At 74.1% G+C, this 113415-nt stretch carries 103 protein-coding genes (2 of these 103 only partly in view); 60 read left to right on the top strand and 43 right to left on the bottom strand.

Annotated elements, in window-relative coordinates:
- From ACFYML_RS12965 to ACFYML_RS12955, 3 genes are all read left to right on the top strand, one after another.
- Positions 1 to 1320: the final stretch of a vitamin B12-dependent ribonucleotide reductase gene (locus ACFYML_RS12965; RefSeq protein ID WP_387420817.1), read on the top strand. Its footprint begins 1554 nt before the window's first position; the window shows 1320 of its 2874 coding nt (coding positions 1555–2874); the start codon falls outside the window, past its left edge; it ends in the stop codon at positions 1318 to 1320.
- A gap of 176 nt (positions 1321 to 1496) precedes the next feature.
- The gene (locus ACFYML_RS12960) at positions 1497 to 2225 is read left to right on the top strand and encodes a nucleotidyltransferase domain-containing protein (protein WP_387420740.1); all 729 of its coding nucleotides are present in this window, start codon (positions 1497 to 1499) and stop codon (positions 2223 to 2225) included.
- Positions 2222 to 3157, top strand: a complete 936-nt coding sequence (locus ACFYML_RS12955; protein ID WP_387420739.1) for a DUF2332 domain-containing protein — start codon at positions 2222 to 2224, stop codon at positions 3155 to 3157. The genes ACFYML_RS12960 and ACFYML_RS12955 overlap by 4 nt, the downstream gene beginning before the upstream one ends.
- Here the strand turns inward: ACFYML_RS12955 and ACFYML_RS12950 are convergent.
- Complete coding sequence (locus ACFYML_RS12950) at positions 3141 to 3596, bottom strand: DUF6010 family protein (protein WP_387420738.1); 456 nt, start codon at positions 3594 to 3596, stop codon at positions 3141 to 3143. The genes ACFYML_RS12955 and ACFYML_RS12950 overlap by 17 nt on opposite strands.
- Positions 3597 to 3679: 83 nt before the next feature.
- On the opposite strand from ACFYML_RS12950, the gene ACFYML_RS12945 reads away from it, so the two are divergent.
- Complete coding sequence (locus ACFYML_RS12945) at positions 3680 to 4672, top strand: GlxA family transcriptional regulator (RefSeq protein ID WP_387420737.1); 993 nt, start codon at positions 3680 to 3682, stop codon at positions 4670 to 4672.
- On the opposite strand, the gene ACFYML_RS12940 is transcribed toward ACFYML_RS12945, so the two are convergent.
- The gene (locus ACFYML_RS12940) at positions 4585 to 5817 is read right to left on the bottom strand and encodes an RNA polymerase sigma factor (RefSeq protein WP_387420816.1); all 1233 of its coding nucleotides are present in this window, start codon (positions 5815 to 5817) and stop codon (positions 4585 to 4587) included. The two genes, ACFYML_RS12945 and ACFYML_RS12940, sit on opposite strands and share 88 nt — an antisense overlap.
- 65 nt (positions 5818 to 5882) lie before the next feature.
- Positions 5883 to 6224, bottom strand: coding sequence for a YciI family protein (locus tag ACFYML_RS12935; protein ID WP_387420736.1), 342 nt, complete (start codon positions 6222 to 6224; stop codon positions 5883 to 5885).
- 360 nt (positions 6225 to 6584) lie between these two features.
- On the opposite strand from ACFYML_RS12935, the gene ACFYML_RS12930 reads away from it, so the two are divergent.
- From ACFYML_RS12930 to ACFYML_RS12905, 6 genes are all read left to right on the top strand, one after another.
- Positions 6585 to 7196, top strand: a complete 612-nt coding sequence (locus ACFYML_RS12930; RefSeq protein WP_387420735.1) for a hypothetical protein — start codon at positions 6585 to 6587, stop codon at positions 7194 to 7196.
- Positions 7197 to 7292: 96 nt separating this feature from the next.
- Positions 7293 to 8750: an alpha/beta fold hydrolase gene (locus ACFYML_RS12925; protein ID WP_387420734.1), complete on the top strand. Its 1458-nt coding sequence runs from the start codon at positions 7293 to 7295 to the stop codon at positions 8748 to 8750.
- 11 nt (positions 8751 to 8761) lie between these two features.
- Positions 8762 to 9451 (top strand): class I SAM-dependent DNA methyltransferase, encoded by a 690-nt coding sequence (locus ACFYML_RS12920; protein ID WP_387420733.1) that lies wholly within the window; start codon positions 8762 to 8764, stop codon positions 9449 to 9451.
- Positions 9448 to 10425 carry an asparaginase gene (locus ACFYML_RS12915; protein WP_387420732.1) on the top strand — a complete coding sequence of 326 codons (978 nt, stop codon included), beginning with the start codon at positions 9448 to 9450 and terminating at the stop codon, positions 10423 to 10425. The genes ACFYML_RS12920 and ACFYML_RS12915 overlap by 4 nt, the downstream gene beginning before the upstream one ends.
- 55 nt (positions 10426 to 10480) lie before the next feature.
- The gene (locus tag ACFYML_RS12910; RefSeq protein WP_073835349.1) at positions 10481 to 10723 is read left to right on the top strand and encodes a DUF5522 domain-containing protein; all 243 of its coding nucleotides are present in this window, start codon (positions 10481 to 10483) and stop codon (positions 10721 to 10723) included.
- Positions 10724 to 10805: 82 nt separating this feature from the next.
- Entirely contained in the window at positions 10806 to 11354 is a 549-nt protein-coding gene (locus ACFYML_RS12905) for a hypothetical protein (RefSeq protein ID WP_387420731.1), read from the top strand.
- A gap of 33 nt (positions 11355 to 11387) precedes the next feature.
- Here ACFYML_RS12905 and ACFYML_RS12900 read toward each other — a convergent pair whose 3' ends face one another.
- Entirely contained in the window at positions 11388 to 12074 is a 687-nt protein-coding gene (locus tag ACFYML_RS12900) for a metal-dependent transcriptional regulator (RefSeq protein ID WP_387420730.1), read from the bottom strand.
- Positions 12075 to 12172: 98 nt separating this feature from the next.
- Between ACFYML_RS12900 and ACFYML_RS12895 the strand changes: the two genes are divergently transcribed.
- Genes ACFYML_RS12895 through ACFYML_RS12885 form a run of 3 tightly spaced genes read left to right on the top strand, consistent with a single transcriptional unit; the run spans position 12173 to position 16839 of the window.
- Positions 12173 to 13030 carry a sulfurtransferase gene (locus ACFYML_RS12895; RefSeq protein ID WP_387420729.1) on the top strand — a complete coding sequence of 286 codons (858 nt, stop codon included), beginning with the start codon at positions 12173 to 12175 and terminating at the stop codon, positions 13028 to 13030.
- A 47-nt stretch (positions 13031 to 13077) separates the two neighbouring features.
- Positions 13078 to 14259: an acetoin utilization protein AcuC gene (locus ACFYML_RS12890; RefSeq protein ID WP_387420728.1), complete on the top strand. Its 1182-nt coding sequence runs from the start codon at positions 13078 to 13080 to the stop codon at positions 14257 to 14259.
- A gap of 24 nt (positions 14260 to 14283) precedes the next feature.
- Positions 14284 to 16839 (top strand): GNAT family N-acetyltransferase, encoded by a 2556-nt coding sequence (locus ACFYML_RS12885; RefSeq protein WP_387420727.1) that lies wholly within the window; start codon positions 14284 to 14286, stop codon positions 16837 to 16839.
- Positions 16840 to 16930: 91 nt separating this feature from the next.
- Here ACFYML_RS12885 and sigB read toward each other — a convergent pair whose 3' ends face one another.
- Complete coding sequence (gene sigB / locus ACFYML_RS12880; RefSeq protein ID WP_387420726.1) at positions 16931 to 17947, bottom strand: RNA polymerase sigma factor SigB; 1017 nt, start codon at positions 17945 to 17947, stop codon at positions 16931 to 16933.
- Positions 17948 to 18168: 221 nt separating this feature from the next.
- Between sigB and ACFYML_RS12875 the strand changes: the two genes are divergently transcribed.
- Positions 18169 to 18957, top strand: coding sequence for a sporulation protein (locus ACFYML_RS12875; RefSeq protein WP_387420725.1), 789 nt, complete (start codon positions 18169 to 18171; stop codon positions 18955 to 18957).
- 89 nt (positions 18958 to 19046) lie between these two features.
- Here the strand turns inward: ACFYML_RS12875 and dtd are convergent, their stop codons facing one another.
- Positions 19047 to 19469: a D-aminoacyl-tRNA deacylase gene (gene dtd, locus ACFYML_RS12870; RefSeq protein WP_357433378.1), complete on the bottom strand. Its 423-nt coding sequence runs from the start codon at positions 19467 to 19469 to the stop codon at positions 19047 to 19049.
- A complete protein-coding gene (locus ACFYML_RS12865) occupies positions 19469 to 20953 on the bottom strand; it encodes a methyltransferase (protein ID WP_387420724.1) in 1485 nt (494 codons plus the stop codon). The genes dtd and ACFYML_RS12865 overlap by 1 nt, the downstream gene beginning before the upstream one ends.
- 178 nt (positions 20954 to 21131) lie before the next feature.
- Between ACFYML_RS12865 and ACFYML_RS12860 the strand changes: the two genes are divergently transcribed.
- Positions 21132 to 22352, top strand: a complete 1221-nt coding sequence (locus ACFYML_RS12860; RefSeq protein WP_387420723.1) for a S8 family peptidase — start codon at positions 21132 to 21134, stop codon at positions 22350 to 22352.
- Positions 22353 to 22462: 110 nt separating this feature from the next.
- Positions 22463 to 23038, top strand: coding sequence for an HhH-GPD-type base excision DNA repair protein (locus tag ACFYML_RS12855; RefSeq protein WP_357433372.1), 576 nt, complete (start codon positions 22463 to 22465; stop codon positions 23036 to 23038).
- Positions 23039 to 23129: 91 nt separating this feature from the next.
- Here the strand turns inward: ACFYML_RS12855 and ACFYML_RS12850 are convergent, their stop codons facing one another.
- Both ACFYML_RS12850 and ACFYML_RS12845 read right to left on the bottom strand, forming a co-directional pair.
- Complete coding sequence (locus tag ACFYML_RS12850; RefSeq protein WP_387420722.1) at positions 23130 to 23441, bottom strand: hypothetical protein; 312 nt, start codon at positions 23439 to 23441, stop codon at positions 23130 to 23132.
- Complete coding sequence (locus ACFYML_RS12845; protein ID WP_357433368.1) at positions 23431 to 23742, bottom strand: hypothetical protein; 312 nt, start codon at positions 23740 to 23742, stop codon at positions 23431 to 23433. The genes ACFYML_RS12850 and ACFYML_RS12845 overlap by 11 nt, the downstream gene beginning before the upstream one ends.
- Positions 23743 to 23847: 105 nt before the next feature.
- Here ACFYML_RS12845 and ACFYML_RS12840 point away from each other — a divergent pair, with 105 nt between their 5' ends.
- A complete protein-coding gene (locus ACFYML_RS12840) occupies positions 23848 to 24198 on the top strand; it encodes a DUF3099 domain-containing protein (protein WP_357433366.1) in 351 nt (116 codons plus the stop codon).
- Between the two features lie 34 nt (positions 24199 to 24232).
- Here the strand turns inward: ACFYML_RS12840 and ACFYML_RS12835 are convergent, their stop codons facing one another.
- Both ACFYML_RS12835 and ACFYML_RS12830 read right to left on the bottom strand, forming a co-directional pair.
- Complete coding sequence (locus tag ACFYML_RS12835; protein WP_387420721.1) at positions 24233 to 25132, bottom strand: carbohydrate kinase family protein; 900 nt, start codon at positions 25130 to 25132, stop codon at positions 24233 to 24235.
- 13 nt (positions 25133 to 25145) lie between these two features.
- Positions 25146 to 26084, bottom strand: coding sequence for a pseudouridine-5'-phosphate glycosidase (locus ACFYML_RS12830; RefSeq protein WP_387420720.1), 939 nt, complete (start codon positions 26082 to 26084; stop codon positions 25146 to 25148).
- A gap of 87 nt (positions 26085 to 26171) precedes the next feature.
- On the opposite strand from ACFYML_RS12830, the gene ACFYML_RS12825 reads away from it, so the two are divergent.
- From ACFYML_RS12825 to ACFYML_RS12815, 3 genes are all read left to right on the top strand, one after another.
- Positions 26172 to 26390 carry a DUF3039 domain-containing protein gene (locus ACFYML_RS12825; protein ID WP_357433360.1) on the top strand — a complete coding sequence of 73 codons (219 nt, stop codon included), beginning with the start codon at positions 26172 to 26174 and terminating at the stop codon, positions 26388 to 26390.
- A gap of 40 nt (positions 26391 to 26430) precedes the next feature.
- Positions 26431 to 27081, top strand: a complete 651-nt coding sequence (locus tag ACFYML_RS12820; protein WP_387420719.1) for a trimeric intracellular cation channel family protein — start codon at positions 26431 to 26433, stop codon at positions 27079 to 27081.
- Between the two features lie 180 nt (positions 27082 to 27261).
- On the top strand, positions 27262 to 28986 hold the full coding sequence (locus ACFYML_RS12815) for a DEAD/DEAH box helicase (protein ID WP_387420718.1): 1725 nt from the start codon (positions 27262 to 27264) through the stop codon (positions 28984 to 28986).
- Positions 28987 to 29283: 297 nt separating this feature from the next.
- Here the strand turns inward: ACFYML_RS12815 and ACFYML_RS12810 are convergent, their stop codons facing one another.
- Complete coding sequence (locus tag ACFYML_RS12810; RefSeq protein WP_073835435.1) at positions 29284 to 29517, bottom strand: hypothetical protein; 234 nt, start codon at positions 29515 to 29517, stop codon at positions 29284 to 29286.
- A 247-nt stretch (positions 29518 to 29764) separates the two neighbouring features.
- Positions 29765 to 31372 carry an RNA polymerase sigma factor gene (locus ACFYML_RS12805; protein ID WP_387420717.1) on the bottom strand — a complete coding sequence of 536 codons (1608 nt, stop codon included), beginning with the start codon at positions 31370 to 31372 and terminating at the stop codon, positions 29765 to 29767.
- 285 nt (positions 31373 to 31657) lie between these two features.
- On the opposite strand from ACFYML_RS12805, the gene ACFYML_RS12800 reads away from it, so the two are divergent.
- Positions 31658 to 32479, top strand: a complete 822-nt coding sequence (locus ACFYML_RS12800; RefSeq protein ID WP_387420716.1) for an inositol monophosphatase family protein — start codon at positions 31658 to 31660, stop codon at positions 32477 to 32479.
- Here the strand turns inward: ACFYML_RS12800 and ACFYML_RS12795 are convergent, their stop codons facing one another.
- Positions 32480 to 32998, bottom strand: coding sequence for a LytR C-terminal domain-containing protein (locus tag ACFYML_RS12795; RefSeq protein WP_387420815.1), 519 nt, complete (start codon positions 32996 to 32998; stop codon positions 32480 to 32482).
- Between the two features lie 435 nt (positions 32999 to 33433).
- Between ACFYML_RS12795 and ACFYML_RS12790 the strand changes: the two genes are divergently transcribed.
- Together ACFYML_RS12790 and ACFYML_RS12785 are read left to right on the top strand one after the other, a co-directional pair.
- Complete coding sequence (locus ACFYML_RS12790; protein ID WP_073835372.1) at positions 33434 to 33730, top strand: DUF4193 domain-containing protein; 297 nt, start codon at positions 33434 to 33436, stop codon at positions 33728 to 33730.
- 133 nt (positions 33731 to 33863) lie between these two features.
- Positions 33864 to 34754, top strand: coding sequence for a hypothetical protein (locus tag ACFYML_RS12785; RefSeq protein ID WP_387420715.1), 891 nt, complete (start codon positions 33864 to 33866; stop codon positions 34752 to 34754).
- Positions 34755 to 34865: 111 nt separating this feature from the next.
- Here the strand turns inward: ACFYML_RS12785 and ACFYML_RS12780 are convergent, their stop codons facing one another.
- Positions 34866 to 35360: a DUF3093 domain-containing protein gene (locus ACFYML_RS12780; protein WP_387420814.1), complete on the bottom strand. Its 495-nt coding sequence runs from the start codon at positions 35358 to 35360 to the stop codon at positions 34866 to 34868.
- Between the two features lie 92 nt (positions 35361 to 35452).
- Between ACFYML_RS12780 and dut the strand changes: the two genes are divergently transcribed.
- From dut to ACFYML_RS12760, 4 genes are all read left to right on the top strand, one after another.
- Positions 35453 to 35950 (top strand): dUTP diphosphatase, encoded by a 498-nt coding sequence (gene dut, locus ACFYML_RS12775; protein WP_387420714.1) that lies wholly within the window; start codon positions 35453 to 35455, stop codon positions 35948 to 35950.
- A 25-nt stretch (positions 35951 to 35975) separates the two neighbouring features.
- Positions 35976 to 36659, top strand: a complete 684-nt coding sequence (locus ACFYML_RS12770) for a DUF3710 domain-containing protein (protein ID WP_387420713.1) — start codon at positions 35976 to 35978, stop codon at positions 36657 to 36659.
- A gap of 191 nt (positions 36660 to 36850) precedes the next feature.
- On the top strand, positions 36851 to 37231 hold the full coding sequence (locus ACFYML_RS12765; protein WP_357433347.1) for an OB-fold nucleic acid binding domain-containing protein: 381 nt from the start codon (positions 36851 to 36853) through the stop codon (positions 37229 to 37231).
- Complete coding sequence (locus ACFYML_RS12760; protein ID WP_387420712.1) at positions 37228 to 37911, top strand: DUF3159 domain-containing protein; 684 nt, start codon at positions 37228 to 37230, stop codon at positions 37909 to 37911. The genes ACFYML_RS12765 and ACFYML_RS12760 overlap by 4 nt, the downstream gene beginning before the upstream one ends.
- A gap of 49 nt (positions 37912 to 37960) precedes the next feature.
- On the opposite strand, the gene ACFYML_RS12755 is transcribed toward ACFYML_RS12760, so the two are convergent.
- Both ACFYML_RS12755 and ACFYML_RS12750 read right to left on the bottom strand, forming a co-directional pair.
- Entirely contained in the window at positions 37961 to 38650 is a 690-nt protein-coding gene (locus tag ACFYML_RS12755) for a TrkA family potassium uptake protein (RefSeq protein ID WP_073835377.1), read from the bottom strand.
- Between the two features lie 3 nt (positions 38651 to 38653).
- Positions 38654 to 39319: a potassium channel family protein gene (locus ACFYML_RS12750; protein ID WP_387420711.1), complete on the bottom strand. Its 666-nt coding sequence runs from the start codon at positions 39317 to 39319 to the stop codon at positions 38654 to 38656.
- A gap of 158 nt (positions 39320 to 39477) precedes the next feature.
- Between ACFYML_RS12750 and ACFYML_RS12745 the strand changes: the two genes are divergently transcribed.
- From ACFYML_RS12745 to uppS, 4 genes are all read left to right on the top strand, one after another.
- Positions 39478 to 41532, top strand: coding sequence for an APC family permease (locus ACFYML_RS12745; RefSeq protein WP_387420710.1), 2055 nt, complete (start codon positions 39478 to 39480; stop codon positions 41530 to 41532).
- On the top strand, positions 41529 to 42770 hold the full coding sequence (locus ACFYML_RS12740; RefSeq protein WP_387420709.1) for a class I SAM-dependent RNA methyltransferase: 1242 nt from the start codon (positions 41529 to 41531) through the stop codon (positions 42768 to 42770). Before ACFYML_RS12745 ends, ACFYML_RS12740 begins: the two co-directional genes overlap by 4 nt.
- 116 nt (positions 42771 to 42886) lie before the next feature.
- Positions 42887 to 44833 carry a 1-deoxy-D-xylulose-5-phosphate synthase gene (gene dxs / locus ACFYML_RS12735; RefSeq protein WP_387420708.1) on the top strand — a complete coding sequence of 649 codons (1947 nt, stop codon included), beginning with the start codon at positions 42887 to 42889 and terminating at the stop codon, positions 44831 to 44833.
- Between the two features lie 167 nt (positions 44834 to 45000).
- Positions 45001 to 45783, top strand: coding sequence for a polyprenyl diphosphate synthase (gene uppS / locus ACFYML_RS12730; protein WP_387420707.1), 783 nt, complete (start codon positions 45001 to 45003; stop codon positions 45781 to 45783).
- 67 nt (positions 45784 to 45850) lie between these two features.
- Here the strand turns inward: uppS and ACFYML_RS12725 are convergent, their stop codons facing one another.
- Positions 45851 to 47044 (bottom strand): hypothetical protein, encoded by a 1194-nt coding sequence (locus ACFYML_RS12725; protein WP_387420706.1) that lies wholly within the window; start codon positions 47042 to 47044, stop codon positions 45851 to 45853.
- 162 nt (positions 47045 to 47206) lie between these two features.
- On the opposite strand from ACFYML_RS12725, the gene ACFYML_RS12720 reads away from it, so the two are divergent.
- Both ACFYML_RS12720 and ACFYML_RS12715 read left to right on the top strand, forming a co-directional pair.
- A complete protein-coding gene (locus ACFYML_RS12720) occupies positions 47207 to 49090 on the top strand; it encodes a hypothetical protein (RefSeq protein ID WP_387420705.1) in 1884 nt (627 codons plus the stop codon).
- The gene (locus tag ACFYML_RS12715; RefSeq protein WP_387420704.1) at positions 49048 to 50835 is read left to right on the top strand and encodes a hypothetical protein; all 1788 of its coding nucleotides are present in this window, start codon (positions 49048 to 49050) and stop codon (positions 50833 to 50835) included. The genes ACFYML_RS12720 and ACFYML_RS12715 overlap by 43 nt, the downstream gene beginning before the upstream one ends.
- 22 nt (positions 50836 to 50857) lie before the next feature.
- On the opposite strand, the gene ACFYML_RS12710 is transcribed toward ACFYML_RS12715, so the two are convergent.
- A complete protein-coding gene (locus tag ACFYML_RS12710) occupies positions 50858 to 52696 on the bottom strand; it encodes a hypothetical protein (RefSeq protein ID WP_387420813.1) in 1839 nt (612 codons plus the stop codon).
- Positions 52697 to 52815: 119 nt separating this feature from the next.
- On the opposite strand from ACFYML_RS12710, the gene ACFYML_RS12705 reads away from it, so the two are divergent.
- Entirely contained in the window at positions 52816 to 54123 is a 1308-nt protein-coding gene (locus ACFYML_RS12705; RefSeq protein ID WP_387420703.1) for a PQQ-binding-like beta-propeller repeat protein, read from the top strand.
- A gap of 75 nt (positions 54124 to 54198) precedes the next feature.
- On the opposite strand, the gene ACFYML_RS12700 is transcribed toward ACFYML_RS12705, so the two are convergent.
- Positions 54199 to 55392 carry a peptidase C39 family protein gene (locus ACFYML_RS12700; RefSeq protein ID WP_387420702.1) on the bottom strand — a complete coding sequence of 398 codons (1194 nt, stop codon included), beginning with the start codon at positions 55390 to 55392 and terminating at the stop codon, positions 54199 to 54201.
- A gap of 128 nt (positions 55393 to 55520) precedes the next feature.
- On the opposite strand from ACFYML_RS12700, the gene ACFYML_RS12695 reads away from it, so the two are divergent.
- The 3 genes from ACFYML_RS12695 (at position 55521) to ACFYML_RS12685 (ending at position 57948) form a co-directional block, all read left to right on the top strand.
- Entirely contained in the window at positions 55521 to 56189 is a 669-nt protein-coding gene (locus ACFYML_RS12695; RefSeq protein WP_387420701.1) for a response regulator transcription factor, read from the top strand.
- Complete coding sequence (locus tag ACFYML_RS12690; protein WP_198940316.1) at positions 56186 to 57337, top strand: cell wall metabolism sensor histidine kinase WalK; 1152 nt, start codon at positions 56186 to 56188, stop codon at positions 57335 to 57337. The genes ACFYML_RS12695 and ACFYML_RS12690 overlap by 4 nt, the downstream gene beginning before the upstream one ends.
- Positions 57338 to 57561: 224 nt before the next feature.
- Positions 57562 to 57948, top strand: coding sequence for a VOC family protein (locus ACFYML_RS12685; RefSeq protein ID WP_387420700.1), 387 nt, complete (start codon positions 57562 to 57564; stop codon positions 57946 to 57948).
- 60 nt (positions 57949 to 58008) lie between these two features.
- Here ACFYML_RS12685 and ACFYML_RS12680 read toward each other — a convergent pair whose 3' ends face one another.
- The 4 genes from ACFYML_RS12680 to ACFYML_RS12665 form a co-directional block, all read right to left on the bottom strand.
- On the bottom strand, positions 58009 to 58839 hold the full coding sequence (locus ACFYML_RS12680; protein ID WP_387420699.1) for a hypothetical protein: 831 nt from the start codon (positions 58837 to 58839) through the stop codon (positions 58009 to 58011).
- Positions 58840 to 59146: 307 nt separating this feature from the next.
- Positions 59147 to 61216 carry a 3-hydroxyacyl-CoA dehydrogenase NAD-binding domain-containing protein gene (locus ACFYML_RS12675; protein WP_387420698.1) on the bottom strand — a complete coding sequence of 690 codons (2070 nt, stop codon included), beginning with the start codon at positions 61214 to 61216 and terminating at the stop codon, positions 59147 to 59149.
- Positions 61213 to 62436 carry a thiolase family protein gene (locus tag ACFYML_RS12670; protein ID WP_073835390.1) on the bottom strand — a complete coding sequence of 408 codons (1224 nt, stop codon included), beginning with the start codon at positions 62434 to 62436 and terminating at the stop codon, positions 61213 to 61215. The genes ACFYML_RS12675 and ACFYML_RS12670 overlap by 4 nt, the downstream gene beginning before the upstream one ends.
- Before the next feature lie 239 nt (positions 62437 to 62675).
- Positions 62676 to 63932, bottom strand: a complete 1257-nt coding sequence (locus ACFYML_RS12665; RefSeq protein WP_387420812.1) for a ribonuclease D — start codon at positions 63930 to 63932, stop codon at positions 62676 to 62678.
- A 670-nt stretch (positions 63933 to 64602) separates the two neighbouring features.
- On the opposite strand from ACFYML_RS12665, the gene ACFYML_RS12660 reads away from it, so the two are divergent.
- Both ACFYML_RS12660 and ACFYML_RS12655 read left to right on the top strand, forming a co-directional pair.
- A complete protein-coding gene (locus tag ACFYML_RS12660; protein WP_387420811.1) occupies positions 64603 to 65745 on the top strand; it encodes a trypsin-like peptidase domain-containing protein in 1143 nt (380 codons plus the stop codon).
- Positions 65746 to 65865: 120 nt separating this feature from the next.
- A complete protein-coding gene (locus tag ACFYML_RS12655; RefSeq protein WP_387420697.1) occupies positions 65866 to 66630 on the top strand; it encodes a hypothetical protein in 765 nt (254 codons plus the stop codon).
- Between the two features lie 61 nt (positions 66631 to 66691).
- Here ACFYML_RS12655 and ACFYML_RS12650 read toward each other — a convergent pair whose 3' ends face one another.
- On the bottom strand, positions 66692 to 67264 hold the full coding sequence (locus tag ACFYML_RS12650) for a DUF3000 domain-containing protein (RefSeq protein ID WP_387420696.1): 573 nt from the start codon (positions 67262 to 67264) through the stop codon (positions 66692 to 66694).
- 192 nt (positions 67265 to 67456) lie between these two features.
- On the opposite strand from ACFYML_RS12650, the gene hemE reads away from it, so the two are divergent.
- The 3 genes from hemE to hemQ are packed head-to-tail and all read left to right on the top strand — an operon-like array spanning position 67457 to position 70717.
- Positions 67457 to 68548, top strand: a complete 1092-nt coding sequence (hemE, locus tag ACFYML_RS12645) for a uroporphyrinogen decarboxylase (protein WP_387420694.1) — start codon at positions 67457 to 67459, stop codon at positions 68546 to 68548.
- 10 nt (positions 68549 to 68558) lie between these two features.
- Positions 68559 to 70019 (top strand): protoporphyrinogen oxidase, encoded by a 1461-nt coding sequence (gene hemG, locus ACFYML_RS12640; protein WP_387420693.1) that lies wholly within the window; start codon positions 68559 to 68561, stop codon positions 70017 to 70019.
- Positions 70016 to 70717, top strand: a complete 702-nt coding sequence (gene hemQ / locus ACFYML_RS12635; protein WP_387276596.1) for a hydrogen peroxide-dependent heme synthase — start codon at positions 70016 to 70018, stop codon at positions 70715 to 70717. Before hemG ends, hemQ begins: the two co-directional genes overlap by 4 nt.
- Positions 70718 to 70818: 101 nt before the next feature.
- Here hemQ and ACFYML_RS12630 read toward each other — a convergent pair whose 3' ends face one another.
- Both ACFYML_RS12630 and ACFYML_RS12625 read right to left on the bottom strand, forming a co-directional pair.
- The gene (locus ACFYML_RS12630) at positions 70819 to 71268 is read right to left on the bottom strand and encodes a GNAT family N-acetyltransferase (RefSeq protein WP_387420692.1); all 450 of its coding nucleotides are present in this window, start codon (positions 71266 to 71268) and stop codon (positions 70819 to 70821) included.
- A 151-nt stretch (positions 71269 to 71419) separates the two neighbouring features.
- The gene (locus tag ACFYML_RS12625) at positions 71420 to 71680 is read right to left on the bottom strand and encodes a Prokaryotic metallothionein (RefSeq protein ID WP_073835399.1); all 261 of its coding nucleotides are present in this window, start codon (positions 71678 to 71680) and stop codon (positions 71420 to 71422) included.
- A gap of 157 nt (positions 71681 to 71837) precedes the next feature.
- Between ACFYML_RS12625 and ACFYML_RS12620 the strand changes: the two genes are divergently transcribed.
- Positions 71838 to 72113, top strand: a complete 276-nt coding sequence (locus ACFYML_RS12620) for an isoamylase early set domain-containing protein (RefSeq protein ID WP_387420810.1) — start codon at positions 71838 to 71840, stop codon at positions 72111 to 72113.
- Positions 72114 to 72148: 35 nt separating this feature from the next.
- Here the strand turns inward: ACFYML_RS12620 and msrB are convergent, their stop codons facing one another.
- Positions 72149 to 72559: a peptide-methionine (R)-S-oxide reductase MsrB gene (gene msrB, locus ACFYML_RS12615; protein WP_387420691.1), complete on the bottom strand. Its 411-nt coding sequence runs from the start codon at positions 72557 to 72559 to the stop codon at positions 72149 to 72151.
- Between the two features lie 47 nt (positions 72560 to 72606).
- Between msrB and ligD the strand changes: the two genes are divergently transcribed.
- The 5 genes from ligD (at position 72607) to ACFYML_RS12590 (ending at position 81646) form a co-directional block, all read left to right on the top strand.
- Positions 72607 to 73635 (top strand): non-homologous end-joining DNA ligase, encoded by a 1029-nt coding sequence (ligD, locus tag ACFYML_RS12610; RefSeq protein ID WP_387420690.1) that lies wholly within the window; start codon positions 72607 to 72609, stop codon positions 73633 to 73635.
- A 315-nt stretch (positions 73636 to 73950) separates the two neighbouring features.
- Complete coding sequence (locus tag ACFYML_RS12605; protein WP_387420689.1) at positions 73951 to 77130, top strand: FtsX-like permease family protein; 3180 nt, start codon at positions 73951 to 73953, stop codon at positions 77128 to 77130.
- Entirely contained in the window at positions 77127 to 79859 is a 2733-nt protein-coding gene (locus tag ACFYML_RS12600) for a hypothetical protein (RefSeq protein ID WP_387420688.1), read from the top strand. Before ACFYML_RS12605 ends, ACFYML_RS12600 begins: the two co-directional genes overlap by 4 nt.
- Position 79860: 1 nt before the next feature.
- Complete coding sequence (locus ACFYML_RS12595) at positions 79861 to 80853, top strand: ABC transporter ATP-binding protein (RefSeq protein WP_387420687.1); 993 nt, start codon at positions 79861 to 79863, stop codon at positions 80851 to 80853.
- A gap of 76 nt (positions 80854 to 80929) precedes the next feature.
- Entirely contained in the window at positions 80930 to 81646 is a 717-nt protein-coding gene (locus tag ACFYML_RS12590; protein WP_387420686.1) for an ABC transporter ATP-binding protein, read from the top strand.
- A gap of 32 nt (positions 81647 to 81678) precedes the next feature.
- Here ACFYML_RS12590 and ACFYML_RS12585 read toward each other — a convergent pair whose 3' ends face one another.
- The 4 genes from ACFYML_RS12585 to ACFYML_RS12570 all read right to left on the bottom strand — a co-directional run bounded on the left by ACFYML_RS12585 (position 81679) and on the right by ACFYML_RS12570 (position 85563).
- Positions 81679 to 82227 carry a hypothetical protein gene (locus ACFYML_RS12585; RefSeq protein ID WP_387420685.1) on the bottom strand — a complete coding sequence of 183 codons (549 nt, stop codon included), beginning with the start codon at positions 82225 to 82227 and terminating at the stop codon, positions 81679 to 81681.
- Between the two features lie 105 nt (positions 82228 to 82332).
- Positions 82333 to 82785, bottom strand: a complete 453-nt coding sequence (locus tag ACFYML_RS12580) for a GNAT family N-acetyltransferase (protein ID WP_387420684.1) — start codon at positions 82783 to 82785, stop codon at positions 82333 to 82335.
- A gap of 41 nt (positions 82786 to 82826) precedes the next feature.
- The gene (locus ACFYML_RS12575) at positions 82827 to 84437 is read right to left on the bottom strand and encodes an alpha/beta hydrolase (protein WP_387420683.1); all 1611 of its coding nucleotides are present in this window, start codon (positions 84435 to 84437) and stop codon (positions 82827 to 82829) included.
- 13 nt (positions 84438 to 84450) lie between these two features.
- On the bottom strand, positions 84451 to 85563 hold the full coding sequence (locus ACFYML_RS12570; protein WP_387420682.1) for an ATP-dependent DNA ligase: 1113 nt from the start codon (positions 85561 to 85563) through the stop codon (positions 84451 to 84453).
- 136 nt (positions 85564 to 85699) lie between these two features.
- Between ACFYML_RS12570 and ACFYML_RS12565 the strand changes: the two genes are divergently transcribed.
- Positions 85700 to 85912 carry a hypothetical protein gene (locus ACFYML_RS12565; protein WP_073835409.1) on the top strand — a complete coding sequence of 71 codons (213 nt, stop codon included), beginning with the start codon at positions 85700 to 85702 and terminating at the stop codon, positions 85910 to 85912.
- Positions 85913 to 85975: 63 nt separating this feature from the next.
- Complete coding sequence (locus tag ACFYML_RS12560) at positions 85976 to 86476, top strand: DUF1990 family protein (RefSeq protein WP_387420681.1); 501 nt, start codon at positions 85976 to 85978, stop codon at positions 86474 to 86476.
- A gap of 24 nt (positions 86477 to 86500) precedes the next feature.
- Here the strand turns inward: ACFYML_RS12560 and ACFYML_RS12555 are convergent, their stop codons facing one another.
- The 6 genes from ACFYML_RS12555 to ACFYML_RS12530 all read right to left on the bottom strand — a co-directional run bounded on the left by ACFYML_RS12555 (position 86501) and on the right by ACFYML_RS12530 (position 94754).
- Positions 86501 to 87412, bottom strand: coding sequence for a DNA-3-methyladenine glycosylase family protein (locus ACFYML_RS12555; RefSeq protein WP_387420680.1), 912 nt, complete (start codon positions 87410 to 87412; stop codon positions 86501 to 86503).
- 82 nt (positions 87413 to 87494) lie between these two features.
- A complete protein-coding gene (locus ACFYML_RS12550; protein WP_387420679.1) occupies positions 87495 to 88352 on the bottom strand; it encodes a spermidine synthase in 858 nt (285 codons plus the stop codon).
- Positions 88352 to 89311: a hypothetical protein gene (locus tag ACFYML_RS12545; protein WP_387420678.1), complete on the bottom strand. Its 960-nt coding sequence runs from the start codon at positions 89309 to 89311 to the stop codon at positions 88352 to 88354. Before ACFYML_RS12545 ends, ACFYML_RS12550 begins: the two co-directional genes overlap by 1 nt.
- Complete coding sequence (locus tag ACFYML_RS12540; protein ID WP_387420677.1) at positions 89308 to 91782, bottom strand: AAA family ATPase; 2475 nt, start codon at positions 91780 to 91782, stop codon at positions 89308 to 89310. The genes ACFYML_RS12545 and ACFYML_RS12540 overlap by 4 nt, the downstream gene beginning before the upstream one ends.
- On the bottom strand, positions 91782 to 92930 hold the full coding sequence (locus ACFYML_RS12535) for an exonuclease SbcCD subunit D (RefSeq protein WP_387420676.1): 1149 nt from the start codon (positions 92928 to 92930) through the stop codon (positions 91782 to 91784). Before ACFYML_RS12535 ends, ACFYML_RS12540 begins: the two co-directional genes overlap by 1 nt.
- Before the next feature lie 75 nt (positions 92931 to 93005).
- Positions 93006 to 94754, bottom strand: a complete 1749-nt coding sequence (locus tag ACFYML_RS12530; protein WP_387420675.1) for an ATP-binding protein — start codon at positions 94752 to 94754, stop codon at positions 93006 to 93008.
- Between the two features lie 284 nt (positions 94755 to 95038).
- Here ACFYML_RS12530 and ACFYML_RS12525 point away from each other — a divergent pair, with 284 nt between their 5' ends.
- Both ACFYML_RS12525 and ACFYML_RS12520 read left to right on the top strand, forming a co-directional pair.
- Positions 95039 to 96616 carry a hypothetical protein gene (locus ACFYML_RS12525; RefSeq protein WP_387420809.1) on the top strand — a complete coding sequence of 526 codons (1578 nt, stop codon included), beginning with the start codon at positions 95039 to 95041 and terminating at the stop codon, positions 96614 to 96616.
- Between the two features lie 375 nt (positions 96617 to 96991).
- On the top strand, positions 96992 to 98524 hold the full coding sequence (locus ACFYML_RS12520) for a M4 family metallopeptidase (protein ID WP_387420674.1): 1533 nt from the start codon (positions 96992 to 96994) through the stop codon (positions 98522 to 98524).
- Positions 98525 to 98714: 190 nt separating this feature from the next.
- Here the strand turns inward: ACFYML_RS12520 and ACFYML_RS12515 are convergent, their stop codons facing one another.
- Positions 98715 to 99500 carry a pyrimidine reductase family protein gene (locus ACFYML_RS12515; RefSeq protein ID WP_387420673.1) on the bottom strand — a complete coding sequence of 262 codons (786 nt, stop codon included), beginning with the start codon at positions 99498 to 99500 and terminating at the stop codon, positions 98715 to 98717.
- A gap of 150 nt (positions 99501 to 99650) precedes the next feature.
- Here ACFYML_RS12515 and ACFYML_RS12510 point away from each other — a divergent pair, with 150 nt between their 5' ends.
- The 6 genes from ACFYML_RS12510 (at position 99651) to ACFYML_RS12485 (ending at position 106353) form a co-directional block, all read left to right on the top strand.
- Positions 99651 to 100196, top strand: a complete 546-nt coding sequence (locus ACFYML_RS12510) for a plasmid pRiA4b ORF-3 family protein (protein WP_387420672.1) — start codon at positions 99651 to 99653, stop codon at positions 100194 to 100196.
- 288 nt (positions 100197 to 100484) lie between these two features.
- Complete coding sequence (locus tag ACFYML_RS12505) at positions 100485 to 101792, top strand: extracellular solute-binding protein (RefSeq protein WP_387420671.1); 1308 nt, start codon at positions 100485 to 100487, stop codon at positions 101790 to 101792.
- 124 nt (positions 101793 to 101916) lie between these two features.
- Positions 101917 to 102897 carry a carbohydrate ABC transporter permease gene (locus ACFYML_RS12500; protein ID WP_387420670.1) on the top strand — a complete coding sequence of 327 codons (981 nt, stop codon included), beginning with the start codon at positions 101917 to 101919 and terminating at the stop codon, positions 102895 to 102897.
- A 26-nt stretch (positions 102898 to 102923) separates the two neighbouring features.
- Positions 102924 to 103796: a carbohydrate ABC transporter permease gene (locus ACFYML_RS12495; RefSeq protein ID WP_387420807.1), complete on the top strand. Its 873-nt coding sequence runs from the start codon at positions 102924 to 102926 to the stop codon at positions 103794 to 103796.
- Positions 103793 to 105226: a GH1 family beta-glucosidase gene (locus tag ACFYML_RS12490; RefSeq protein ID WP_387420669.1), complete on the top strand. Its 1434-nt coding sequence runs from the start codon at positions 103793 to 103795 to the stop codon at positions 105224 to 105226. The genes ACFYML_RS12495 and ACFYML_RS12490 overlap by 4 nt, the downstream gene beginning before the upstream one ends.
- An 83-nt stretch (positions 105227 to 105309) precedes the next feature.
- Entirely contained in the window at positions 105310 to 106353 is a 1044-nt protein-coding gene (locus tag ACFYML_RS12485; protein ID WP_357433250.1) for a LacI family DNA-binding transcriptional regulator, read from the top strand.
- Between the two features lie 119 nt (positions 106354 to 106472).
- Here ACFYML_RS12485 and ACFYML_RS12480 read toward each other — a convergent pair whose 3' ends face one another.
- Positions 106473 to 107684, bottom strand: coding sequence for an acyl-CoA dehydrogenase family protein (locus ACFYML_RS12480; RefSeq protein WP_387420667.1), 1212 nt, complete (start codon positions 107682 to 107684; stop codon positions 106473 to 106475).
- Entirely contained in the window at positions 107684 to 108754 is a 1071-nt protein-coding gene (locus tag ACFYML_RS12475) for a phosphotransferase family protein (protein WP_387420666.1), read from the bottom strand. The genes ACFYML_RS12480 and ACFYML_RS12475 overlap by 1 nt, the downstream gene beginning before the upstream one ends.
- A gap of 150 nt (positions 108755 to 108904) precedes the next feature.
- Here ACFYML_RS12475 and ACFYML_RS12470 point away from each other — a divergent pair, with 150 nt between their 5' ends.
- Together ACFYML_RS12470 and ACFYML_RS12465 are read left to right on the top strand one after the other, a co-directional pair.
- Positions 108905 to 109606, top strand: coding sequence for an amino acid-binding protein (locus ACFYML_RS12470; protein ID WP_387420665.1), 702 nt, complete (start codon positions 108905 to 108907; stop codon positions 109604 to 109606).
- 81 nt (positions 109607 to 109687) lie between these two features.
- Positions 109688 to 110767 (top strand): GNAT family N-acetyltransferase, encoded by a 1080-nt coding sequence (locus tag ACFYML_RS12465; RefSeq protein WP_387420664.1) that lies wholly within the window; start codon positions 109688 to 109690, stop codon positions 110765 to 110767.
- Between the two features lie 160 nt (positions 110768 to 110927).
- Here ACFYML_RS12465 and ACFYML_RS12460 read toward each other — a convergent pair whose 3' ends face one another.
- Both ACFYML_RS12460 and ACFYML_RS12455 read right to left on the bottom strand, forming a co-directional pair.
- Positions 110928 to 112493, bottom strand: a complete 1566-nt coding sequence (locus ACFYML_RS12460; RefSeq protein WP_387420663.1) for an aldehyde dehydrogenase family protein — start codon at positions 112491 to 112493, stop codon at positions 110928 to 110930.
- Between the two features lie 350 nt (positions 112494 to 112843).
- A protein-coding gene (locus ACFYML_RS12455) for an LPXTG cell wall anchor domain-containing protein (RefSeq protein ID WP_387420662.1) crosses the window boundary here: on the bottom strand, positions 112844 to 113415 show its 3' portion. 241 nt of this gene lie beyond the right edge of the window; 572 of the gene's 813 nt are visible here — the last part of the coding sequence; the start codon falls outside the window, past its right edge; the stop codon is at positions 112844 to 112846.

Genomic DNA, 113415 nt, shown 5'->3' with positions numbered 1-113415 from the left:
CGGGAGGCCACGAAGCAGTGGACCCTGGGCAACAAGGTCGGTGACAAGAACGGCTGGCGGAACTCGCAGGCCAGCGTGCTCGCCCCGACCGGCACCATCGGCCTGATGATGGACTGCGACACCACCGGTGTCGAGCCGGACCTGGCCCTGGTCAAGTTCAAGAAGCTGGTCGGCGGCGGCTCGATGCAGATCGTCAACCAGACCGTGCCGCGCGCCCTGCGCAGCCTCGGCTACCCCGAGGAGCAGGTCGAGGCGATCGTCGAGCACATCGCCGACCACGGCCACGTGGTCGACGCCCCCGGCCTCAAGCCGGAGCACTACCCGGTCTTCGACTGCGCCATGGGCGAGCGGTCCATCGCGCCGATGGGCCACGTGCGGATGATGGCGGCCGTCCAGCCGTTCATCTCCGGCGCCATCTCCAAGACGGTCAACATGCCGGAGCAGGCGACCGTCGAGGACGTCGAGAAGATCTACTTCGAGGGCTGGAAGCTCGGCCTCAAGGCGCTGGCGATCTACCGGGACAACTGCAAGGTGGGCCAGCCGCTGTCGGCCGCCAAGCCGAACAAGGCCGCCGCGTCGACCGAGGCCCCGGCCCAGGTCGAGAAGGTGGTGGAGAAGGTCGTCGAGTACCGGCCGGTGCGCAAGCGGCTGCCGAAGAAGCGCCCGTCGGAGACCATCTCCTTCTCGGTCGGCGGCGCCGAGGGCTACCTCACCGCCTCGTCGTACCCCGACGACGGCCTCGGCGAGGTCTTCCTCAAGATGTCGAAGCAGGGCTCGACCCTGGCCGGCGTGATGGACGCTTTCTCGGTGGCCATCTCCATCGGTCTCCAGTACGGCGTCCCGCTGGAGACGTACGTCAGCAAGTTCACCAACATGCGCTTCGAGCCGGCCGGCATGACCGACGACCCGGACGTGCGGATGGCGGCCTCGGTGATGGACTACATCTTCCGTCGCCTGGCCCTGGACTTCCTGCCGTACGAGCGCCGCGCGGAGTTGGGCATCTTCACCGCCAAGGAGCGGGCCGCCCAGCTCCAGGCCGAGGCGGAGGCGGAGGCGAACGGTGCGGACCTCACCGCGATGGCCGCCTCCGCCCCGGTCGAGGCGCCGGAGCCGAAGGCGGTCGTCCAGCCGAAGCAGGAGGTCGCGGAGGTCGCCGCCATCAAGCCGGCGCCGTCGGTGGGCTCCAGCACCGAGCTGCTGGAGGCCGTGATCGGCAAGGCCGCCGACGCGCCGCTCTGCTTCACCTGCGGTACGAAGATGCGGCCGGCCGGCAGCTGCTACGTCTGCGAGGGCTGCGGCTCCACCAGCGGCTGCAGCTGACGTCTCACCCGTCTCGCGAGCGCGGCAGGGCTTCCTGCCGCGCTCGCGGCGTTTCCGCAGTGGGCGTCGGGCGCCACGGCCGACGGACCCCACGCGTGCCGGGCAGCCTGACCGATGGTGGTTCGCACGCTACGGACCTGATGTCGCAAACGATTCAACCTCCATAGACTGCCGTCATGGTGACGTCGCCGCCCGTCGTCGAGGAGTTCGGCCGGGAACTCGCGGCGCTCGGCTGGGTCAGCGGGTTGCTGGTCGCCGGCTCGCTGGCGACCGGCGACTACCTACCCCGGGTCAGCGACCTCGACCTGGTCGCCCTGGTTGACGGCCCGGTCGACGCGGCCCGGCAGGCCACGCTCGCCGATCTGCACCGCCGCCTCGACGCGGGCACCGGCTCAGGGCTGAACCTCGGCTGCGTCTACGTCGACACCGCGTTGGCGCTCGACGTCGGGGTGCGGCATCCGACCTGGACCCACGGGCAGCTCGTCCAGCGGATCCTCTCCGGGATCACCCGGGCGGAGCTGGTGCGGCACGGGTACCCGATCTTCGGCCCCGCGCCCCGCGACGTCTTCCCGCGGATGAGCGCCGACGACGTGCGCGCGGCGGCCCGTGCCGAGCTCACCGGCTACTGGGCGTGGGCCGCCCGGCGTCCGTGGCTGTGGTGGGATCCCGTCATCGCCGACCTCGGTCTCACCTCGATGGCCCGGGGACGGCACGCGCTCGGCACCGGCGACCTGCTCACCAAGACCGACGCCATCCGGCGGGCCGCCGCTCCGGGCTGGCTGATCGAGCAACTCGCCGCCCGACGCCGAGGGGAGAGCGTGCCCTCGCCCCGGCTCCGCACCGCCCTGATCGCCTGGCGGGACGCCCGGCGGACGGTCGCCCGGGCACGAAGGGAGGAGCAATGACCACCGCCGCCACCTACGCGAGGTTCGGCGCCCGCGAGGCGCACGGCGTGTCACCCGCGTACGAGCGGCTGGCCCTGGCGGTGTCTCGCGACGACGAGTTGCTCGCCCTGCTGGAGGCGCTCCCACCCGCCAAGCGGCAGCCGAACCTGCTGTTCGCCGTGGTCCGCCTCCTCGGCGGGCCGGTCGAGGATCCGGCCGCGTTCCACGCCTACACCTTGGCGAACTGGCCGGCGATCGAGGCGGAGCTGTGTACCCGGTCGACCCAGACGAACGAGGCCGGCCGGTGCGCCGTGCTGCTGCCGGTGCTCGCCGCGCTGCCGCAGCCGCTCGCGTTGCTGGAGGTCGGCGCGTCCGCCGGCCTGTGCCTCTACCCGGACCGCTACGCCTACCGCTATGGCGAGCACCTGCTCGGCGGGGGCGAGCCGGTCCTCGACTGCGTGGCCACGGGAATAGTGCTGCCGGATCGCCTGCCCGAGGTGGTGTGGCGGGCCGGCCTGGATCTGCACCCGCTCGACGTGACCGACCCGGCGGACGTGGCGTGGCTGGACGCCCTTATCTGGCCCGAGCACCCCCACCGCCGTACCCGGTTGCGGACTGCGGCGGCGGTCGCCGCGGCCGACCCGCCGCTGCTCGTCCGGGGCGACCTGGTGGACGACCTGCCGGCCCTGGCCGCGCAGGCACCGGCCGGCGCCACCCTGGTGGTGTTCCACACCTCGGTGCTGTACCTGGTGCCGGAGTCCCGCCGGGCCGCGTTCGCCGAGGTGGTACGCGCGCTGCCCGGCCACTGGATCGCGAACGAGGCGCCGGACGTACTGCGCTACGACGCGCTGCCGGCGCCGCCGACCGAGGTGCATCACAACGTGCTCGCGTTGGACGGCAGGCCGCTCGCCTGGACCCGCGGGCACGGCCAGGCGATCACCTGGTTCGGGTAGCGCCTCCGACGCCCGGGCCGGCGGCCGTCGCGTCGCCCGGCGACGAAGACGGCAGCCGCCGTCGCGCCCGGTCCGCCACCGACCAGCCGCCGGTGAGGGCCCAGACGGCGATGACCGGGTCGCAGATGGCGCAGCCGTGCGAGGAGCCGGGCAGGAACGGGATGATCGGTGCCCCCTTCAGGTGGTGGACGACGTCCCAGGCGGTGTGCAGCAGCCATCCGATGCCGATCCAGGTCCACGACTGCAGGCCCCGCCAGGCCACGTACGTCATCAGCGCGACGAAGGGGAACTCCCAGACCCCGAGGCCGCCGCCGCTGAGGTACGCCGCCCCGGCGCCACCCACCATGATCGCGTTGAGGGTGCGCCGGTGCGGTTCGCGGATGAACGCGTTGAGGCACACGTACAGGAGGCCGATGAGCACTGGCGCGAGGACGGTCATGGTGGCCGATTCTGGGGCTCGGCCGGGGCGCCCGGCAGGGGCCGGCGTGCCAACCGTCGACGGATTCCCGCCAGGATGGACGCATGCATCAGGTGGTGGTCCTCGCCTACGACGGCGTTGTCCCGTTCGACCTGTCCGTGCCGGTCGAGGTGTTCGGCCGAACGCGCCTCGGTGACGGCAGTCCGCCCTACGAGGTGCGGGTCTGCGCCGGCACGGACGAGGTGCGGGCCGGAGCGGTCAGCCTCCGGGCGCCGCACGATCTGTCCGCGCTGGCCGAGGCCGACACGGTCGTCGTACCGGGGGCGGCCGACCTCGACGCGGCGCTGCCCGCGGCGGTCCTCGACGCGCTCGCCGCCACCCCGGCCCGGCTGGTGTCGATCTGCACCGGCGCCTTCGTGCTGGCCGCCGCCGGGCGGCTGGACGGCCGGCGGGCCACCACGCACTGGGCCGCCGCGGCCGAGTTGGCCCGCCGCCACCCCACCGTCACCGTCGACCCCGACGTCCTGTTCGTCACGGACGGGCCGGTGCTGACGTCGGCCGGCGCGGCGGCCGGGCTCGACCTGTGCCTGCACGTCGTACGCAGCGACCACGGCGCGGCGGTGGCCGCGGACACCGCGCGCAGCTGCGTCATGCCGCTGGAGCGCGCCGGTGGTCAGGCCCAGTTCATCGCGTACGAGCCGCCCGCGCCGGCCGGGCTCAGCCTGCAACCGCTGCTGGTGTGGCTGACCGACAACCTGCACAGCCCGCTCACCCTGGCCGACATCGCCGCGCACGCCGCGATGAGTACGCGCAGCCTCAGCCGGCACTTCCGCGACCAGACCGGCACCACGCCCGTGCAGTGGCTCAACCGGCAGCGGATCCGCCGCGCCCAGCAGCTGCTGGAACGCACCGACCAGCCGGTGGAACGGGTCGGCACGCTCGTCGGCTTCGCCTCCCCGACCGCCTTCCGCGAGTCCTTCCGGCAGCTCGTCGGCGTCCCACCCCGCGCCTACCGCGCCGCCTTCCCGCCCGCGCCGCGCGCCGGCCTCTCCTCGCCCTCGTCGGGAGTGAGGGAGTCGAGGCGGGTGGTGAGGTAGGCGCGTTCGGTGTCGTTGTCGACCAGGGCCAGGGCCGTCCGGTACGCCTCCGCCGCCTCCTCGTGGCGGTCGAGGCGGCGGAGCAGGTCGGCACGGATCGCCGGCAGGTAGTGGTAGCCGGCCAGCCGGGCGTCCCGCGCCAGCTCGTCGACCTCGACCAGGGCGGCCGCCGGGCCGTCGGCCATCGACACCGCCACGGCCCGGTTGAGCGCCACGACCGGCGACGGCCAGCGCTTCAACAGCTCGTCGTAGAGGCGTACCACCTGGGGCCAGTCGGTCGCGGCGTAGCTGGGCGCGACGGCGTGCAGCGAGGCGATGGCCGCCTGGAGCGCGTACCGGCCGACGCGGCCGGTCCGGAACGCGCCGAGGACCAGGTGGTTGCCCTCCTCGATGGCGGCCCGGTCCCAGGCGGACCGGTCCTGCTCCGCCAGCACCAGCAGCCGCCCCTCGGCGTCGGTACGGGTGGCCCGCCGGGCGTCGGTGAGCAGCAGCAGCGCGAGCAGCCCGCGTACCTCCGGCTCGTCGGGCATGAGGGCCAGCAGCATGCGGGTCAGGTGCAGCGCCCGGTCCACCAGGTCGGCCCGGACCAGCTCGGTGCCGGAGGGGGCGGTGTGCCCGGTCGTGTAGAGCAGGTGGATGACGGTCAGCGCCGCATCCAGCCGCTCGGGCAGCTCGGCGGCCTCCGGCACCCGGTAGGGGATCCGGGCGGCGGCGATCTTCTTCTTGGCCCGGGTGACCCGGGCGGCCATGGTCGACTCGGAGACGAGGAACGCCCGGGCGATGTCGCCGGTGCTCACCCCGCAGACCAGGCGCAGGGTCAGCGCGACCTGGGCCTCCCGGGCCAGCGCCGGGTGGCAGCAGGTGAAGACCAGCCGTAGCCGGTCGTCGGGCACCGCGTCCTCGCCGGGCTCGTCCGCCACCTCGGCCTCCGCCGGCTCCACCAGCAGCGGCAGCTTGGACCGGAACACCTGCTGCCGCCGTAGCACGTCGATGGCCCTGCGCTTCGCGGTCGCGGTCAGCCAGGCGCCCGGCTTGTGGGGTACGCCGTCCCGCGCCCAGGCGTCCAGCGCGGCCAGGTACGCGTCCTGCACGCACTCCTCGGCGACGTCGAGGTCACCGGCGACGCGCGCCGTCGCGGCGAGCACGAAGGCCCACTCGCGACGGTGCGCGTCCGCCACGGCACGTTCGGCCGCGGTCGTGTCGGCGTCGGTCACTCGGCCGGCGGGACGAACAGCGGCCGGACCTCGACGCCGCCGTCGATGGTTGCCGGGTTCAGCTTGGCGATCTTCAGGGCGACGTCCAGGTCGGGCGCCTCCAGGATGAAGAACCCGGCGACGACCTCCTTGGCCTCGATGAACGGGCCGTCGGTGACGAGGTCGCCGCGGACCGCCGTGGCGGTGGTGCTGGGCTGCAGCGCGAACCCCGTGACGATCCTGCCGCCCAGCTCCTCGACCTGAGCCGGGTACCGATCGAGCAGTGCCAGGTAGTCGGGCGTGATCTCCATCGGGTCGGCCGGCGCGGGCGAGTAGATCAGGACGGCGTACTGGGTCATCGGATTCTCCTCAGGTGGTCGTTTCCCTCTTCTGCCTCACCGACGGACGGGGCCCGCCCGATTCGACAACACCCCGGGGAAATTTTCTTGCCCGGGCTGTGCGGCGGGTTCGGGGGCCGCCGGGGCAGCGGATGGTCACGTACGATCCCGTCCGGCGCGTCCGACGACAAGGCGAAGGCGGCTATGGCGATCAATGATGGGCTCGGTCAGCGCCGGGTCACCGTTGTGGCGGTAGCGGTCACCGTAATCCTCGCACTCACCAGCGGTTGTTCTCGCCACCGAGGTGCGGCCGACCAGGCGGCACCCCGAACCTCGACAGCCGCGGCGGCACCGCCGGACGGGCCTGCCACGCTGCCCTGGGTGTCGGCGATGGTGGCTCGAAATGGCACCGACATCACCGTGTACAGCGGCCCGGGCGACGTTCAATGCAAGGAGCTCTGGCAACCGCGGGCCACGCTCACTGAGCAGAAGGACGCCCAGGTGATCATCTCGGTGAACGCTCGCGTCATTGATGCAGTCGACTGCGCCGCCAGCGGTGGCGCCGTTCCCGTCGTCGCCTCGCTGCCGAAGCCGCTCGGTGGCCGGGTGCTCCGCGACGCCGCCACCGGACTGACCCCGCCGATCTACTTCGAGCGTGATCTGCCGGACCTGCGCTCGGACAAGCGGTGGCGTCCGTTCTCGTCACACTGGATGTCGACCGACGAGGGCTGGCATCAGGGCTACAACGGCCCCGGAGGCTCAGTGCTGCTCGTGAGCGCGCAGCGCACCGCGGGAGTCGACCTCCCCGACCGTGTCGGGACCCTCTCGATCGGTTCGCGTCACGGCACCGTCACCGGCGATCCAAGAAGGTCATGGAGGATGTGGTGGGAGGTCGGGGAGGTGACCTACTCCCTGCGGCTGGAGCCAGCCGAGGGTGGCACGTTCACGCTGAAGCAGTTCAAGCAGGAAATCGCCAGGTTGCGTTGGAGCTAATTCCGGGGCGGATCGGACACCACCCGTGATCGGGGGACCACGCGGAGCGCCGGCAGTGACTAGTGTGGACAGCCGGGCGACGACGGGAGGTCCGGTATGCCGCTCCGCCGCCAGACGGTCCGCGCGGTGCTCGCGCTCCTGCCGCCGGCGGCGTGGGGACTGTTCGCCGGGTGGTGGACCCCGCGCGGCCCCGGCACCGTCGGCACCGCACTGGTCTCGATCGGCGTCAGCCTCGCCGTCGGGCTGCTGGCCGGCTGGCTGAGCCGCTCCCGCTGGGCGATGCTCGCCGCTCCCGTGCTCTTCGCGGTCGGCGTCGAGCTGGTCCGGATCGGCCTGCGCGGGCCGACCGTCGACCGGCCGCACCTGAGCGGCTTCGGTGTGGTGGCCCTGCTGACCGGGCGTGGGGTGCACGGACTGCTCACCCTGCTGCCGCTGCTGGTGGGCGCGGCGTACGGGGCCGGGATCGCCCGCCGGGTCGCCGGTGTCGCGCCGCGCGGGCCGGTCGTGCGGTGGCTCGGCCGGGGCGCCGTCGGCCTGCTCGCCGCCGTCCTCGCCCTGGTCACCGTCGGTGCGGCGGTGCCGGCGCGGACCGCACCGATCCCGGGCGGGATCGCCCGGTTCGACTCGGTCACCTCCGCCGGCCGCCACCTTGGCCTGCTGATCCGCGGTACGGACCCGGCCGCGCCGGTGCTGCTCGTGGTGCCCGGACCGCCCGGCGGCTCGGAGATCGCCTCGGTACGCCGGCACCTGGCCGCCCTGGAGCAGCGCTTCGTGGTCGTCACCTGGGACCGGGCCGCCGGCCCCCGGTCCTGGTCCGCGTTCCGGTCCCCGGCCGCGTGGACCCTGGAGGACGAGGTGACCGACCTGCTGGCGGTGACCCGGCACCTGCGCGAGCGGTTCGGCCGGGACCGGATCCACCTGCTCGCGCACTCGGGCGGCACCATCCCCGGCCTGCTCGCCGCGCAGCGCCACCCCGAGCTGTTCGCCGCGTACGTGGGGGTCGGGCAGGTGGTGTGCCTGCGCGAGGCCGACCGCAGCCAGTACGCCGACACCCTGGCCTGGGCCCGCCGTACCGGCCGGACCGGGCTGGCCGACCGGATGGCCGCCCAGGGCCCACCGCCGTACCCGGACATCTGGGCCTACGAGCCGTTGCTGACCAACGAGGCCGGCGCCTTCGCGTTCGACCGCACCGGTGCCGGCGAGGACGAGACCGGCATGGTGGGCAACGTCGGGGTGCCGGAGCAGAGCCCGCTGGAGACCGCCCACGTCTTCGGTTTCCTCGACGGCTGGGACGTGCTCTATCCCCGGTTGCAGGAGCTGGACTTCCGCCGCGACGTGCGGCAGCTCCAGGTGCCGGCGTACTTCGTGGACGGTGCGCACGAGGTGCCGGGCCGGCTGCGCCTGTTCGACGAGTGGTACGCGCAGTTGCAGGCCCCTCGCAAGGATCACCTGGTCATCCCGGGCGCCGGGCACCGGTCGCTGTTCGAGCGGCCGGAGCCGTTCGTCGCGTACCTGACCCGGTTCGGGGCCGGGACGGATCCGGCCGGCGACTAGGGTTTCCGGTCGTGACCGAACCGACCTGGCTGACCGAGACCCGCGCCGCGTACGACACGGTCGCGGTGGACTACGCCCGGCTGCTCCCCGAGGTGGTGGAGGGCCCGCTCGACCGGGGCATGCTGACCGCGTTCGCCGAGCAGGTCGGGCCCGGCCGACCGGTGCTGGAGGTGGGCTGCGGGACCGGCCGGGTCACCGCCCACCTGCGCGACCTCGGGCTGGACGTGGCCGGCGTCGACCTCTCGCCCGGCATGGTCGAGGTGGCCCGCCGGACGTACCCGCAGCTGCGCTTCGACATCGGCTCGATGACCGACCTGGCGCTGCCAAACGCCGGGCTGGCCGGGCTCGTCGCCTGGTACTCGATCATCCACCTGCCGCCCGAACTGCTGCCCGTCGTGTTCGCCGAGTTCCACCGGGTGCTCGCGCCGGGCGGGCACCTGCTGCTCGCGGTCAAGGCTGGCGACCAGCGGATCCGCCTCGAGCAGGCGTACGGCCACCACGTCTCGTACGACGTGCACTGGCTGCCGCCGGACCGGCTCGCCGACCAGCTGGCCGAGGCCGGGCTGACCGTGCGGGCCACGCTGGTCCGGGCGGCGGAGGGGCACCTCCGCGAGCGGGGGCCACAGGCGTTCCTCCTGGCCACCCGGCCGGCGCCGCTCGTCGGACCCGACCCGGTCGATGACGGCAGGGCGGACCGATGACCGTCGCGCTGTTCACCCTCGGCGGCACGATCGCCATGGCCGGGACCAGCGGCCAGGGAGTGGTCAACCGGCTCACCGGGGCCGAACTCACCGCCGCCGTGCCGGGGCTCGCCGACGTCCCGCTCGACATCCACGACGTGCAGGCGGTGCCGAGTGCCGCGCTGACGTACCGGCAGGTCCTGGACCTGGTGGACGCGGCCGGCGCGGCGGTGGCGGCCGGGGCGACCGGCGCGGTGGTCACCCAGGGCACCGACAGCCTGGAGGAGACCGCCTTCCTGGCCGACCTGGTCTGGCCGCACCCGGCGCCGCTGGTGCTCACCGGCGCGATGCGCAACCCCACCCTGGCCGGCCCGGACGGCCCGGCGAACCTGCTCGCCGCCGCCCGGGTCGCTGCCGCGCCGGCCGCGCGCGACCTCGGCGTGCTGGTCGCGTTCAACGACGAGATCCACGCCGCGCGGCACGTCCGCAAGACCCACAGCACCAGTACGGCCACCTTCGCTTCGCCCAACGCCGGCCCACTCGGCCACGTCATCGAGGGAGAGGTACGGCTGCTCACCCGGGCGCCCCGGCGCGCCCCGCTGCCGCCGGCGGACGTCGACCGGCTCGCCGCCACCCGGGTGGCGCTGCACACCGTCACCCTCGACGACGACGTGGCGCTGCTCGAGGCGGTGGCCCGTAATCTCGACGGGCTGGTGGTCGCCGGCTTCGGGGTGGGGCACGTGCCGCCGGACTTCGCCCCGGCGCTCGGCGCGCTGGCGGAACGGATGCCGGTGGTGCTCACCTCGCGGACCGGGGCCGGTTCGGTGCTGCGGCACACGTACGGGGCGGTCGGCTCGGAGACCGACCTGCTCCGGCGGGGGCTGATCTGCGGCGGGCTGCTCGACCCGTACAAGGCAAAGGTGCTGCTCCGGCTCCTGCTGGCCGGCGGCGCCGACCGCGCCGAGGTCCGCGCCGCGTTCCACCGGTACGGGTGATCCCGCGCCGAACCGCCTGGGACGCGCGCAGAGCGGCTCTCCGTAGACTCGCCCGGTGAGCGGAGAGCGACGACCCTTGGCGGCGCGGCCGTTGACCGAGCCGCACCCGTCCCGGCTGTCGCCCGAGCACCCGCACCGGGAACGGATCCTGGCCGCCCACGCGGCGGCGCTGGCCGCCGGGGAGGCCGGCTACCTCGATCCGGAGAGCGGGCTCTTCGTGCTCAGCGCCGGGTTCCTCGCCCGGCGGGGCACCTGCTGTGGCCGTGGCTGCCGGCACTGTCCGTACGTGGACGATTGAGGACTTCCCTCCCAGGCGGGCACGCCGTACGGTGTCCGACGGACATCCGGCGGCATCCCGCCGGCGAGGGTGGGGGGATGACGTGGGTGCCCGGACCTGGCTGGCCGCTTCGGCCGTACTGCTGACCGCCGGCTGTGCCGCGGAGGCCACCCCGGTGGCGCTGCCGCCCGCGGCACCGGCGCCGGTGGAGGTGGCGGCGGCGTCCTCGGGCGGCGCGTGCCGGCTGCTCGACTTCGGGGTGATCGCCAAGCACACGGGGGTGCGGTTCGACGTGGCCGCCGCCGTGGAGCGGGGGGACACGCACGTCTGCGTGGTACGCGCCGAGCGGAAACTCCTGCCGGAGTTGACCCTCACGGTCACCGACACGTCGATCGACACGTCGGGGTTCACCCAGGACGTGCTGCCCCGGGGTGCTACGAAGGTCAGCAAGCTGGGGAAGATCGCCTACCGGCAGAAGCTGCCGAAGAGCGGCAAGACCGGCCCCGGGGCGGAGGTGGGCTGGCTCGCCATCGAGGGGCGGCTGGCCACCCTGCGTTGGACCTGCCCGGCGGGGACGGACCCGGCGGAGGCCGAGCAGTTGACCGGCAAGCTGGTCAACCTGGCCAGGGCGGTGGACACCCGCCGGCTCTGACCGGCGGGGTCGGTGAAGATCCTGATCGGCGGGTCAGCGGGCCGCGACGAACACCCGGGAGGCCACCTCGCGGGGGAGCCGGACCCGGTCACCGGAGCGGTCGATCGAGACGCCGTCGCGCTCCTGGGCCACGGTCACCGTGGCGCCCGGGTCGACGCCGGCCGCGTGCAGCTGCCGGAGCACGTCCGCGTCGGTCTGCACGCTCTCGCAGATCCGCCGCACCACCACCGGGCCGGCGAGGCCGGGGAAGGCGAGGTTGCGCTCGGTCTCGGTGGGCTCGGCCTCCGGCTCGCCCGGCTCGCCCAGCTCCGCCAGCCCTGGGATCGGGTTTCCGTACGGCGAACGGGTGGGGCGGTTGAGCAGGTCGTAGACCCGCTTCTCCACCGCGTCGCTCATCACGTGCTCCCATCGGCAGGCCTCGTCGTGGGCCTCCTCGTAGGGCATCCCGATCACGTTCACCAGCAGCAGTTCGGCCAGCCGGTGCTTGCGCATGACCGACACCGCGGTGCCGCGGCCCAGCGGGGTGAGCGCCAGGTGCCGGTCGCCCTCGACGGTGAGCAGGCCGTCGCGCTCCATCCGGGCGACGGTCTGGCTGACGGTGGGGCCGCTCTGCTTCAGCCGCTCCGCGATCCGGGCGCGCAGCGGCGGCACCCCCTCCTCTTCCAGCTCGAGGATGGTGCGCAGGTACATCTCGGTCGTGTCGACCAGGTCATGCTTCACGTCAGCGGCCTCCCGGTGATCGATGTTACCCCGGAGCTGCGACGATCGGCCGACGCCGAACCGTGGGGTCGATGCCCGGATGGTGTTGACTGGACCGCATGTCCGGAACCGATGACCTGCTGATCGAGCCCGACCGGCTCGCCGCCGAGCTCGACCGCGCCGACCCGCCCACCCTGCTCGACGTCCGGTGGCGGCTCGTCGGGCCGCCCGGCCGGGACGACTACGCCGCCGGCCACCTGCCGGGCGGCGTCTTCATCGACCTGGACACCGAGCTGTGCGGCCGACCGGGTGCCGCCGGCCGGCACCCGCTGCCCGACCCCGCCGCGCTCCAGGCTGCGCTGCGGGCCGCCGGGGTCCGCGCCGGTCACCCCGTCGTGGTGTACGACGGCGGCGACGGCATGTCCGCCGCCCGGGCCTGGTGGACGCTGCGTTGGGCCGGCCACCGGGCGGTGCGGGTGCTGCACGGCGGCTTCCCCGCCTGGGTCGCCGCCGGGCTGCCCGTCTCCACCGAGGCGCCCGCGCCGGCTCCGGGCGACGTCACCGTCGCGCCGGGCGCGCTGCCCGTGCTCGACGCTGGGGAGGCGGCCCGGCTGGCCGCCGCGGACGCCGGGGTGCTGCTGGACGTGCGGGCCGCCCCGCGCTACCGGGGCGAGACCGAGCCGATCGACCCGGTCGCCGGGCACGTGCCGGGCGCGGTGAACCTGCCCGCCCCGGAGTACGTCACCGACGGCCGGTTCCCCGCCGCCGAGGCGCTGCGCGAGCGGTTCGCCGCCGCCGGGGTTGCCGGGGGTGCACCGGTCGGGGCGTACTGCGGCTCCGGGGTGACCGCCGCGCAGGCGGTGCTGGCGCTGCACCTCGCCGGTCGGCCGGACGCCGCCCTGTACGTCGGCTCGTGGAGCAACTGGGTGGCCGACCCGGACCGTCCGGTGGCCACCGGTGGGCCGTCCGGCCGCTAGCGGTCCGTGCGGTGGGCGGGGTCGGGCGCCCGTGCGACGATGAGCCCATGGCCGACGACACGGTGGTGGTGTGGGACGAGGCCCTGCTCGCCTACGACATGGGTGACCATCCGCTCGACCCGGTCCGGGTGGAGTTGACCATCGCGCTGGCCCGCGAACTCGGCGTGCTGGACCGGCCCGGGGTGCGGCTGGTCAAGCCGGAACCGGCCGACGACGAGCTGCTGAGCCGGGTGCACGACCCCCGTTACCTGGACGCGGTGCGGGCCGCCCCGCACGATCCGCTCTTCGCCGGTTTCGGGCTGGGCACCTCGGACAATCCCGTCTTCGACGGCATGCACGAGTCGAGCGCGCTGGTCGCCGGGGCGAGCGTGGCCGCCGCCGAGGCGGTCTGGCGCGGGGAGGCCCGCCGGGCGGTCAACGTGGCCGGCGGGCTGCACCACGCCATGCCGGACCGGGCCGCCGGGTTCTGCGTCTACAACGACCCCGCCGTGGCCATCGCCCGCCTGCTCGACCTGGGCGCGGAGCGGATCGCGTACGTGGACGTCGACGTGCACCACGGCGACGGCGTGCAGGAGATCTTCTACCAAGACCCGCGGGTGCTCACGGTCAGCCTGCACGAGACCCCGCTGGCGCTCTTCCCGGGCACCGGGTTCCCCGACGAGACCGGCGGGCCGGGCGCGGAGGGGACCGCGGTCAACGTGCCGCTGCCGCCGGGCGTCAGCGACGCCGGCTGGCAGCGCGCCTTCCACGCCATCGTGCCCTCGGTGCTGCGGGCGTTCCGGCCCCAGCTCCTGGTCACCCAGTGCGGGGCCGACGGCCACCGGCTCGATCCGCTGGCCGACCTGCGCCTGTCCGTGGACGGGCAGCGGGCCACCTACCTGGCGCTGCGGGCGCTCGCCGACGAGCTGTGCGACGGCCGCTGGGTGGCCACCGGCGGCGGCGGGTACGCGCTGGTCGAGGTGGTGCCCCGGGCGTGGACGCACCTGCTGGCCGTGGCCACCGGGGAGCCCCTCGACCCGGCCAGGCTCACCCCGCCCGCCTGGCGGGAGTTGGCGGCGAAGCGGCGGCCCGGGCGCGAGGTGCCGCTGCGGATGACCGACGACGTCGACCCGGCGTATCAGCCGTGGCAGCCGAACGGCGAGCCGAACGCGGTGGACCGGGCCATCGCGGCCAGTCGCCGGTCGGTCTTCCCGCTGTTCGGGCTCGATCCGCACGATCCGCGCGACTGACCGGCGGTAGGGGAGGACCGACCGGTGACCACAGTCGAGCAACCGGTGGACGTGCTGCTCAGCGACGGCGCGACCGTCCAGCTGCGACAGATTCGGCCCGACGACGGGCTGGGGATCGTGGCGATGCACGGCCGCTTCTCCGAGCGCACCCGCTACCTGCGCTACTTCTCGCCGTACCCGCGCATCCCGGAGCGGGACCTGCAACGCTTCGTCAACGTCGACCACCGCGACCGGGAGGCGTTCGTGGTGCTGGCCGGCGACCGGATCGTCGCGGTCGGCCGGTACGAGCGGCTCGGCCCCGGGTCGCCGGAGGCCGAGGTGGCCTTCGTGGTGGAGGACGAGTACCAGGGCCGGGGGATCGGGTCGGTGCTGCTGGAGCACCTGGCCGATACGGCCCGCCGGTTCGGCATCGTGCACTTCGTCGCCGAGGTGCTCCCGGCCAACGGGGCGATGCTGCGGGTCTTCTCCGACTTCGGCTACCAGGTCCAGCGCCAGTACGCCGACGGCGTGGTGCATCTGAGCTTCCCGATCGCCCCCACCGAGGCGACCCTGGAGGTGCAGCGCGGCCGGGAGCACCGGACCGAGGCCCGCTCGATCGCCCGGCTGCTCGCCCCGCGCGGCATCGCCGTCTACGGCGCGAGCACCACCGGGCAGGGCGTCGGCGCGGCCTTGCTCGGGCACCTGCGCGACGGCGGGTTCACCGGCGCGGTCGTCCCGGTGCACCCGACGGCGGCGACCGTGGCCGGGCTGCCCGCGTACCCGTCGGCGGCCGACGCCGGGCTCGACGTCGACCTCGCGGTGGTGGCGGTGGCCCCGGAGGCGGTGACCGAGGTGGTCGCCGACGCCGCGCGGGCCGGCGCGCACGGCCTCGTGGTGATCTCGGCCGGCTTCGCCGAGGCCGGGCCGGCGGGGGCGGCCGCCCAGCGCGCACTGGTCCGCGCCGCGCACCTGGCCGGCATGCGGGTGATCGGCCCGAACTGCCTCGGCGTCGCCAACACCGACCCGGCGGTACGGCTCAACGCCACGCTCGCCCCGGTGCTGCCGGCCCCTGGCCGGGTCGGCGTCTTCAGCCAGTCCGGCGCGTTCGGGGTGGCCCTGCTCGCCGAGGCGTCCCGGCGCGGGCTCGGCCTGTCCAGCTTCGTCTCCGCCGGCAACCGCGCCGACGTCTCCGGCAACGACCTGCTCCAGTACTGGCAGGACGACCCCGACACCGACGTCATCACGCTCTACCTGGAGACCTTCGGCAACCCGCGCAAGTTCGCCCGGCTGGCCAGGCGGATCGGCCGGAGCAAGCCGATCGTGGCGCTCGCCTCGCTGGCCCGCCCGCCGGGCCTCGGTGACGGGCCGGCGTTGGACGCCGCGGCGGTCAGCGCGCTCTTCGCCCAGTCCGGGGTGATCCGGGTGGACACCGTCGCCGAGCTGCTCGACGTCGGCGTGCTCCTGGCCCACCAGCCGTTGCCGGCCGGCCGCCGGGTCGCCGTGGTGGGCAACTCGTCGGCGCTGACCGGGTTGGCCGCCACCGCGTGCGCCGCCCAGGGCCTCGCCGTGGCCGACGGCTACCCGCACGACGTCGGCCCCCGGGCCGGTGCCGCCGAGTACGCCGCCGCGCTCGCCGCCTCCGCCGCCGACGAGCGGGTGGACGCCGTGGTGGCCGTCTTCGCGCCGCCGCTGCCCGGCCAGCTCACCGACCCGGAGGCCGACTTCACCGCCGCCCTGCCCGATGCGGCGACCGTCGGCAAGCCGGTGGTGGCGACCTTCCTCGCCGGCCGGGTGCCCGCCGGGGTGCCGGCCTACCCGAGCGTGGAGGAGGCGGTCCGGGCCCTCGCCCGGGTCACCACGTACGCCGACTGGCTGCGCCGCCCGCCCGGGGTGCTGCCCGAGCTGAGCCGGGTGGACCGGGCGGCCGGGCAGGCCGCGCTGCGGGTCGACGGCGCGGATCCGGCGGCGCTGCTCGGGGCGTACGGGATCGACCTGGTGGAGTCGGTGCCGGCGCGCTCGGCCGAAGAGGCGTTGGCCGCCGCCGAGCGTCTCGGCTACCCGGTCGCCCTCAAGGCCGCCGCCCCCGGGCTGCGGCACCGCCTGGACCTCGGCGCGGTCCGTCTCGACCTGGCCGAGCCGGCCGCGTTGCGCCGCGCGTACGCCGAGCTGGCCCCCGCCTTCGGCCTGGACGTCCTGGTGCAGCCGATGGTTCCGCCCGGCGTGGCCTGTGTGGTGGAGCTGGTGGAGGACCCGGCGTTCGGCCCGGTGGTCGGCTTCGGGCTGGGCGGCGTGGCGACCGAGCTGCTCGGCGACCGGGCCTGGCGCGCGGTGCCGCTGACCGACCGGGACGCCGCCGAGCTGGTCGACGAGCCCCGGGCGGCGCCGCTGCTGCGCGGGCACCGGGGTGGCGTGCCGGTGGATCGGGCGGCCCTGGTCGACCTGCTGGTGCGGGTCGGGCGGCTCGCCGACGAGCAGCCCCGGGTGCGCTCGCTGACCCTCAACCCGGTGCTGGCCCGCCCGGACGGCATCTCTGTGCTGCACGCCACCGTCCGCACCGGTCTCGAGGCGCCCCGTCCGGACACCGGCCCGCGCCGCTTGTAGGGAAGGGCCGGGGCAAGCACCCCGGCGAACGACCGGGACAGGCAGCGGAGGCCCCGGCGAACCGCCGGGGCCTCCGCTGGGGCGGGCCTGCTCAGCAGGCGTACGCCTCCAGGCGGTTGGCCCGCTCCGGCGCGCGCAGCTTCAGCAGGGTGACCTTCTCGATCTGCCGGATCCGCTCCCGGGACAGGCCGAACTCGCGGCCCACCTCGTCGAGGGTGCGCTGCCGGCCGTCGTCCAGGCCGAACCGGAGCCGGATCACCGCCTGCTCCCGCTGCGAGAGGGTGGCCAGCACGATCCGTACCTCGTTGCGCAGCTCGCCGTTGGCGGCGGCGTCGCCCGGCTCCTCGCGCGGGTCCACCGCGGCGACGAAGTCACCGAGCGCGCTCTCGCCGTCGTCGCCGACCGCCTGGTCCAGGCTCACCGGCTCCCGGTCGTACGAGATCAGCTCGATCACCTGGTACTCGGGGATCTCCAGCGCCTGCGCCACCTCTGCGACGGTGGGCTCCCGGCCCAGCGTGACCGACAGCTCGCGGCGCACCCGGACCATCCGGTTGACCTGCTCGACCATGTGCACCGGGATGCGGATGGTGCGGGCCTGGTCGGCCATGGCGCGGGTGATGGCCTGGCGGATCCACCAGGTGGCGTAGGTGGAGAACTTGTAGCCCTTGGTGTAGTCGAACTTCTCGACCGCGCGGATCAGGCCGAGGTTGCCTTCCTGGATCAGGTCGAGGAAGGCCATGCCGCGACCGGTGTAGCGCTTGGCGATGCTCACCACCAGCCGCAGGTTCGCCTCCAGGAGGTGGTCCTTGGCGGCCCGGCCCTCGGCCACGATCAGCGCCAGGTCGGCGCGCAGCTCGGCGGAGACCGGGGTGCAGGTGGCCAGCTTCTCCTCGGCGAACAGGCCGGCCTCGATGCGCTTGCTGAGCTCGACCTCCTGCGCGGCGGTGAGCAGCTTGGTGCGGCCGATGCCGTTCAGGTACGCCCGGACCAGGTCCGTGGAGACGCCGCGCTCGTCGGTGGCGTCCAGGTCGGTCAGCGTGTCGGTGCCGTGCTCGGCGTCGATGGTGGCAGCCGGGCGGGTCTGGTGCTCGATCATCTGCTGGGCCATCTCTGTCTCTCCCCGTGTCCTTCGTGCCGTACCGGTTCCGTGCCGCGGGCCGCGGCGGTGCCGGTACGAAACAGCTTGGCGGTCGGGGCGTGAAACGGGAGTGAGGCGATCGGGGAACCGACAGCAATCCGTGCGGAACGTCCGGTGTCGGTTGTCCGACCCGGTTACCGTGCCAGCGGCCGGCCACCGAGGCCCGGCAGCGCAGGCGATCGGAGGACACGGTGGTCTTCAAGCGGCTCATGCAGGCGATGGGCGTGGGCGGTCCGTCGGTGGAGACGGTGCTGGCCAACCCGAACTGCCGCCCCGGCGGGCAGCTGGAGGGCCGGATCCAGGTGGTCGGCGGGGACCACCCGGTGGACGTCACCTACGTGGCGCTCGGCCTGGTCACCCGGGTCGAGGTGGAGAGCGGCGACAACGAGTACGACACCACCCAGGAGTTCGGCCGCCGGCAGGTGACCGGCGCGTTCCGCCTGGACCCGGGGCAGCGGTACGAGGTGCCGTTCCGCTTCGAGGTGCCCTGGGAGACCCCGCTGACCGACCTGTACGGCCAGCACCTGCACGGCATGACGATGGGGCTGCGTACCGAGCTGGAGGTGGCCCGGGCGGTGGACAAGGGTGACCTGGACCCGGTGGCGGTGCACCCGCTACCGGCCCAGGAGCGGTTGTTGGAGGCGCTGCTGCGGCTGGGCTTCCGGTTCGCCCGGGCGGACGTCGAGCGCGGGCACCTCTACGGCGTGCACCAGCGCCTGCCGTTCTATCAGGAGATCGAGTTTCACCCGGCGCCGCAGTACGCGCACGCGATCAACCAGTTGGAGGTCACCTTCGTGACGGATCCGCACCAGGTGCAGGTGGTGCTGGAGCTCGACAAGCGGGGCGGCCTGTTCACCGAGGGCCGGGACGCCTTCGGCCGCTTCACCGTCGAGCACGCCACGGTCGACCGCACCGACTGGACCGCCCAGCTCGACACCTGGCTCCGCCAGTCCCTCCGCCGCCGCGGCCTCTTCTCCTGACCACTTCTTTCGTGTCGATCATGAGGTTAGCCGCCGGTTTGATCTCCGTGGGTGCCGCTAACCTCATGATCAACTGGGCGAGGGCGGGGCTAGAGGTCCAGGAGGATGGTGCGGGGGCCTACGTTGACGCTCTCGACCAGCATGTGGGCGCGGAAGCGGCCGGTCTCGACCTTGGCGCCCCGGGCGCGCAACTCCTCCACGACCGCGGTCACCAGGGGTTCGGCCTGCTCGGCGGGGGCGGCCGCCGTCCAGGTCGGCCGGCGGCCCTTGCGGGCGTCCCCGTAGAGGGTGAACTGGCTGACCACGAGGATGGGTGCACCGGTGTCCGCGGCGCTGCGCTCGTCGTCCAGAATGCGCAGCTCGTGGATTTTGCGGGCCATGGTGGCCGCCACCTGTCGGGTGTCGGTGTGGGTGACCCCGAGCAGCACCAGCAGACCGTCGGCGATCTCGCCGACCACCTCGCCGTCGACGGTCACGCCGGCCCGGCTGACCGTCTGCACCACCGCCCGCATCAGGCCATCACCGGCTCGATGATGCCGCGTTCGACCAGGTGCGCCACGATCGGGCCGGCCGCCTCGGCCAGCTCGTCCGGGGTGACGTCGTGCGCGGCGGCGAGCAGGGCGAGCTGGTCCCGCAGCGGCAGCTTGCCGTCCGCGCCGCCGACCAGGGCGAGCACCAGCGGATCGATCTCCTCGGACCACCGCAGCCCGTGCGGCATGGCGAGGACCTGCCGGTCCACCGCCCAGCCCTCGTCGCCCATGGTCGCCTCCTGCCGCAGCTGGAGCCCCTCGGCGGCCCGGTAGCGGGCGGCCAGCAGCCCGTCGGTGTCGCGGGTCCGCAGCCAGTCCTGGCGGTCGAACCACTCGGCGATCCGGTCGCCCATCGGCGGCTCCACCCGCTGGCGCAGGTCCTCCACCCGGACGATCGGCTGGTCGTGGCCCGCCCGGCGCAGCGAGACGATGCCGAAGCCGATCGCCTCCACCTTGTGCGCGTCGAACCAGTCCAGCCAGGCCGCCATCCGGTGCGGGTCGGCGGCCTCCCCGACGTCGGTGAGCCACAGGTTGACGTACGCCATCGGGTCGGCCACCTCCCGCTGGATCACCCAGGCGTCCAGCCCGGTGCCGGCGAACCAGCCGGCCACCCGCTCGTCCCACTCCTCGCCGGTGACGTGCACCCAGTTGGCCAGGTACTGCATCGTTCCGCCCTCGGTGAGCAGGTGCGGGGCGGCGGCGGCCAGCTCGGCGCCGATCGCGTCGCCGACCCGCCCGGAGTCCCGGTAGACGTGGGTGGTGGTGCCGGGCCCGACCACGAACGGCGGGTTGCTGACCACCAGGTCGAACCGGCGCCCGGCCACCGGGGCCACCAGGTCGCCCTGGAGCAGCTCCCAGTCCTGCCCGTTGAGGGCGGCAGTGGTGGCGGCGAAGCGCAGCGCCCGCGGCGCGACGTCGGTGGCGGTGACCTGTCGGGCGTGGGTGGACAGGTGCAGGGCCTGGACGCCGGAGCCGGTGCCCAGGTCCAGCGCGGTCTCCACCGGGCGGCGGACGGTCGCGCCGATCAGCGTCTGGGTGGCCCCGCCGATGCCGAGCACGTGCTCGGCGTGCAGCGGCTTGCCGGGCCGGGCGCTGGCCGGCACGTCGGCGAGCACCCACCACTCGTCCCCGTACGGCTCCAGGTCGACGCCGGCGCGCAGGCCGTCGCCGTGCCGCTCGACGATCCCGCCGGCGACGGCCTCCTCGACGGCCAGCGGGGCGAGCGCGGCGGCCACCGCCGGCTCCGGCTCGGTCTGGTCGCAGATGAAGACCCGGATCAGGGTGGCGAGCGGGTCCTGGTCCTCGGTGGCGCGCAGCGCCGCCCGGAAGTCGTTGCGGGCCACCCCGCCGGTGGCCTGCGGGCCGAGCCGGTCGGCGATGCCGTTGGCGGTGAAACGCGCCCGGGTCAGCGCGGTGCGCAGCGCGTCGACGCCCGCGGGGGAGAGCAGCATGTCATGACGGTCCACGTCGCCATCCTGCCTCCCCGGCGGTGCCGATCGCCCGGCACCCACGAGATCCATACCGCGCGACGAATTGATTGGAGGTTATCTCTTTCATGGTTGTCGATGCCTGGCTACGATCTCCCCCAACATCTTCGATGGGTGCCCGGGTCACGAGCGCGGGCGCCCGGTAGGGAGCCAGACGATGTCCGACGTGTCCGTTCCTCGGCGCCGCGCGCTGCGCGCGCTCGCCGTCACGGCCGCCGCCGCGGCCCTCGCCGCCGCCGCCTCCACCCCCGCCCTCGCCGCGCCGACCGGCGACGTTCGCTATGCCGGCGCCCCGGACGCCATCAGCGGCAGCTACCTGGTGGTGCTCAAGGGCGACGCGGTCGGCGCCGCCAACAGCGTCGCCGCCCGCTCCGCGGTCCCGGACCGCGCCGCCGCCCTGGCGAAGCGCTACGGGGGCAACGTCGGCACGGTCTGGAGCGCCGCGCTGACCGGCTACAGCGCGACGATGAGCGCCGCGCAGGCCCGCCGGCTCGCCGCCGACCCGGCCGTGGCGTACGTCGAGCAGGACCGGGTGGTGACCACCCAGGGCACCCAGACCGGCGCGACGTGGGGGCTGGACCGGATCGACCAGCGCAACCTGCCGCTGAACGGCACCTACACCTACCCGAACACGGCCACCAACGTGCGGGCATACATCATCGACACCGGCATCCGGATCACGCACAGCGACTTCGGCGGCCGGGCGAGCTGGGGCACCAACACGGTGGACACCAACAACACCGACTGCAACGGCCACGGCACGCACGTCGCCGGCACGGTCGGCGGCAACACGTACGGCGTCGCCAAGGGCGTCCGCCTGGTCGCGGTGAAGGTGCTCAACTGCGCCGGCAGCGGCACCACCACCGGCGTGGTGAGCGGCGTCAACTGGGTGACCGCGAACGCGGTCAAGCCGGCCGTGGCCAACATGAGCCTCGGCGGCGGCGCCAGCACCAGCCTCGACAACGCGGTGGCCAACTCGATCGCCTCCGGCGTCACGTACGCCATCGCGGCCGGCAACTCCAGCGCCAACGCCTGCAGCTACTCGCCCGCCCGGGTCGCCTCGGCGATCACCGTCGGCGCCACCACCAGCACCGACGCCCGCGCCTCGTACTCCAACTACGGCTCCTGCCTGGACATCTTCGCGCCCGGCTCGTCGATCACCTCGGACTGGAGCACCAGCGACACGGCCACCAACACGATCAGCGGCACCTCGATGGCCACGCCGCACGTGGCCGGCGCGGCGGCGCTCGTGCTCAGCGCCAACCCGTCGTACACCCCGGCGCAGGTGACCAGCTACCTGACCACCAACTCCACCGCCAGCAAGGTGACCAACCCCGGCACCGGCTCGCCGAACCGGCTGCTCTTCGTCGTCAACTGACGACCCGCCCCACGCGCGGCCCGGTGGACCTCACCCCTGTCCACCGGGCCGCGTCGCGTGGCGCGGGGAGTCGGCTCGGCGAGCGGCGACCCGACCGGCAGGATGGAGGCATGACGCTCTCCCTGCCCATCGACCCGCAGGCCAACGAACTGCTGGCCCGCAGCCCGCTCGCGCTGCTCCTCGGCATGGTGCTCGACCAGCAGGTGCCGATGGAGAAGGCGTTCTCCTCCCCGTACGTCCTCGCGCAGCGGCTGGGCCACGAGCCGGACGCCCGGGAGCTGGCCGGGTACGCCCCGGAGGCCCTGGTCGCCCTCTTCGCCCAGCCGCCGGCCCTGCACCGGTTCCCCAAGGCCATGGCGGCCCGGGTCCAGGAGGTGTGCCAGGTTCTGGTCGACCGGTACGACGGCGACCCGGCCCGGCTCTGGTCCGACGTGACCGACGGCCGGGAGTTGCTGCGCCGGGTCGGCGAGCTGCCCGGCTTCGGCAAGCAGAAGGCGCAGATCTTCGTGGCCCTGCTCGGTAAGCGGTTCGGCATCACCCCGGACGGCTGGCGGGAGGCCGCCGGCGGCTACGGCGACGCGGAGGCGTACCGGTCGGTGGCCGACGTGACCGATCCCGAGTCGCTGCGCCGGGTCCGGGAGTACAAGCAGCGGATGAAGGCCGAGGCGAAGGCGGCGAAGAGCTGACGCGGGGCCGGCCGCCGGAGCCCGCGCCGCCGATCTGACGGCCGGCCGCACCGGCCGCGTCGGGGCCGTGGTCAGCCGGGTCGGACGGCGGTCAGGCGGCGGTCGGGCGGGAGAGCGCGGCGAGCGCCCGCCGGACGTCGGCCAGGGAGACCGTCGCCGACTCGTCCAGGTCGGCCAGGCCGGCCTCGATCCACTGCCGCATCAGCGTGGTCACGCCGATGCCGCGCGCCTCGGCGGCCGTGCGGACCCGTTCGTACGTCTCCAGCGGAAGGCGTACCGAGCGGCTGACCATCGGCACGTCGGTGTCGGGGGTGGGCAGCTCCGCCGGCTGTGTCTCGTCGATCAGGTCGGCGAGGGCGTCGCCGCCGTCGTGGAACCGCTTGGTCGCCTCGTTACGGTGCATCGTGACCGCCTCCTCGTCGGCGTGATCTCCGTACCGCCTCGTCGTAGCGCTTGGCCTCGACGTCGCTCAGTTCGCGGGCGGAGAGGATGTCCCAGTCGTTGTCGGTGCCGTCCGCCTCGGCCAGCAGCACGGCGAGGCGTCGCCCCCGGTGGTCGGTCGCGTAGACCACCATCACGTCGTCCCCGAGGTGCCGGATGACCCGCCGCGTGCTGTGCAAGGCCTCCCAGACTTCCCCGGGCGTGACGTCGTAGACCCGCAGGTTGGCCAGCGCCTCGTCGGTGAAGCTGAACCGGTTGGCCATGGCCCGAGCGTACCACGCACGTAACACGCGCCCGGCTCCAGGCGATTTTCGCCGATCATCCGCCCCGAGTGACAGGATGAGGGGTAACCCCTTGAGGAGGTCGTCGTGAAGCGTCAGGCGTACGAGCCGATCCTGATCACCGACGCCGCGCGCAGCCAGGACGACCAGCTCAACAGCCGGCAGAAGCGCTACGTGCTGATGATGGGCATCCGGGTCGCGTGCCTGGTGGCCGGTGCGATCCTGGTCGGCGCGAAGGCACCCCTGCTCTGGCTCTGGCTGCCGCTGTGCGGCCTCGGGATGGTGCTCATTCCGTGGCTGGCGGTGCTGCTCGCCAACGACCGCCCGCCGAAGGAGCAGCACCGGCTCGCCAACAAGCTGCACGCCCGGCACGAGACACCGCCGATGGCGCTCCCGGCCGAGGAACGTCCGCACAAGGTCATCGACGCCGAGCCCTGACCGGTCCGGGCGCCCACACCCGGACCGCCCGCCGTCAGGGGGTGGGGCGGGCGCCGACCGAGGAGACGGCGAGCGCGCCGAGGTCGCCGGCCCGGGACAGGGCCGCCCGCGGGTCCGCACCGCCCAGCCAGGCGAGGAGCAGCCCGGAGGCGAACGCGTCCCCGGCCCCGGTGACGTCCACCACGGGCACGCCGCGCGCGGGCGCCGTCTCGACCCGCCCGGTCCGGTCCACCCAGACCGCCCCGGCCGCGCCCCGCTTGACCACCACCCGGTGGGCCACCGCGGTCAGCGCCCGCCCCTGCGCCGCCGGGTCCAGCCCGCCGGCCAGCACGGTCGCCTCGTCCCTGTTGACCAGCAGCAGGTCGACGTCGCGTACCCAGGCCAGGAAGGCCGCCGCACCGACGCGCCGCAGCGGCGCCGCGGAGGCCGCGTCGACGCTGGTGGTCATCCCGCGCTCGCGGGCGACGGCCAGTGCCCGCAGTCCCGCGCCGCGCGACCCGGCGTCGAGCAGGGTGTACGCGGACAGGTGCAGGTGCCCGGCGTCGGGCGCCGCCGCCAGGGCCCGGTCGACGTGCCCGGCGGTCAGCCGCAGGTTCGCCCCGCGCTGGCTGACCATGGTGCGGTCCCCGTCGTGGGCGAGCACGATCACGGTGCCGGTCGGGTAACCCTCGTGGCGCTCGACCGCGCAGGTCACCCCGACCCGCGCCAACTCGGCGACCCGGTCGCGGCCCGCCTCGTCGTCGCCGGTCGCGGCCACCAGCATGACGTCGGCACCCTGACCGGCCAGCCAGGCGGCGGTGTTGGCCGCCTGCCCGCCGCCGCTGAACCGGATCGCGGCCGCGGTGTCCGAGCCGGTCGCCAGGGGTCCGGAGAGCACCGCGACCACGTCGGTGATCACGTCGCCGACGACGACGATGCCGGGTGCCCGGCTCATGCCGCCACCTCGCTCATGCCGGGGATTCGGTACGCCGGGCCGCCGCGGCGACCGCGATCCGTGCCGCCAGGTCGGCGTTGCGCAGGATGATCCGCACGTTCACCGCCAGGCTGGCGCCCTCGGTGGCCGAGTGGAAATGGGCGAGCAGGAACGGCGTCACGGCCTTGCCGGTCACCCCCTCGCGGGCGGCTAGCATGGCCAGCCCCTCGGCGAGGGTACGGTCGTGCAGCGCCGGGTCGAGCTGCTGGTCGACCGGGAGCGGGTTCGCCACGATCAGCCCGCCCTGGTGCACGCCCTGCCGTTCCCGGGCGACGAGCACGTCGGCCACCTGCTCCGGCGACTCCACCGACCAGTCCAGGTCGAAGCCGGCGTCGGTGAGGTAGAAGCCGGGGAAGCGGCGGGTCCGGTAGCCGACCACGCTCACGCCCAGGGTCTCCAGCCGCTCCAGCGTGGCGCCCACGTCGAGGATCGACTTCACGCCGGCGCAGACCACCGCGATCGGCGTCCGGGCCAGGGTGACCAGGTCGGCGGACTCGTCGAAGGTCTGGGCCGCCTCCCGGTGCACCCCGCCGAGGCCACCGGTGGCGAACACCCCGATCCCGGCCGCTGCGGCCACCGCGCTGGTGGCGGCCACCGTGGTGGCGCCGTCCGCGCCGGTCGCGGCGGCCACCGCGAGATCGCGTACGGACAGTTTGCTCACCCCGTCGACCGTGGCGAGCCGGGTCAGCTGCGCGTCATCCAGGCCGACGATCAGCTCGCCGGCGACCATGCCGATGGTGGCCGGGATGGCGCCCGCGTCCCGGACGGCCTGCTCGATCTGCCGCGCCACCAGCAGGTTGCCCGGCCGGGGCAGGCCGTGCGAGACGATGGTGCTCTCCAGGGCGACGATCGGGCGTCCGGCGCGCAGGGCGTCGGCCACCTCGGTCCCGAAATGGATGTGAAAGTTGGTCACTTCCGTTACGGTACGGGCCGCTCTTCGGTGACCTGCGGTGGACCGGCCCCGGAGAAGCTGCCAAACTGGAAATTTGGAGGTGTAGCAGTGAGCACACAGGTTCTCGAGCGTCCCGAGGTGAAGGACGCCGACACCGGCCCGGAGATGTTCCACTACGTCCGCAAGGACAAGATCGCCGAGAGCGCGGTCATGGGCACGTTCGTCATCGCGCTGTGCGGGGAGACCTTCCCGGTCACCAAGGCGGCCAAGCCGGGTTCGCCGGTCTGCCCGAAGTGCAAGGAGATCTACGACTCCTGGGGCGAGTGACCGCGGGCGGCTCCGCCGCCCGCCCACGTAACCTTCGCCGGTGACCACCTCCACCGCCCTGCTCGTCGCCGACCTCACCGGGGTTGCGGTCTTCGCCGCCTCCGGGGCCTCGGCGGCCGTGGCCAAACGACTCGATCTCTTCGGGGTGGCCTTCGTCGGCGTCGTCGCCGCCCTCGGCGGCGGGATCTTCCGGGACCTGGTCATCAACGAGGTCCCGCCCCTGGCCTTCGCCGACTGGCGGTACGCGGTCACCGCGACGGCCACCGCCGCCGCCGTCTTCTGGCTGCACCCGCAGCTCGCCCGGCTGCGCACCACCGTGCTGGTGCTCGACGCGGCCGGTCTCGGGCTGTTCACCGTCACCGGCACGCTCAAGGCCCTCGACGTGCACGTCCCGGCGGTCGGCGCCTGCATGATCGGCATGCTCACCGCGATCGGCGGCGGTCTGGGGCGCGACCTGCTCACCGGCGAGATCCCGGTGGTGCTGCGCCGGGAGATCTACGCCCTCGCCGCGCTGGCCGGGTCGATCGTGGTGGCGTTGCTGTCGGCGTACGGACAGGCGCACACGGCCGGGCTGATCGTCGCGGCCGCCTTCGTCTTCGTGCTGCGGCTGGTCTCGCTGCGGCGGCGCTGGTCCGCCCCGGTCGCCGCGCTGCGCCCGCCCCGCACCGGCACCCGCGGCCCGCAAGGCTGAGCCGCCGCCGCGCGGGGCGGGCGGATGTGACCAGCGTGGCGTCGAGTGGGGAGAAAGGGCCCCGCTGGTTATGCTGAGTCGGCCTTCGCGGCACGTTCTGCGCGGAGGCGTTTTCATGGGCGGCGGAACCCGTGGCCCTCGGCCGGGGCCCGCCGTCGTGCGGTCGGAGAGGAGCTACGCGTGGCACCGCGGTTGCCGGCGCTCGAGACGTTCCCACCCCTGCGTGCCTGGCAACGCAAGGCGATGGTGGAGTACCTGCGTCGACGCACCGAGGACTTCACCACCGTCGCCACGCCCGGCGCCGGCAAGACCACCTTCGCCCTGCGGATCGCCGCCGAGCTGCTGAACGACGGCACCGTCGAGGCCGTCACCGTGGTCGCCCCGACCGAGCACCTGAAGACCCAGTGGGCGCAGTCCGCCGCCCGGGTCGGCATCCAGCTCGACGCCGCCTTCCGCAACGCCGACCTGCACTCCGCCGCCGACTTCCACGGCGCCGTCGTCACCTACGCCCAGGTCGGCATGGCACCGCAGGTGCACCGGCGGCGCACCATGACCCGGCGCACGCTGATCATCCTGGACGAGATCCACCACGCCGGCGACTCGCGGACCTGGGGCGACGGCGTCAAGGCGGCCTTCGAGCCCGCAGTACGCCGGCTGATGCTCACCGGCACGCCGTTCCGCTCCGACGACAACCCGATCCCGTTCGTCGCCTACGAGCGGGGCGGGGACGGCCTGCTCCGGTCCCGCGCCGACTCCGTCTACGGCTACTCCGACGCGCTGCGCGACGGCGTGGTCCGGCCGGTGCTGTTCCTGGCCTACTCCGGGGAGACCCGGTGGCGCACCAACGCCGGGGAGGAGTTGGCCGCCCGGCTGGGCGAGCCGATGACCCAGGACCTCGTCGCGCAGGCCTGGCGTACCGCGCTGGACCCGGCCGGCGACTGGATGCCGCAGGTGCTGCGGGCCGCCGATGCCCGGCTGACGGTGCTGCGCAACGCCGGCATGCCCGACGCGGGCGGGCTGGTGATCGCCAGCGACCAGCAGACCGCCCGCTCGTACGCGAAGCTGATCGAGCAGCTGACCGGCGAGAAGGCCGCCGTGGTGCTCTCCGACGACCAGGGCGCCTCCGCGCGGATCGCGACGTTCGCGGCGTCCGAGCAGCGCTGGCTGGTCGCGGTCCGGATGGTCTCCGAGGGGGTCGACATCCCCCGGCTGGCCGTGGGCGTGTACGCGACCAGCGCCAGCACCCCGCTCTACTTCGCGCAGGCCATCGGCCGGTTCGTCCGGGCCCGGCGGCCCGGCGAGACCGCCTCGGTCTTCCTGCCCAGCGTGCCGCACCTGCTGGGGCTGGCCAGCGAGATGGAGGCCGAGCGGGACCACGTGCTCGGCAAGGCGAAGGACCCCGACGGCTTCGACGACGACCTGCTGGAGCGCGCCCAGCGGGACGACCAGGCCAGCGGCGAGCTGGAGAAGCGGTTCGCGGCGCTCTCCGCGACCGCCGAGCTGGACCAGGTGATCTTCGACGGCGCGTCGTTCGGCACCGCCGCCCAGGCCGGCACCCCGGAGGAGGAGGAATATCTCGGCCTCCCCGGGCTGCTCACCGCGGACCAGGTCGCGATGCTGCTGAGCAAGCGACAGGCCGAGCAGTTGGCCGCGCAGCGGCGCAGGGCCGCCGAGCGGACCACTGAGCCGGCCGCCGAGGCGCCCGCGCCGCCGATGAGCGCCGCCCAGCGCCGGGTCGCGCTGCGGCGGCAGTTGAACGCGCTGGTGGCCGCCCAGCACCACCGCACCGGGCAGCCGCACGGCAAGATCCACGCCGAGTTGCGCCGGATCTGCGGCGGCCCGCCGAGCGCCCAGGCCACCATCGAGCAGCTCGAAGAGCGCATCGCCACCGTCCAAACCCTCTAACCCCACGGAGGCGACACGTTCGGGGAAAGTGGCCCCTCAGAGCGCCGCGAGGGCCCACTTTCGGCGAAAGCGCGCCCTGAGCACACCCCCGGCGGACCGAAGACAGGCCAGCCAAGGTCAGCCAAGCAGGGCGAGGGCCTCCAGCCCGTACCCGAGGTCAGGCAGCCCGTCTCGCCGTGTGGGTAGCGCGACAGCCGGGACATCGGGTCCATGGGCGGACATCGGGCCGAAAAAGCCGGCCGGAGGCACCTCTCGGTGCCTCCGGCCGGCTTATGTCGGGTTGCGGATTCCTCGGACTCAGTTCGCCATCAGATCGGCGCCACGCCAGCTGAATTCCGGGTCCGTCGCGTACCGCACGGTGATCTTCACGAGATCCTCCGCGTACTTGTTCGCGTGGTGCCCACAGAACACCAGCTCGCTCCCACCCGCCAGAGTGATCCGGAGCTTGCCGGCAGCATTGCAGCGGTCGCACCGTTCATCGGCGGCCGGGGGGCTCACCGTCTCGGGCGGCGGCGTGAGGGTCGGGGTCATCGCCTTCCTCCTCTGGTCGTCACCGATGAACACTCTCTTCGGTCCTTGCTCACCTATCGTGCAACACCTAGCTCGGGCCCTGCCTTCCCTGTGTGCCCGCGGGGGACCGAGGTCACACCTGGCGCGGAAGACAGTGTGCCGTGCTTCAAGGGTGCCACGTCAACGATCACAAACAGGCAACCGACCGATCACCAATGAGTGTTCTACGGCTGGTGATCAAACCGACACGACTGGTTGACGCGCACGGTCAGTCCAGGTAGTCGCGGAGCACCTGGGAACGCGAGGGATGCCGCAACTTGGACATGGTCTTGGATTCGATCTGCCGGATCCGCTCCCGGGTCACGCCGTACACCTGGCCGATCTCGTCCAGGGTGCGCGGCTGGCCGTCGGTGAGGCCGAAACGGAGGCGTACCACGCCGGCCTCACGCTCGGACAGCGTCTGCAGGACCTGCTGGAGCTGGTCCTGCAGCAGCGAGAACGAGACCGCGTCGACCGCGACCACGGCCTCCGAGTCCTCGATGAAGTCACCGAGCTGGCTGTCACCCTCGTCGCCGATGGTCTGGTCCAGCGAGATGGGCTCCCGGGCGTACTGCTGGATCTCCAGCACCTTCTCCGGTGTGATGTCCATCTCCTTGGCCAGCTCCTCCGGGGTGGGCTCGCGGCCCAGGTCCTGGAGCAGCTCGCGCTGGATCCGGCCGAGCTTGTTGATCACCTCGACCATGTGCACCGGGATGCGGATGGTGCGGGCCTGGTCGGCCATGGCGCGGGTGATGGCCTGGCGGATCCACCAGGTGGCGTAGGTGGAGAACTTGTAGCCCTTGGTGTAGTCGAACTTCTCGACCGCGCGGATCAGGCCGAGGTTGCCCTCCTGGATCAGGTCGAGGAAGGCCATCCCGCGACCCGTGTAGCGCTTGGCCAGCGACACGACCAGTCGGAGGTTCGCCTCCAGCAGGTGGTTCTTGGCTCGCTCGCCGTCCCGGGAGATCCAGAGCAGGTCGCGCTGCATGTCCCGGGTGAGCTTCTCCTCGCCCTCCTCGGCGGCGCGCAGCCGCTCGGCGGCGTAGAGGCCGGCCTCGATCCGCTTGGCGAGCTCGACCTCCTGCTCCGCGTTGAGCAGTGGCACCTTGCCGATCTGCTTCAGGTAGGCCCGCACGGAGTCGGCGGAGGCGGTCAGCTCGGCGTCGCGACGCGCCTGCTTGAGCGCCTCGGACTCCTCGTCGTCCCACTCGAAGTCGTTGTCGTTGGCGGAGTTGGCCGCGTCGGCCTCGGCGGCCTGGGTCAGCTCGGCCGGCTCGTCGACCACCACGTCCTCGATCTCGGCGGCCAACTCCTCCGGGTCGATGTCGCCCTCGGGGCCCTCGCCCTTCGCCCCGGCCTTCGCCGGCTTCGCGGCGGCGGTCTTCGCCGCCACGGTCGCCTTGGTGGCCCGGGTCGCCTTGGTGGCCTTCGCCGGGGCGGCGTTGGCGGCCACCTCCGCGGTGGTGCCGGTGGCCTTGCGCGCGGTCGCCTTCCGCGGGGCGGGGGTCGGGACCTCGTCGGCGGCCGGTGCCTGCTTCGGGGCGGGCGCGGCGGCCTTCTTGGTGGTCTTGGCGGTGGTGGCCCGGGAAGCCGGCGTGGCGGACCGGGCGGCGGCCACCCGGCGGCGGGTGCTGGCAGAGCCGTCCACGACCACCGTCACTCCCGCCTCGGAGAGCGCACGCAGGATCTTCTTGGCCTGGGCCGGGGTCACCTCAGCGGACTCGACGGTGCGCGCGAGCTGGGCCGACGTGAGCTGGCCGCCGGCGCTCTGCGCGTGGGCGATCAGGGTGTCGGTGAGCGAGCGAACGTCGGCGCCGGTCTGGCGGGGTTCTGTCACGAATGACCTTCCGGAGGCGAAGAGCGAGCACGGCCGGGTCGTCCGGCGCAGCACGGAACGCCGTGCCGGGCGAGTCGTTGAGGGACCCCCGTGTCCCGGGCCGGCCGGTCGCTGGCGGTCCGTGGCGCGTGGGCAGGGTGAATTGTAACGCCGTCTGCGGCGATCATCCCGCGCCGCACGGCGTACCGGCGGTATGGACCGCCGATTCGGTGCAGATGTGGACTTTGTAAGGATGATACCCGCGCTCGACCGGGCCGGTCCCGGTCGTGCGGGAAGGGGACAAACATGATCGGCTCGGCGCCCACTCCGCCGGAACTGCTGGAGATCGCTATCACGGTGGCCCGGGACGCCGCCGCCACCGCGCACCGGATGCGGGCCGAGGGAGTGTCGGTCGCCGCGACCAAGAGCACGGTCACCGACGTGGTCACCGCCGCCGACCGGGCCGTCGAGCGGCAGGTGCTGGCCGCCCTGCGTACGCTCCGCCCCGGCGACGCGGTGCTCGGCGAGGAGTACGGCGCGGGGGAGACCGGGCCGGCCGCCGACGGCGGGGTGCGCTGGATCGTCGACCCGATCGACGGCACGGTCAACTACCTGTACGGGCTGCCGTACTGCGCGGTGTCGCTGGCCGCCGAGGTGGCGGGCGAGGTGGTGGCCGGGGTGGTGCGCAACGTCGCCACCGGGGAGGAGTGGACGGCCACCGCGGGTGGCGGCGCCTGGCGGGACGGGGAGCGGCTGCGCTGCTCCGCCGAGACCGACCTGGGGCAGGCGCTGGTGGCCACCGGGTTCGGCTATGACGCCGGCCGCCGGGCGCACCAGGCCCGGGTGGTCGCCGAGCTGATCCCGCACGTCCGGGACATCCGCCGGATGGGTGCCGCGGCACTGGACCTCTGCCTGGCCGCCGAGGGGCGGGTCGACGCCTACTACGAGAAGGGGCTGGCCGCCTGGGACCTGGCGGCGGGCGGCCTGGTGGCGCGCGAGGCGGGACTGCGGGTGACCGGCCTGTCCGGGCGGCCGCCCGGACCGGACCTGGTGATCGCCGCGCCGCCGGCGCTCTTCGAGCCGCTGCACACCCGGCTCGCCGCCCTGGACGCCTCCGGCGGCCCCTGACTACTTGTCCTTCTCCGACGTCGGGCAGGTGCCGGTCGGGGCCTCCGGGGAGCCGAGGTCGCCGAGGGACTGGTTGACCTCGGTGGTCGTGGCGAGCTGCTGGAAGGCGTTGCCGAGGATCACGTCGACCGTGTCGTCGGTGCGCTTCGCGTCGTACTGCTGCTCGGCGTTGTCGAGGAAGTAGGCCCGCAGCAGGTGCGCGGAGCCGACTCCCTTCGGGCCGAAGCGCAGCACGGCGACTTCGTCCACGGCCTTGGGGGCGTTGCCGACCTTCTTGACCTGGAACTTGCGGTTGCGGAAGTCGTCCGCGACGCTGCCGGCCCGGCCGACCTCGTCGGTTCCGTTGTAGACGTTGATCTTGACGTCCTTCGGCTCGCGCAGCGTGACGTCCGCGAGTGGCCAGCCCTTCGGGCAGCCCGCAGCGGTGCCCGCCTTGCCCTGGGTGTCGCGGACCATCGCGACGATGACGAAGACCAGGGCGAGGACCGCCAGCAGACCGACGACAACGAGTGCGCGCACTCGTGCAAAGCTCATCTGGGCGCTCCCCGATACAGAGATTGGGTGGTGGCCGTCGGCGGTCGGTCCGCCCCGCCGGCCGTCAAGTACGCCGCTGAGGTTAACGGTTGTCCGGCCGTGGCGTGGAAACAGCCCGACATGCCGGCGCGCCACCGAGGGAACGGGTAGTACTACCCCTATCTTCGTGTCGCCTGAGTCACATTGGGAACAACTTCGGGCGCAGGGGCGTACATCTCTGCCACGAGGGCGGTATACATGCCTCGCCCAATGGGGGGGTAAGGTTCCGCGCTCGCTGGGGTGTTCTTCTCTGGCGGACTCGGCCCACCGGTCGTCGGGTCGGGTGACCGACACAAAGTGGTGGCCGGCCAGTGGAACCGAAACAGCGTCCTCCGGCGTTACACCCGGAAGTGACCATATCGATATGGGAGAGTGAAACCGATGGCCACCGACTACGACGCCCCGCGTCGCGACGAGGTCGACCTCGGCGAGGACAGCCTCGAAGAGCTCAAGGCCCGGCGGGTCGACTCACAGTCGGGCGCCGTGGACGTCGATGAGGCCGAGGTGGCGGAGAGCTTCGAGCTGCCCGGCGCTGACCTGGCCGACGAGGAGCTCACGGTCAAGGTGCTGCCGATGCAGCAGGACGAGTTCCGTTGCGCCCGCTGCTTCCTGGTCCACCACCGAAGCCAGTTGGCGGTCGAGCGCAACGGTGAGCTGATCTGCCGCGAGTGCGCCTGATCACGACGTGTCTCACCGGCGGCGGCCTCCTCGATGGGGCCGCCGCGGTCCGAGCCGCCGTGCGGCGGTGGCGGGAAGCTGCTTGACTCGTACCGGCGGCTGTCACGCCGCCCAGAGACGGGAGGGCGGACGGGTGAGTGAGCACAGCGGGCGGGCCGGGGCACCGGACGCCGCCGGGACCGGCGCCCAGGGGCCGACCGACCGGCCCGCCGAGCCGTCCGCGCCGGCCGTCGGGGGAGCGGTCGAGCCCTCCGCGCCGGCGGCCGGGGGCGGTGACGAAGGGCAGCTCGGCGCGACCGTCGCCGCGCTGACCGCGGACGACATCGCGCCGGCCCGGCGCCGGCAGTTGCTCACCCGACTGGTCGGCCAGGCCCGTGCCCGTGGCCTCGCCGACCTGTTCAAGCCGAAGGCCGCGGTCCGCTGGATCACGGACACGGTCGCCGAGGTCGCCCCGCACGTACCGGTCCGCGACCTGGCCACGCTCCGGCGGCACTTCCCCGGCCTGACCGACGACGAGCTGGCCGAGCGGCTGATCCGCAACGCCGCCCGGGCCACCGCCGGGGTCGGCGCGGCCGGCGGCGGGGTCGCCGCGGTCGAGTGGACGGTCACCCCGACCCTGCTCACCGCCCCGGTGCTGCTGGCCGCCGAGACGGTCGCCGTGGTCGCGATCGAGCTGAAGCTGGTCGGCGAGCTGCACGAGATCCACCGGGTGCCGCTGCCCACCGGCGGCACCCAGCGAGCCGTGGCCCTGATCCAGTCCTGGTCCAGCCAGCGGGGGATCAATCCGATGCTGCCCGGGGTCGGGGTGGGCGCGGTGCTGGGCACCGCCGCCCGCCGGGAGCTGCGGGACAGGCTGCTGCGCCGCTTCGGCCGCAACCTGACCACGCTCGGTCCGTTCCTGACCGGTGCCGCCGTGGCCGGCTACCTCAACCGCCGGGCCACCCGGGCCCTCGCCGACCAGCTCCGCAAGGACCTCCGCCGGAAGAGCCGGGAACTCCCCGGCTCCCGCCCCGCCCTGTCCTGACCGCGCCGCGCCTGCGTGCCGCCCGGTCAAGCGCCTCCGGCACGGAAACGGGGCTCTCCGCCGGGGCACAGCCACTCGTTCCGGGAACCTGCCCGCAGCAGGGGCGGTGGGTCAGGCGGCGTCGCGGGCGGCGAGGATCGCCGTGGCCAGCTCGACCGGGTGCCGGGTGCTGACCACCCAGAACGGGGTCGGGTCGGCCGGGTCGTCCAGCACCACCTGCACCGCGCCGCCGATCCACGGGCGCTGCACCACGAAGGCCAGCGGGTCCGACCCGACGCCGAGCACCTCGCGCCGGCCGGCGGCGTCCAGCGGGACCACGTCGGCGACGTACCGCACCGGGAGGCGGGCGTCGTCCACCCGCAGCTCGCCGTCGCGGACCGCGACCCGGATCCGGCCCAGCCAGCAGAGCGCGACCAGGACCGCCGGGATCAGCAGCACGAACGGCAGCCAGGACCGGACGCCCGTGGCACCCATCCAGAGCTCGGTGGCGAGCAGCCCGGCGACGGCGAGGCCGGCGGGCCAGGCCCACCACGGCAGCCCGAGCCGCTCCGCGTACTCGCGGGTGGCGGTCACCGGGGGGGTCGTGGCGGACGAGGACGACGACAGGCTCACAGTCCGAGGGTACGGCGCACGACCGGCCGGCCAACCGGCAGGATGGCAGGGTCACCCCCGCAAGGACCGGACGGAAGAGGAAGACCGTGACAGACGTCGTACCCGTGCCCGTACGGCAGCTCGATCCGGAGCTGCCGCTGCCGGCGTACGCCCATCCCGGCGACGCCGGCGCGGACCTGGTGGCCGCCGCGGACGTGGAGCTGCCGCCCGGCGGGCGCGCCCTGGTGCCGACCGGCGTGGCCATCGCGCTGCCGGAGGGGTACGTCGGGCTGGTGCACCCCCGATCGGGGCTGGCGGCCAGGCTCGGCGTGACCGTGCTCAACGCGCCCGGTACGGTCGACGCCGGCTACCGGGGTGAGATCCTGGTCAACCTGATCAACCATGATCGGGAGACACCGGCGAAGATCAGCCGGGGTGACCGGATCGCGCAGCTCGTCGTCCAGCGGGTCGCGCGGGCCGAGTTTCAGCCGGTGGCGGAGCTGCCCGCGTCCCGGCGCGGGACCGGCGGGCACGGGTCGACCGGCGGGCACGCCGGGCTGGTCCCGGCCCCGGCGAGCGGGCGGACGGAAGAGGTGGCAGGGTGAGTGTGAGCAGCGGAGGGCGGGCGCAGTGATCTTCTCCCGAAAGCGGGCCGGCGAGGCGCGGCACGCGCGTGACGAGCGGGCCGACGAGGTCCTCGACTCCCCGGCGACCGAGGAGTCGACCGCGTCGGCGGCGTCCCGGGGCCCGTACGACGTCTCCGAGGCGCCCGACGCGCCCCGGCTGGACCTGGGCAGCCTCCAGATCCCGGCGGTGCCGGACGTCGAGGTGCGGGTGCAGGCCGACCCGCAGGGCGTGATCCAGCAGGTCGTGCTGGTGCACGGCGACAACGCGCTGCAGCTGGGCGTCTTCGCGGCGCCCCGGTCCGAGGGCATCTGGGACGAGGTGCGCGAGGAGATTCGGCAGTCGCTGTACAACGACGGCGCGGCCGCCCAGGAGGTGCAGGGGGAGTACGGCACCGAGCTGAAGGCCCGGGTCCGCACCCCGGACGGGCTGACCGACCTGCGCTTCGTCGGCATCGACGGCCCGCGCTGGATGGTCCGCGGCGTCTACCAGGGCGAGGCGGCCAACAACCCGGCCATCGCCGGCCCGCTGGCGGCCTGCCTCGACGGCCTGGTGGTGGACCGGGGCCAGGAGGCCAAGCCGGTCCGCGAGCCGCTGCCGCTGCGGCTGCCCCGCGAGGTGGCCGAGCAGCAGGCGGCCGAGCAGCAGGCGGCCACGCAGCAGGCCGCGCCGGGGCAGCGCGAGGCCTGAGCCGTATCGCACGGGCCCGGCCCGTCGGCTCCCGTCGACGGCGCCGGGCCCGTCGCGTGTCCGGCGCCATCCGGCGGACGCCGGCTCCGCGGACCGGCCGGATCGGCGTACGCTGGCGGGACGGTTCCGCATCCCGGGGCCGAGCCAGTGCCGGCGCGGCCGGCCAGCGTGGAGAGGGTGACGCGGAGGTCATGACGACCGACGAGAGCCGGGTGTCGCTGCGACGGCTGCTGCATCGGCTCACCGCGAGCGAGGCCGAGATCGAGGCGCAGGAGCTGCGCCGGGAGAGCGCGGAGTCCGGCGGCATGCCGGCCCAGCAGTGCCTGCGGGGCCAGGTGGTGTCGATCAACGGGCGGCTCCGCACGGTGGTCTACACGCCCCGGACCAACCTGCCGACGCTGGAGGCCGACCTCTACGACGGCAGCGACGTGGTCACCCTGGTCTGGCTGGGCCGGCGGCACATCGCCGGCATCGAGCCGGGTCGGCACCTCACCGCCCGTGGCCGGCTGGCCGTCCGGGACGACCGCAAGGTGATCTACAACCCGTACTACGAGCTGGAGTCGCCGAAGTGACGACCGGACAGCATCGGTCCGCCGGGCCGGAACTCGGGCCGGAGGACGACGAGCGCCTGCCCAGTCTCGCCGAGCAGATGGCCGACCAACTCGGCGGCTGGCGGGGCCTGGTCGAGTCGAGCATCCCCGTGGTGGTCTTCGTGATCGCCAACGTGCTGGGCGAGCTGCGCCCCGCGGTGATCGCCTCGGTGGCGGTGGCGCTGCTGATCGCCGGGCTGCGCCTGGCCCAGCGCCGGCCGATCCGGCACGCGGTCAACGGGCTGGTCGGCATCGCCATCGGCGCCGCCATCGCCTGGCGGACCGGCGACGAGCGGGACTTCTACCTCCCCGGCATCCTCTACGGGATCGGTTACGGGCTGGCCCTGCTGCTGTCGGCCGCCATCAAACAGCCGCTGGTGGGCTGGATCTGGTCGGTGCTGGTCGCCCGGGGCCGCTCGGAGTGGCGGGACGACCCGCGGCTGGTGCGCACCTTCACCCAGCTGACCGTGCTCTGGGGCGTGGTGTGGCTGGCCAAGGTGGGCGTGCAGGCGGGGCTCTACCTGGCCCACCAGGACACCCTGCTGGGCGTGGCCCGACTCGCCCTGGGCTACCCGCCGTACGCGCTGCTGCTGCTGATCACCGTCTGGGTGGTGCGCCGGGTGACCCGGGAGACCACGGCGACGCCGCTGCCAGGCGCCTGAGCCCGCCGGCCGTACCGGAACGCCGGCCGGCGGGACCGAACGGCTGCCGTCAGGCGCCGTCGCGGGTGCGCTCGACGCTGTCCGGCCCGAGGATCACCGCCCGGACCTCGTCCTCCACGGCGGCCGTGCACACGAAGACCAGCTCGTCGCCGGCCTCGATGGGGTCGTCCGGGCTGGGCACCAGCACCCGCTTGCCGCGCAGGATCGCCACCAGCGCCGCGTCGCGGGGGATCGGCACGGCGTGGATCGGCTCACCGACGTACGGCGCGGTGGGCGGCAGGGTGATCTCGACCAGGTTCGCCTCGCCCTGCCGGAAGGTCATCAACCGGACCAGGTCGCCGACCGTGACCGCCTCCTCCACCAGGGCGGCCATCACCCGCGGCTTGCTCACCGCGACGTCGACGCCCCACTGCTCGGTGAACAGCCACTCGTTCTCCGCCCGGTTGACCCGGGCGACCACGCGGGGCACCGCGAACTCGGTCTTGGCCAGCAGGGACACCACCAGGTTGACCTTGTCGTCACCGGTGGCGGCCACCACCACCTCGCAGCCGGCGATGTTGGCCTCCTCCAGGCTGGCCAGCTCGCAGGCGTCGGCGAGCACCCACTCGGCGGCCGGCACCCGGTCCGGCCGGAGCATCTTGGGCTGCCGCTCGATCAGCATCACCTGGTGCCCGTTGTCGATCAGCTCCTGGGCGATGGACCGGCCCACGTTGCCCGCGCCGGCGATGGCGATCCGCATGGCTCAGTGCCCCCCTTCCGGCGGCGCGGCCGCCACCGAGGTGACCGACGGGATGATGTCGTCGGTCACCAGCATGAAGACCTGGTCGCCCTCCTGCACCACGGTGGAGGCGGTGGGCAGCGTGCCGATCCCGAACCGGATCAGGTACGCGACCCGGGCCCCGGCGGCCTCCTCCAGCTCCCGCAGCGACCGGCCGATCCAGTCCTTGTGCACCGGCACCTCGATGATCGACACGGTGCTCGTCGGGTCGCGGAAGATCTCGACGTTGCCCTCGGGAACCAGGTGCCGCAGCATCCGGTCGGCCGTCCACCGGACGGTGGCGACGGTGGGGATGCCCAGGCGCTCGTAGACCTGTGCCCGGCGCTGGTCGTAGATGCGGGCGGCCACCCGGGAGACGCCGAACGTCTCGCGGGCCAGCCGGGCCGAGATGATGTTGGAGTTGTCGCCGCTGGAGACCGCCGCGAAGGCGTCGGCGCGCTCGATGCCGGCCTGGCGCAGCACCTCGCCGTCGAAGCCGGCACCGGTGACGGTGATGCCGGCGAAGTCGGGGCCGAGGCGCCGGAACGCGTCCGCGTCCTGGTCGATCACCGCCACGGAGTGCCCCCGGGACTCCAGGCTGTGGGCGAGGGTCGACCCGACCCGGCCGCAGCCCATGATCACGACATGCACGGTGTCCGCTCCTCCCACGGTCCGCCCGGTGGACCCGTCGACTGCGAGCCTGCCACGTCCCCGTTGCCGGCGGGGAGCCGACCGTACCGCGCGGACCTGCGCGGGGGTGATCAGCCACCCCCACCGCATTCCCTGGACTGGTCGTACCCTTGGCGGTTGTGGCCAGACCCACCTCGCTGCTGAAGCGACTCCTCGTCGGTCGACCGTTCCGGTCCGACCGCCTCCAGCACACCCTGCTGCCGAAGCGCATCGCGCTGCCGGTCTTCGCCTCGGACGCGCTCTCCAGCGTCGCGTACGCGCCCGACGAGATCCTCCTGACGCTCTCCATCGCCGGCGCGTCGGCGTTCTTCTTCTCGCCGTGGATCGCGCTCGCGGTCGTCGTGGTGATGCTCACCGTCGTGGCGAGCTACCGGCAGAACGTGCACGCCTACCCCTCCGGCGGTGGCGACTACGAGGTGGCCACGGTCAACCTCGGCCCGCGCGCCGGCCTGGCGGTGGCCAGCGCGCTGCTGGTCGACTACGTGCTCACGGTCGCGGTCTCGATCTCCTCCGGGGTGGCCAACCTCGGCTCCGTGCTCCCGTTCGTGGCCACCCACAAGGTGCTGATCGCGGTCATCGCGGTGGCGCTGCTCACCGCGATGAACCTGCGCGGCCTGCGCGAGTCCGGCACGGCGTTCGCCATCCCGACCTACGGCTTCGTGATCGTGATCGGCGGCATGCTGCTCACCGGCCTGATCCGGATCTTCATCCTGGGCGACGAGCTGCGCGCGCCCAGCGCCGGCCTGGAGATCCAGGCGGAGCACAGCGTCACCGGGTTCGCCCTGATCTTCCTGCTGCTGCGGACCTTCTCCTCGGGCAGCGCCGCGCTCACCGGTGTGGAGGCGATCTCCAACGGGGTGCCGGCGTTCAAGGCGCCGAAGAGCCGCAACGCGGCCACCACCCTGCTGCTGCTCGGCGTGATCGCGGTGAGCATGCTGTTCGGCATCATCTGGCTGGCCCGGCTGACCGGCCTGCAGTTCGTCGAGTCCCCGAGCCAGATCGTCTCCGGCCCGCCCGGGTACGTGCAGAAGACCGTCACCACCCAGCTCGGCGAGGCGGTCTTCGGCAACGGGGTGCTGCTCTACGTGGTCGCCGGGATGACCGCGCTGATCCTGTTCCTGGCCGCCAACACCGCCTTCAACGGCTTCCCGGTGCTCGGCTCGATCCTGGCCCAGGACCGCTACCTGCCCCGCCAGCTGCACACCCGCGGCGACCGGCTGGCCTTCTCCAACGGCATCGTCTTCCTCGCCGTCTTCGCGGTGGTGCTGATCGTCGGCTTCCAGGCCGAGGTGACCCGGCTCATCCAGCTCTACATCGTCGGCGTGTTCGTCTCGTTCACGCTCTCCCAGGCCGGCATGATCCGGCACTGGAACCGGCACCTGCGCACCGAGCGGGACCCGGAGGTGCGCCGCCGGATGGTGCGGTCCCGGGCGATCAACGCCTTCGGCATGGCGCTCACCGGCACCGTCCTGATCATCGTGCTGATCACCAAGTTCCTGCTCGGCGCCTGGATCGCGATCGCCGCGATGGCGGTGATCTACATGCTGATGCTGGCCATCCGCCGGCACTACGACCGGGTCGCCGCCGAGCTGGAACCGACCGAGACCCGGGGTGTGCTGCCCGCCCGCAACCACGCCATCGTGCTGGTCAGCAAGCTGCACCAGCCGACGCTGCGGGCCATCGCGTACGCCCGGGCGACCCGGCCGGACACGCTGACCGCGGTGACCGTGAACGTGGACGAGAAGGACACCCGGAACCTCCAGGCCGACTGGGAGCGGCGGGAGCTGCCCGTGCCGCTGACCGTGATCGACTCCCCGTACCGGGAGATCACCCGGCCGATCCTGAACTTCGTCGCCTCCACCCGCCGCGAGTCGCCCCGCGACGTGGTCACCGTCTTCATCCCCGAGTACGTGGTGGGCCACTGGTGGGAGAACCTGCTGCACAACCAGAGCGCGCTGCGGCTCAAGGGCCGGCTGCTCTTCGAGCCAGGGGTGATGGTGACCAGCGTGCCGTGGCAGCTCGCCTCGACCGCCAACAAGAACCTGGACCGGCTGGACGCCAACCTCAGCCGCGGGCCGGCGCGGGGCCCCCGGGTGGCCCCCCGCAGCACCCTGCCACCCACCGTCCCGCCGGTGGCCCCCGCCCCGCCCGGCGAGAGCGGAGACCGCGCGTGACGGCGCCGGTCGACGGGCGGCGCGGGCTGGAGGAGGCCGAGCGGGTCGAACTGACCGTGGCCGCGGTCGCCCCGGGCGGGCACTGCGTGGCCCGGGTCGACGGCCAGGTGGTCTTCGTCCGGCACGCGCTGCCCGGGGAACGGGTGGTCGCCGAGGTGACCGAGCTGCACAAGGGCTTCGCCCGGGCCGACGCGGTCGAGGTGCTGGCCGCCTCCCCGGACCGGGTCGAGCCACCCTGCCCGTACGCGAAGCCGGGCCGCTGCGGCGGCTGCGACCTGCAGCACGTCGCCCCCGACGCCCAGCTCGACTGGAAGACCGCGGTGGTGCGCGAGCAGCTCACCCGGCTCGGCGGCCTCACCGACCCGCAGGTCGACGCGCTCGGCGTCCGGGTCGAGGCGCTGCCCGGCGGGCCGCTGGGCTGGCGCTCCCGGGTCCGGTACGCCGTCGACGGCGCCGGCCGGGCCGGGCTGCTCAAGCACCGCTCGCACGAGGTGGTGCCGATCGACCGCTGCCTGATCGCCCACCCGGCGATCCAGGAGCTGCCGGTGCTCGCCCCCGCCGGGGCCCGCTGGCCGGACGCGGACGCGGTCGAGACGGTCGCCGCCTCCGGCGGGGACGTCAGCGTCACGGCGTACGCCGAGGGGGTGCCCACCCCGGTGAGCGGCCCGGCGGTGGTCCGTGAGGTGGCCGCCGGCCGGGAGTGGCGGCTCCCCGCCTCCGGTTTCTGGCAGGTCCACCCGGCCGCGGCGGACACCCTGGTCGGGGCGGTGCTCGACCTGCTCGACCCGCGCCCCGGCGAGACCGCCTGGGACCTGTACGGCGGGGCCGGACTGTTCGCCGCGGCCCTCGCCGGCCGGGTCGGTGCGGCCCGGGTCACCCTGGTCGAGTCCGCCGAGCCGGGCGTGGCCGCGGCCCGGGAGAACCTGGCCGACCTGCCCGCCGTGGAGGTGGTCGCGGCCCGGGTGGAGACCGCGCTGGCCCGCCGCCGGGTCACCGGCCCGGTCGACCTGGTGGTCCTCGATCCGCCCCGCTCCGGCGCCGGCGCGCCGGTGGTGCGGGACATCGTCGCCGCCGGCCCGCGGGCGGTGGCGTACGTGGCCTGCGACCCGGCCGCCTTCGCCCGGGACGTGCGCACCTTCACCGGCCTGGGCTGGCGGCTGGCCGCGCTGCGCGGCTTCGACCTGTTCCCGATGACCCAGCACGTCGAGCTGGTCGGCCTGCTCCTGCCGCCGTCCTGAGCCAGGCCGGCGGGTCACGATTCCCGCCGGCCGGCGGGGCCTTCGCACCCCCCATCAGGCTGCCGTGATCCACGGCCGAGCTGCGGGCTGTCGGGCGGCCGATAGACTCTTCGGTCATGAGTGTTGAAGAGGGCACGGCCAACCACGGCCGACTGCTGGGCACCGTCCGGGGCCCGCAGGACGTGAAGCGGATGACGGCCGAGCAGCTGGACATCCTCGCCGCCGAGATCCGTGACTTCCTGATCGCCAAGGTCTCCCGCACCGGCGGGCACATCGGGCCCAACCTCGGTGTGGTGGAGCTGACCCTGGCCATGCACCGGGTCTTCGACTCGCCGCGGGACCGGCTCCTGTTCGACACCGGCCACCAGGCCTACGTGCACAAGATCATCACCGGCCGGCAGGAGGGCTTCGACAAGCTCCGCCAGCGCGGTGGCCTCTCCGGCTACCCCAGCCAGGCGGAGAGCGAGCACGACCTGATTGAGAACTCGCACGCCTCCACCGCCCTGTCGTACGCCGACGGGCTCGCCAAGGCGTACGCGCTGCGCGGCGAGCGGCGCAGCGTGGTCGCCATGGTCGGCGACGGCGCGCTGACCGGCGGCATGTGCTGGGAGGCGCTGAACAACATCGCCGCCGCCGGCAACCCGCTGGTGATCGTGGTGAACGACAACGGCCGGTCGTACGCGCCGACCATCGGTGGCCTTGCCGACCACCTCTCCTCGCTGCGGCTCAACCCCGGCTACGAGAAGGTGCTCGACACCGTCAAGGAGGCCCTCGGCTCGACCCCGCTGGTCGGCAAGCCGATGTACGAGGTGCTGCACGCGGTCAAGAAGGGCATCAAGGACGCGGTCGCGCCGCAGGCCATGTTCGAGGACCTCGGCATCAAGTACGTCGGCCCGGTCGACGGCCACGACGTCGCCGCGGTCGAGTCCGCGCTGCGCGCGGCGAAGAACTTCGGCGGCCCCGTGATAGTGCACGCGGTCACCCGCAAGGGCTACGGCTACCGCCCGGCCGAGGAGGACGAGGCGGACCGCCTGCACGGCCCCGGCGGCGCCTTCGACGTCGAGACGGGTCAACTGGTCGCCGCGCCCTCGGTGAAGTGGACCCACGTCTTCGCCGACGAGCTGGTCAAGATCGCCGACGAGCGGCCGGACGTGGTCGGCATCACCGCCGCGATGGCCGAGCCGACCGGGATCGCCAAGCTGGCCCGTAAGCACCCGAAGCGGGTGTACGACGTGGGCATCGCCGAGCAGCACGCCGCCACGTCGGCGGCCGGCCTCGCCATGGGTGGCCTGCACCCGGTGGTGGCCGTCTACGCCACGTTCCTCAACCGGGCTTTCGACCAGGTGCTGCTGGACGTGGCGATGCACAAGCTGCCGGTCACCTTCGTGCTGGACCGGGCGGGCATCACCGGCCCGGACGGCCCGAGCCACTACGGCGTCTGGGACATGTCCGTCTTCGGCGTGGTGCCCGGCCTGCGGATCGCCGCGCCCCGCGACGCCGGCAGCCTCCGTGAGGAGCTGCGCGAGGCGGTCGCCGTGGACGACGGCCCGACCATCGTCCGCTTCCCGACCGGCACGGTGGCCGCCGACCTGCCGGCCGTGCGCCGGGTGGGTGCGGTCGACGTGCTGGCCGAGTCGGCGCGTACCGACGTGCTCCTCGTCGCGGTCGGCTCCTTCGGCCAGCTCGGCATGGAGGTCGCCGCCCGGGTGGCCGAGCAGGGTTACGGGGTCACCGTGGTGGACCCGCGCTGGGTCCGCCCGGTCCCGGCCGAGCTGGTCGAGCTGGCCACCGCGCACCGGCTCGTGGTCACCGTCGAGGACGGTGTCCGGGTCGGCGGCGTCGGCGACGCGCTCGGCCAGGCCATGCGGGACGCCGACGTCCGGGTGCCGCTGAAGGACCTGGGGGTGCCGGCCGACTGGCACCCGCACGGCACGCGGGCGCAGATCCTGGCCGATCTGGGCCTGACCGCGCAGAACGTGGCCCGCGACGTCACCGGCTGGATCTCCGGCCTGGACGCCCAGCCCGTCGAGCCGGCCGCCTCCGAGGCCACCGCCAAGAACTGACTCGGCACGCGAGCGGGTGGGGTCCTGCCCCAGCAGGGCCACCCACCGCAGCTAGGGAAGATTTCGGTAGGAAGTGGCCCCTCCAGGGGCCATTTCCCACCAAGATCGCAGCGTGACCCGGAGGTGCACGGGCAGCAGCAGGGGCCGGCGCGTGGTTTCATCTGGTCATGATCGAGCCCGTTCGTCGCATGGCCTATCAGCTGTACGCCCGCCGCCTGCGAGCGCAGTTGGTCGACGTCGCACTGCCCCGGCACGTTGCCATGGCGATGGACGGGAACCGGCGGTGGGCCAGGCAGATGGGCTTCGACGACCCACGACTGGGGCACCGGTACGGGGCGGAGCACATGCACGAGGTGCTGAGCTGGTGCGCCGAGTTGAGCATTCAGCACGTCACCCTGTTCGTCGCCTCTGTCGACAACGTACGCAAGCGGGCCTCCGACGAGGTGGAGCACCTGATGCGGATGATCGAGGAGGTGGTGGCGGAGCCACTGCTGCGGCCGGGCAACCCGTGGCAGCTACATGTGGCCGGCCGCCCGGACGTGCTGCCCGACTCGACGCGCCACGCACTGAAGCTGGCCGAGGAGGCGACCGGTGCGCGCGGCGGCAACTTCCATCTCACGGTGGCCGTCGGCTACGACGGCCGCGAAGAGATCGTCAACGCGGTCCGTTCGCTGCTGGAGCAGGAGGCGCAGACCGGCGCTACCGTCGATGACGTCGCGCAGCGCCTGACCGCCGAGGACATCGCGGCGCACCTGTACACCGGCGGCCAGCCCGACCCGGATCTCGTCATCCGCACGAGTGGAGAACGCCGGATGTCGGGCTTCCTGCTCTGGCAGGCCGCGTACTCCGAGTTGTACTTCTGCGACGTGTACTGGCCCGGCTTCCGGAAGGTCGACTTCCTTCGCGCCCTGCGTTCCTACGCGGCACGCAGCCGGCGATTCGGTGGATGAGCATCACGAGAGCCGGCCACCCGGGAGTACGGGCGGGTGACCCAGGCGGGCGCTCGGGGCGCGAAGGTCAGCGTCCGCCCACGGAGCGGTACCAGGTCTGCTCAGTGCCAGCCAGGCTGAACGTCTGACGAGAGTCCGGCTGCGGCATCACGACCAGGCCCGGCCGGTCGACCAGGCGCGACGCCCCGGGCGGGGCGGCGAACGAGGTGTCCCGGCTGGCCCGCCAGGTCAGCACCGCGAGCGGCTGACCCGGCATCGGCAGGTGGTACGCCTGCAGGGTGGTGGACCGGTCGGCGGGGGAGACCACCGGGGCGCTGCCGTCGCCCGGGCGGTAGACCAGCGCGGTCATCGTGCCGGTGGCGCTCTCCCAGGTGAGCTGCTGCAGGTCGCCCGGCTCGCCGCCGGCCAGCGCCACCTCGCCCAGCGACCGGACGGCGACCTTCGCCATCGGCCAGGACTCCGGCGCGGAGCGGGGCGCCAGCCGATCGCCGATGCGGCGCGGCACGCTGCCGAACGGTCCGGTGGTTTCGGCGAGAACGCAGGTGTCCAGCCCGGCCAGGGCGCGCTTGCCGGTGCCGGTCTCGTCGCGTACCAGGGGATAGCGGGGGTCGGCGGTGGCCGTACCCAGGTCGAGGACGCGGTCGGCGGCCCGGCCGCGCGGCAGCGACCGGGTGGGGCGCAGCGCCGCGGTCAGCTCCACGGCCCGGCAGGCCGGCACGGCGAGCGGCTCGGTGAGGCCGTCGATGCTGGCCAGCGCGCGGCCGTCCGGCCCGAGCAGCCGCTCCACCCGGGCCGAGGTGAGGTAGCGCCGGCCCTGCGGGAGTCGCACCGGCAGCACGTCGGAGTAGACCAGGTAGCCGGGGTCGGTGTATTCGGTGGCGTGGGCGACCCGCCAGCGGTCCTCGGCGCGGTCGAGCTGCAGCAGCCAGGACGCGCTCTCGCCGGGCACGTCGGCGGCGACCAGGGCGAGCGGTGATCCGGCCACGTCGCCGGTGTAGAGGATGCCGGAGGTGGGCAGGTGTGCCCGGTCGTCGACCGGCGAGCGCCAGTCCCGGACGGCCGCGCTGATGGCGGCGGTCGCGGCGGCGTCGCCGGCCAGGCTGCCGCGCGCCGGCCAGACGGTCAGCGGCCCGTCCAGGCTGTCGTAGCCGACCCGCAGGTCCGCCGACTGGCGCCCGGCGACGGGCCCGCACCCGGGCGCGGCCAGCAGCAGGGTCAGCAGCGCGGTGGCCACCGTGCCGCGTCGGCGGACTGAAGCCACCTGTACGCCCCCGATCGCGTCGTTGGTCGTGTTTGCGAGCCACATGGTACGAGACGGCCCGTCGTCCGGCCGCGCCCGGCTCACCCCCTTCGGATGCTCGCCACAGTGGACGGTGGTGTGCCTTTCGCGGCCATTTTCCGGCTCCGGTAGACTCCGCCGACTGTGACGCCTGCCGAGCCCCGTAGCGACTCGCCAGCGGACGCCGACGCCCCGACGGGCTCCGCCTCCGTCACCACCGCGGCCCCGCCCGCCCCCGATCCCGCCCCTGACCCCGGCAACGGCCGGCCGGCCGCCCGGCCGCGCCCACGCTGGACGCCCCGCCGGCAGGACCTCGCCATGTACGGCATCTTCCTGCTGGCCGCGCTCTGGGTGACCAGCCGGATCTGGGTCGACCCGGCCGGCCGGGTGGCCGCCCTCTACAGCAGCGACCCGGCGCAGGTGCAGTTCTTCCTCGCCCACTCGGTACGCGTCGTGCTGCACGGCGAGTTCCCGTTCTACACCGACCAGTTCAACTACCCGGACGGGGTCAACCTGATGGCGAACACCGCCATCCTGGCCCTCGGCATCCCGATGGTGCCGATCACCGTCCTGTTCGGACCGGCGGTCTCCTTCGTCACGCTGGTGACGCTCGGCCTCGCCGGCACGGCCGCCGCCTGGTACCGGGTGCTCTCCCGGCACGTGGTGCGTACCCGGCTGGCCGCCGCCGTGGGCGGCTGGTTCTGCGGGTTCTCGCCGGCGATGCTGTCGCACGCCAACTGGCACCCCAACATCATCTCCCAGTTCCTGTTGCCGTTCATCGTCTGGCGGGTGCTGGTGCTGACCCGCTCCACCCGCCCGGCCCGCGACGGCGCGCTGCTCGCCCTGCTGGTCACCGCGCAGGCGTTCATCAACGAGGAGATCCTGCTCTTCACCGCGCTGGCCTGCGGCGTGTTCCTGCTGGCGGTGGTCGCGCAGCAGCGGGAGCGGTGGGCCACCGCGTGGCGTCCCCTGGGGACCGGGCTGGCGGTCTGCGCGGTGCTCGCCGGGTCGCTGCTGGCGTATCCGCTCTGGGTCCAGTTCGCCGGGCCGATGGCGTACCACGGGCTCAGCGACACGGTCCGCGACTACGGCAACGACATCGCCTCGTTCTTCGCCCCCGGCTCGCCCACGCTGGGCGGCCACGAGCGGGCGAACGTCAACCTCGCCCCGAACTACTCGGAGGAGAACGCCTTTTTCGGCTGGAGCCTGTCCCTGCTGGCCGTCGGCATCGTGGTCTGGCTCCGCCGGGAGGTGATCGTCCGGGCGCTCGCGGTGACCGGGCTGTTCTTCGCGGTGCTCTCCCTCGGTGAGCGGGTGTCCTGGTGGGACCGGGAGCTGGTCACCGGCCCGTGGGAGCTGCTGGTCCGGCTGCCGCTGCTCGACGCGGTGGTGCCGACCCGGTTCGGCCTGATCACCACCGTGGTCATCGGGATCCTGCTGGCCCTCGCCGTGGAGCGGGCCTGGTCGCTGCGGACCGCCGAACGCCGGACCGTACGGACCCTGACGGTCGCCGGTCTGGTGCTGGCGCTGCTGCCCATCGCGCCGATGCCGTTGGAGGTCACCACCCGGCCGGAGGTGCCCCGGTTCATCACCGCCGACCGGTGGCGGCGGTACGTCGGCCCGGACCAGACGCTCGTGTCGGTGCCGGTGCCGAGCATGGGCAACACCAACGCGATGCGCTGGGCGGCCAGCACCGACCTGGCCTTCAAGATCCCCGGCGGGTACTTCCTCGCCCCACGTAACGGGGTCACCGGCGACCCGGGCCGCTTCGGCGGTCGGCCCAGCGGCATCGGCGACCTGCTCGCGGAGGTCGCCGCCACCGGGCGTACGCCGAAACTCGACGACCGGCAGCGCCGGCGCTTCCTGGACGAGCTGCGGCACTGGCGGGCCGCCGTCGTGGTGCTGCCGCTCGACCAGCCGAACGCCGACCCGCTGCGGCAAACCGTCGAGCAGCTGATCGGGCCGGCCCGGCAGGAGCTGGACGTGTGGTTGTGGGACGTCCGGACACTGACCAGCCGGTCGGCCTGACCGCCCCGCCGGACCCGCCGGCGGCCCGGTCGCGGCGTCGGCGCCTCCGCCTGGTCGACGCCCTCGTGGTCGCCGGCTACCTCGGCCTGGCCGTCCTGCTCACCGGCGAACAGTGGCGGCGGCCGGAGCGGCTGTTCCACCAGGCCGGCGACCAGATGCTCTTCGAGTGGATGCTGGCCCGGGCGGCCCGGGCGGTGACCGCGGGGGAGAGCCCGCTGCACAGCACCGCGCTGAACGCCCCGGACGGGGTGAACCTGATGGCCAACACCTCGGTGCTGGGGCTGGGCCTGCCGCTCACCCCGGTCACCCTGCTGTTCGGCTCCCAGACGGCTTTCCTCGTCGCCGTGGTCGCCTGCCTCGCCGGCACCGCCACCGCCTGGTACGCGCTGCTGGCCCGCCGGCTGGTCCGGTCCCGGGCCGCCGCAGCACTGGGTGGGCTGTTCTGCGGCTTCGCGCCCGGCATGGTGTCGCAGGCCGGGGCGCACCTGCACATGGCCGCCCAGTTCCTGGTCCCGGTGATCCTCGCGCTGGTGTTCCGCCCGGCCACCGACCGGGTACGCCGGGACGGGGTGCTGCTCGGGCTGGCCGTCGCCTACCAGGTCTTCCTCGGCGAGGAGGTGCTGGTCTTCGTGGCGCTGGCCGCCGGGGTTGTCGCCGGGGCGTACGCGCTTGCCGACCGGGCGGCCGCCCGCCGGCTGGCGCCCGTGGTGCTGCGCCGGCTCGGGGTCGGCGCGCTGGTGGCGGGGGCCCTGCTGGCGTACCCGCTGTGGTTCCAGTTCCGCGGCCCGGGCCACTACGCGGGGATGCCGTTCTTCGCCCAGGGTTACCGGCTGGACGTCGCCTCGTTCACCGCGGGGGCCCGGCAGAGCGTGGCCGGGGACGACCGTCACTCGCGGCTGCTGGCGCCGAACCCCACCGAGCAGACCTCCTTCTTCGGGCCGTTCCTGCCGCTGCTCGCCCTGCTGGTGGTGGTCCGGCTGTGGCGGCGGCCGCTGGTCCGCGCCCTCGCGGTCTGCGGGCTGCTGTTCGCCCTGCTCTCCCTCGGTACCACGATCGTGGTGAACCGGCACGACACCGGGCTGCCCGGGCCGTACCGGCTGGTCGCCGGGGTGCCGCTGCTCGACCTGGTGGTGCCGGCCCGGTTCGCGCTGGTCTGCATACCGGTGCTCGGGGTGCTGCTGGCCCTCGCGCTGGACCGGCTCCGCCACCGGTCGGTCCGGACCTGGGCACCCTGGGCCGGGGCGGTCGCCGCCGCCCTGCTGCCGCTGGTCCCCACCCCGATCCGGACCGTGCCGGTGGTGCCGGTGCCGGCCTTCGTCGCCGACGGCGGCTGGCGGGCGTACGTCGCGCCGGGCCGGACGCTGGTGCCGGTGCCGCCGGTGACCGGTGCGGCGAAGAGCCCGGCCACCTTCTGGTCGGCCCGCACCGGGCTGGCGTTCCACGCGCCGGGAGGCTACTTCATCGGGCCCCGGAGCGCGGACGACCCGACCGCGCGCTGGGGCGCGCCGGACCGCCCCACCTCATTGCTGCTGCGGCGGGCCGCCGAGACCGGTCAGGTGCCGCCGGTCGGCGCCGCCGAGCGCCGCCAGGCGGTCGCGGACCTGCGGCACTGGCGGGCGGCGGTGCTGGTGCAGGCCGGCTCGTTCCCGGGCGACCCGGTCCGGACCACGGTGGACGCCCTCGTCGGCCCGGGCCGCGACGTGGCCGGCGCGTACGTCTGGGACGTCCGCCCCCTGGTCGGCTGACTGTGCGCATGGCGGGGTCGGTTCACAGCCGGTCGCGGACGTCCCAGAGCCAGACGTCGTCGATCCGCTGCGGCGGCCCGAGCAGCGCGGTCATCAGGTCGCGCAGCACCGCCTCGCGCGGGTGCGCGCCGAGGACCACCACCGACGCCTTCCAGAAGCGCAGGTCCTCGACCGCCTGACGGCGGTGCTCCGCAGTGATCGCGGGGACCTTGTTCGCGTCCATGGTGGCGTAGATGAGCGTGCTGGTCGGCCGGTTCGGCGCGCCGAAGACCCCCGCACCGTTCTCGTTCGGGCCGATGAAGTAGCCGGCGGGGATGGGGAACTCCTGCCTGGTCAGCGCGCTCCAGCGCAGGGTGGGCAGGCCGTGCACGTTGCTCGGGATCGGCACCGGGACCAGCGTCCGGCCGTCCGGCACGTACGGCCGCCAGCCGCCCGCGGTGATGAAGTGCGGCGGCGGGTCGATCCGCTCGGCCGGCAGCGGGCGCGGGAAGAGCGGCAGCAGGGCCGCCACGATCGCCGCGTACCCGATGCCGCGCAGCCAGCGGCGACGCGGGCCGGCAGCCGGCGGCGTCCCGGTGTCCGTCCCGGCGCGCTGCCTCGGCACCAGCGGGCGGCCCGCCCCGGCCAGGGCGTTCCAGGCCAGCGCGAGCAGCACGCCGACGGCGCCGGCCACCACCAGGGCCAGCCGGGTCGGCATCATCATCTCGACCAGCGGCAGGTCGTCCGGCACGTACGCCCAGGGGCCGTCGACAGTGGTCTCGACCCCGTCGAAGCGCACCTTCGGGCCGATCGCGGCGACCGTGAAGACCACCACCAGCACGGCGACGATCCGGGCCGGCAGCGAGCGGCGTACCAGCAGCACCAGGGCGACCAGGGCGACCAGGACCAGCGGCCAGCCGAACCAGGTGTTCTGCTCGGTCAGCCCGATGGTCTGCTCGACCGCCTCGTCACCGGCCACCGTGTCCCGGGCGAAGGTGACGAAGGCCATCAGGTCCTCGCCCCAGTTGTGGAAGACCCCGCCCTGCAGGCCCCGGTAGGACTGCGGCCCGTTGAACTGGAACCAGATCGGGTAGGCGGTCAGCAGCAGGGCCAGGCCGCCGCCCACGCCGAGCGCGGCGAGGAACGTCGCCGCCCGCTCCCGCGCCGCGCGTGGCCGCTGCACCACGTACGCCACCACGATGACCAGGCAGGCCAGCGCGGTCAGCAGCAGCATCTCCTCGTTGATGAAGATCTGGTACGCCACCAGCAGCCCCAACGCGACGCCGTTGCGCAGCCGGCGGCCCGGCTCGCCGAGGCGCAGCACCCGGGCCACGATCAGTGGCAGCAGGAAGTTGGAGACGAAGTTCGGCTGCCCGTTGGCGTGGTGCACGATGCCGGGGGCGAAGCCGAGGAACACCCCGCCGACGAAGGCCGCCGCGCGGGAGCGGACCAGGTGCCGGGAGAGCATCCAGTACGAGGTGGCCGCCGTCGCCGACAGGGCCGCGCCCAGGTAGAGCGCGTACATCACCTGCGGGCCGAGGAGCAGGGTGAGCGGCGCCAGCGGCAGGGTGACGCCGAGCAGCGAGGTGTTCGCCATCATGTTCACCCCGTCCGGGGCGTTCTGCCGGGCGGTGAAGAGTGGGTTCTCCAGGTGCCGCACCGAGTAGGCGCCGTGTGCGAAGAGCCACTCGAACCAGCTGTGGTCCGTCGGCAGGTGCGAGGAGACCCGGTGCTGCACGTCTCCCCAGTAGTTGAGGCAGACGAGAACCCCGAGCAACACATAGGCTCCGATGGCCAGCACGTCGGCGCGGGCCGGCCGTCGCCGCGGCCGGCGTGGCGGGACCGCCGCGACGGGCTCGACCACGACGGGCGACGGGTTCAGCGAGGGGTCTACCACCGGCACAGCCACGACGGGCCATCGTACAGGCGACCCGGCGGCACCCCGCCCGGCCGGTACGCCCGCCGCTGGTGGGCCGGGCGGCTGCCCGGGAAGGGGTGATCGTGACGGTCATCGATCTGGGCGAGCTCCGCCGCGACCCGGCGCCGGAACCGGCGCCTCGCCCGCCGCGCGCCGTCAGCCGGCCGTACCGGGTGCTGGCCGTGCTGTTGGCCGTCCTGTGGGTGGTCGCCGGCGGAGCCCCGCGCCCGGAGCGCGCGATGGCCATCGTGCCGGCCCGGCTCGGCGCGGACGTCTTCCTGGCGGCCGGCCGCCTCTACCTGGTGGATCCGTTGGACCCGCAGCAGGGTACGGGGCGGCTGCTGGTGGCGTACCGGATCCCGGCGGAGGGGCCGCCCGCCGTCCTGTGGCGCTCCTCGCTCCCGGCCGGCGGCGGCGACGTGTGGCTGCTGCAGCAGGGCGGGACGGTGCTGGTCAGCGGCCGCCCGGTGGGCGGCCCCGAGGGCGTGTTCCGGACGACTGCCCTCGACGCCGGCACCGGCCGGTCGGGCTGGCAGCAACCCGGGGCCAGCTACCCGGCGGGCGACGACGTGCTCCTCCAGAACCTCGACGTTTCCGGCGAGGGCTCGCTCCGCCGGGTCGACGCGGCGTCCGGCCGGACACTGTGGTCGGTGCCGACCCCGCTGGACGGCCCCAACCTGCGCTTCGGCCCCGACGGCGTGGACCGGATCGTGCTGGCCGCCCCCTCCGGCGAGGTTGAGGTGCGCGACCCCGCCAGCGGTTCCCTGCTGGCCGCCCGCAACATCCGCCCCGGTCAGCTGCCGAGCTGGCAGCGGAACCAGATCGTCGGCGACCTGCTGCTGGTGATCAGTGACAACGGCGGCACGGTGACCGGCTACGGCCTGGATCGGCTGGACCGGCGCTGGACAGCCCGGCTCGCCCAGGTCGGCTACCTGACCGACTGCGGCGACCTGCTCTGCGCCTACCGGCAGACCGGGGGGATGTGGGCGCTCGACCCGGCGACCGGCGTCGTGCGATGGAGCAACCCGCGCTGGCAGGCGGTGCTGCGGGCAGAACGCGGCTGGTTCCTGGTCAGCTCGGGCCACGGCAGGCCGGAAAGCTCCGCGTGGTCGGGCGGGGACCGGCTCGTGGTGGTGGAGGCGGCCACCGGCCGGGAGGTGGCCGACCTCGGCACCTGGGAACTGGCGAGCTGGCTGGAACCGGACAGCCGGCTGATCGGCGCCCGGCGGAGCCGGGACGGGCGCCTGCTCGTGGCTGAACTGGACCTCACGGCCGCCCGGAGCCGGGTGCTGGACGCGCTGCCCGGGATGCTCGGTGACTGTCGGACCGGCGGGGACGTGCTGGTCTGCCGGCGCACCGAGGGCGGGTTCGCGGTGTGGCGGCTGCCGTGAGTCAGCCGGCCGGCGGCGCGCCGGCCCGGCGGTCCACCGGCCGGTACGCCGCCCGGCCCATGGGCCGCGACGGAGTCACCAGTTGGCCTGCTCGGGCGGCGAGGGCAGCGGCACCGACGCCGGCCGGACCACGTACGTGACGCCGCCGCTGCCCGCCTGCCAGGCCGCCTCGAACGCCGCTCGGGGCACCGTCCGGCGGACCCCCTCGTCGTCCGAGGCGTACGGGTCGTTGAGCACCGGGTCGCCGTCGGCGGTGAAGCCGACCAGCACCATCAGGTGCCCCCGGGTGTCGTAGTCCAGCCCGGGCACCTGCCCCGCCACGAAGGCGGCCGACAGGATCAGCGGTACGCCGGCGGCGACGAACCGTTCCGCCTCGGCGAGGGAACGCAGCCGGGTGACGAAGGCGTCCACCCCGTGCAGCCCCGCGTACGCCGTGTTGAACGCCCAGTTCCCGGCCCCCGCGTACGCGTGGTCGTAGCAGTGCCGGGCGGCGTGCACCACCACCGGCCGCGGGCCGGGCGGGTCGACCCAGGCGTACCGGTCGGGGGCGGGCCCGGCGCCCCAGAAGTCCAGCACCATCGACGTGCAGGTGGGGCTGCACCAGGAGTCCCCACCACCGCCCCAGCGGGTCTCCCCGCCGGCGTGCAGCCGCTGCGAGTAGCGGGGCACGTCCAGCACCCGCCCCCGGGCGCCGGTCGGCGGCGGTGCCGCAGCCTCCACCGACCCGGCCGCGGCCCTGCCGGAGGCGACCGCGCCGACCGTGCGCAGCACCGGGCCGGCCGAGGCACCGGGGCGGCGGAACAGGCTGACCCGGACCTGCCAGCCGGTGACCACCGCGTCCCTGACCCGCAGGGTGTCCTCCGCCACCCGCGCGTCGTCGCCCGCCTGCCCGGGCACCGAGCTGCGGTGGATCGTCGCCTCGTCGGCCGCCCAGTCACCCAGCACGTACCAGCCGGTCGACGGTCCCGTCTCGGCCCAGCCGCGCAGCTCCACCCGCAGCCAGCAGCCCGGCGGGGTGTCCGCGGTCCACGACGGGACGATCTCGGCCGCCGGGAAACCCAGCCGGACCGGCGGGGACGTCCAGGTCGCCAGGTCGTAGCCGGCGGTGCTGCCGGTGTGCGGATCGGTGTGCTCGACCCGGCCGGCCGCCGGGCCGACCACCAGGCCGCCCGGGCCGGCGATCAGCCCGTCGGACGCCCCGCGGCCCAGTTCGTCCGGGAAGCGGAAGCGGTGGTAGGCCACGTCCCGCCCGGTGGGCGTTCCGGTCATCGGCAGCTCCTTGTCGCCAGGTGCCGGGAAGCATGGCGTACGCGAAGATTCTTTGCAACGGCGGCGCGGGATGCTGGTTTGGTGGCCGGCACTAGGTTGTCGGGAGGTCACAAGCTGGGAGGCCGGGGATGCGGGTACTGGTGGTCGAGGACGAGCGGAACCTCGCCGACGCGATCGCGCGCGGGTTGCGCAAGCGCGGGATGGCCGTGGACGTCGCCTACGACGGTTCCACCGGGCACGAGGCCGCCTTCGTCACCCGGTACGACGTGGTGATCCTCGACCGGGACCTGCCCGGCGTGCACGGCGATCAGATCTGTGCCGACCTGGCCGCCTCCGGCACCCTGACCCGGGTGCTGATGCTGACCGCCAGCGGCACCGTCGCCGACAAGGTGGAGGGCCTGCAGCTCGGCGCCGACGACTACCTGCCCAAGCCGTTCGCCTTCGACGAACTGGTCGCCCGGGTGCAGGCGCTGGGCCGGCGGGCCACCCCGGCCGTCCCGCCGGTGCTGGCGGTCGCCGACCTGGTGCTCGACCCGGCCCGCCGGGTGGTCACCCGCGGCGGGGTGCCGGTCGACCTGACCAACAAGGAGTTCGGCGTGCTGGCCGAGCTGCTCAAGGCGCGCGGCGCGGTGGTCTCCAGCGAGGAACTGCTGGAACGGGTCTGGGACGCGAACACGGACCCGTTCACCACCATCGTCCGGGTCACCGTGATGACGCTGCGCAAGAAGCTCGGCGACCCGCCCCTGATCGAGACGGTGGTCGGCGCCGGCTACCGCACCGCCGAGGTCGCCGCATGATCCGCCTGCGCCCCACGCTGCGGCTGCGGCTCACCCTGCTCAACGGGGTGCTGCTCGTCGGCGCCGGGGCGATCCTGGTGGTGCTGGCCTGGCTGCTGGTCCGCGACGCGCTGCGCCCCACCGACGAGCTGCGGCCCGGCACCACGGTGGTGCTCGCCGACGGCCGCACCCTGGACGCCGGGCAGTGGCAGCATGATCTGGTCGGCGCCGCCTCGACGGAGCTGCTGGTCAAGGGCCTGGTGGCGCTGCTGGTGATCAGCGTGGTCGGGGTCGCCGGGGCGTATCTGGTGGCCGGCCGGGCGCTGCGCCCGCTGCACCAGGTGACCGCCACCGCCCGGCGGCTCGGCGAGGCCACCCTGGACCAGCGGATCGGCTGGTCCGGCGCGGACGACGAGGTCGCCGAGCTGGCCCGGACCTTCGACGCCATGCTGGACCGGATCGCTGCGGCGTTCGAGGCGCAGAAACGGTTCGTCGCCAACGCCTCGCATGAGCTGCGTACCCCGCTGGCGGTGATGCGGACCGAGATCGACGTGACGCTCAGCGACGACGAGGCGGACCGGGCCGAGTACCGGCGGATGGCCACCGTGGTCCGGGACGCCTCGGAGCGGGCCAACGGCCTGGTCGACGCGCTGCTGGTGCTGGCCCGCAGCGAGGCCCAGACGGGCCGCCGACTGGCCCGGCGGGCCGAGTGCGACCTGGCCGCCGGCACCGCCAACGCGCTCTCCGCGATGTCCGGCGAGGTGGAGCGGATCGGGCTGAAGGTGCACACCGCGCTGCGCCCGGCCCCGGTGGTCGGCGACCCGGGGCTGCTCGACCGGCTCGCCGGCAACCTGGTGGAGAACGCGGTCCGCTACAACCACCTGCACGGGCGACTCTGGGTGCGTACCGGCACCGACGGGCAGCGGTCCTGGCTGGTGGTGGGCAACACCGGCTTCGAGGTCGCCCCGGCGGACGTGCCGGGGCTGTTCGAGCCGTTCCGGCGGGGCGGCCAGGAGCGCACCGGCGCCCGTGGCTCCGGCCTGGGGCTCTCCATCGTCCGGGCGGTCTGCGATGCACACGGCGGCACGGTGACGGCGGTGGCCCAGCCGGGCGGCGGCCTGGAGGTGACCGTCACGCTGCCGTCCGCCGACGCCCCCGCCGCCACCTGACCGGCCGCCGGCGGGCGTCCGGCCGTCCGGCTCGGCCCCGCAGCTCAACGGCCGGGCCGGCGGCGGGTTTGTGCGCAGGGCCGGGGCGGTGGCATGATGCTGCGCGTCAGCTCGAAATGCGGAAGGGGGTGTGGTCGATGTCCACCGTGAAGACTCCCGCGCCCCGCAGCCGCCGCTGACGTCCGTCAACTTCGCGGGGCGCACTCCAACCAGGAGGTAGCACCGTGAGTGCACAGATCCACTGCGTCACTGTCGAGACCGACGACCCGTACGCCCTGGCGAGCTGGTGGGCGGGGGTGCTCGATCGGAAGCTGCACGACGACGACCACCCGGGCGACCCCGAGGCGGTGCTCGTCGCGCCCGACGGGCACGGCCCCGACCTGCTCTTCGTGTCGGTCGGGGAGCGGCACGGCAAGGGCGCGTTCCACCTCGACCTGCACCCGGCCGAGGGCACCCGGGACGCCGAGGTCGAGCGGCTGCTCGGCGTCGGGGCCACGCCGGTCGCCGACCGGCGCCGGCCGGACGGCACCGGCTGGGTGGTGCTCGCCGACCCGGAGGGCAACGAGTTCTGCGTCTGCCGCAGCCCCGCCGAGCGGGCCGCGTCGGCCTGATCCGGAAACGTGACCGGGCCCCCGCCACAGCGGGGGCCCGGTCACCGGTCTGGCGAGCGATCAGCTCTTGTGCTCGATCTCGCCCCGCATGGCGACGAACTCGGACTGCAGCGCGGACGCGGGCTTGAAGTACATGACGATCATGCCGACGCTGCCCCGGTCAGCCCAGACGCAGACCCCGACCGGGTCGCCGTCGATCTTGCCGTCGCCGCACTTGGCGTCGCCGCCGAGCGGGCCGGCGTCCACCGTCTTGAACTCGGTCACCCCGAGTTCGCTGCCGAGGCCCGTGGTGGCGTCGTCCAGCTCCTTCTTCGGGTCGGCCATCACGCCGGACGCGCCGGCGATCATGACCAGATCCTGCTTCGTGGGGTCGCCGTAGAAGGCGCCGACGGCGCTGGTGGCGTCCGGCACGTCCTTCTTGATCTCCGCTTCCATCTCCGTGGCGGCGGACTGGAGCTGCGGGTTGTCCACCTTCGGCCGGCCGCCGAGGGTCTCCGGAGCCGACACCCGGGTCTTGGTGGCCTCGACCACGTCGCCCACGGTGTCCTTCGCCGCGAACCAGATGGCGGCACCGCCACCGATGCACAGCACCACCACGACGGCCAGCACGATCAGCACGATCTTGCCGGCCTTCGACTTCTTCTTCGGCGGCACCTCCGGGCCGCCGAAGCTGGGCTGGCCGGTCTCCACGTACCCGCCGTACTGCGGGGCGGGCTGCTGCGGCGCCTCCGGGTGGCCGCCGTACTGGGGGCCGGGCTGCTGCGGAGCCGGCGGGTAGCCGCCACCGTACTGGGGCTGCTGCTGCGGCGGGTAGCCACCGCCGTGCTGCTGGCCGGGCTGCTGCGGCGGAGGGTATGAACCGGGGTACGGACTGGACGGCGGCTGGGACATGTTGGTCAGCTCCTAAGAAATCTGGACGCGTGATGGTAGCGAGCCCGACCGACAGACCGCTGACCGACGGGTGCCGACGTGACGAAACCGGAACCGGCTCGTGACCGGCCCCGCCGCACCGCCGACGCGGCCGCGAGCGCGGGGTGACCGGGCGGTGACGGACCGGATGCGCCCGAGCTGCCGGCATCGTCCGCCCGGTGGCGCAGGCAGCGAGCGATGCCGGTCCGGCCCCGGAAACGACGAACGCGGTGGCCGGACCGTCCGGGAGGGACGGTCGGCCACCGCGATCGCGGGGGAGCGGCGGTGGTCAGGCGGGCAGGCCGGCCACCCCGCGCGGCAGGAACCGCTGGCCGGTGACCCGCTCGGAGGTGCCGGTCCGGTCCAGGTACGGCGTGACGCCGCCCAGGTGGAACGGCCAGCCGGCACCGAGGATCATGCACAGGTCGATGTCCTGCGCCTCGGCGACGACGCCCTCGTCGAGCATCAGCCGGATCTCCTGCGCCAGCGCGTCGAGCGCGTGCTGCCGGACCTGCTCGGCGGTCAGCGGCTGGTCGCCGACCACGAGCAACTTGACGACCTCCTCGTTGACCTGGTCGTCGACCACGATCGGCTGGCCGGAGTCGGCGATCCGCTTGAGGTTCTCGCTGACCTCGAACCGGTCCGGGAAGGCGGCGTGCAGGGTGCCGCCCACGTGGTACGCCACGGAAGGGCCGACCAGTTGGAGCAGGGCGAGCGGGCGCATCGGCAGGCCCAGCGGGTCCAGCGCGCTGTTCGCCACGTCCAGCGGGGTGCCCTGGTCGACGGCGGCGAACACGGTGCCGAGGAAGCGGGTCAGCAGCCGGTTGACGACGAACGCCGGAGCATCCTTGACCAGCACGCTCGACTTCTTCAGCTGCTTGCCGACCGCGAACGCGGTGGCCAGGGTGGCGTCGTCGGTCCGCTCGCCGCGGACGATCTCCAGCAGCGGCAGCACGGCGACCGGGTTGAAGAAGTGGAAGCCGACCACCCGCTCCGGGTGCTCCAGGTCCTCGGCCATCGCGGTGACCGACAGCGAACTCGTGTTGGTGGCGAGCACCGCCTCCGGCTTGACGATCTTCTCCAGCTCGGCCCAGACCTGCTTCTTGACGTTCAGGTCCTCGAAGACCGCCTCGATGACGAAGTCGGCCTCGGCGAGGACGGACTTGTCGACCGAGCCGCTGACCAGGCCGTACAGCTTGGCGGCGGTGCCCTTGTCCATCCGGCCCTTGCTGACGGCCTTCTCGATCTGGGTGTGTACGTAGCCGAGGCCCTTGTCCACCCGGGCCTGGTCCAGGTCGGTCAGGACGACCGGCACCTGCAGGCGGCGGGCGAACAGCAGGGCGAGCTGGCTGGCCATCAGACCGGCGCCGACGATGCCCACCTTGGTGACCGGGCGGGCCAGGCCCTTGTCCGGCGCGCCGGCGGGCCGCTTGGCCCGCCGCTGCACCAGGTCGAAGGCGTACAGGCCGCTGCGCAGCTCCTCGGAGAAGACCAGGTCCGCCAGGGCCTCGTCCTCCGCGGCGGTGCCGGCGGCGAAGTCGGCGTCCTTCGCGGTCTCCAGCAGGTCCAGCGCCCGGTACGCGGCCGGGACCGCGCCGTGCAGCCGCTGGTCGAGGGTCTGCCGGGCGAAGTAGAGCACCCCCGCCCACATGTCCTTGTCGACCTCGGGCCGGGTCACGGCGACCTCGCCCTTGACCACGCCGGCGGCCCACTCCAGGGACCGCTCGAGGAAGTCGGCCGGCTCCAGCAGCACGTCCGCGATGCCCATCTCCGCGGCCTGCTTCGGCTTGAGCATCTTGTTCTGCATCAGCGGGTTCTGCAGGATCACCTGGGTGGCGGCCGGGATGCCGATCAGGTTCGGCAGCAGCTGGGTGCCGCCCCAGCCGGGGACCAGCCCGAGCGAGACCTCGGGCAGCGCGAGGGCCGCCGCGCCCGCCGACAGCGTCCGGTAGTGGCAGTGCAGGGCCAGCTCCAGGCCGCCGCCCATCGCCGCGCCGTTGACGAAGGCGAAGGTCGGGATCTGGCTGTCCTTGAGCCGGGCGAAGACCCGGTGGCCGAGCCGGCCGATCTCCAGGGCCTGCTCGCGGTTCGCCAGCAGCGGCAGACCGGTGATGTCCGCGCCCACGCAGAAGATGTACGGCTTGCCGGTCACCGCGACGAACACCGGGTTCGCCGCGAGGGCCGTGGTGATCGCCTCGTCCAGGCTGGTCAGTCCGCCCGGCCCGAAGGTGTTCGGCTTGGTGTGGTCGAGACCGTTGTCCAGGGTGATCAGGGCGGCGGGCCGGTCCAGCCCCGGTACGTTCACCTGGCGGAGCAGCGCCCTGGTGACCACCTCGTTCGGTGCGACTGGCGTGCTCACTTGTCTCCACCCTCCCGCTGAACCGGCTTGCCGGACTCCGTCCAGTGCGGGTTCTCCCAGATGACGGTGCCGCCCATGCCGATGCCGATGCACATGGCGGTGAGGCCGTAGCGGACCTCGGGGTGCTCGGCGAACTGCCGGGCGAGCTGGGTCATCAGCCGCACGCCGGAGGAGGCGAGCGGGTGACCGACGGCGATCGCGCCGCCCCACGGGTTGACCCGCGGGTCGTCGTCGGCGATGCCGAAATGGTCGAGGAAGGCGAGCACCTGCACGGCGAACGCCTCGTTCAGCTCGAACAGGCCGATGTCGTCGATGCTGAGGCCGGCGATGCGCAGCGCCTTCTCGGTCGAGGGGATCGGGCCGACGCCCATCACCTCGGGCTCGACGCCGACGAAGCCGTACGACACCAGCCGCATGGCGATCGGCAGGCCCAGCTCGCGGGCGGTCTCCTCGGCGACGACCAGCGCGGCGGTGGCGCCGTCGTTCAGGCCGGCCGCGTTGCCGGCGGTGACCTTGCCGTGCGGGCGGAACGGGGTCTTCAGGCCGGCGAGCTTCTCCAGCGAGGTGTCCCGGGGCGCCTCGTCCACGGTCGCCAGGCCCCAGCCGGTCTCCGGGTCGCGCACCGCGACCGGCACCAGGTCGCCCTGGAGCTTGCCGTTGGCGTACGCCTTGGCGGTCTTCTGCTGGGACGCGAGCGCGAACGCGTCGGTGCGCTCCTTGGTGATGTGCGGGACCCGGTCGTGCAGGTTCTCCGCGGTGGCGCCCATGACCAGGGCGGACGGGTCGACCAGCCGCTCCGCGATGATCCGCGGGTTGGGGTCGACGCCCTCACCCATCGGGTGGCGGCCCATGTGCTCGACGCCGCCGGCGATGGCGACGTCGTACGCGCCCATCGCGATGCCGCTGGCGACGGTGGTGACGGCGGTCATCGCCCCGGCGCACATCCGGTCGATGGCGAAGCCGGGCACCGTTTTCGGCAGGCCGGCCAGCAGGGCGGCGGTGCGGCCGATGGTCAGGCCCTGGTCGCCGATCTGGGTGGTCGCGGCGATGGCGACCTCCTCGACCCGCTCCGGCGGCAGCTGCGGGTTGCGCCGCATCAGCTCCCGGATGCAGCGGATCACCAGGTCGTCGGCGCGGGTGTTGGCGTACATGCCACCCGCCTTGCCGAACGGGGTGCGGACGCCGTCGACGAAGACGACGTCCCGAACTTCACGGGGCACTTGGAGCCTCCTTTTCGACCACAATTCGGCCTCCGCGCGCCGACCGGCGGCGCCACGGGCCGAATGAAGGTCGCCGGCGCTGGCGTTTCCCCGGATGCTACTCGCCAGTAACCAACGCCGACACCACCCCCCGTGTGGCCAACCCCACATCCCGCCCGCGGCGCCGCGCTCCGTCGATCATGAGGTTGACGGCGATGTGGATCTCCAAAAATGCCGCCAACCTCATGATCAACGCGAGATCAAGGGGCTGTGAGAGCGGACGCGAGGGCGGGGAGGAGGAGGGTGAGCTGCCATTCCCGGGCGCCGAAGCCGCGGAGGGTCTCCGCCACGGTCTCGTCGGTGATCTCCTCCGGTGGCTGCCAGGCGAGCCGGCGGACGTAGTCCGGTGCGATCAGGTTCTCCGGCGGCAGGTTGTGCTCACCGGCGATGCGTAGCACCACCTCCCGGCAGCGGGCCAGCCGGCCGGCCGCCACCGGATCCCGCTCCGCCCAGCGGTGCGGCGGGGGCGGACCCTCCACCACCGGGGTCACCGGCAGCGCGTCGTCCGGCAGCTGCCGGGCGTCGTCCAGGGCCGCCAGCCAGGTCCGGGCGAGCCGGCGTACCGAGCGGCCGCCGAAGCCGGGGAGAGTGAGCAGCGCCTTCTCGTCCTTCGGGTCCAGCTCGGCGGCGGCCACGATCGCCGAGTCGGGCAGCACCCGCCCCGGGGCGGCGTCCCGCCGCGCGGCGATCTGGTCGCGGGCGTACCAGAGGGAACGGACCCGGGCCTGCGCGCGGGCGCCGCGCACCCGGTGGATGCCCGAGGTACGCCGCCACGGCTCGGCCCGGACCCGGGGTGGCCGGGCGCCGTTGCGGACCAGCGCGGCGAACTCCTCCGCCGCCCACTCCGACTTGCCCTGCCGGCGCAGCTCCTCGTCGAGGGCGTCGCGCAGGTCGACCAGCATCTCCACGTCCAGCGCCGCGTAGGTGAGCCAGGACTCCGGCAGCGGCCGGCTGGACCAGTCCGCCGCCGAATGGTGCTTCTCCAGCGTGTAGCCGAGCAGCTGCTCGGTCAGCGCGGCGAGGCCGACCCGCTCGAACCCGGCCAGCCGGGCGGCCAACTCGGTGTCGAACAGCCGGCGCGGGCGCAGCCCCAGCTCGCCGAGGCAGGCGAGGTCCTGGCTGGCGGCGTGCAGCACCCACTCGGCCTCGGCGATCGCCGCGTCCAGGGCGGAGAGGTCGGGCAGCGGCAACGGGTCGATCAGCGCCGTGCCCGAGCCGGCCCGGCGCAGCTGCACCAGGTAGGCCCGCTGGCTGTAGCGGTATCCGGAGGCACGCTCGGCGTCCAGGGCCACCGGGCCGATGCCCGCCGCGAAGCGGGCCACGACCTCCTCGAGCTCGCTCGGCATGGCCACCGGCGCGGGGGTGCCCTCGCGCGGGGCGGTCAGCGGCACGGGCCCGCCGGCGGTGGGTTCGGTCCCCGCGTCCGCCGGCTCCGACCCGGCCGACGACGGACGCAGTGCTGCCTCTCCCGTACGGCTTTCGGCGGCCCGACGGCGCAGGGGTGGTTCGTCGGTCACCTGACAACCCTAGTGCGCGCGTCCGACGCGGTGTGCGCAGCCGGTCCGGCGCGTGTCGGCGGGATGACCGCCGGGTGTCGGGGCAGGTCGGCTTGCGCGCCCGTGGCAGGGTCGGACAACAGGGGAGACAAACCCCGTTCGCGCAGGTACGGTCCATCGAGCCGCAGCCGGGGTGTCGAGGGGCCGTCGGGCGGTGTCGGGCGGGGCGTTCACCGGGGGAGGACGAGCGATCATGACGGCTGCGTACGGCGGTGCCGAGGTGCCGGGGCCGGGCCCCGACGAGACGGCCGACCAGGCACGCGGCGAGAGCGCCCGGCCGGGGCCCCTGCCGCCGCGGATGATCCCACCGGTCGCGCCCGGTCAGCCGGCGCCGTTCGGCGCGCCCACCGGCTTCCCGGCCGCGCCCACCGGTGGCGTCCCCGCCCCCGAGCAGCCCGCCGGTGCGCCGGGCCAGCCGGCCGTGCCCGCACCTCGAGCCACCTGGCCGGCGGCGCCGAACAGCGGCCAGTGGGGCCCGGGCGGTGCCTCGGCCGCCCAGCGCCCCCAGGACGGATGGCCGCCGCCCCAGCCGGGTAGCGCGCCCGGGCAGCCGGTCGGCGCCGAGCCGACCATCCCCGGCGGCTTCGCCGCCCAGCCCACCACCGCGCCCATCCAGCCCACCACCGCGCCCGCGCCGCCGGCCTCCGTTCCGTTGCAGCCGGTCCCGGGGCCGGCGTTCGCGGGGCAGCCAGCCGCGGCGCCCACCCACCCCGGACTGCCGATCTCCGCGCCGGCCCACCCGGCTCAGCCGACCTCCGCACCGGTCCACCCGACTTCCGCACCCGCCCACCCGGGGCAGCCGGTCGCCGCGCCGACCTACCCGGGGCAGCCGATCTCGGGACCGGCCTATCCGGGCCAGCCCACCGCCGGGCCGGCCCTGCCGGGGCAGCCCGCCCCGGGGCCGGCGTACCCGGGCGGGGCCGCGGGCGGGACCGGCCGCGGGCGTCGGCTGCCGGTGGTGGCGCTTGTGCTGGCCGGCGTGCTGGCGGTGGTCGCGGGGGTGCAGGCGTACCAGATCCACCGGCTGGACGACCGGCTCGCCGCCACCGACCGGCGGTTGGCCGACGCCCAGGGCGCGGACGGCAGCCGGCTGGACGGGCTGGAGAAGCGGGCGGAGGCCCTGGAGAAGCAGGCCGGTTCCGCCTTCAACCCGGAGGCCGTGGCGAGTGCCGTGCTGCCCAGCGTGTTCCGGGTCAGCGCCGGCCAGTTCACCGGGACCGCCTTCGCGATCGGCAAGCCGCCGTCCGGCGGCGGCACCATGCTGCTCACCAACTTCCACGTGGTGGAGTCGGTCTACGACGGGGGCGGCCGCAGGGTCTTCCTGGAGCGGACCGGCCAGCGCTTCGACGCCACCATTGTCAAGGTCGACAAGGACAAGGACCTCGCCCAGCTGCGCACCACGGCCCGGTTCACCGGGCTGGTCGCGGCCCGTACGCCGGTCAAGTCCGGGCAGCAGATCGTGGTGGTCGGCGCCCCGCTGGGCCTGCAGGACAGCGTGACCACCGGGGTGGTGAGCGCGTTCCGCCCGGACGAGGGCGGCTCCGGCCCGGTGATCCAGTTCGACGCGCCGATCAACCCCGGCAACTCCGGCGGACCGGTGATCAACGGGTCCAAGGAGGTCGTCGGCATCGCCACCGCCAAGGCCCGGGACGCCGAGGGCATCGGCCTCGCGGTGCCGATCAAGACCGCCTGCGACACCTTCACGCTCTGCTGACCGGCCCGCACCCGGTCGCCGTTGACCGCATCCGTCGACGCGTGGCCCCGACCACGTCGACCCGCAGACCACGGCCCTTCGGGGCCACCCCACGGGGACCAGCACACTTGGAGGTACGTCATGTCCCAGCCACCGACCGGAGCGGCGGGCTACCCGCCCCAGCCGCCGGGCGGCACCGGGTACGGCAGCCCGTACGGCGGCCAGCCCGCGCCCCAACCCGTCACCCCGGCGCCCGCCCCGCCGGTCCCGGGGCAGTACGCGCCGAGCGCCGCCCCGGTCCCCGGGCAGTACCCGCCGGCTACCACCCCGGTCCCGGGGCAGTACGCGCCGGGCGCCGCCCCGGTCTCCGGGCCCGGTTACCCGCAGCCGATGTCGGCGCCGCCGATGTCCGCCCCGCCCGTGTCCGGGCCGGGTTTCGGGACGCAGCCGATGTCGGCCCCGCCCGGTGCGGTCCCGCCGTACGGGGCGCCGGCGGCGCGCGCCGGCAAGGGGCGGAGCACGCTGATCCTCGCCCTGGTCGCCGGGCTGCTGTTCGTGCTCGGTGGCGTGATGACCGGCCTCTACGTCACCACCAACGGGAAGCTGCACCGCACGGAGCAGCAGGTCAGCCAGCGGGACGGCACCATCGCGGCGAACCGGCAGGAGATCGACAAGCTCAAGGCTGACCTGCAGACGGTCCGGGACAAGCTTGCCGACACCGAGCAGAACCTGACCGGCACCAAGAACGACCGGGACGAGCAGGCCCGGCAGAAGAAGGTCATCGCCACCTGCCTGGACAAGCTGACCACCGCCATCGCGGCGGCGTCGACCGGCAACAAGGCCGCCTTCGACAAGGCCAACAAGGGCCTGGACAAGGTCTGCGACGAGGCCGAGAACTACCTCTGACGGGGTACCGCGCGGGCCGCTCCGGTCACCCGGGGTGGCCCGTCGCCGGTTTTTCCGCCGCTCAGGCGGCGCCGGCGGGGCGGCGGGACGGCAGGGCCGTCACCCCGGGCGGCGGCAGCCCGGCTGTCGAGGCCAGCAGGGCGCACCAGCCGAGCAGGTGCGGGGACAGGTCGACGCCGAGCGGGGTCCAGGAGGCCCGGATCTCGATGTCCCCGGCGGCGGGCGGCCCGGCCAGCTCGCCGAACCGGGTGGAGAGGGTCTGGGTGACCGTGCCGCCGATGGCCCGGTGCCGGGCGTCCTGCGCGTCCAGCGCGTCGGTCAGCCAGGTCCAGCCCACCCCCGGCAGCAGCGGGTCGCTGGCCAGGTCCACCTCCAGCTCTGCGGTCACGTACGTGACCAGCCGCAGGGTGCCCTGCCACGCCTCGTGCCCGGCCGGGTCGTGCAGCAGGATCAGGCGCCCGGTGGCCACCTCGTCGTCGTCGCGCATGACCGCGGCGGAGAGCGCGAACGCGTACGGGGCCAGGCGCTGCGGGGCGCCGACCTCCTCCAGCACGATCTCCGGGCGGGGGGCCACCGATCGCAACCCCGCGACCGCGCGGGCGAAGGTTTCCGGGAGCGCGATCGGGGGGGCCATGCGGGCAGCCTATGCCGCCGCCCGCCGGTACGGCGGGACGGCGCGCCGAGCGGCGGGCCGCGATCATGCGGCGAGGAAACCTGCCGGCCGGGGCCTTCGGGCGTCGGGGGCGTCAACCAGGGCCTTCCGTTCACGTCACAAAAGGTGACGGTGGCGGCGGGGGCCGCCCGCACGCGTGGCACGATTGCCGCGATGACCACCGACACCACGGGCACCGCCGCCCGAGACGGACAATCCCGCCGTGGCGGGCCGGCCGATTCGCCCTTCGTCCGCGCCTGCCGGCGCGAGCCGGCCCCGCACACCCCGGTCTGGTTCATGCGGCAGGCCGGCCGGTCGCTGCCGGAATACCGGGAGATCCGGGCCAACGTGCCGATGCTGGAGTCGTGCCGCCGTCCGGAGCTGGTCACCGAGATCACCCTTCAGCCGGTCCGCCGGCACGGGGTCGACGCGGCGATCCTGTTCAGCGACATCGTGGTCCCGGTGGCCGCCGCCGGGATCGACCTGGACATCGTGGCCGGCACCGGGCCGGTGGTGGCCGAGCCGGTCCGCGCCGCCGCCGACGTCGAGCGGATCCGGCCGATCACCCGCGACGACGTGTCCTACGTGGACGAGGCGGTCCGGCTGCTCGTCGCCGAGTTGGGGGACACCCCGCTGATCGGTTTCGCCGGCGCCCCGTTCACCCTGGCCAGCTACCTGGTCGAGGGCGGGCCGTCGCGGACCCACGCGAAGACCAAGGCGCTGATGTACGGCGACCCGGACCTCTGGCACGCCCTGTGCGCCCGGCTGGCCGAGGTCACGCTGTCGTTCCTGCGGGTCCAGGTCGACGCCGGGGTGTCCGCGGTGCAGCTCTTCGACTCGTGGGCCGGCGCGCTGTCCGAGGCCGACTACCGCCGCTACGTGCTGCCGCACTCGACCCACGTGCTCAGCGGCCTGGCTGACGCCGGCGTGCCCCGGATCCACTTCGGGGTGGGCACCGCCGAGCTGCTGGGCGCGATGGGCGAGGCCGGCGTCGACGTGGTCGGCGTGGACTGGCGTACCCCGCTGGACGTGGCGACCCGCCGGATCGGCCCGGACAAGGCCGTGCAGGGCAACCTCGACCCGTGCGTGCTGCTCGCCCCGTGGCCGGTGGTGGAGGCCGAGGTGCGCCGGATCCTGGACGAGGGGCGGGCCGCCCCCGGTCACGTGTTCAACCTCGGGCACGGCGTCCTGCCGGAGACGGACCCGGACGTGCTGACCCGGGTGGTCGCGCTGGTGCACGAACTCAGCGCGCGGCCGGTCGAGTAGGGGAGGGACCATGGCGCGACCGTGGCGGGTGGCGATCGTCGGTGGCGGCGTCACCGGGCTGGCCGCCGCCGTCCGGTTGCGCGACCGCGCCCCCGCCGGCACCGAGGTCACCGTGTACGAGCAGTCCGGCCTCCTCGGGGGCAAGCTGCGCACCGGCGAGCTGGCCGGGCAGCCCGTCGAGTTCGGCGCCGAGTCGTTCCTGATGCGTGACCCGGCCGGCGGGGAATCGGCCGCGGTGACCCTGGTCCGCCGGCTCGGCCTGGTCGACTCGATCGTGCACCCGACCGTCGGGCAGGCGGCGCTGGTCGTCGACGGCGGACTGCGCCCGGTTCCCGGCGGCACGCTGGTCGGCGTACCCGGTGATCTGGAGAAGGTGGCCGCGGTGGCGCGGCCGGCGGCGGACGCAGACCGGGACGCCGGCCGCCCGCTGCTCGGCCCGGACGCCGACATGGCGGTCGGCGCGCTGGTCCGGGAGCGGTTCGGCGACGAGGTGGTGGACCGGCTGGTCGACCCGATGCTCGGCGGCGTCTACGCGGGCCGGGCCGACGGCCTTTCCCTGGTCACCACCATGCCGGCGCTGGCCCGCGCGGCCCGGGTCGAGCACACCCTGGTCGGCGCGGTCCGGGCCGCGCAGGCGGCCGCGCCGCGCACCCCCGGCGCGCCGGTCTTCGGCACCCTGGCCGGCGGGCTGAGCACCCTGGTCGAGGCGGCGGCGCGGTGCAGCGGCGCGACGATCCGCCGGGACGCGGCGGTCCGCGAGCTGCACCGGACATCGACGGGGTGGCGGCTCACCGTCGGCCCGACCCGCGAGCCCGACGACGGCTCCAGGTCGGGGCGCGGCGGCAGACGCGCCGAGCTGGAGTTGTCGGAAGTCGAGGCCGATGCCGTGCTGCTGGCCGTGCCGGCCCGCCCGGCCGCCCGGCTGCTCGCCGGCCCGGCGCCCGACGTGGCCGCCACCGTCGGCGGGCTCGACTACGCCAGCGTCGCCCTGGTCACCCTGGCCCTGCCCACGCCGGAGCTGCCGGAGCTCTCCGGCTTCCTGGCGCCGGCCACCGAGGGCCTGCTGATCAAGGCGGCCACGTTCTTCACCACGAAGTGGGGCCACCTGCGCCGGGCCGACGGGCTCGCCCTGCTGCGCGCCTCGGTCGGCCGGTACGGGGAGGAGACCTCGCTCCAGCTCACCGACGACGACCTGGTCGCCACCGTGCACCGGGAGCTGTCCAAGGTGCTGGGCGCCCCGCTACCCGCCCCGGTCGCCCGGCACGTGCAGCGGTGGGGCGGGGCCCTGCCGCAGTACACCCCCGGCCACGGCGCGCGGGTGGCGGCGGTCCGGGCGGGCCTGCGCGCCGCCCACCCGACGCTGGCCCTGGCCGGGGCCGGCTACGACGGCGTCGGCATTCCGGTCTGCGTCCGCTCCGGCGAGACGGCGGCCGAAGAGATCATCACAGCACTGGGAGGATCGGCAGCATGACCGAGCAGACCAACGCGGCCCGGCTGCGGGAGCTCAACGAGACCATCCGCTACACCATGTGGTCGGTGTACCGGGCCACCAGCCCGCTCCCGTCGCTGCGCGAGAACGTCGTCGACGAGGTCGAGTCCCTCTTCACCGAGCTGGCCGGCAAGGACGTGACCATCCGGGGCACGTACGACCTGGCCGGCCTGCGCGCCGACGCCGACCTGCTGATCTGGTGGCACTCCTCGTCCAGCGACGCGCTCCAGGACGCGTACCTGCGGTTCCGCCGGACCACGCTGGGCCGGGCGCTCACCCCGGTCTGGTCGCAGATGGCGCTGCACCGGCCGGCCGAGTTCAACAAGAGCCACATCCCGGCGTTCCTGGCCGGCGAGGAGGCCCGGGCCTACCTCTGCGTCTACCCGTTCGTCCGCTCGTACGAGTGGTACCTGCTGCCGGACGCCGAGCGCCGCGAGATGCTGGCTGAGCACGGCCGGATGGCCCGCGGCTACCCGGACGTGCGGGCCAACACGGTGGCCTCGTTCGCCCTCGGCGACTACGAGTGGATGCTCGCCTTCGAGGCCGACGAGCTGCACCGGATCGTCGACCTGATGCGGGACCTGCGGGGCTCCCGGGCCCGGCGGCACGTGCGGGAGGAGATCCCCTTCTACACCGGTCGTCGCCGGTCCATCGCCGACATCGTCACCTGCCTGGCCTGACGCTTGGTCGTCGGCGGACGCGGCAACCTCGGGGAGGGTGCCGCGTCCGCCGCGGCTGAGGCAGCACCTTCCCCGAAAATGCTGCCTCGCGGTATGTCCGCTCAGGCGGGTGGCCGGCCCTCCCGCCGCATGGGGGTGTGCGGGATGCCGTCCTCCACGTACCCGGGGCCGCTGATCGCGAAGCCGTGGCCGGCATAGAAGTCGACCAGGTGGGTCTGCGCGTCCAGCACGCACGGACCCGCGCCGACCACGGCCAGCGCCTCGGTCATCAGCCGGCCGGCCAGGCCGGCGCCGCGGGCCGCCGGCGCCACCACCACCCGGCCGATCCGTGCCACGCCGTCCGGGTCGGCCAGGATCCGCAGGTACGCCACGACCACGCCGTCCCGGGTCAGCCAGAGGTGCCGGGTGCCGGGTTCGACGTCCCGGCCGTCCAGCTCCGGGTACGGGCAGTTCTGCTCGACCACGAACACGTCGATGCGCAGCCGGAGCAGGTCGTGGAAGGTGCGGGCGGCCAACTCGGCGAAGCTGGCGACGTGCGACTCGACGGGCATCCCGCGATGTTAGGCGTGGCCAGGCGGCGCCAGATCGCCGACCTGGCGGTGTCTGGGCGCGCCGGATGCCGCCACCTCGCCGACCGGGGGCTGCGCGGGGCGGATGCCGCCACATCGCCGACCCCGGGGAACCGCGCGGGGCGCCTTTCGGTCAGGACGGGCGGGCGCCCACCGCGTCGCGGACCTCGGCGCCCTGGGCGCCCTCTACCGCCCGTGCGCAGTGCGCGCAGCAGAAGAAGCGGCCGTTGACCTCGACACCGTGGCCGGCGATCTTGATCTGGCAGTGCTCGCAGATCGGCGCCATCCGGTGGATGGCGCACTCGAAGGAGTCGAAGGTGTGCACCGCCCCGCTGGCCGTACGGACCTCGAACGCCCCCCAGTAGTCGTTACCGCATACCTCGCAGGTTGCCATTACAAATCCCCCCGATATGGACACGTCACCCCAGCGTCGAGCAGCCGACACACGCGGGCAACCGGAACCGGGGAATCTGGTCCGGCTCGACGGCGAGTCGCCCCCGGCGTGTCGGACGTTAGGCCTGGTGACCGCCCCGACACCCCCGGAGGACCACGTGATCAAGCGCAACAAGTTGTTCGGCAACCAGACCCGGGTCACCTTCTGCCTGCCGCGCGACACCCCGTCCGGCACGGTGAGCGTGGTCGGCTGCTTCAACGACTGGGAGCCCGGCCGGCACGAGCTGATGCCCCGCCGGGACGGCACCCGGACGATCACCGTCCGGCTCGGCCCCGGCGAGCACCACTTCCGCTACCTCGCCAGCGGCGGAATCTGGCTGGACGACGAGTCCGCCGACGCGGTCGACGAGCGGGGCTCCCGCCTGCTGCTCTGACTGTGCGGCTGGCCTGGTCGGTCGGCCGGGGCAGGTCAGCCCTGCTCCGGCTCCAGCCGGATCGAGACCGAGTTCACGCAGTGCCGGGTGTCCTTCGGCGTGAACCCCTCGCCCTCGAAGACGTGCCCCAGGTGGCTGTCGCACCGGGCGCAGCGGATCTCCGTACGCCGCATGCCGAGGGTGTTGTCGGGGATCTCCTTCACCGCGCCGCGGATCGCGTCGTCGAAGCTCGGCCAACCGCAGTGCGAGTCGAACTTGTCCTCGCTGCGGAACAGTTCCGCCCCGCAGGCTCGGCAGTGGTAGACGCCGGGGGTCTTGGTGTCGACGTACTCGCCGGTCCACGGCCGCTCGGTGCCGTGCTCGCGGAGGACCCGGAACTCCTCGGGGCTCAGCCGGACCCGCCACTCTTCCTCAGTGGTGGGCAGTTCGCTCTCGGAAAGACTCACCGGTCAACGGTACGCCGGGCGTCGGTGGCATCGCATATGGTCGCGCAATGGGTGGCACCAAGGCCGCAGCCGAGGAGATCGAGGTCGCCGGGCACACCGTACGGCTGAGCAGCCCGGACCGAGTGATCTTCCCGCAGCGCGGCTTCACCAAGGCGGACGTCTTCCACTACTACCTGTCGGTCGGCGAGGGGATCATGCGCGCCCTGCGGGACCGGCCGACCACGTTGCAGCGCTTCCCCGAGGGCATCGAGGGGGAGATGTTCTTCCAGAAGCGGGTGCCGACCCGGGGCGTACCCCCGTGGATCCGGACCGCGGAGATCAGCTTCCCCAGCGGCCGGAAGGCCGCCGAGCTCTGCCCGGCCGACCTGGCCCACGTGGCCTGGGCGGCGCAGATGGGCACGGTGGTCTTCCACGCGTGGCCGGTCCGCGCCGCCGACGTCGACCGCCCCGACGAGCTGCGGATCGACCTGGACCCGCAGCCCGGCACCGACTTCGCCGACGCGGTCACCGCGGCCGGCGAGCTGCGGGCGCTGCTGGACGAGCTGGGCGTGGCCGGCTGGCCGAAGACGTCCGGCGGCCGGGGCGTGCACGTCTACCTGCGGATCCAGCCGCGTTGGACGTTCGTCGAGGTGCGCCGGGCCACCATCGCGCTGGCCCGGGAGCTGGAACGCCGCCGTCCGGAGCTGGTCACCACCGCCTGGTGGAAAGAGGAGCGCGGCAGCCGGGTCTTCGTGGACTTCAACCAGATGGCCCGGGACCGGACCATCGCCTGCGCGTACTCGCTGCGGGCCAACGCGCGGGCCACCGTCTCCACCCCGGTCGACTGGGACGAGCTGACCCAGGTGGACCCGGACGACTTCGACCTGCGCAGCGTGCCGGCCCGGCTGGCCGAGCGGGGTGACCCGCATGCCGGCATCGACGACGCCCCGTGGGACATCAGCCCGCTGCTGGAGTGGGCCGAGCGGGACGCCGCCGCCGGGCAGGGCGACCTGCCGTACCCGCCGGAATACCCGAAGATGCCCGGCGAGCCGAAACGAGTGCAGCCCTCCAAGGACCGCGACCGCAAGACCACCTGACGATCAGCGGGCGGCCGGCAGCAGACCCCCGTCCGGGTCAGTCGATCGGCCGAGCGTCGTCCCTGGCGGCGATGCCGGGTCAGGTACCCGTGTACAGGTCCTCCGGAGCTGATGGCGTAAACGATTCACCGCCGATCCGGCGTTGACTCGCCTGTGCTGTCAGCTCCAGAGGCCGTGCAGACCTGCCCATTGGCCCGTTGATTAGTGGCCCGCTGAGGCGACTGGTAACGATCATGTAACGGGCGCGAACCTTTCCCGCCCCCCGACCGGTCTTCCTTTTCATCGGCCCGACCGGGGGCCAGGGGAGGGCGTCGGATGAAGTTGGTGTGGAGGCGGGCCGTCGAGGCGCGCGGGCTGCTGCTCGCCGCCGCCGTGGCGGCCCTGGTCGCGGTGGCACTGGTCACCGGGCTCTCCGACTACAACCGGCGGGCCGTCGACGCCGGAGCGCGGGCGGTGCTCGACGCCGCCCCGGCCGAGGAGCGCAGCCTGCTGGTCAGCGGCTCCGGCGGCCCGGACGCGGCCGCGTACGCCGAACGGGACCGGGCGGTCCGCGCCCAGTTCGCCGCCGGCCTGGGCGAGGTGCCGGTCACCGTCTCCGCCGCCCGCTACGGCACCGGGCGCGAGCTGACCGGGGACCTCGGCGCCGCCCGCGCCGGCGACGACGCGGTCTTCGCCAACCTCGGCACCCTCGACAACCTGGCCGCGCACGCCCAGCTCACCGCCGGGTCGTGGCCGACGCCCGGGGCGAACCCGCTGCAGGTGACGCTGCCCGAGAAGGTCGCCGGCCAGCTCGGGCTGCGCACCGGTGATCGGGTGCCGCTCTACGACCGCAGCACCGAGCGGGCCGGCGCGGTCGTGGTCGCTGGAATCTGGCGGCCCCGTGACCCGACCGAGGCGTACTGGCGGCTGGCTCCCGGGGTGGGCGAGGGTGACCCGGGTGCGGTCACCTCGTACGGCCCGTTCGCGCTGGACCCGGCCGACTTCGCCCGTACCTTCCCCGGCTCGGTGTCCGCGTCCTGGCTCGTGCAGCCGGACCTCGCGGTGGTCGAGCCGAGCCGGCTGGTTTCGGTCAAGACCGCCGTCGCCACCATCTCGGCGAAGATCCCCGACACCACCGGCCTCGGCTCGTCCGCGCAAGCCGTCAGCAAGCTGGACCAGCTGATCGACCGGCTCGGCCGGGCCGACCTGGTGGGCCGCTCCGCCCTGCTCACCCCGCTGCTGCTGATCGTGGTGCTCGGCGGGTACGCGCTGGTGCTGGTCGCCGCGCTGCTCAACGAGGACCGGCGGGCGCAGACCGCACTGCTGCGCGCCCGGGGCGCCGCCCGCGGCCAGCTCGCCGGCCTCGCCGTCCGGGAGGCGACCCTGGTGGTGGCGCCGGCCATGCTGCTCGCGCCGCCGCTGACCGAACAGGCCGTGCACCGGCTCGGCGCCGACCTGCGGCTGGCCGACGGCGGCCTCGCCCAGGTCTGGCTGGTCGCGGTCGCCGCCGCGATCGGCTGCCTGCTCGCCATGGTGATGCCCGCGCTGCGGCGGGCCGGTACCTACGTCGCCGACATGGCGGCCCGGTCCCGCCCGACCCGCGCCGCGGCGGTGCAGCGCGCCAGCGTCGACCTGGCCCTCGTCGCGCTCGCCGTGCTCGCCTGGACCCAGCTCCGGCAGTACTCCTCGCCGCTGGCCGGCGCCGGCGGGCAGCTCGGCATCGACCCGCTGCTCGCCGCCGCGCCCACCATCGGGGTGCTGGCCGGCGCCGTCGTCGCGCTGCGGCTGCTCCCGCCGGCGACCCGGGTCGCCGAGCGGTTCGTCGACCGGCGGCCGTGGACGGCCACCATGTTCGGCATGTGGCAGGCCGGCCGCCGGCCGCACGCCGGGCCGGTGCTGCTGCTCGCCCTCGCCGTCGGCGGCAGCACGCTCGCCTGGTCGCTGGTGGCCTCCTGGGAACGGTCGCAGCGGGACCAGGCCCAGCACACCGTCGGCACCGACCTGCGGCTGGTCGAACGGAGCGGGAGCGCCCCGGCCGACCGGGCGGGCCGGCTGGCCGCGGTGCCCGGGCTGGACCGGGTGCTGCCGGCCTGGCGCGACGACGTGCGGCTCGGCCGCGACAACCGGGAGGCGACCGTGGTGAGCCTGGACGCCGCCGGCGCGACCGGCATGCTCCGGCTCGACGACGCCGCCGGTGGGGCGTCCAGTGACGCGCTGCTCGACCGGCTGGTCCGCAAGCGGGCCGCGGCCGCCGGGATCGCCCTCCCGGCCGGCGCGCGGACGCTCGCCGGGACCGTTCGCACCCCCGTCGAGACGCGGTTCGAGCAGCCGCGGGTGTCCGTGTCCGCGCTGCTCGTCACCGACTCCGGTACGGCCTGGCGGCTGCCGCTGGCGGTCGGCCAGGGCGACGGTCGGCCGGTGTCCTTCTCCGTGCCGCTGCCCGAGACCGGCGGCGCCCCGCTGCGGCTGGCCGGGTTCGAGGCCGACGGCGGCGAGGCGGTCGGCGAGAGCTACCGGCTGCGGATCAACGGGCTCCGGCTCACCGATTCCGCCGGCGGCAGCCGGCCACTGGCCCTCGACGGCGAGTGGCGGATCAGCGGCGAGGAGGGAGCGCGATCGACGGCCCAGGTCGGCGGGGACTCCGTCGACGCCAGCCGCGGGTTCGTGGTGCCCGAGGGGATGCGGGAATTCATCAGCGCGCCGTCGGCCCGGATCGCCGTGGTGCCCGTCGGGGACGACCCGCCGGTGCCGGCGCTGGTCACGTCCGGCGCAGCCGCGGCGCTGAACGTCCGCACCGGCGACACCATCAACCTGTCGCTGTCCGGGGTCTCCCTGCCGGTGACGGTGGTCGGGCAGGTCAAGGCCGTCCCCGGCACCGCCGGCGACGGGGTGCTGCTGGACCTGCCCGCCGCCACCAACCTGCTGCTACGCCAGCAGGGCACGGTCCGGTCGACGGCCGAGTGGTGGCTGCGCGCCGACGACAGCGGTCACGCCGCCGCGGCGGAGGCCCTCGCCGCGCTGCCCGGGACCACCCTGCTCGACCGGCGCCAGGTGGCGGCGGAGGCGGCCCGGGACCCGTACTGGCGGGGCGCCCGGGTCGGGCTGCTGGCCGCCGCGCTCGGGTCGGCGCTGCTCGCTCTGGTCGGTCTCGCCGTGGACGTGTGGGCCACCACCCGGCACCGGCTGACCGAGTTCGCCGTGCTGCACACGCTGGGCGCGAACGCCCGGCTGCTGGCCCGAGCACTCCTCGCCGAGCAGGCATTCCTGGCCGGCATCGGGGTCGGCGTCGGGCTGCTGGTCGGGGCCGGGGTCGCGGCCACCATGGTGCCGCTGGTGATCCTCACCCCGGCCGCCGGCCGGCCGGTGCCGGAGGCGGTCTTCACGGTGCCCTGGACGCCGATCGGCCTGACCGCGGCCGGGCTGCTGCTCGCCGCGCTGGCCTTCGCCGCGGTCATCACCACCGGCATCCGCCAGCGGGTGGCCGCTGTGCAGCTGCGGATCGGGGGAGATCGATGAGTCTGTTCAGGGTGGCCCGGCGGGTCCGGGCGTACGGGGGACACTTCCTCCTCCTCGCGGTGCTGACCCTGGCCACCGCCCTGCTGATCACGGCGGTGCCGCGGGTGGCCGATCGGCTCACCGGGCAGGGGCTGCGGGAGCACGTGGCGGCCCAGCCGGTGGCCCGCCGGGACCTGAACTACACGACGGAGCCGGCGCTGATCCGCTCCGGGAGCCGGGAGTTGCTGGCCAGCCGCGCGGCCGAGCTGGACACGTTCCAGCAGCGGATGCCACCCGCCGTGCAGCAGGTGATCGGCGAGCGGTGGTTCGCCGCGCAGACCTCGTTCGCCCGGCTCAAGGGGCCGGAGTTGACCGCCGACAAGGGGCTGATCGATCTCAGCTTGCGGACGGTGACCGGAATCGAGGATGCGGCGGCCCTGGTCGAGGGCCGGTGGCCCGGCACGAGTCGGCCCGCCGACCGCTCCGTCGAGCTGGCTCTCGCCGACTCGGTCGCCGGCCGGCTCGGGCTGCGTGCCGGTAGCCGGCTCACCCTGTCCATCCTGGATGCCGACGGCAACGCGACGGCGCGCGCGAAGATCAACGTGGTCGGCCTGTTCCGGCCGGCCGACGGGCGCAGCGGGATCTGGGACGCGCTTCCCTCGTTGCTGCGGCTCGGTGAGCCCGAGGGCGACGGAGAACCGTTCCTGATGGTCGGGGTGACCGCCGACCAGGGCCTGGCCGCGTTGGCCGACGTCGGCTGGCCGGTCAGCTTCGGCTGGCGCTACCGGGTCTCGCCGGACCGCATCACCCCGGCCCGGCTCGACGCGCTGATCGAAGGGCTGAGCAGCCTCGACCGGACCCCCAAGCCGACCGGGCTCAGCTTCTCCCAAGGGGTCGACATCCCGTTGCGGCAGTTCGCCGACTCGCTCGCCGCCGCCCGTACGCTGCTCGCGATCATCGCGGCCGGGCTGCTCGCCACCCTGGCCGGCCTGACCCTGCTCGCCGCCCGCCTGGCGGCGCGCCGACGGCGGTCCGAGTACGTGCTGCTGCGCGCCCGGGGCGGGTCGACCGGCGCGGTGCTGCGCCGCGGGCTCGCCGAGTCGGTGCTGGTGCTGCCGGCCGCGGCGGGTGTCGGCTGGCTGCTCGGCAGCCTGCTGCCCGGCGAGGGCGTCGAGCCGCGCTGGGTGCTGCTCGTCGCGCTGCTGATCACCCTGGTCCCGCCGGTGGCCGCGCTCACCGCCACGCGTGGCGGCGCCGGCCGGGCCGACCTGGTCAGCAGCCGGTCCACCACCGTCCGGCTCACCGTCGAGGTGGCCGTGCTCGGCATCGCCGTGCTCGGGGCGTTCCTGCTGCGCCGCCGGGGCCTGGCCCTCGACGGGTCGGTGGACCCGCTGCTGGTCTCCGTGCCGGTGCTGCTCGCGGTGGCCGCGGCACTGGTCGCGCTGCGCGCGTACCCGTGGCCGCTGCGACTGCTCAGCCGGCTCGCCGCCCGGGCCCGGGGCAGCGTGGCGTTCCTCGGCACCGCCCGCGCCGGCCGGGCCGCCACCACCGGCCCGCTCGTCGTGGTCGTCCTCGCCGTCGCCACCGCCGCGTTCTGCGGGGTGGTGGCGGCCGGCATCGAGGCCGGCCGGGACCGGGCCGCCGTCCGGGCCGTCCCCGGGGACGTCCTGGTCAACGGGGAACGGTTCGCCCCGGACACCACCGAGGCGCTGGCCGCGCTACCCGGCGCCCAAGCGGTGGCCCCGCTGCTGGTCGAGCCCAACGTGCGCCCGTACGCCGACCAGGCCGGCCGGTTCGGCGGGGTCGGCGACACCCGGGTGCTGCTGGTCGACGGCGCCCGTTTCGCCGAGGTGGCCAGCCGCGCCGGCGTACCGGTGACCGTCCCCGACGCGCTGCGCGCCACCGGCGACGGCAGCACGCCGCTGCCGGCGCTGGTCTCCCCGGCGCTCGCCGACGAGTTCACCGAGGCCGGGCTCGCCGACCCGCAGGGCCGCCGACCCGCCTGGCTGGACGTGCAGGGCAACCGGCTGCCGGTGCGCACCGCCGCCACCGTCACCGAGTTCCCGCTGATCGACCGGAACGTGGACCGGTTCGTGGTGCTGCCCTGGCCGGCGCTGCCCGCGAACGCCCCGCATCCGCTCGTACCCACGGGTTTCGTGCTGGCCGGGGAGCGGGTGGACCAGGCCGCGGTGGCCCGGGTGGTCAACGAGGGGCAGCAGCGCTACCAGCGCACCGGCGCGGTCACCGCCGGGGAGCGGCCCCGCCAGCCGGAGCTGCGGGTCCGGTCGGCGGTCCGCGCCGAACTGGGCGGCAGCGGGGTGAACGGCCTGCTGGTCTTCGGCTTCACCATGGGCGCGGCCGGCGGCGGCGCGCTGGGCCTGCTCGCGCTCGCGTTCGCGGTCCTCGCCGGGGCGCGGGGGCGGGGGCAGGTGCTGTCCCGGCTGCGCACCATGGGCCTGTCCCGCCGGCAGTGGCGCGGGCTGCTGCTGGTCGAGCTGACCCCGCTGGTGCTGGTGTCGGTGCTCACCGGGGCGGTGGTCGGGGGGCTGCTGCCGATGCTGCTCACCCCGGTGCTCGGCCTGCCCGCGTTCACCGGCGGCGTCGCCGTGCGGGCGAGTTTCGAACCCGGCCTGGTGGCCGGTGTGCTGGGCCTCGCCGCGCTGGCCCTCGGCTTCGCGATCGCCGTCGAGGCCCTGAACAACCGCCGGATGCGCCTCGGCGAGGTGCTCCGGCTCGGAGAGGAGAGCTGAGATGACAGCGACCGCCGAGGCGTCCGCCGTGCCGGACCTGGCCGCCCTCCAGCAGCGCGCCGCGCAGCGCGCCGCCGAACGGGCCGGCGGGCGGGACCGGTTGCGCGGGCACATCGTCTGCGACGGCCTGGTCCGCATCTTCAAGACCGAGGGGGTGGAGGTGGTCGCCCTCCAGGGCCTCGACCTGGTCATCGACCGGGGCGAGCTGGTGGCGATCGTGGGGGCCTCCGGCTCCGGCAAGTCGACGCTGCTGAACATCCTGTCCGGGCTGGACACGCCCACCGCCGGCATCGCCCGGGTCGCCGAGTACGACCTGCTCGCCCTGTCCAACCGGCGCCGGCTCGCCTACCGCCGGCAGATGGTCGGCTTCGTCTGGCAGCAGACCGGGCGGAACCTGCTGCCGTACCTGACCGCGCTGGAGAACGTGGAGCTGCCGATGCGGCTGGCCGGCGGGCGCAGCCGGCGGGCCCGGCGGGAACGGGCCCGCGAGCTGCTCGACCTGGTCGGCGTCGGCTACTGCGTGGACCGGAAGCCCGGCCAGATGAGTGGCGGCGAGCAGCAGCGCTGCGCGGTCGCCGTGTCGGTGGCCAACGACCCGGAGGTGCTCTTCGCCGACGAGCCGACCGGTGAGCTGGACGAGGCGACGGGGGCCGAGGTCTTCGCCGCGCTGCGGACCATCAACGCCGAGCTGGGCGTCACCATCGTCGTGGTCACCCATGACCACGCCGTGGCCAGCCAGGTCCGCCGGACCGTCGCGATCCGCGACGGCCGCACCTCCTCCGAGGTACGCCGTACCGCCCGCGTCGCGGCTGACGGCAGCACCGAGCTGGTCAGCGAGGAGTACGCGGTGCTCGACCGGACCGGCCGGATGCAGCTCCCGGCGTCCTTCGTGGACGCGCTGTCGCTGCGCGACCGGGTCCGGCTCAATCTGGAACCCGACCACGTCGAGGTGCGGCCCGGCGACCGGGCGCACGCCGAGAAGGAGCAGGCATGAGCGAGCGTCAGCGAGCGAATCACAAGTGCAGCGTCGTGGTGCCTCATGCCGACGCCGAGCGGAGCGAGGTGGCCGCATGAGCGAGTCGACTTTGGCGCCGGCCCGCGTCGTCACCACCGACGAGGTGGTCCGGGTCGAGGCGGTGAGCCGCACCTTCGGGCGGGGCGAGCATGCGGTGCACGCCGTGCGGGAGGTGTCCTTCTCCGCCGGGCGGGGCGAGCTGGTCGCGGTCCGGGGTCGCTCCGGTGCCGGCAAGACCACGCTGCTCAACCTGGTCGGCGGCCTGGATCGGCCGGACAGCGGGCGGGTCCGGGTGGCCGGGCGCGACGTGACCGGCGCGAGCGAGCGGGAGCTCCTCGCGCTGCGCCGGGGCACCGTCGGCTTCGTCTTCCAGACCTTCGGGCTGGTGCCGATCCTGTCGGCGGCCGAGAACGTCGGGGTGCCGCTGCGGCTGGCCAAGGTGCCGGCCGCGGAGCGGGAGCAGCGGGTGGCGGTGCTGCTGGAGCTGGTCGGGCTGGGCGGGCACGCCGCGCAGCGCCCGTACGAGCTGTCCGGCGGGCAGCAGCAGCGGGTGGCGGTGGCCCGCGCCCTGGCGAACGAGCCGGACCTGCTCATCGCCGACGAGCCGACCGGCCAGCTCGACTCGGAGACCGGGCGGTCCATCATGGACCTGATCCGGGCCGTGGTGCACGCCCGGGGCATGACCGCCCTGGTCGCCACCCACGACCCGGCGCTGATCGAGATGGCCGACCGCACCCTCACCCTCCGCGACGGCCGCCTGGTCACCGACTGACCGCCGGCGCCGCTTGAGTGCCGGGCAACCGGTCAGTCGCGACAGCGGCGGCGGTGGTAGGACAGGGTGACCGCGAGCAGGAGGGGGCCCCAGAGGAGCAGCGGGATGTAACAGGCCACCAGCAGCGCGAAGCCGGCCGGCGAGAAGCCCAGGCCATCGCCCTCGACGACGAGGTCCCGAACGATGATGCCCCAGGCCGCGTACGCCCAGACGAGGGTGACCCCGATGGCGCCGGCGGTGGCGGCGGTGACCGCGAACGACGGCGGCACCCGACGCCCACCCAGCAGCGGCAGCCACCGGGGGAACACCTCGCCCCACGGGCGGACCAGGCCGAGCGCGAGCAGCGCCAGCGCCTCGGAGAACACGGTCAGCGAGACGACGTAGACGCTCTCCCAGCCGTGCGTGCGGACCGGCGCGCCGTGTTCGTACGCGCCGATCGGCACCCCGGCGACCAGGGCGAGCCGCCAGAGCCCGGACGGCAGGACGACCAGCGGGATCAGGTGGGCGGCGCGGACCGCCCAGGCGGGTGCGGGCCGGCCGTCGCGCGGGTGGGCGGCGGCCGGTGCGGTGGCGGTGGACATGTGACTCCCGTTCGTCGGCTGCCCGCCCAGCCTGCCCGTGCCGGCCACCCGCGATCATCCCGCCCGACGGGGAGTCGGCTCCCTCGGCTGGGGGAGCCGCCGGGGTCAGAGCGCCAGCTTCATCCCCTCGTGGCTGGCCACGAAGCCGAGGTTGCGGTAGAAGCGGTGCGCGTCGGCGCGGGTCTTGTCGGTGGTGAGCTGCACCAGCGCGCAGCCCCGCGCCCGGGCCTGGTCGATGGCCCAGGTCATCATCTGCCGCCCCAACCCCCGGCCGCGCAGGTCGGAGCGGACCCGCACCGACTCGATCAGCGACCGCTCGGCGCCGTGCCGGCCCAGCCCCGGGATGTACGTGATCTGCATGCAGCCGACCAGCTCGCCACCGGCGTCCGCGACCATCAGGTGGTTGCGCGGGTCGGCGGCGATGTCGGCGAACGCCTTCTCGTACGCGTCGTCGACGTCGGTGAAGTCGCGGGCCTTGCCCAGCACGTCGTCGGCGAGGAGGGCGACGATGGCCGGCAGGTCCGCGCGGACCGCCTCCCGGAAGATCGCGTCGGTCATGCCGGCAGCGTGACACAGCGACAGCCGGCGATGGGCGGTGGTCAGCGCGCCGGGCAGCGCAGCCCCGCCCGGGGCACGGTCAGCGAGATCAGGTACGCGTCGACCGCACTGGTGATGCAGGCGGTCTGCGGGTACGCCGTGTGCCCCTCGCCCTCCCAGGTGAGCACCTGCCCGACGCCCAGCATCGAGGCCAGCGCGGCGGTCTGCTCGTACGGGGTGGCCGGGTCGCCGGTGGTGCCGACCACCACGATCGGCGGGGCGCCGGCCGCCTTCCCGGTCGGGTACGGGTCCCGCCCGCCGGGCCACTCCACGCAGCCGAACATGCCCACCGCCAGGGCCGGACCGAACAGCGGATACTTCGCCCGCCACTGGGACTGGAGCTGGCGGATCTGCTGCGGGCTCGGCTTCTCGGTCTCGTCCGCGCAGTTCACCGCCATGTTGGCGTCGAACAGGTTCGAGTAGTGCCCGTCGTCGCCGCGGCCGGCGTACGCGTCGGCCAGCTTGAACACCCCGGTCGGGTCGCCGCCCTGCAACGCGTCGATCGCCCGGGCCAGCTCCTGCCAGCCCGCCTCGGTGTAGAGGGACGAGATGACCGCGTAGAACACCCAGCCCGCGGTGGCCTCCCGGCCGTCCCGGCTGCGGACCGGGGAGACCTTGGCCTTGTCGATGGCGCTGGTGACGGCGGCCCGGGCGTCCGGCGCGATCGGGCAGCGGCCGGCGTTGGCCGCGCACCATCGGGCGAAGTTGTCGAAGGCCCGCTCGAAGCCCTTCGCCTGGCTCTCCGACCCGGCGATGAGCTTCTGCTGCGGGTCCACCGCGCCGTCGAGCACCAGCGCCCGCACCCGCTTGGGGTAGAGCTGGGCGTACACGGCGCCCAGCAGGGTGCCGTACGAGTAGCCGAGGTAGGTGAGCTTCTCGTCGCCGACCGCCGCGCGCACCGCGTCCATGTCCCGGGCGGCCTGCTCGGTGCCGTAGAGCGGGAGCTGGTCGCCGTACTTCGTGCCGCAGCCGGTGCCGATCCGCCGGTTGAGCGCGGCCAACCCGTCGAACGACGCCTGGCTCTGCGGGTCGGGGTCGTAGCCGAAGCTGGCGTCCAGGTCGGCGTCGGAGATGCACTTGACCGGGCTGGACCGGGACACCCCGCGCGGGTCGAACCCGACGATGTCGAAGCGGTCGGTCACCGCGGCCGGCAGCCCGCCGAACGCCGGGCCGAAGGAGAGGTAGACGGCGGTGTCCACGCCGGAGGCGCCGGGACCGCCGGGGTTGACCACCAGCGAGCCGATCCGGTCGTGCTGCTTGTTCGACCGGATCCGGATCAGCGAGATCTCGAAGGTCTCGCCGGCCCCGGGCCCGGCCGTCGCGCCGGTGGCGGCGCCGTTGCCCCAGTTCCGGGGCACGGCGATCCGGGCACACTCGTAGCGCATGCCCGGTGCGCCCCGGCCGACCAGCTCGTCGGGGACCTCGGGGCAGGCGCGCCAGGTCGGGGCGGTGCCCGGGGCGGCCGCCGGGCCCTGGCTCTCGGTGCGCGGGGCGAGGGCCGGCAGGGTGCAGCCGGCGGTGAGCACCACCGCGGCGGCGAACCCGGCCAGGCCGGGTCGGACCCGGCGGAACCGGTCGGAGAAGCGGGTCACGTGGCAGCCTTCCGTGATCATGTCAACGGCCAGGCTACGCCCGACCGGACGCGCTGCCGATGGTCGCCGCCGGATCCCCGCGCAGCACCTGGTCGACGTCGTAGCGGATCGGGCGCTCCAGCTGGTCGTAGCGGCAGGAGCGGGGATCACGGTCGGGGCGCCAGCGGACGAACTGGGCGGTGTGCCGCAGCCGGTCACCCTCCATCGCGTCGTAGCCGACCTCGGCCACCAACTCCGGGCGCAGCGGCTCCCACTCCAGGTTCTTGGTGCCGGTCCATCGGCTCACCCCGCCGGGGATGCGCTGGCCCCGCTCGTGGTCGCCGTGCACCCACGGGTGGTCGCCGTCGACGTCGCGGTAGGGCTCCAGCTCGTCCAGCAGCTCCTTGCGCCGGGCCGCGGTGAACGACGAGCTGACCCCGATGTGGTGCAGCACGCCGGCGTCGTCGTAGAGGCCGAGCAGCAGCGAGCCGACCACCGGGCCGGACTTGTGCCAGCGGAAGCCGGCCACCACCACGTCGGCGGTGCGGGCGTGCTTGACCTTGAACATCAGCCGTTTGCCCGGCTCGTACGGCAGGTCGGCCGGCTTGACGATGAGCCCGTCCAGCCCGGCCCCCTCGAACACGTCGAACCAGCGCCGGGCCGTCTCCGGGTCGGTGGTGATCTGGGTGACGTGCACCGGCGGGCGGACCGTGGCCAGGGCCTGCTCCAGCCGGGCCCGCCGCTCCGGGTAGGGCCGGTCGGTGAGCCGCTCGTCGTCGAGGGCGAGCAGGTCGAACGCGACGAAGTCGGCCGGGGTGGTCTCGGCGAGCAGCTTCACCCGGGAGGCGGCCGGGTGGATCCGCTGGGCGAGCAGCTCGAAGTCGAGCCGGGGCTGGCCGCCCGGGCGGTCGCGGCGGATCACGATCAGCTCGCCGTCGACCGCGCACCGGGGCGGGAGCTGGCGCCGTGCCTGCTCGACCACCTCCGGGAAGTAGCGGGTCATCGTCTTGCCGCCCCGGCTGGCCAGCTCGACCTCGTCGCCGTCGCGGAAGATGATGCAGCGGAAGCCGTCCCATTTCGGCTCGTACGTCATGCCGGGGGCGGTGGGTAGCTGGGGCACGCTCTTGGCCAGCATCGGTTCGACCGGCGGATTGATCGGCAGGTCCACGGCGACCAGTCAATCAGACGCCACCGACAGTGGTGAGGCAGATCACCGGTGGCGTCGGGCGGCGTGTCCCCGGACGGGCCGGTTCGTCACCCCCGACCGGATGGTGAAACCGCAGGTCAGGGCTACCGTTCGCCGCGTGCCGGAGTGGATCTGCGGATGCTGTGGACGCTGGCGGGTCAGTTTGGAGCTGATCCGCGGGCGGTACCGCTACCGGCTGGTGCACCGCTACCGCCCGGACCAGGGCGGCGGCGCCAACGTCATCGGCGAGGTCGCCTCGGTGGCGGAGCTGGAGGAGCTGCTCCGCCGGTACGCCCCGGTGAGCCTGGCCGACCTCCACGAGGCCGCGTAGCCGCCCGCCCACCCGGGTGCGGGCCGTAGGCTGGCGCTGTCCCTGCGCGAGGAGGTGGCCGCCGTGCCGGAACTGACGTACCCCGAGGTGGGGGCGACCCGCGAGGGCGCACTGCCGGCCGGCTACGACCATCTGCGCCACCGGGTCCGGCTGCCGGACGGCGGCTTTCCCACCGCCGCCGAGGCGGTGCTCGACTGGCGGTTGCACCGGGCCGCCGGGGTGGTGATGCGCACCGACGCGCCACGCGCCGCCGCGGGCGTGCGGGTCACCCCGGGGCTCGGCGTCGGCCCGCTGCGGATCTGGGGCCCGACGGAGGTGGTCTGGACGGTGGACGAGCCGGACCGGGCTGGTTTCGGCTACGGCACCCTGCCCGGGCATCCCGAGATCGGCGAGGAGGCGTTCGTGGTCACCCGGGGGGCCGACGGGGTCTGGTTCGAGGTGACCACGTTCAGCCGCCCGGCCCGCTGGTACCTCCGCGCCGCCGGTCCGCTCGCCCGGGCCGTCCAGCAGGGCTACGCCTGGTGGCTCGGTCGCACCCTGCGCCGGCTCTGCGCCCGGGGCTGATCCGCGCCCCGGCCGTCGGAGCGGTCAGTAGCCGGCGAAGGAACGGATGGGGGCGCGAGGGCCGTACCTCGGCGCCTGGATGCCGGCCGCCTCCAGCAGCAGGCAGACCCGCCCCCGGTGGCCGCGGAACGGCTCCAGCAGCGCCAGCATCCGGGCGTCGTTCCCGCGCGGCTCCCCGGCGAGAGCCCAGGCCACGGTGTTCGGGATGTGGTAATCGCCGACGCTGACCGCGTCCGGGTCGCCGTAGGCGATCCGGACCACCTCGGCGGCGGTCCACGGGCCGATCCCGGGGATCGCGGTGAGCCGGCGGGTGGCCTCGACGGTGTCGGCGCACTGCTCCAGCCGTTCGGCGGCGGCGGCCGCGCGGCGCAGCGTGTCGGCCCGCCGCTGCTCCACCCCGAACGGGTGGAAGACCCAGTACGGGGTGGTCGCCACCGTCGCCGCCTGCGGCGGCAGCAGCAGCGACATGGGTCCCGGTGCCGGCTCCCGGAAGTGCCGGACCATCGCCGCGTACGCCCGGTACGCCTCCTTGCCGGTGACCTTCTGCTCCAGCACCGCCCGCAGCAGGCGGGGGAAGACCCGGCCGGTGGCCGGCATCCGCAGCCCGTGGTGCTCGCGGGCCAGCCGGGCCACCACCGGGTGCCCGGCGGCGAGGTCGGCGAACCCGGTCAGGTCGTCCCGGAGCCCGGCGATCGCGTCGGCCCGCTCGACGACCCAGTCCGCCCCCGGCCCGTACCCCTCGGCGACCAAGTCGTCCCCGGCGGGGCGCAGCGCGAGCGTGCCCGGCCCGGCCGGGGTGCGGGTGGCCCACCAGAAGGCGCCGCCGGCGATCCGCGCGCACGGATCGTACGGGCTGAAGGTGAGCGACCGGACCGACCTGGCCAGCCGGTAGCCGGCCGGGGGGCGCAGCGTCCGGTGGGCGGCGGGGGAGGTCACCCGGTCACTCTGCCACGCGGACCATCAGCCGGCCCCCACCGGCATGGCCGCCGGGGTGACACGGAGCGGTCCGCCGGACGGATCAACGGCGCACGGAAAAAATTCCGGGCGGCGGCGGAGTGGAATCCCGGGCGTCGGCGTCCCGCACCACCGCAGCGCCCCCGGCGAACCGGTCCAGCTCGTCGCCCGCCAGCACCCGGCCCGGGAACCAGTCGCCGGCGGCGCGCCGGGACAGCTCCGCCACCGGCGGGTCGACCCGCGACGCGACCAGCACCAGGTTGCCGTAGCGGCGCCCCCGCAGCACCGCCGCGTCGCTGACCAGACAGGCCCGGGGCAGCACCGCACGAACCGTGGCGACCTGGGCGCGGGCGTGCCGCAGCGGCGGACCGTCGGCGATGTTCGCCAGATAGAAACCGCCCGGACGGAGCACCCGGGCCACCTCGGCCGCGTACTCCACCGAGGTCAGGTGGGCCGGGGTGCGGGCACCGGCGAAGACGTCCGCCACCACCAGGTCGTAGCTGGCCTCCCGGCTGGCGGTCAGGGTGGCCCGGGCGTCCGCCACCCGTACCCGCAGCCGGGCCTCGGCGGGCCACGGCAGCGCCCGGCGGACCAGCTCCACCAGCGCGCCGTCCAGCTCGGACACCCGCTGTGCCGAACCCGGACGGGTGGCCGAGACGTACCGGGGCAGGGTCAATGCGCCCCCACCCAGGTGCAGCACCCGCAGCGGGGTGCCGGCCGGGGCGACCAGGTCGATCGCGGCGGCCAGCCGCCGGACGTACTCGAACTCCAGGTGGGTCGGATCCGCCAGGTCCACATGGGACTGCGGTGCGCCGTCGAGCAGCAGCGTCCAGGAACCCGGCCGGTCCGGGTCGGGCACCAGCTCGGCCTGCCCGGTGTCGACCTGCTCGACCACCCGGTCCGCGCCGCGTCGCCGGCCCATCAGCGGCGGATCCCCCGGGCGGCCGCGGTCAGCACCCGGTGCAGCAGGCGGGCGTCGCCGAGCAGCCCGCGCAGCCGGCGCTCCAGGCCGGCGATCGGGATCAGGTTCTGCGGTGCCCGCGGATCCTTGTACGGGGTGGAGGCGAACCGGGGCAGGGTGACCAGGGCGAGGTCGGCCAGCTCGATCGCCTCGGCCGGGGTCAGCTCCGCGGAACACTCCATCCGGACGATGCCCGCCCAGGGTGCGCCCCCGGCCACCGGCAGCCGCAGATACCAGGAATAGCCGCCCCACGCGGTCTCCAGCCGGAACAGCGGGCAGCGCTGCCCCGGGGCCAACCCGGTGACCACCGCGGTCAGCCGCGCGTCCAGGTACTGGCTGTGCTGCGTCTTGATGTAGCCAAGGGTGCGCGGCAGGTGCCGGCGGCTGCGCAGCGGGCCGTCCACCACCAGCAGGTCACCATCGGTACGCGCGGCGTCGGAGACCGCCACCTCCAGCGCCGTCAGCGGGGCCTGCACCGCGGCCGGCAGCTTGCTCAGCTCACCCGTGCCGCCGACCCGGTGCACCGGGTAACGGATCTGCCCGGCCACCACGTCCTGCGCGGAGGGGCTGGCGGTGAACAGGCCCCGGCCCACCTGGGCCCCGGCCAGCTCCGCCGCGCCGCGCTCCAGGTCGCAGCGCACCACCCCGGCGGCGTACGAGGCGGCGATGCCCGGGAACGAGCCGCCGTCGTCCTCGGCCGTCCAGACGCTCGCGTCGATCCGGCGTACCCCGTCGACCAGCAGCACCACGTCCGGGGCGAGCACGTCCCGCCGGGCGTCGATCGCCTGCCAGTCCGTCGCCGGCAGCTCGACGCCGACGTCGACCTGGGCGCTGCTCGGCGCCGCCGGTCCGCCCCCGCCGGCCGCCTCGAACGACGCCCCGTACGCCGGATCCCACGCGTCGACGTAGAACCGCGTCACAGGCCCGTCCGTTCCACCCGGGCCGTGCGGGCGTCCTTGCGGACCTCGAAGCGGACCGGGATCCGCTCGGCGAGGGCCGGCACGTGGGTGACCACACCGACCATCCGGTCGCCCCGGGCGGCCAGATTTTCCAGGGTGGCGGCGACCGTGTCCAGGGTGGCCGCGTCCAGCGTGCCGAAGCCCTCGTCCAGGACGATCGACTCCAGGCTGGCCGCGCTGGTGGACATCCCGGCGAGCTGCTCCGACAGCGCCAGCGCCAGGGCCAGTGACGCCTGGAACGTCTCCCCGCCGGAGAGGGTCCGCACCCCGCGTCGCAGACCGGCGTCGTGGTGGTCGACCACGAAGAACTCGCCCTTGTCGTGCACCAGGTCGTACTGGCCGTTGGAGAGTTCCCGCAGGATCCGCGACGCGCCGTCGACCAGCAGGTCCAGCGCCTCGGCCAGCAGCCACCGCTCGAAGTTGTTGGCTCGCAGGTGCCCGGCGAGGGCCCGCGCCACCCGGGCCTCCCGCTCGTGACCGGCCCGCTGCTCGTGCAGCTCGGCGGCCTGCTCGCGCCGCTCGGTCAGCCGGCGCAGCTCCGCCTCGGCACGCTCGACCGCCACCGCGGCGTCCCGCCGCGGATCGTCGGCCACGGCCAGTCCGGCCGCGGTGAAGAGCTCGCCGATCCGCTCCTCGACCTCGGCCGCGGCGGCCTCGGCCGCGCCGACCGAAGCGGCCAGCCCGTCCCGGTCGGCGCGCCGCCGCTCGGCCTGCTCACCGGCCCAGCCGGCGAGCGCCGTCCACGCCGCGGCCACGTCGTCGCGCTCGGCGGCCGGCGGGCCGAACCGGGCCAGCCCGTCCCGCGTCGTGTCGAAGTCCCGCCAGGCACGGCGCAGCCGCTCCTCCGCGCCGTCGAGCGCACCCCGGGCCCGGCGGGCGGCGTCCCGTCCCCCGCGGACCGCGCCGGCGGCCTCCTCCAGGGCGCGGCGCAGCCGGGCGTGTTCGTCCAGCGCCTCGCGCAGCGCGGCCGGCGCGGCGGCGTCGGCGAGCTGGTCGTCCAGCTCGGTCAGCCGGGTCCGCAGCTGGTCGTGCTCGGCGCGGGCGCGGAGCAGCACCCGGTCCAGCTCACGGGCGGCGGCGTCGCGCTCCTGCACCGACCGCTTGGCGGCCTCGCTGGCCGCCCGGGCCGCCTTGCCGGCCGCGATCGCCCGGGCCACGGCCGACCCGGCCGGCACCGCCGGCACCCGGGGCACGGCCTGCTCGCAGACCGGGCACGGGCCGCCCTCGACCAGGTGCGCGCGCAGCGCCACGGCCTGGTCGGTGGCCTTCGCCTCCTCGTGCGCCCGGAACGCCGCGTCCAGTTCCGCCTCGGCCCGCTCGGCGGCGGCCCGGGCCTCCGCCAGGGCGCCGACCGCCGCGTCGTGCTCGGTCTGCGCCGCGGCCACCGCCGCGCGGACCGTCGCCACCTGGCCGGTCAGCTTCTCCCGGTCGGCGTGTGCCTTGAGCAGCAGCCGCAGCGCGCTCTCGTCGCCGGCAGCGGCCAGCTCGCCGCGCAGCTTCTCCTCCCGCTCCTCGGCGAGCCCGACGGCCGTGGCGGCCTCGTCGGCCGCGACCCGCGCCGCCGCCACCGCCCGGGCCAGCTCGGCGATCCCGTCCGGCGGCCGCACCCCGGCCAGCACGGCCAGCTCCGCGTCCCGCTCGGCCAGCGCCGCCGCCTGCTCGCGCGCCGTCGCCCGGGCCCGGTCCAGCTCGGGTACGGCCACCGCGACCGCCTCGGCCAGCTCGCCCATCCGGTCGACCCGCTGCCGCGCGCCGGCCAGCGTCTCGTCGTCGACGTCGGCGAGGCCGCCGAGCAGCTTGTCGACCGTCTCCAGCTTCGCCTCGGCCTGCCCGGCGCGCTCGGTGGCCTTCTTCTGCACCTCCTCGTAGATGCCGAGGCCGAGCAGGTTGACCAGGATCTGCTGCCGGGTGGCCGGCTTGGCGTGCAGGAAGTCGGCGAACTGCCCCTGCGGCAGCACCACGCAGCTGGTGAACTGCTCGTACGGCAGCCCGACCGCGTCCAGCACCGCCTGCTCCATCTCGGCGGGGGTGCCGGCCACCACCTCGCCCAGGTCCTCCGGGCTGAGCCCGGTGTCGAGCTTGGTGACGTCGAACCCGGCCGGCATCAGCTGCAGCCCCGCGTTGGCGGTCTTCACGGTGCCCCGGCCGTCCCGGCGCACCACCCGGGTGGCCACGTACCGGTCACCGGCGGACTCGAAGACCAGCCGGACCCGGGCCTCGTTCGCCGACGGGGCGAGCGCGTTGGCCAGGCCCCGGGTGCCGCCCCAGCGGGGCACGGTGCCATAGAGGGCGAAGCAGATCGCGTCGAGCACCGTCGACTTTCCGGAGCCGGTCGGCCCGACCAGCGCGAAGAAGTCCGCGTCGGTGAAGTCGACGGTGGTCTCCTCGCGGAAGACGGTGAACCCGGCCATGTCCAGCCGCATCGGCCGCATCAGTGATCGATCCCCTCGAGCAGTTCGTCGAAGAGTTCCTGGACGCCGTCGTCGCCGTGGCCCCGGCTGCTCAGGTAGTCGGCGAAGAGCTCCCGCGGCGAGCGGCCGGCCCGCTGGGTGGTGCGGGTGGCGCTGCCGGGGGCCGGCATGAGCTCCGGGTCGATCCGGATCTCCAGCGCCCGGGGCAGCAGCTCCTGCACCTCCTCCCGCAGGCCGGCGCGGGGCTGCTCGCGGACGTAGACCCGCAGCCAACCCTCGGGCGGGTCGAGCTCGGCGAGCTGGGCCAGGGTGCCCCGGACGGTCCGCAGCGGCACTGCCCCCGGCACGGGCACCTCGCGGATCTGGGCGGCGGTCGTCGCGGTCACCTCGACCAGCGTCACCGAACCCACGTTCTCCTGCTCCCCGAAGTCGACGGCGAGCGGGCTGCCGCTGTAGCGGATCGGGCAGGGCCCGATGACCCGCTGTGAGCGGTGCAGGTGGCCCAGCGCCACGTAATGCGCGTTGCCCGGGAAGACCGTGGCCGGCACCGCGTAGCCGAGGACGGTGTGCGCGTCCCGCTCGCCGCCGCCGGTGCTCGCCCCGACCACGGTCAGGTGCGCGGTGACCAGGTGCACCCGGTCCGGCTCGGTGAAGCCCTCGGCCAGCCGGGCGAGCACCCGCCCGAGGTGGTCGGCGTACGTCTGGTTGGCCTCGGCGGCGGTCAGCTCGTACATCTCCACGGCACGGACCGCGTAGCGCTGGGACAGGAAGGGCAACGCGGCCAACCGCCAGCGCTCGCCGCCGGCGGTGACCCCGTCGATGACGTGCTCGGCCGGATTGTCCCGGACGCTGCCCCGCAGGGTGATGCCAGCGGCCTCGGCCCAGGGCCGCAGTGCGTCCAGGGCCGCCCCGTTGTCGTGGTTGCCGCCGATCGCCACCACGTCCGCCCCGGTGCGCCGCAGCGCGGTCAGCGCCCGGGTCACCAGCCGGGTCGCCTCCGGGGTGGGCGCGGCGGTGTCGTACAGGTCGCCGGCCACGATGACCAGGTCGGGCCGCTCGACCCGGGCGATCTCGATCACCTGGGCGAGCACCTGCTTGTGCTCGTCGGCGCGGGACTGCCCCTTGAGGACCTTGCCGACGTGCCAGTCGGAGGTGTGCAGGATCTTCACCGTGCCAACCTTTCGTTCGCGACTGCGGGGCTCCGCCGCGCTGCGCTCCTCGCGCTCACCGGTCGCTCACGCCTCCTAAAACGGGATGTCGTCGTCGGAGGTGCCGGAGCCCACCACCGCGAACGGGTCGGCCGCCTGGGTGATCGAGCGCAGTGTCTCCGACGGCGCGCGGCCGGCCTCGGAGACCCGGGTGGCCCAGGCCGGGAAGGGGAACTCCAGGCAGAGCGGGACCGGGATGTCGGGCTGGTTGACGAACATGGTGCCCGGCTTGGCCAGCAGGGCCCGCTGCCGCTGGGCGGGCGGGAGGAAGCCGTATTCCGGGCGGGACGCCTCGGCCGGGTCGAGCCGGCCGACCACCCGGATCGCCGAGTTGGTCACGATCCGCCGCTCCACCTCGCTGGCGGTCTGCTGCGCGCCGACCAGGATCACCCCGAGTGAGCGGCCCCGCTCGGCGATGTCGAGCAGCACCTCCTTGATCGGGGACGAGCCCTCGCGTGGGGCGTACTTGTTGAGCTCGTCGAGGACGACGAAGAGCAGCGGCTTGGCGGTGCCGGCCTTCTCCTTGCGCTCGAACTCGCTCTTGAGCGTCACGCCCACCACGAAGCGCTGCGCCCGGTCCGGCAGGTTGTGCAGGTCGACCACGGTGACCTGGGCGCTCTCCGCAGTGTTGATCGAGTGCGGGCGTCGGGTGGCCAGGTCGCCCCGGATCAGCCGGCCGAGGTCCTTCTTGCTGCCGATCAGCCGGCGGGCGAACGCGTTGACCGTGCCCAGGCCGACCGCGCTGCCCGCCCAGTCGCCCCGGGTCTCGTCGTCGTTGAGCTGCTCGACGATGTGGTCGACCAGGTCGGCGTACGACCCGAGCCGGACCCCGTCGATGCTCACCCCGCCGTCGGCGGGCTGGGCGTACCGGGCCAGGTGGGCGGCGACCGAGTGGACCACCATCGTGTACTGCTGGCGCTCGTCGTCGGCGTCGGCGAAGACGTAGGGCAGCAGCCGGTCGGCGCAGAACTCGCTCAGCGTCCAGTAGAAGCTGTCGACGCCGGTGAGCCGGCTGCTCACGTCCGGCGTGCCGGAGGAGTCACCGACCCGGGGCGGCGCGTGGACCCGCACGTCGGGGAAGGCGCCGGCGGCCAGCCCGAGCTTCGCGTACCCGGCCCGGGTGTCGTCGTCGAGCCGGGCGTTCGGGTGGTCGAGGAAGAGCAGGTCCTCGCCCTTGACGTTGAAGATCAGCGCCTTGGCGTTGACCGCGTCGCCGCCGAGCACGCCGGAGCGGAAGACCGAGTAGAGCAGGAAGGTGGCGAAGCTGGTCTTGGTGGCCACCCCGGAGATGCCGGAGATGGAGACGTGCGCGCCCCGCGTGCCGTCGAGGAAGTCGGCGTTGAGGTAGACCGGCACGCCGTCGCGGCCCATGCCCATCGGGATGCGCCGCTCCATCCGGTCGAAGTGCAGCGCCCGGGCCCGGGCGTCGCCCTCGGCCCGGTGCACCACGGCACCCGGGGTGGGCGGCACGTAGAACTCGGGGTCGACCCGGGTGGTGGTGACCTCGGCCGCCTCCTGCACCTGCGCGGGGAGCGTGCCGTCGGCGATGGCGAAGACGTCGGAGTCGAACTGCGCGCCCTCGTGTCGGGCCCGCACCTGGGTGACCACGCCGGCGATGGTCACCGGCTCCCGGTCGGGCAGCTCGCGGCGGGTGACCACCACGTCGTCGAGCTGCAGGTAGCTGCCGGGGGCGACGGCGGTCCAGAAGGTGAGCGGGGTGGCGTCGGCGGTGCCGAGCACCCGGCCGACCCCGTCGCCGGGGCCGTCGAGCAGGTCGTCGGTCATCGGCAGTCTCCGGTCGGCTGTTCGTCCCGTTCGCGGCGCACGAGGTGCATCCTGCCCGAGGGATGCGACAGGTTGCCACGCGACGCGGCGGAGGCCACGGCCCGCGTCCGCCGAGCTTGCCCAGCGGGGTCGGATGGCCACGGAGGGTACGCCTCTCCGCGCGATTCCCATCCCGCCGGCGACTGATCCGCGAGATCCTCAGGAGGCCGGGGGAGCGGGGAGTGGACGTGGGATCGACACGGCGCCGGGTGGTCGCGCTGCTCGTGCTCGCCGCGTTGCCGCCGATGCTCGAGGGCGGGCTGCTGATGGCGCTCGGCCTCCACGCCGCCCGGGGACTCGCGCCGCAGGCCACCGCCGTCTGGCCCTACGACTCGTACCACGACCTGCGCTGGCTGCTGGTGTACCACGACTCGTGGGGCACCTTCCTGCTCGGGCTGGTGACGGTCACGGTGGCCCGCGGGCTGCTCTCCGCCGGGCTGACCGCGCTGGCCTGGCCGGCCGGCGCGGCGCGTCCCGCCTGGAATTGGCTGGTCCGGCGCAACCTGTCGGTCGCGGTGCTGGCCGCGCTGGTCATCTCGCCGTGGGCCGCGCTGTCGGTCGCCTTCTCCGCGGTGTCGCTCTCCTGGTACCTGTTCGCCTCGCTGGTCCCGATGCTGGTGCTCGCCCCTTTCCTGGCCCGGGCCGGCGTGGCCGCCGGCTGGTGGCGCGGGCTGCCCACGATCGAGCTGTTCGGCTGGTCGTCGCTGAACTTCCTGCTGCTGACCCTGGCCGGCGCGCTGATCTCCAGCGTCCCGGGCTGGTGGGCGGTCGGGGTGGCCGCACTGACCGGGGTGGCCAACGGGCTGCTGTGGCGGCGGGCGGTGGCCGCCGCCGTGCTGCCGGCCCGGGTCCGGCTGCCCCGGCTCCCGGTCGCCCCGATCGCGATCGGGCTGGCCGTGGTGGGGGCGGTCTGGGCCGAGGCGCTGGTCGGGGTCGCCGGAGGTGGCCGGCACGGCCCGTGGATGCCCCCGATCCTCAGCGACCGGCTGTCCGACCGGGTGCCGTACGCGATCATCGTCCTCAGCGGGCACGATTCGCGCTGGGACGGCGAGCCGTCCGCCGATCCCCGGGTCGAGCGCTTCTCCTACCGGGGGCTGGACGCGCACGGCCGGCCGCTGCCGTACCCGCCGGAGGCGACCCACCGGTCGCTCGACTCCAGCAGCGCCCTGCTCGCCGCGCAGGTGGACGCGCTGCACCACCGCACCGGCCGACCGATCGCCCTGTTCGGCAACAGCGAGGGCGCCATGGTGGCGCGCACCTACCTGGAGCGGCTGCCCCGTGGCCCGGTCAGCGCCGTGGTGATGTTCAGCCCGCTGGTCCAGGCGGGGCGGACCTACTACCCGCCGCCGGGGCACGAGGGCTGGGGGGTCGCGGCGGGGTGGGAGCTGCGGGTGCTGTTCTGGCTCGCGAATCTCCCCCGGCCGGTCAAGGACCATCCCGACGAGCCGTTCGTCCGCTCGGTGCTGGTCGACGCGCCGTTCTATCGCAACCGGATCCTCTGCCCGGTGCCGGGGGTCCGGATGATCGCTTTCCTGCCCACGGTCAGCGCCGCCGAGGCGCCACCCGGTGAGTACAGCCGCATCCCGGTCTATCAGGAGCCGGCGTTCCACGGCGGCCTGATCGGGCGGCGGGCGGTGGAGGACCGGGTGGAGGCCTTCCTGGCCGGCGAGCCGGTGGCGCAGCCTCGCCGGGAGTACGCGCTGCTCCAGCAGTTGGGCGCCGCCTGGCAGGCGCCCCCGTTGGTCCTCGCGCTCAATCCCCTGTGGTCGGCGACCCGGGAAGGGGATCCGGCGCTGACCGGCCGGGTCTGCGAGCCGCGCTGACCGCACCAGGTCGGGCACCGGCCCGGGCGAGGCCGCCGGCGAGCAACGGGCGTCCGGACCCGGCGCGACCCGCTCCCGTGGAGTCCATCGTCCCAGGCTAGGGCCCCGATCCGGCCGGCGTGGCCGGTCGCCCGCACGAACCGGTGGTGAACGGGCCACGAATGTTCTGGGAAAAAATCTTGGCACCAGGTCGTGACAGACAAGGGTCGCGTGGCGCAAGAATGTGCAACAACGCATCGAGGATCTTTCCTCCGTCGATACCTCGTGCGTTGTCACGTCCGGTCACCACCGGGCGTGCCGATCCGTCGCCCACCGGCGGGTCGCCCTTCGGTCGGTACCCCCCCGACCGGCAGTCCTAGTGAAGGTAGGGACTTCATGCGTCGTAGCACTCTCCTCGGCAGCCTGGCCACAGCCGCGCTGCTGGCGGCCGGCCTGCCCGCCACGGCCTCCGCCGCCCCCGTCTCCACCGACGCGTTCACCCGCGCGGTGGCCCAGCTCCGGGCCCACTCGGGTGGCGCCCTGGTCACCGACGGCCAGGCGTTCACGCTCCGTAACGTCCAGACCGACGCCGACGGCACCGAGCACGTCCGGCTCAACCGCTACCAGGACGGCCTGCCGGTCCTCGGCGGCGACACCGTCGTCCACCTGGGCAAGGGCAACACCTGGCGGGGCGCCAACCACACGCTCGCCGCCGCCCCGACTCGGGGCGCGAAGGCCCGGGTCAGCGCCGCGGCGGCCGGCCGCACCGCACTCGCCGCCTCCACCGCCGCCACCCGCCGCGTCGACGGCAGCCAGCTGGTGTACGACGCCGACGCCGCCGGCACCGCGCTCGCCTACGAGGTCGTGGTGGGCGGCGCGTACGCCGACGGCACGCCGAGCGAGCTGCACGTGCTGGTCGACGCCACCACCGGCCGGGTCCGCGACTCGTGGGAGGGCGTGCAGCGCGACGGCACCGGCAACACCTTCCACTCCGGCACGGTGACCGTGGGCAGCACCCTCTCCGGCACCACCTACCAGCTCGCCGACGCCACCCGCGGCGGCCACCGGACGTACGACCTGAACGGCGGCACCACCGGCACCGGCACCCTGGTCACCAGCGCCTCGAACGTCTTCGGCGACGGCACCCTGGCCAACCGGCAGACCGCCGCGGCCGACGCCGCGTACGGGGCCCAGATGACCTGGGACTACTACAAGACCACGTTCGGCCGCAACGGGATCCGCAACGACGGCGTCGGCGCGTACAGCCGGGTGCACTACAGCGCCAACTACGCCAACGCGTTCTGGCAGGACTCCTGCTTCTGCATGACCTACGGCGACGGCGGCTCCGGTTGGTACCCGCTCACCTCGCTGGACGTGGCCGGTCACGAGATGAGCCACGGCGTCACCAGCAACACCGCCGGCCTGCGCTACAGCGGGGAGTCCGGCGGCCTCAACGAGGCCACCAGCGACATCTTCGGCACCCTGGTGGAGTTCTACGCGAACAACGCCAAGGACCCGGGCGACTACCTGATCGGCGAGAAGCTGCGCACCAGCGGCGCCCCGCTGCGCTACATGGACAAGCCGTCCAAGGACGGCGCGTCCGCCGACTGCTGGAGCCGGTCCGTCGGGCGGCTGGACGTGCACTACTCGTCCGGCGTGGCGAACCACTTCTTCTACCTGCTCGCCGTGGGCAGCGGCTCGTCGTCGTACGGCAACAGCCCGACCTGCAACGGCAGCACCGTGACCGGCATCGGCAACGCCAAGGCCGGGGCGATCTGGTACCGCGCGCTCACCACGTACATGACCTCGCGCACCGACTACGCCGGTGCCCGCACCGCCACCCTGTCGGCCGCGAAGGACCTGTACGGCACCGGCAGCGTCGAGTACAACACCGTGGCCGCCGCCTGGTCGGCCGTCTCCGTCAACTGACCCGCTGAACCGCGGCCGGCGGTCTCCTCCACCGCCGGCCCCGGTCCCACCGCGTCGCCAGGGGCGCGGGCTCGCCCTCCCGGGTGTGCCCGCGCCCTTCGCCGTGCCGGGCGGGCCTACCCGCCTCGCGGATCTGGCGGCATCCGCCCGCCGTGGACCCCACCACATCGCCGACCCCGGGTCGGCCGGGTCAGGCGGCGGGGGCGGACCCGGCGGGCGGCGGCTCGCCCGGGTCGCGGGCGTAGCGCAGCATCAGCACCCCGTCCTCGGCGGCCAGCACGTGGCGCAGCGGCAGGTGGCGTGCGGTGCTGCCGGCCCCGGCGGTGATCCGGCCCGGGCCGGCGCCGGCGAGCAGCGGCGCGACGGTGAGGCAGAGTTCGTCGACCAGGTCGGCCGCGGTGAGCGCGCCGAACAGGTACGGACCGCCTTCGCAGAGCAGTTGGCCGAGCCCTCGGCGGCGCAGCTCGGCCAGGCCGGCGGCGAGGTCGACCCGCTCCTGGCCGCACCGCACCAGCTCCGCCACGTCGGTGAGCCCGGGTGGCGGCTCGGCGGCGGCCCGGGTGAGCACCAGCGGCCGGACCGGCGCGTCGGCGAAGGCCGCCTGGGCCGGGTCCAGGTCGAGCGAGCCGGAGACCACCACCAGGGTCGGATATTCGGCCAGGCCGTGCTCCCGGCGCCAGGCCCGGCGCGCCTGGTCGAGCCGGACCGCCCGGTAGCCCTCGTGGCGCAGCGTGCCGGCGGCCACCACCAGCCCGTCGCAGAGCATCCGCAGCAGCCCGAAGACCCGCTTGTCCGGCTCTCCGGAGAGCCCGGCCGAGAACCCGTCGAGCGAAACCGCCCCGTCGGCGCTGGCCACGAAGTTCACCCGCAGGTGGGGTCGGGCGGCGCGGCCGTAGAGGGCGGTCAGTTCCGGGTCGGTCAGCGGCCCGGTCGCGGGTGCCGGCCAGACCCGCGAAATCGACATCCCGACGGTCATTCGCCGGCCGGACCGGTGACCGGAGGGGTGGGTTCGGGGGTACGGTGCTGGCAGTCGCACCACTTCCGGCCAGGACACTCGTCGTGCCGCCGCTCCCGGCAGGCTCGGCAGATCATGCTGGCAGCCTATGCCGAGGAAGGATGGGACAGCATGCCGCGTCAGATCTTCCAGCTGAAGGTCTCCCTCGCCGGGGTCCGGCCGCCGGTGTGGCGGCGGGTGCAGGTTCCCGGCGGTTACACCCTGGACCGGCTGCATCGGGTGGTGCAGCACGCGATGGGCTGGCGCGACTGCCACCTGCACTCGTTCGAGATCGACGGCTGCCAGTACGGCGAACCCGACCCGGACGGCGATCTGGCGTTCCGCGACGAGTTGGACGTCCGGCTGGACGAGGTGCTGGGCAAGGGCAGCCGGTTCCGCTACACCTACGACTTCGGTGACTGGTGGGAGCACGACCTGGTGGTGGAGGACTCCTGCACCGCCGACCCGGACGAGCGTTACCCGTCCTGCCTGGAGGGGGAGCGGGCCTGCCCGCCGGAGAACGTGGGCGGCCCGTCCGGGTACGCCGTCCTGCTGGCCGCGCTCGCCGACCCGGCCCACCCCGAGCACGAGGCGATGCGGGACTGGGTCGCCGACGGGTTCGACCCGGACTCGTTCGACGCCGCCCGGGCCACCACCCTGCTGCGCCGCTTCTGCTGACCCGCTGACCGCGCGGCGGCCAGGGGCCCGTCCCGGTTTGCCGCACCCTCGACCGGCTCGGTGGAGCCGTCGCCGGTAACAATCTGGGAACGCTCCCACAGCCCTGTTGACACCCCTGAAGCGCATCGGCAAGCTCATGGGAGCGCTCCCGGCGACGTGTCCCAAGCCACATCGCTCGTCGCGGCGGCGCCCCGGAACCGGAACAACCCCACCACCTGACCCGTCCTGCGGACGGGCGGCGCGGGTCAACAACCACCACACGAGATACCCACCTGAGAGGGGTCAGGGATGAGCGTCATCAGGCGCCGGCTCCGAACTGTCGCGGTCGCCGCGCTCGCCGCGGGCGTGGCTCTCGGCAGCACGGCGTGCAGCAAGAAGAGCGAGGACGAGGGGTCGACCGGCGGCCAGGTCAAGCTGGTCCTGCAGACCTTCCAGAACTTCGGCTATGACCAGGCCATCAAGGACTTCGAGGCGGCCAACCCGAACATCAAGGTCGAGCACCAGAAGATGGGCGAGTTGCGCGACTTCCAGCCGAAGCTGGTGCAGTGGCTCGCCGCGGGCAGCGGCGCCGGCGACGTGGTCGGTCTTGAGGAGGGCGTCCTGCTCGGGTACGTCCAGAACCACGACAAGTTCGCCAACCTGCTCGATCTGGGCGCCGGTGAGCTGAAGGCCAACTTCCCCGAGTGGAAGTGGAACAACGCCCTGACGCCGGACGGCAAGAAGCTGATCGGCCTCGGCACCGACGTCGGCGGCCTGGCCATGTGCTATCGCAAGGACCTGTTCCAGCAGGCCGGCCTGCCCACGGACCGGGACGAGGTCGCCAAGCGGATCAGCACCTGGCCGGACTACATCGCGCTGGGCAAGGAGTTCAAGGCCAGCGGCAAGGTCAAGGCGGCCTGGCTGGACAGCGCGACCAGCCTGATGCAGCCGTACGTCATGCAGAACTCGGAGACCTTCTTCTTCGACAAGGACAACAAGTTCATCGGCGACACCAACCCGGTGATCAAGCAGACCTGGGACCTGGGCCTGCAGATGGCCGCCGACGGGCTGACCGCCAAGGCGCAGCGGTGGAGCGCCGACTGGGACGCCGCTTTCAAGAACTCCGCGTTCGCCACCCTCCCCTGCCCGGCCTGGATGACCGAGGGCGTCATCGCCCAGCGCTCGGGCCCGGCGAACGCCGGCAAGTGGGACATCGCCACGATCCCCGGCGGGGGCGGTAACTGGGGTGGTTCCTACCTCGCCATCCCGGCCCAGACCAAGCACCCGAAGGAGGCGTACCTGCTGGCCAAGTACCTGACCAGCAAGGAGGGGCACCTGGCGGCGTTCAAGGAGGCGGGCGCCATGCCGTCCGACATCGCCGGCCTCGAGGACCCGGCGTTCAAGGACAAGACGAGCGACTACTTCAGCGGCGCGCCCACGGGCCAGATCTTCGGTGCGAGCGTCAAGAACATGAAGCCGATCTTCCTCGGCGCCAAGCACCAGCAGATCTGGGAGACCATCGTCGAGCCGCAGATGCAGGCGGCCGAGCGCGGCCAGCTCAGTTCGGAAGCCGCCTGGAAGAAGGCGATGGACGAGGCCAGGAAGGCGGCCAGCTGAGTCGCCGGTGACCCGCCGAGCCCGCGGGCGTCCAGGGCCCGCGGACCGGTGGCGGCCCACACCCGGCCCGGGTGTGGGCGCCGCCGCGAGGTCACCAACGCCCAACTCCCCGGAAGGACCCGCAATGCGTTCCACTGTCGGCGCGGTGCCACCGTCGCGTGCCGCCTCGCCACCCCCGCCCGCCCCGCCGCGCCGGCGCCCGTCGTACCGGCTCGGCCGTTGGGACATCACCTACTCGCCGTACCTCTACATCGCCCCGTTCTTCGTCCTCTTCGGGATCTTCGGCCTCTTCCCGGTCCTCTACACCGCCTACGTCTCGCTCTTCGACTACGAGTTGCTCAGCGGCACCAAGGAGTTCGCGGGGGAGAACTACCGGGTGCTGATGGCGGACGCCCAGTTCTGGAACGCGGCCTACAACACCGTCGGGATCTTCCTCCTCAGCACCGTGCCGCAGCTCATCGTGGCGCTGATCATCGCCAACCTGCTGAACCGGCAGATGCGGGCCCGCACGTTGCTGCGGATGGGCATTCTCATCCCCAACATCACCTCGGTGGCCGCGGTCGGGATCATCTTCGCGCTGATCTTCGCGGACCGGTACGGCCTGATCAACTGGCTGCTCGGCACCGTGGGCGTCGATCCGATCGCCTGGCGGGACAACCGCTACGCCTCCTGGTTCGCGGTCGCCTTCATGGTCGACTGGCGGTGGACCGGCTACAACGCGCTGATCTACCTCGGCGCCATGCAGGCCATCCCGAAGGACCTGTACGAGTCGGCCGCGTTGGACGGTGCCTCGGCCTGGCGGCAGTTCTGGGCGATCACCGTGCCGCTGATTCGGCCGACGATCCTCTTCACGGTCATCATCTCCACCATCGGTGGCTTCCAGATCTTCACCGAGCCCCTGATGTACGGGTTCGGCCTGGTCCGCGGTGGCGCCGACCACCAGTTCCAGACCCTGGCCATGTACATCTACGAGCGGACCTTCACCGGCAACGCCGAGTACGGGTACGGCTCGGCGATGTCCTGGTTGCTCTTCATGATGATCATCATCTTCGCGCTGATCAACTTTGCGCTCGTACGCCGGTCGGTGAAGGGGGAGCAGAAGTGACCACCGCACAGACCCTTCCCCGGTCGGTGGCCCCACCACCGCCGGCCCCGCGACGCCGCCGGCGCACCCCCGGCGTACAGCTCTGGCAGGCCAGCCCGCTGACCTACCTCGCGCTGATCATCGGCTGCGTGTTGTCGATCTTCCCGATCATCTGGTCGTTCATCATCGCCTCCCGGGACAACAGCGCGGTCTACGAGATGCCGCCGAGCCCCGGCGACCAGTTGTTCGCCAACATCGACCGGATGCTCGCCAACGAGGACGCTTCGTTCGTCTACGGTCTGGTCAACTCGGCCGTCGTGTCGAGCGTGGTCACCATCTCGGTGATCTTCTTCTCCAGCCTGGCCGGCTTCGCCTTCGCGAAGCTCAGGTTCCGGGGCAGCAACGCGCTGCTACTGGTCATCATCCTGACCATGATGGTGCCGACCCAGCTCGGCGTCATCCCGCTCTACCTGATGATGGTGGATCTCGGGTGGACGGGCACCCTGCAGGCGGTCATCGTGCCGTTCCTGGTGCAGGGCTTCGGGGTGTTCATGATGCGCCAGTACGCGATGTCCGCGATCAGCGACGAGCTGATCGAGGCGGCCCGGCTCGACGGCTGCTCCACCTGGCGGATCTACTGGAACGTGGTGCTGCCCGCGCTGCGGCCGGCGGCGGCGGTGCTCGGCCTGCTCACCTTCATGCAGACCTGGAACGAGTTCCTCTGGCCGTTCATCGTGCTCACCCCGGACACCCCGACGGTGCAATACTCCCTGAAGATCCTCTCGTCCGGGCCGTACCAGACGGACTACGTGGCCCTGTTCGCCGGCACCGCGCTGGCGACCCTGCCGCTGTTGGTCGTGTTCATCATCTTCGGCCGCCAGATCATCGGCGGAATCATGGAAGGCGCCGTCAAGTCGTGAGCAACCCAGCCAGCCCACCCGCCGTCGGGCTCCTCGACCAGGGTCCGGAACGCACCTTCCCGCCCGGCTTCCTGTGGGGTGCGGCGACCGCGGCGTACCAGATCGAGGGGGCGGCGGCCGAGGGCGGCCGGACCCCGTCGATCTGGGACACCTTCAGCCACACCGAGGGCCGGACGGTGGCCGGGCACACCGGTGACGTGGCCTGCGACCACTACCACCGGATGCCCGCGGACGTACGGCTGATGGCCGACCTGGGCCTGAAGTCGTACCGGTTCTCGATCTCCTGGCCGCGGGTCCAACCAGGCGGCGCCGGACCGGCCAACCAGGCGGGACTGGACTTCTACCGGCGGCTGGTCGACGAGTTGCTGGCCCACGGCATCGAGCCGTGGCTCACCCTCTACCACTGGGACCTGCCCCAGCCACTGGAGGACGCCGGCGGCTGGCCGGCCCGCGACACCGCCGGCCGGTTCGCCGACTACACCCGGCTCGTCGCCGACGCGCTCGGCGACCGGGTGCGATACTTCACCACCCTCAACGAGCCGTGGTGCTCGGCGTTCCTCGGCTACGGCTCCGGCGTGCACGCGCCCGGCCGCTCCGATGGGGCGGACGCGGTCCGGGCCGGGCACCACCTCATGCTCGGGCACGGGCTGGCCGTCCAGGCGGTGCGGGCGGCCCGGCCGGAGGCGCAGCTCGGCATCACGCTCAACCTCTACCCGGTGACCCCGGCCACCGACTCGCCCGCGGACGCCGACGCCGCCCGCCGCATCGACGGGCTGGCCAACCGGTTCTTCCTCGACCCGGTGCTGCGCGGGGCGTACCCGGCGGACCTGCAGGCCGACCTGCGCCAGGTCACCGACTTCGGGCACGTGCGCGACGGCGACCTGGGGATCATCTCGGCGCCGCTGGACGTGGTGGGCGTCAACTACTACAGCCGGTACGTGGTCGCCGCACCGGTCCCCGGGGCCGGGGCGGAGGCCTACTGGCGGGCGCCGTCCTGCTGGCCCGGCAGTGCGGACGTCCGGTTCGTCACCCGGGGGGTGCCGGTGACCGACATGGACTGGGAGATCGACGCCCCGGGCCTGGTGGAGACCCTGGAACGCGTCCACCGGGACTACACCGACCTGCCGCTGTACGTCACCGAGAACGGCTCCGCGTTCGTCGACGCGGTGATCGACGGCCGGGTGGACGACCCGGACCGGCTGGCGTACTTCGACGCGCACCTGCGCGCCGCGCACGCCGCGATCGGCGCCGGGGTGCCGCTGAAGGGGTATTTCGCCTGGTCGCTGCTGGACAACTTCGAGTGGGCCTGGGGCTACACCAAGCGCTTCGGGATGGTGTACGTCGACTACGACAGCCAGGCCCGGATCCCCAAGTCCAGCGCCAGGTGGTACGCCGAGGTGATCCGACGTAACGGCCTGGCCGCACAATAGGGCGGAAGGCCAGCCAGTAACGGGCGGCCCGGCACCGACGCCCAAGCAGGTGCCGGGTCCGTCCGACGTCGGAGGTGCAGACGATGACAACGCAGCGCACGCGGTCGCTCGGGCGCCCGACCCTGGACGCGGTCGCCGCCCGCGCCGGCGTGGGGCGCGGCACGGTCTCTCGCGTGGTCAACGGCTCGCCCCAGGTCAGCCCCGAGGCCCGGGCCGCCGTCCAAGCGGCGATCGCCGAGTTGGGGTACGTGCCCAACCGCGCCGCCCGGGCGCTGGTGACCCAGCGGACCGACTCGGTGGCTCTGGTGGTCTCCGAGTCGGGGGAGCGGGTCTTCACCGAGCCGTTCTTCGCCGGCATCGTCCGGGGCGTCAGCTCCGCGCTGCTGGAGACCCCGATGCAGCTCTGGCTGGCCATGGCGCAGTCCCAGATCGAGCGGGAACGGGTCGAGCACCACCTGACCAACCAGCACGTGGACGGCGTGCTGCTGCTCTCCCTGCACGACGCCGACCCGCTGCCCACCCTGCTGGAGGAGCGCGGCCTGCCCACCGTGCTCGGCGGCCGGCCGGCCCGGATGCTGCACCCGAACGCCCAGCCGGCCTGGTTCGTCGACGTGGACAACGTCGGCGGTGCCCGGCAGGCGGTGGAGCACCTGTTCGAACGAGGGCGGCGGCGGGTCGCCACCATCGCCGGCCCCCAGGACATGGGCGCCGGCCTGGCCCGGCTGACCGGCTACCGGGAGGCCGTCCAGGCCGCCGGCGGCGCGGTGAACCCGGACCTGATCGCGTACGGCGACTTCAGCGAGGGCAGCGGCACGGCCTGCATGCGCCGGCTGCTGGAGGTCTGCCCGGACCTGGACGCGGTCTTCGTCGCCTCCGACCTGATGGCCTTCGGCGCCCTGCGGGCGCTCCGTGAGGCCGGCCGCCGGGTGCCCGAGGACGTGGCGGTGATCGGCTTCGACGACGCCCCGATCGCCCGGCAGGCCGAGCCGCCGCTGACCACGGTCTTCCAGCCGGTGGAGGAGATGGGCCGGCAGATGGCCCGCCTGCTGGTCTCCCGCATCCGTGGCGAGGAGGTGTCCCCGCACGTCCTCCTCGACACCAAGCTCATCCACCGCGCCTCCGCCTGACCTCCAGCCTCGATCGGGCCGCCCGCCCCCGGCGCGTTGACCATGAGGTTAGCGGTGTGAATTGCCCCGGTTCGTCCCGGCCAACCTCATGATCAAGCCCGAGGTTGGCGGGGGTGGGGTCAGGACCAGCGGCGGAGTTCGCGTTTGGCCAGGGATGCCTTGTGGACCTCGTCGGGGCCGTCGGCCAGGCGGAGGGTGCGGGCCTGCGCCCACAGGGCGGCGAGCGGGGTGTCCTGGCTGACGCCGGCCCCGCCGTACGCCTGGACGGCCTTGTCGATCACCCACTCGGCCATCGCCGGCGTGGCGATCTTGATGGCCTGGATCTCGGTGTGCGCGCCCTTGTTGCCGACGGTGTCCATCAGCCAGGCGGTCTTGAGCACCAGCAGCCGGGCCTGCTCGATGCGCACCCGGGACTCGGCGATCCATTCCCGGACCACGCCCTGCTCGGCGAGGGGCCGGCCGAACGCGACCCGGTCCAGCGCCCGCCGGCAGAGCAACTCCAGGGCCCGCTCGGCCATCCCGATCAGCCGCATGCAGTGGTGGATCCGCCCCGGGCCGAGCCGGGCCTGGGCGATGGCGAAGCCGCCGCCCTCGGCGCCGACCAGGTTCTCCGCCGGCACCCGTACGTCGGAGAAGTCGATCTCGGCGTGGCCGCCGTGCGGGGCGTCGGTGTAGCCGAACACGGTCATGCCCCGGCGTACGGTCACGCCCGGGGTGTCCCGGGGGACCAGGATCATGCTCTGCTGGCGGTGCCGCTCGGCGCCCGGGTCGGTCTTGCCCATCACGATGAGGATCTCGCAGCGCGGGTTCATCGCCCCGGACGACCACCACTTGCGGCCGTTGACGACAAAGGTGTCACCGTCCCGGGTGATCCGGGTGGCGATGTTGGTGGCGTCGGAGGAGGCCACCTCCGGCTCGGTCATGCAGAACGCGGAGCGGATCTCCCCCGCCAGCAGGGGCTTCAGCCAGCGGTCCCGCTGGGCAGCGGAGCCGAACTCGGCGAGCAGCTCCATGTTGCCGGTGTCCGGGGCGGCGCAGTTCAGCGCCTCCGGGGCCAGGTGCGGGCTGCGCCCGGTCAGCTCGGCGAGCGGGGCGTACTGGAGGTTGGTCAGGCCGGCGCCGTACCGGGAATCGGGGAGGAAGAGGTTCCACAGGCCCCGCGAACGGGCCTCGGCCTTCAGCTCGGCCATGATTGGCGGGCGCGCCCACGGGTCGCCGGCGGCGGCGACCTGCTCGGCGTGCACCGGCTCGGCCGGGTACACGCACTCGGCGAGGAAGGCTGCCAGCCGGTCGCGCAGCTCGACCGTACGGGCGTCGTACGCGAAGTCCATCACTTGCCCCTGACCGCGTGCAGACCGTGCTCGACCAGCGGCGCCACCAGCTCGCCGATCCGGTCGAAGCCGCCGCCGAGCGTCTGCCCGAGGGTGTGCCGGTAGTGGATGCCCTCGCAGATCACCGCGAGCTTGAAGCAGCCGAGCGCCACGTGCCAGTGCAGCGGGCCGACGTCGATGTCGCCGCGGCCGGCGTACCGGTCGATCAGCTCGGCTCCGGTGGGAAAGCCGGCGCGCGGGCCGAGGCCGTCGGCGACCGGGTTGCCGTCGGCGGCGTCGCTGTCGCCGAGCACGTCCCAGTAGGTCAGCAGCAGCCCCAGGTCGGCCAGCGGGTCGCCGAGGGTGGCCATCTCCCAGTCGAGCACCGCCCGGACGGCGACCGGGTCGACCGCGGCGAGGAGATTGTCCAGCCGGTAGTCGCCGTGCACGATCCGGCCGGCGTTCGCGCCCTCCGGCACGCTGCCGGCGAGCGCGTCGCGCAGCTCGTCGATGCCGGGCAGCGGGCGGCTGCGGGACCGGTCGAGCTGGCCGGCCCAGCGGCGTACCTGCCGGGCCAGGTAGCCGTCGGGGCGGCCGAAGTCGGCCAACCCGACCGCGGCCGGCTCGACCGTGTGCAGCGCGGCGAGGGTGTCCATCATCGCCATGGCCAGGTCGCGCCGCTGCCCGGCGGTGAGCGGGTCGGTCTGCGACCGGCTCCGGTAGACCTCCCCGTCGACCTTCTCCATCAGGTAGAACGGCGCGCCGATCACCGTGTCGTCGGGGCAGAGCAGCAGCACGGCGGGGACCGGCACCTCGGTGGGGGCGAGCGCGGCGATCACCCGGTGCTCCCGGGCCATGTCGTGCGCGGTGGCCAGCACGTGCCCGAGCGGCGGGCGGCGCAGCACCAACTCCCGGTCGCCGCCGCGCAGCAGGTAGGTCAGGTTGGACTTGCCCCCGGCGATCAGCCGCGCGGTCAGCGGCCCGGCCACCAGCTCGGGCCGGTGCGCCGCCAGGTACGCGGCGAGTCGTTCGAGGTCGAGCCCCCCGGGGGCCGAACCGGTCGAGGGTGCGTCGACGGCCGGATCGGTCATCCGACCAGTTGATGGCAGCTCAGCTTTCTTGTCAAGGTCGGATTTTCCCGGCGGGACATGGCGCTGCAACCAGGGCGAAATGGTCAACCGGCAGGCTGGAGCCCAGCCTGCCGGCCGTCTCGGCCGGCCCGCCGAGCGGAGGGATCAGACATGCTGCTGAGAGTTCGGGTGACCCTGCCGGACCGGCCCGGCACGCTCGGCCAGGTGGCCCGCACACTCGGCGTGTCCGGGGCCGACATCGTGCAGGTGGTGGTGCTGGAACGGCTCGGCGGCCGGGCGGTGGACGACTTCACCGTGGTGTGGCCGGGCGCGGCGCGGGTGGAACGCCTCCTGGCTGGGCTGGCCGCCATCCCCGGCGTGCACGTGGACGGGGTGTGGCGGGCGATCGGCGCGCCGACCACCAGCGGCCAGGACGCCGAGTTGCTCGCCCAGATCGCGGCGAACCCGACCGACGGGATCGCCACCCTGGTCGACGCGGTGCCGGGGCTGCTCGCCGCGGACTGGGCGGTGGCCGCGGTCGTACCGCTGGACTGGGCCTCCCGCGGCGGCGCGGGTGAGGCCACCGTCGGGCACGCGAGCTGGCGGACGCCGACCCCGCCCCGGCTGCCGGAGGTGACCCCGCTGCGGGCCCGGGCGATGTCCGGCCCGGACGGCCGGCACCACGCGGTCGCCCCGTTCGGGCGCGCCGGCCTGGTGCTGGTGGTGGCGCGGGACCACACCGAGCCGCTCACCGCCCCGGCGTTCCACGCCACCGAGGTGGACCGGCTCGCCCAACTGGTCCGCGCCAGCGCGGTGATCCTCGGCGACCGGCTCGATCTGGTCGGCGCGCCGTCGGTGACCAGCGTCACGTGACGGGTGCCCGCCGCGTCACCGCCGGGCAACGGACCCGCAACAGCGGCGCGGCAGGGTCTGGTGGTGGGGAAAGGAGCAGACATGGCGCTGTGGCGGATCCGAGCCACCGTCGAGGACCGGCCGGGATACCTGTCGGTGCTCACGGCGAGCCTCGCGTTGCGCGGGGTCAACATCCTCACCGTGCAGGTGCACACCACCGAGGTGGGCGCGGTCGACGACTTCCTGGTCGACGCGCCCGACCAGCTCACCGAGGCCGACCTGCGGGCGGCCGTCGAGCGGGGACGCGGCCGGGACTGCTGGGTGGCGCGCAGCGAGGCGCGCGGGCTGGCCGACCAGCCCACCCGGGTGCTCGGCCTGGCCACCCGGCTGGCCCGCGACCCGGAGGCGGCCGGCGAGGCGCTGCGTGCCCTGCTCGGCGCCGACTCGGTGGCCTGGCGGCCGACGCCGACCGGCCCGCCCGGCGGGGTGGGCGCGGCGACGATGCTGCTGGCCGACCCGTCGGGCGGGTCGTACGAGCTGCGCCGCCGCGAGCCGAGCTTCACCCCGGCCGAGTACGCCCGGGCCCAGGCGCTGGTGGAGCTCGCCGCCACGGTCGCCCGGCGCGACGCCGACCGGGTGACCCTGGTGCTGCCCGACTCGGCCGAGGTGCTGGTCCGGCCGGCCACCGCGGACGACCTGCCAGGGGTGCTGGAGCTGCACGAGACCTGCTCGGCGCGGAGCCGGCAGCGGCGCTACCTGAGCGGTGCCGCACGGCCGTCACCGGCCCGGTTGCGGCGGCTGCTGGAGCCGGCCGGCGGGCTCACCCTGGTCGCCACGGCCGACTCCGACGGGGAGGCGGAGCCGGTCGTGGCGCTGGCCAACCTGCTCGGCGAGGGGGACGAGGCGGAGGTGGCGCTGCTGGTCCGGGACGACTGGCAGCGGCGCGGCCTGGGCTCGGCCCTACTGCGGCGGCTGCTCGGGCACGCCGAGCGCGTCGGCTACGCCGCCGTGCTGCTGCACGTGCACGCCGCGAACACCCCGATGCTGCGCGCCGTACGCCGGCTGGAGCGGCCGACCTCGGTGGACCGGGACGGCAGCGTACTGACCGTGACGGTGCCGCTGCGGGCGCGCCGGGCCGAGGTGCCCCGGCCGGCCGACGCGGCCGTACGACGGTCGCCCTGACTGGACGGTCGCCCGCCGCGCCAGGTGCCGCAACGGCGCGGTACGCCGACGTCGGGCGGGTGACCGGTACCGGCGCCGACCTGGCGCCACCTGGCCGACCTCCGGTGCGGGGGACGGTGACCCGGGCAGGGCCCCCGGTTCGGGGGCCCTGCCCGGGTCGTCAGGTCGTCGGGTAGCTGCTGTAGTCGGGGAAGTTGCCGTAGAGCCGGCCGTCGCCGCCCACGGTGACCGCCTGTACGAGCAGGTCCCCGCCGACGAACGCGCCCTTCCAGGACGCGCCCCGGCCGCCGAACGGCTCCTCCCGGTCGCCGCGCGAGCGGGGCTTGTTGATGCCCACCTTGAACGCCTGCAGGTCGACGGCGAGCTTGCCGGCCAGCTCCTCGTCGTCGCAGGCGAGGGAGGCGACCAGCGCGCCGTTGGAGGCGTTCATCTGGGCCAGCAGCTCGTCGGTGGTGTCCACCACGACGATGGTGTCGACCGGGCCGAAGGGCTCGGCGTGCATCAGCCGGGACCGCCCCGGCGGGGCGAGCAGCACGGCCGGCGCCACGTACGCGGAGGTGTCCTGCCCGTCGAGGAAGGGCGCCCCGTCGAGCTTGCCCCGGTGCAGCGGCACGGCGCCGCCGCGTACCGCCTCGTCGACCTTGCGGCGCAGCTCCTCCGCCTTGGCGGCGCTGATCAGCGGGCCGAAGTCCAGCTCGGGCAGCGGGTCGCCGGCCGACCAGTCGGCACCGACGGCGAGCGGGTGTCCGAAGCGTACGGAGCGGACGACCGGCAGGTACATGTCGAGGAACTCGTCGACCAGGTCCCGCTGGACCACGAACCGCGGGTACGCGGTGCAGCGCTGCTTGCCGTATTCGAAGCCCTTCTTCAGGTGCGCGGCGAGCAGGTCCCACTGGGAGAAGTTCCAGATGCCCCAGGCGTTGAGGCCCTCCTGCTCGATGAAGTGCCGCTTGTCGGAGTCCAGCAGCGCCGCGGCCACCTTGCCGCCGTTGGACCGGCCGCCGACGAACGCCACCGCGCCGATCTCCGGGGCGCGCACCAGGACCTCGGAGAGTTCCTCGCCGCTGCCGGAGACCAGGGTGGCGGGCAGCCCGGCGCGGCGCATCAGGGCGTGCGCCACGGTGAGGCAGACCGCGCCGCCCTGGGACGGCGTCTTGGCGATCACCGCGTTGCCGGCGAGCAGCTGCACCAGTTCGGCGTGCACCAGCACGCTCATCGGGTAGTTCCAGGAGGCGATGTTGCTGACCGGGCCGGGCAGCGGTTCGCGGCCGTCGGCGAGCATCCGGTCGATCTCCTGCACGTACCAGCGCACGCCGTCCAGGGCGCGGTCGACGTCGGCGCAGGCCAGCCGCCACGGCTTGCCGATCTCCCAGACCAGCAGCATGGCGAGCAGGTCACGGTGGGCGGTGAGCGCGTCGAGGGCCTCGGTGACCCGGGCCTTGCGGTCGGCGAGCGGGGTCCGGGCCCAGCCCCGGTGGGCGGTGGCGGCGTGCGCGACGGCCCGGCGCGCCGCGTCGGCGTCGAGCCGGGCCAGGTTCACCAGGACGGTGTTGTCGACGGGGGTGCGCACCGGAGTCGGCGCGCCGACCGCCTGCCATCCGCCTTCGATCAGGTTGTGCAGGGTGGCGCTGCCGTCCGGCGTGGTGCCGAAGGCTTCCGGCGCGGCGGCCACCGCGCGGGCGAGGGTGTCGGACCAGGAGGTGCCGTCGGCGAGTCTGAGAGCCATCGCGATCTCCTCAGGGTTGTCCAGGGAGCGGCGGCGTCGATGGCACCGCTGGTGAGGCGTACTGTCCCGCGCGGTCGAGCGCGCGGGCAACCGTACGCTCGTATGCCAGGACGCCGGGTCCACCGGTTGGCGCCGGCTGCGGCCGCCACGCACTGGCGCCCACCTGGGAATACGTGGACATTCCATCAATGGCGATCGATTATGTGATCCACGTCGGGCGGCTGTCGGCCGGGTGTCCGTCAATGCCCGCCAGGGTTCAGCCGCGCAGCGCCACGATCGCGCCGGTCCCACAATGACGGAACCGGCCGCCGGACGGAGGTCCGACGGCCGGTTCCCAGGTGGCGCGGAGGTCAGCTGGTGAAGGTGACCTTGTCCCGGCGACGACGCATGGTCATCAGCACGACGCCGCCGCCGATGAGCAGAACGCCGGTGAGCGCGATGCTGGTCGCGGCCACGCCGGTGAGCGGCAGACCACCCTCGCTGCCACCGCCGGCACCGCCACCCACCGAGGTGCTCGGCGACGGGGTCTCCGAGGGAGCACCCGATTCACCCGGCGGGGTCGGGGTCGGGGTCTCGCCGACCGGCGGGGTCGGGGTCGGGGTCTCCTCGACCGGCGGGGTGGGGGTCGGGGTCTCCTCGACCGGCGGGGTCGGGGTCGGGGTCTCCTCGACCGGCGGCGTGGTGGGCGGCGTCTCGCCACCGGTGCCGGCGCAGGTGTGGGTCAGGTTGAACTTGTCCTGCGGTACCTGCCCGTGGATGGTCGACTCGCCGCTCTCCAGCTTCCAGCCGGCCGGCGTGGCGAACCAGACCTTCTTGGCGCCGTTGTCGGTCGTGAAGTGACCCTCGGCGAGCGTCTTGAAGGTGTCGGCGGTGCCGTCGTTGTCGGTGTCCCAGCCGATGTTCACCGCGTCGACGCTCTCGA

The organism is Micromonospora sp. NPDC007230 (genome assembly GCF_042869115.1).
GTDB lineage: Bacteria > Actinomycetota > Actinomycetes > Mycobacteriales > Micromonosporaceae > Micromonospora.
This window is presented reverse-complemented; position numbering and strand designations above follow the sequence as displayed.

Bases quoted from the DNA above. Each gene is read 5' to 3' on its own strand.
- ACFYML_RS12480 (WP_387420667.1), bottom strand. From the start codon at position 107,684: ATGGACTTCGCGTACGACGCCCGTACGGTCGAGCTGCGCGACCGGCTG.
- ligD (WP_387420690.1), top strand. From the start codon at position 72,607: ATGGGTGGCACCAAGGCCGCAGCCGAGGAGATCGAGGTCGCCGGGCAC.
- ACFYML_RS12845 (WP_357433368.1), bottom strand. From the start codon at position 23,742: ATGGCCAACCGGTTCAGCTTCACCGACGAGGCGCTGGCCAACCTGCGG.
- ACFYML_RS12515 (WP_387420673.1), bottom strand. From the start codon at position 99,500: ATGACCGTCGGGATGTCGATTTCGCGGGTCTGGCCGGCACCCGCGACC.
- ACFYML_RS12850 (WP_387420722.1), bottom strand. From the start codon at position 23,441: ATGCACCGTAACGAGGCGACCAAGCGGTTCCACGACGGCGGCGACGCC.
- ACFYML_RS12650 (WP_387420696.1), bottom strand. From the start codon at position 67,264: ATGGCCCCCCCGATCGCGCTCCCGGAAACCTTCGCCCGCGCGGTCGCG.
- ACFYML_RS12765 (WP_357433347.1), top strand. From the start codon at position 36,851: ATGACGACCGACGAGAGCCGGGTGTCGCTGCGACGGCTGCTGCATCGG.
- ACFYML_RS12630 (WP_387420692.1), bottom strand. From the start codon at position 71,268: ATGCCCGTCGAGTCGCACGTCGCCAGCTTCGCCGAGTTGGCCGCCCGC.
- sigB (WP_387420726.1), bottom strand. From the start codon at position 17,947: ATGGCCCAGCAGATGATCGAGCACCAGACCCGCCCGGCTGCCACCATC.
- hemE (WP_387420694.1), top strand. From the start codon at position 67,457: ATGACCACCGACACCACGGGCACCGCCGCCCGAGACGGACAATCCCGC.
- ACFYML_RS12860 (WP_387420723.1), top strand. From the start codon at position 21,132: ATGTCCGACGTGTCCGTTCCTCGGCGCCGCGCGCTGCGCGCGCTCGCC.
- hemG (WP_387420693.1), top strand. From the start codon at position 68,559: ATGGCGCGACCGTGGCGGGTGGCGATCGTCGGTGGCGGCGTCACCGGG.
- ACFYML_RS12855 (WP_357433372.1), top strand. From the start codon at position 22,463: ATGACGCTCTCCCTGCCCATCGACCCGCAGGCCAACGAACTGCTGGCC.
- ACFYML_RS12950 (WP_387420738.1), bottom strand. From the start codon at position 3,596: ATGACCGTCCTCGCGCCAGTGCTCATCGGCCTCCTGTACGTGTGCCTC.
- ACFYML_RS12835 (WP_387420721.1), bottom strand. From the start codon at position 25,132: ATGAGCCGGGCACCCGGCATCGTCGTCGTCGGCGACGTGATCACCGAC.
- ACFYML_RS12790 (WP_073835372.1), top strand. From the start codon at position 33,434: ATGGCCACCGACTACGACGCCCCGCGTCGCGACGAGGTCGACCTCGGC.
- uppS (WP_387420707.1), top strand. From the start codon at position 45,001: ATGATCGAGCCCGTTCGTCGCATGGCCTATCAGCTGTACGCCCGCCGC.
- ACFYML_RS12540 (WP_387420677.1), bottom strand. From the start codon at position 91,782: ATGCGGCCGATGCGGCTGGACATGGCCGGGTTCACCGTCTTCCGCGAG.
- ACFYML_RS12590 (WP_387420686.1), top strand. From the start codon at position 80,930: ATGAGCGAGTCGACTTTGGCGCCGGCCCGCGTCGTCACCACCGACGAG.
- ACFYML_RS12575 (WP_387420683.1), bottom strand. From the start codon at position 84,437: ATGATCACGGAAGGCTGCCACGTGACCCGCTTCTCCGACCGGTTCCGC.
- ACFYML_RS12925 (WP_387420734.1), top strand. From the start codon at position 7,293: ATGCCGCTCCGCCGCCAGACGGTCCGCGCGGTGCTCGCGCTCCTGCCG.
- ACFYML_RS12915 (WP_387420732.1), top strand. From the start codon at position 9,448: ATGACCGTCGCGCTGTTCACCCTCGGCGGCACGATCGCCATGGCCGGG.
- ACFYML_RS12695 (WP_387420701.1), top strand. From the start codon at position 55,521: ATGCGGGTACTGGTGGTCGAGGACGAGCGGAACCTCGCCGACGCGATC.
- ACFYML_RS12690 (WP_198940316.1), top strand. From the start codon at position 56,186: ATGATCCGCCTGCGCCCCACGCTGCGGCTGCGGCTCACCCTGCTCAAC.
- ACFYML_RS12755 (WP_073835377.1), bottom strand. From the start codon at position 38,650: ATGCGGATCGCCATCGCCGGCGCGGGCAACGTGGGCCGGTCCATCGCC.
- ACFYML_RS12595 (WP_387420687.1), top strand. From the start codon at position 79,861: ATGACAGCGACCGCCGAGGCGTCCGCCGTGCCGGACCTGGCCGCCCTC.
- ACFYML_RS12945 (WP_387420737.1), top strand. From the start codon at position 3,680: ATGCATCAGGTGGTGGTCCTCGCCTACGACGGCGTTGTCCCGTTCGAC.
- ACFYML_RS12465 (WP_387420664.1), top strand. From the start codon at position 109,688: ATGGCGCTGTGGCGGATCCGAGCCACCGTCGAGGACCGGCCGGGATAC.
- dtd (WP_357433378.1), bottom strand. From the start codon at position 19,469: ATGCGGGCGGTGGTGCAGACGGTCAGCCGGGCCGGCGTGACCGTCGAC.
- ACFYML_RS12680 (WP_387420699.1), bottom strand. From the start codon at position 58,839: ATGTCCCAGCCGCCGTCCAGTCCGTACCCCGGTTCATACCCTCCGCCG.
- dxs (WP_387420708.1), top strand. From the start codon at position 42,887: ATGAGTGTTGAAGAGGGCACGGCCAACCACGGCCGACTGCTGGGCACC.
- ACFYML_RS12810 (WP_073835435.1), bottom strand. From the start codon at position 29,517: ATGACCCCGACCCTCACGCCGCCGCCCGAGACGGTGAGCCCCCCGGCC.
- ACFYML_RS12475 (WP_387420666.1), bottom strand. From the start codon at position 108,754: ATGACCGATCCGGCCGTCGACGCACCCTCGACCGGTTCGGCCCCCGGG.
- ACFYML_RS12580 (WP_387420684.1), bottom strand. From the start codon at position 82,785: ATGACCGACGCGATCTTCCGGGAGGCGGTCCGCGCGGACCTGCCGGCC.
- hemQ (WP_387276596.1), top strand. From the start codon at position 70,016: ATGACCGAGCAGACCAACGCGGCCCGGCTGCGGGAGCTCAACGAGACC.
- ACFYML_RS12700 (WP_387420702.1), bottom strand. From the start codon at position 55,392: ATGACCGGAACGCCCACCGGGCGGGACGTGGCCTACCACCGCTTCCGC.
- ACFYML_RS12955 (WP_387420739.1), top strand. From the start codon at position 2,222: ATGACCACCGCCGCCACCTACGCGAGGTTCGGCGCCCGCGAGGCGCAC.
- ACFYML_RS12890 (WP_387420728.1), top strand. From the start codon at position 13,078: ATGGCCGACGACACGGTGGTGGTGTGGGACGAGGCCCTGCTCGCCTAC.
- ACFYML_RS12600 (WP_387420688.1), top strand. From the start codon at position 77,127: ATGAGTCTGTTCAGGGTGGCCCGGCGGGTCCGGGCGTACGGGGGACAC.
- ACFYML_RS12585 (WP_387420685.1), bottom strand. From the start codon at position 82,227: ATGTCCACCGCCACCGCACCGGCCGCCGCCCACCCGCGCGACGGCCGG.
- ACFYML_RS12800 (WP_387420716.1), top strand. From the start codon at position 31,658: ATGATCGGCTCGGCGCCCACTCCGCCGGAACTGCTGGAGATCGCTATC.
- ACFYML_RS12655 (WP_387420697.1), top strand. From the start codon at position 65,866: ATGTCCCAGCCACCGACCGGAGCGGCGGGCTACCCGCCCCAGCCGCCG.
- ACFYML_RS12470 (WP_387420665.1), top strand. From the start codon at position 108,905: ATGCTGCTGAGAGTTCGGGTGACCCTGCCGGACCGGCCCGGCACGCTC.
- ACFYML_RS12935 (WP_387420736.1), bottom strand. From the start codon at position 6,224: ATGACCCAGTACGCCGTCCTGATCTACTCGCCCGCGCCGGCCGACCCG.
- ACFYML_RS12520 (WP_387420674.1), top strand. From the start codon at position 96,992: ATGCGTCGTAGCACTCTCCTCGGCAGCCTGGCCACAGCCGCGCTGCTG.
- ACFYML_RS12895 (WP_387420729.1), top strand. From the start codon at position 12,173: ATGTCCGGAACCGATGACCTGCTGATCGAGCCCGACCGGCTCGCCGCC.
- ACFYML_RS12960 (WP_387420740.1), top strand. From the start codon at position 1,497: ATGGTGACGTCGCCGCCCGTCGTCGAGGAGTTCGGCCGGGAACTCGCG.
- ACFYML_RS12460 (WP_387420663.1), bottom strand. From the start codon at position 112,493: ATGGCTCTCAGACTCGCCGACGGCACCTCCTGGTCCGACACCCTCGCC.
- ACFYML_RS12510 (WP_387420672.1), top strand. From the start codon at position 99,651: ATGCCGCGTCAGATCTTCCAGCTGAAGGTCTCCCTCGCCGGGGTCCGG.
- ACFYML_RS12605 (WP_387420689.1), top strand. From the start codon at position 73,951: ATGAAGTTGGTGTGGAGGCGGGCCGTCGAGGCGCGCGGGCTGCTGCTC.
- ACFYML_RS12505 (WP_387420671.1), top strand. From the start codon at position 100,485: ATGAGCGTCATCAGGCGCCGGCTCCGAACTGTCGCGGTCGCCGCGCTC.
- ACFYML_RS12525 (WP_387420809.1), top strand. From the start codon at position 95,039: ATGCTCGAGGGCGGGCTGCTGATGGCGCTCGGCCTCCACGCCGCCCGG.
- ACFYML_RS12485 (WP_357433250.1), top strand. From the start codon at position 105,310: ATGACAACGCAGCGCACGCGGTCGCTCGGGCGCCCGACCCTGGACGCG.
- ACFYML_RS12530 (WP_387420675.1), bottom strand. From the start codon at position 94,754: ATGACCGACGACCTGCTCGACGGCCCCGGCGACGGGGTCGGCCGGGTG.
- ACFYML_RS12500 (WP_387420670.1), top strand. From the start codon at position 101,917: ATGCGTTCCACTGTCGGCGCGGTGCCACCGTCGCGTGCCGCCTCGCCA.
- ACFYML_RS12625 (WP_073835399.1), bottom strand. From the start codon at position 71,680: ATGGCAACCTGCGAGGTATGCGGTAACGACTACTGGGGGGCGTTCGAG.
- ACFYML_RS12550 (WP_387420679.1), bottom strand. From the start codon at position 88,352: ATGGGCCGGCGACGCGGCGCGGACCGGGTGGTCGAGCAGGTCGACACC.